Raw genomic sequence first — 110,310 nt, forward strand, 5'->3', positions numbered from 1 at the left:
GCAACCGGTCGGTGATCAACATGACCGCGAATCCGGCAACCACCACCGCGACCGACACCACCGAGATCCGCTCGATCAGGATGAGAGTCGACAGATAGCCCACCGAGACGAACATGTCGTCGCGCAGCATGTCGTTGGACGACTTCTGGTCAACCGTGCGCACCAGGCGCCACGCCTGGATGCACGACACCGGAAGCCAGATCAGGGCAATCAGGTACGTGGGAGCCAGGAAGCCGAGCACAACCGGAACCACGACGGCGGCATACACCAGTACCGTCGCCACCGCGGCGATCAACGCGGCACGGTGTCTGGTGGCGCTCAACGTCGCCGAGGTGGTGACGTGGACTCGTTTGTCCCCTTCGTAATCGGGCACGTTCTTGGTCAGGCCTTTGGCGCAGAACCAGACGAACAGGTACAGGGCCAGCGCGCAGTACTGCGGATCGGTCAGCACGTCCCATCTCAGATCGGAGGCCAGCACCGCGCTCACGTACGGATAGGCCACCGCATTGGCGAAGTACAGGATCCCGATCCGTGCCCGCGCCTTCATCCGCAGCGGCCGGAATGAATACTGTTGGCAGCCAATCAAAGCCAGCAGGGTCAAGCCGGCGAACCACGGATTCACCAGCAACGAGAGCGCAAAGTTGAACACGGCCAGCAGGTGGGTGTGGCGCAGCAGCCGGTCCCGGCCGTACCGGCTCAGTTCGTACACCCGCGACGGGATGTTCTCGTTGTCCTCCGCGATGTCGGTGTAGATGTTGTACAGGTTCGCGATCGCCGCGATGTGGTAGGACACCACCATTCCGACGACCAGGGCCAGCGAACTCACCTCGCCGGCAACGACACTGGCCAAATAGAAACCCAACATGCCTGGAATGCACGTCCGGGGCCGGGAGAACGCGACGAACTGTGCGATCCGCCAGCTGGCCGGCGCGGCGATACCCGGCGAGGTGCGCACCAGTTCCAGCCGTTGCTCGCTGGGCAGTTCCAGGAATGGGCGGGTGTCGGTCTTCAGTTGACGCTCCTCCATGGCCTACTCCACTTCCAATGCGTCCACGATTGTCGATTTCGCGGCGCGAGACGCGGGGAGCAAAGCCCCGCTCCAACAAAGAATCACCGCCACTGCGACGGTGAGTAAGTCCAGCGGCGAGAACGAATACCGCACGGTGATGGCAGTGACCGAACTCATGATCAGCGTGCCCAGGCGGTGTACCACCACGCTGGTCAACATCCCGATCACGCCGCCCAGCAACGCGATGCTGGTCGACTCGACCAGAATCGACTTGGTGATGTAGTTGCGTGACGCGCCCATCGCGCGCAGCACGCCGATCTCCCGCTTACGTTCGATCACCGAGATCATGAACGCGTTGAACAGCGCCATCGCCGCCAACAGCGCCACGATCCACTGCACGAACACCGCCAGCGACCCGATCTGGGCGACCGCGCCTTTGCCCGAGTCGACGGCGTCCTGCCCACTGAACGCATACAAACCCGTTGCCGCAGCGAGCTTTTCGAGCTGGTCCAACGCGGCGGGCGCGTTCGCCGGGTTGTCGACGTGGACTTCCAGGTAGGTGGCACCGTCGCGCTGGAACCACGTCTTCATGTGCGTCAGCGACATCGCGATCATGCCGCGTTCAGTGGTGAGGTAGTCCACGATGCCGAGGATCTGCACGGTCTGCTCACCGGACGGGGTGCTCAACGTCAGCTGGTCCCCGACCCCACGGTCCAGGTGCCGGGCGAGCTGGCGGGAGACCACCACGCCGTCGCCGGCTTCGACTTTGGCGCGGACGGACGGTTGCATGGCGGCGAAGGCCGGGGTCACCGTCTGGGGATCGGAGCCCACCACCAGAACCCGGTCGCTGCCGACGTTGACGAAGGCGTACTGGACCGGCCGGACGGCGACGACGCCCGGGATCGCCCGCACCTGTTCGTCTGTTCCCTTCGGGATCAGCGGGCTGATCGGCACCACTTCCTTGGACGCCGCGGACAGGTACATGTCCGCACCGGCGAGGGAGGAGAAGGCGTTACCGGTGGAGTCGACCACGTCGGTCAGCACCCCGCTCGTCACGCTGCCCAGCGCCACCGCGATTGTGACGATCATCAGACTCGCCCAGGTCCGTTTGGCGGCCGCCGTCATCGTCGACCTGCTGACCTGCCCGCTCGGCCCCATCAGCGCCGCGATCCGGCTGGCCAGCGCCACCAGCGTCGGCCCCAGCGCCCAGCACAGAATCAGGACCCCCAGTAGCACCAAAATGCCTCCGGCGAAAGTCTTTTCATCGTGCAGGCGCAGCGCGATGAAGAACGCCGCGAACATCAGCAGCGCACCGACCACCACCCCGAGCCAGTGCGGTCGGGTCCGGTCGGTGCCCAGGCTCTCCAGTTCCACCGGCCGCATCGCCGCGATGGGTGACGCCCGGAACACCACCATCGCCGGCCAGGCGGCGCCCAAGACGCAAGCGACGACGCCCACCGTCACCACCACCGCGATCGCGGTGCCGGGAAAGAAATAGTCCGGCTTGACGTCGACGGACTGCAGCATCAGCGGCGGCAGCCGCTTGATTGCGAGGTAGCTCATGGCCGCGCCCAGCGGTGCCCCCAGCAGGCCGCCGAGTAGCCCCAGCAGGGACACCTCGAGCAGCAGGTCCCTGGCCAGTTGCCCCCGCTCGGCGCCCAGGGCCCGCAGCGTGGCGATCATCGGACGACGTTGCACCACAGCCATATTCATGGTGTTGAAGACGATGAACATCGCCACTACCAGCGCGATCGATCCGACCAGCAGCAGGGTGTCGCGGGTGAGCGAGACGGAGTTGTCGGTCTGGGCGACCCGGAACTGCGGTTCGGCGACCACCGCACGGTGGTCGACCACCCGCACCAGATCGGCACCCAGGGATTTCAGATCGACCCCGGGCTTGGCCACCACGAACACCGAACTCACCCGACCGGGCTGATGTAACAGCTGCTGCGCCAACGGCAACGGGACGATCAGGTAATCGCCCGCGTTGTATTTCTCGGCGAGCTCACCCTTGGGTACGAACACCACGTTGACGCGGGTGTTGTTGACTTCCACCGATCCGCCGGGGCCGGTGCCCAGGCCCGGGCCGGCGATCGCCCCGCCGGCCAGCTTGTCCTTGTCGGCCTGCTGCACCAGCTCGTTGCCCACCCTGTTGTCCAGCACCCGGATGCTGGGGCTGACCCCCAAAAGCGTTGTGCCGGAACGCGGAGCGTTGACTGTCGCCTTCACGATCGGTTCGGCGGCGGCCACCCCGTCGACGCTGCGCAACTCGGCGACCAACGATTCGGGCATTCCGCTGTCGGCGGCACCGGTGACCTCGAAAGCCGCTCTGCCGTAGAGGTCTTCGGCCATCGTCGCCACCGATTCGGTCATCGAGGTGTAGATGCCGGCGATGGCCACCAGCAGCGCGGTCGCGATCATCACGGCTGCCACGCAGCTCAGCGATCGCTTCCAGTGCGCGATCGCGTAGCGCAGATTGAGCAGCCTGAACCGGACGGCGGGGGCGATCATGGGTCTTCGACGACTTTGCCGTCGCGCATGACGATTTCGCGATCGGCGGCGGCCGCGATCGACGGGTCGTGCGTGACCATGATCACCGAGCAGTCGCCGTCGTCGGCGATTTTGCGGAGCAGCGTAAGAATGTTCTTGCCGGACTCTGAGTCCAGGTTCCCGGTCGGCTCGTCGGCCAGCACCACGCCCGGCTTCATGATCAGCGCGCGGGCGATGGCGACGCGCTGCATCTGGCCACCGGAAAGCTGCGAAGGCTTGTGGTCGATGCGGTCGCCGAGGCCGACCATCTCCAGCAACTCGCAGGCGTCCCGGCGGGCGAGCTTCATCGACGACCCGTCGAGCACCCGGGGCATCGCCACGTTCTCCCAGGCGGTCAGGGTGGGCAGCAGGTTGAAGAACTGAAAGATGAAGGAGACCTTGCGCCGGCGGTACTCGGACTGTTCGTCGTCGCTCTTCTGGGACAGTTCTTCGCCGTCGACCTTGATCGAACCCTGGTCGGGGCGGTCGATCCCGCCGATCAGGTGCAATAGGGTGCTCTTGCCCGACCCGGACTGTCCGGTGACGGCGACCAGCTTCTCGTTGCCCAACGACAGGGTGACATCGTCGACCGCTTTGACCAGCTCCTGACCCCGCTGATAAGTCCTGCTCACAGCAGTGATCTCGATCAGCATGAGGAAGCCCCTGGGCGCTAGCGGTGCACAGACTGAGTGCAGGACAGGCTAACCTTACACACCGTCAATTTCTTACGCGGGCGTTTCCCATTCCTGCAGCCGGCTGGTGCGACGGCTGAAAATCCAGTTCGGCGCCAGGGTCAGGCCTGTCTCGCGCGCCCAGACCAGCAGCGGATGACCCCACTGGCCGGCGACGCCGATGCCGCGTGATTCCCGCGCAATGCGCTGGGCGCGCGGGCGGCGCACCCGGTCGTACTCCCGTAACGCCGCGCTCAGGTCGCGGTGCCTGGTGATCAGGGCGCACAGCGTGGCGGCGTCCTCCAGGGCCTGATTGGCGCCTTGGCCGAGGTTCGGCGACATCGCGTGCGCCGCGTCACCGATCAGCACGGTGTTGCGGTGCACGTAAGACCTCAGGGGGCCCTCGAGTTCCTCGCTGTGGGTGTAGTGAACGGCTTCGGGATCTGTCGCGTCGAGCAGCTCGGCGATGGGCTCGTGCCAGCCACCGAACCGGGCCCGGATCTCCTGCAGCGCAGCGACACCGGTTTCGTTGCGGGCGCTGGCCACCACGCCGAACCAGTACACCCGGCCGTCTTTGAGCGGAACCAGGCCGAATCTCTGCCCGGCGCCCCACGTTTCCCCGCCGGCCTCGACGGTTACCGGTCGGGACGTGAGCGCCCGCCACACGCCGTAGCCGCTGCGGCGGGTGGGACGGTCCTGCGGCAGGCTGGCGCGCACGCGGCTGCGGATCCCGTCGGCTCCGATGACCAGGTCGGCGCCGGCGGTCACGTCGCCGTGGTCGGTGTGCACGGCGCCGTCGGTGACCGCGGCGACCCGATGACCCCACTGCACCGTGCCCGCGGCGAGGCCGGCGAGCAGGGTGGCGTGCAATTCGGTGCGGTCCACGGCGCGCAGGTTCGCATACGTGGCCGGGGCGAAGGTGACCAGGAAGCGGCCGTTCGGCTTGCGGATTCCGGACCGGGTGTACGGGGGCGCGTCGGCGCAGATCGCCCGGACGGCCGGGCCGAGACCGAGTTGGTCCAGCGCGCGAAACCCGTTGCCGAACAAGGACAATCCGGCCCGCGGCGGTTGGGAATCGGACGACCGTTCCAGCACGGTCGTGTCCCATCCCGCCTGTTGCAGTCCGTTGGCGACCGCGAGCCCTGCGATCCCGGCGCCGACCACGACAGCTTTCATGCGCCGAAAGCGTAGTCAGGAACGGTTCGGTTCCCAGGAGTCGGTCGGATAGGCGCAGAACAGCGCGACGCCGTCGGGCGATTGGGCAGCGACGGGGCCACCGGTGTCGTCGGGGAACGCGGTGTGAACTTCCGCGACGCACTTCGCCCCGATTTGCCGCACTCCGAGCAGTGTCCCGGCGTTCGCCCACACTCCGGATCTGCATCTGAGAACTTTGCCATTGGCGTCCCAGCCGAAGATGTAGCGCCCGGTGTTCGAGTAGCACGGCTGGCCCAGGACGGCATTGTCCGCCATGTTGGGGACGGGTTGGCTGCCCGGATCGGCGGTGGCCGGGGTTGCCAGGACGGTACCGGCCGCGATTGCGACGGCAGCTGCGACCACGCCTTTCATAGGCGTTGACGTTAGCTGGACGCGGGCCGCTACACCAGGGCCGATCTGTGCTACTATCGAACATATGTGCGAATACGCCCAATCGGAGGTTACCGCCGCGGAGAAGTTGGCGCGCTTTGACCGGTCGATGGGGGCGGCGTTCGCGCACCGGGAGGGCCTGATAGCGACCACTCCGGCGGCCACGAGTTGGATGAGTCGTATCCAGGAGTCGGGTCGGGTGGCCAACCAGGGCGAGGCTGCGCAGTTGATGGCGATCGGGGAATTGTTCAGCTACCGGCTTTCGCGCAGTGCTGACACCGAAGACTGGGCGATGGACACCATGGCAGCCGTGGCCGCCGAGGTCGCAGCGGGCCTCAAGATCAGCCAGTCCTGGGCCGCGGGCAAGGTCCACTACGCCCGCGCGATGCGCGAACGCCTGCCCCGCACTGCGGCGTTGTTCTGCAGCGGGGACATCGACATCTCGGCGTTCACCACCGTCGTCTCTCGCACCGATTTGATCGTGGAACCACAGGTGCTCGCCCGGGTTGATGCACTGGTCGCGGCCCAGATCCTGCGCTGGCCCTCCCTGAGCACCTGGCGGCTGTCAGCCCAAGTCGACAAAATCGTGACCCGCATCGACATCGACGCCGTGCGGCGCCGCAAGAAACGCCGCCAGGATCGCGACATCTCGATCGGCGACGACTGCGACGGGATCTGTGAGATCCGAGGGCAGTTAGCCAGCACGGATGCGCACGCCCTGGACAGCCGGCTGACGAAACTGGCGGCCACCGTCTGCCCGCACGACCCGCGCACCCGTGAACAACGCCGCGCCGACGCGGTCGGCGCGTTAGCCGCCGGCGCCGACCGGCTGAGCTGTCGCTGCGCGCGGCCGGACTGCACCGCCGCCGACCGCAAACCGGCTTCCCCGGCGGTGATCCATCTCATCGCCGAGCACGCGACTCTCACCGGCCACAACGACGCCCCGGCCGTACAGATCGGCGCTGAGGGACTCGTCACCGCGGAACTACTGCGAGAACTGGCCCAGACAGCCACGCTGACACCGCTGACACACCCGGGCTGCTGCGACCCCGAACCCCGCTACACACCGTCCAAAACCCTGGCCGACTTCGTCCGCGCCCGAGACCTGACTTGCCGCTGGCCCGGCTGCGACGTCCCCGCCACCGATTGCGACCTCGATCACAGCATCCCCTACAGCCAGGGTGGTCCCACCCACGCCGCCAACCTCAAGTGCTACTGCCGTCAGCATCATCTGGTAAAGACGTTCTGGGGCTGGACCGACACACAACTCGCCGACGCCACCCTGATACTCACCTCCCCCGCCGGGGACATCTATGTCACCACCCCCGGCAGCGCGCTGCTGTTCCCCAGCTTGTGCGCTCCGGTCGGGGGAATGCCCACCCTCGACACCACACCGCCAAACGACCACTGCGGCGACCGGACCGCGATGATGCCCAAACGCCGCCGCACCCGCGCGCAAAACCGCACCGCCCGCGTCGCCGCCGAACGACGCCAGAACCACCAAGCCCGCACCCAAGCCCGCCAAGCAGTGGTCACCGGCTGGTGGACCGAGGACAGCCCACCACCCAACCCAGACGACGACCCCCCACCGTTCTAGGTGGGCCAGGAACTCGCGTTCGTCCGGAAGTTCGCGTTCGGACCAGAGCAGAAATCCGAGTTGGTTCCGGCCAGCAGCACGAAATAGCCCTCGCCGCGCTTGATGTCGCTGTACGGGGGATAACTCCACCCGCTGTTGCACATCGACGTCGGCGTGCCTACCGTCGCCCGGCGCCAACTCGACTTTGCGCACGCTGTCAGGGCTTCGATATTGGTGACGCCACTCTTGGCGATGACCAGCATGCCGCCACCCCATTGCCCGTCGTTGCGGCGGTAGGCGCGTGCTCCGAACCCGGTCCCGTTCACCTGGCACCCCAACGCCCGCTGCAAAGGCTGGAACACCGTCGCAACGTCGCGATTCGCGACACCGGCTGCGGCCGTGATGAATTGGGCTGCGTCGGAGCCGTCGACCTCTTGGATGTTGGCATCACGAAAGCTGAAGAGCTGCTGCGCGATTGCCGCGTTGGCACCGCCACCCACCACGGGACCGCTGCCGGTGGACGTCATCGGGGGCAGCGCGGCATCGGCGTGCGCTGCCGGCGCCAAAGCCAGCGACAACGCAACGGCAATCAGAACGCGAAACGCGACCATCATCGGAATGCTCCCAGACCGGTGAACGCCTGGCCCAGGACCAGCTGGTGCATCTCGGGGGTGCCCTCGTAGGTCAGCACCGACTCCAGGTTCACCATGTGCCGGATCACCGGGTACTCCAGCGATATGCCGTTGCCGCCCAATATCGTTCGCGCTGTCCGGCAGATCTCGATGGCCTCTCGGGTGTTGTTCAGCTTGCCGAAGCTCACCTGATCGGGCCGCAGACCCACACTGTCCTTGAGCCGGCCCAGGTGCAGCGACAGCAACTGCCCCTTGTGCAATTCCACCGCCATGTCGACCAACTTTGCCTGCGTCAGCTGGAATCCGGCAATCGGCCGGTCGAACTGAGTGCGTTGCAGGGCATAATCCAGCGCGGCCTGCCACGCCGAGCGGGCCGCACCCATCGAGCCCCACACAATCCCGTACCGCGCCTCCGACAGACATGCCAACGGGCCCTTCAACCCGGTGGCGTCGGGCAGCATCGCCGACGCCGGCAACCGCACGTCGTCCAGCACCAGCTCGCTGGTGATCGAGGCGCGCAGCGACAACTTGTGGTGGATGGTGTTGGCGGAGAAACCGCGGGTCTCGGCCGGCACCAAGAACCCGCGAATCCCGTCGTCGGTGGCGGCCCACACCACCGCGACGTCAGCGATCGAGCCGTTGGTGATCCACATCTTGCGGCCGTTGAGCACCCAGTCCGACCCGTCGCGGCGCGCCCGGGTCTTCATCGCGGCCGGGTCGGAGCCGGCATCGGGTTCGGTCAACCCGAAACAGCCGATCAGCTCCCCGGCCGCCATGCCGGGCAACCACTGTTGCTTCTGCTCCTCCGAGCCGTTGTTCCAGATCGCGAACATCGCCAGCGACCCCTGCACCGACACCAGCGACCGGATGCCGGAGTCGGCCGCCTCCAGTTCCAGGCAGGCCAGCCCGTAATGCACCGCCGACGCCCCGCCACAGCCGTAACCGTCCAGGTGCATCCCCAGCAGGCCCAATTCGCCGAACTGCTTGGCCAGTTCCCGCGCCACCGGCAGGTCGCCGTCCTCGAACCACCCGGCCACGTGCGGGGTCACGTGCTCGGCGCAGAACGCGCGGACCGTGTCCCGCACGGCTATCTCGTCGCTGGACAGGGATGCGTCCAGCCCCAGCGGGTCGGTGGGATCAAAGGTCGGCGGCGCGTCGGTGTTCATGCCTCAATCCTGCCCGGGACCGGTAGTCTCGCTGCATGCAACCGCGGCGGGGGCCCGTCTGGCTGGGCATTGACGTCGTGGCCGTGCTTGTTTTCTGCGCCCTCGGCCGGCGCAGCCACGACGAAGGCGTCACCGTCAACGGCCTGGCCGGCACGGCGTGGCCGTTTCTGAGTGGGACGGTGCTGGGCTGGCTGGTGGCCCGGGCCTGGCGGCGGCCTACCGAGGTGGCGCCCACCGGGGTGCTCGTCTGGGTGTCGACCGTGCTGGTCGGGATGTTGTTGCGCAAGGCAAGTTCGGCCAGTGTGGCCCTGGCCTTCGTGGCGGTCGCCTCGACGGTGACCGCGGTGTTGCTGCTCGGATGGCGGGCCGCCGTCCAATCGGTCGCACGTCGTCGCGGCTGACAGGTCCGACACGTGGTGCGCGAGGACAACGACACCTGGGATCCGGCGACCGGCGTCGGGATGACCGCGACGTTCGGGGCGACCGCTCGGGCGGTGGCCACCAACAAGGGGTTGATCAACGATCCGTTCGCTGAGCCGCTGGTCCGCGCCGCCGGGGTGGAGTACTTCATCCGGTTGATCGGGGACGAGCAGTACGCGGCCGACGGCGGCGACCCGGTGATGTCCGGGATGATCAGTGTCCTCGCGATACACGGCCGGTTCCTGGACGAGTTCCTCACCGGCGCGGCGCGGGCCGGCATCCGCCAGGTGGTGAACCTGGGCTCGGGTCTGGACACTCGCGCGTACCGGCTGTGGTGGCCACCGGGGACCACGCTGTACGAACTCGACCAGCCCGACGTGGTCGAGTTCGGGGGGAAAGTACTGCGCGACATGGGCGTCAAGCTGGCCGCGCACCGGCGCGCGCTGGGCGTCGATCTGCGCTGCGACTGGCTGACGGCGCTGTGCCGCGCTGGCTTCGACCCGGCCCAGCGCACTGTCTGGGTCGCCGAGAACCTGCTCGTGGGCTATCTGCCGCCGCACGCGCAGGACCGGTTGCTGCGCGAGGTCAGTGAGGTCAGCGCCCCGGGCAGCTGGTTCGCCGCGGACCATCTGCCCTGGACCCCCGTCCAGCTCACCGAGGGGCGGGCGTTCATCGACCAGTGGCGTGATCAGGGTCTGGATGTCGACCTGACCAAATTGACCTACACAGCCGAATTCCGCTCGGTCCCGGAGAACCTGGCGGCGCATCGCTGGGTGGTCAACGATCGCAGCATCCTCGAGCTGCTCGCCGCCGGCGGCTTTGCGGGACGCCGACGGATGAGTCCGCGCGATGTCGCGGCCAGCCCCCGATATCTCACCGGAATGCTTTCTCGCGACAAGCGTTAGACAGTTACGTGATGCCCACCCCCTCAACCCGCCCCGGGCTGCGCTTCGTGCCGGTCACGCTCGACGATCCGCACGCGCAGCCGCTGCTGGAGGAGTTGGCCGACGAGTACTCGGTTCGGTACGGGATGGAACGCCCGCTGATCCGGAACTGGCTGGTCGACGGGCCGGCCGGGGAGTTCGCCGCCCCGCACGGCGGCATGCTCGTCGGCCTGGTGGACGGCCGGTCGGTGACCGGGGGCGCGTTCTGTCGTTACGACGATCAGACCGCCGAGATCAAACGGGTCTGGACGCACCGCGACCACCGCCGCCGAGGGTATGCGGCCGCGCTGGTGGCTGCGCTGGAGGCCGACATCGCGGCCAGCGGTTACCGCCGCGTGTATCTGGTCACCGGCGACCGTCAGCCAGAGGCCGTGCAGTTGTACCGCTCGCTGGGCTACACCCAGCTGTCCGAGCCGCTGCCGACGCGCGGGCCGGTACTCCCGATCGCCTTCTTGAAGGCGTTGCAGTGACCCTGCACCTGGGGGTTGCGCTCGACGGGTATGGCTGGCACCCGCAGGCGTGGGCGCTGGTCGCCGAATCGCGTTCGGTGCTTAGCGGTGGCTACTGGGCCGATCTCGCTGTCACCGCCGAACGCGGCTTGCTCGATTTCCTCACCATCGACGACACACTGATGCCGCAGATCGGGCGCAGCTCCCGTATCCATCCCGACCGGCTGACCGGACGCGGTGACGCGGTGCTGACCGCCGCCCGGATCGCCCCGGCCACCCGACACATCGGCCTGATCCCGGTCGCCACGGTCACCCACACCGAGCCGTTCCACATCTCCAAAGCCATTGCCACCCTTGATTTTGTGTCCCGCGGGCGGGCGGGCTGGCAACCGCGGGTCAGCGGCACCGCGCACGAGGCGGCACTGTTCGGCCGACGCAGCATCAACCCCGATGAGCTGTTCCAAGAGGCGCGCGACTACGTCGAAGTGGTGCGCCGGTTGTGGGACAGCTGGGAGGACGACGCGGTGATCCGCGACGTGGCCACCGGTCGTTTCATCGACCGGGACAAGTTGCACTACATCGACTTCACCGGCAAGTACTTCTCGGTCAAGGGGCCCTCGATCACACCGCGCCCGCCGCAGGGACAGCCGGTGGTGGCCGTGCTGGCCCACGCGACCCCCGTCTATGAGTTCGCGGCCGCTACCGCAGATGTCGTGTTCGTCACGCCCAGCGACGACGCCGCCGCGGGCGCCCTGCACGATGAGGTGCGTGGCATCGGTGCACACCTGAAAGTCTTTGCCGACATTGTGGTTTCGTTTCACGGCCAGAACGATTTCCGCTCGGACACCTGGGTCTGGTCGGGCACTCCGGCCGAACTGGTGGACATGTTGCTCGGCTGGCAGCGCCTGGGTTTCGACGGCGTGCGACTGCGCCCGGCGGTGCATGCCACCGACCTGGCGGTGATCGTCGACGAGGTGGTGCCGCTGCTGCAGCGGGCGGACCGGTTCCGCACCCACTACCGCGACGGCGAATCCCTGCGCGAAAGGATCGGTCTGACAACATGATTCCGCTCTCGATCCTGGACCTGGCGCCGATCAGCGCCGGCAGCGATGCAGCCACCGCGCTGCGCAACACCATCGACCTGGCGCAGCGGGCCGAGCGGTGGGGCTTTCGCCGCTACTGGGTCGCCGAGCATCATTTCGTCAGCGTCGCCAGTTCGTCGCCGGCGGTGCTGATCGGCCAGATTGCCGCTGCCACCAACACGATTCGGGTGGGCGCGGCGGCCGTCCAGCTGGGCTACACCACCGCGGTCGCGGTCGTCGAGAACTTCGGCATGCTCGATGCGTTCTACCCGGGTCGCATCGATCTCGGCGTCGGCCGGTCCGGGCAACGTCGCTCCGACGAAGGCAAACCGAAGCGCCCCCGGCAGCCGCGGCCCCCGCGCGTCTGGCATGAGGCTGACGGCGTCGTGATCCCTACCCCGTTCGATCTGCGCGGACTGCTCGATGTCGACCGGCTGCAGGCCACCATGGCGATCCTGCAGCAACCCGAAGCGATTTCGCCGGACTTCGCCGAACAGATGCACGACATTCTCGCGCTGCTGGACGGAAGCTACCGCGCCGGCGGGTTCGACGTGCACGCGGTGCCCGGCGAGGGCAGCGGCCTGCGGCCGTGGGTCTTCGGCAGCACCCGGGGGCAGAGCGCGCGCGTCGCCGGCGCGTTGGGATTGCCGTTCGTCGCCAGCTACCACATCACGCCGGCCACCGCGCTGGAGGCCATCGAGGCTTACCGCGAAACGTTCGTGCCGTCGGCGGCACTGGACAAGCCGTATGTGGTGGTCTCGGCCGACATCGTGGTTGCCGACGACACCGAGACCGCGCAGCGGCTGGCGGCCGGCTACGGGCATTGGGTGTACTCCATCCGCACCGGGGTGGGCGCCATGCCCTACCCGGAATCGGACCACCTGCCAACGCTCACCGCAGCGCAGTTCGACCTGGTTAAGGATCGGCTCGCAACACAATTCGTCGGCAACCCAGACGAGGTCGCCGAACGCCTGGCGGCCCTGCAGCGGGTGACCGGCGCCGACGAACTCGTCGTCACCTCGGTCACCCACCGGCACGAAGACCGGTTGCGGTCCCACGAACTGATCGCCCGACGCTGGGGGCTGACGCCATGAGTCGCAAGCCCATTCATCTGGCCGCGCATTTTCCCGGCGTCAACAACACCACCGTGTGGAGCGATCCCGCGTCCGGAAGCCAGATCGACTTCGACTCGTTCGTGCACCTGGCCCGCACCGCCGAACGCGGTCTGTTCGACTTCTTCTTCCTGGCCGAAGGGTTGCGGTTGCGCGAACATCGCGGGCAGATCTACGACCTGGACGTGGTCGGCCGGCCGGACACGTTCACCCTGCTGGCGGCACTGGCCGGTGTCACCGAACGAATCGGCCTGACCGGAACCATCAACACCACCTTCAACGAACCATTCGAAGTGGCAAGGCAATTCGCCACCCTGGATCACCTGTCCGGGGGACGGGCCGGCTGGAACATCGTGACTTCCTCAGATGCGTTCACCGGGGCCAACTTTCGCCGCGGTGGTTTCCTGGCGCACTCCGAGCGCTACGCTCGGGCGGAGGAATTCGTCACCGTGGCCCGCAAATTCTGGGACAGCTGGGCCCCGGATGCGGTGGTGCGCCGCGACGGCGCCTACGTCGATCCGGACAAAATCCACAGCGTCGAATTCACCGGGTCCCACTTCGACGTAACGGGGTTCGCGACACTGCCCGCCGGCCCGCAGGGGCATCCGGTGCTGCTGCAGGCCGGCGACTCCGACGAAGGCCGCAACTTCGGTGCCCGCCATGCCGACGCACTGTTCACCCTGCACGGCTCCCTGGACGACGGCCGGCGCTACTACGCCGACGTCAAAGACCGGGTCCGCAAGCAAGGCCGAAACCCGAACGAGCTCAAGGTTTTTCCGGCCGCGACGTTCGTGCTCGGTGACTCCGACGACGACGCCCGCGATAAGGCTCACCACATCCGCCACCAACAGGTCAGCGGCGCCACCGCAATCGCGATGCTGGAGCAGGTGTGGGGCCGCGAACTCTCCGACTACGACCCGGACGGTCCGCTGCCCGACGTCGATCCCGTCGTCGACAGCGACATCTCCCAGGGGCGCGTCCGGCACGGCGACCCGGTCGCGGTGGCACGTCGCTGGCGGGAGCGGGCCGCTGCCGACGGCCTGTCGATCCGCGAACTGATCATCGCGGTGACCAGCCGTGAGCAATTCGTCGGCACCGCAACGCATATCGCCGACGAGATCGACCGCTACGTGCAGGCCGACGCCTGCGACGGATTCATCCTGGTGCCGCACCTCACCCCGCACGGCCTCGACGAGTTCGTCGACCGGGTGGTGCCGCTACTGCAGGAGCGCGGCGCCTACCGCACCGAATACACCGGCGTGACGCTGCGCGAGCAGCTGGCCGATTAGCCCGCTTTGCGCAGCGCGGCATCGGTCGCCTCGCGGATCGGGCCGCGCCACAGCGGGCCATGACCGGGGGCGAGCAGCTCGGACTCCACCCGGGCCAGCGCGGACAGGGTGCGGATGCACTCCTGCTGGCTGTAGCTGAAGATCGCCGGCAACAACTGGGGGCCGTCGTGCGGGAGCAGCGGATGCCCGGTGACCAGCGCGTCACCACTGGCCAGGACGCCGTCGACCAGATACGAGCAGTGGCCGTTCGTGTGGCCGGGACTGAAGACCGCTGCCGGGCGACCCGGCAGCCCGGCGGCGATGTCGGCCGTCAGCGGCCTGGCAGTCGGGATGCCCGCACGAATCAGGCCACCGCTGCGCACCACATGCGCGGTCCACACCGCCCAGCGGGGCCGCCACAACCGTAAAGCCAGCGCGGGTATCGACACCTGCTCCAGGTATTCGCGCTTCGCGTGACCGACCTCGTCGGCATGGCAGTACACCGGGGTGCCGTGCTCGCGCGCGAACCAGATCGCGCTGCCCAGATGGTCGATGTGGGCGTGGGTGAGCAGGATTGCGCGCAGGTCGGCGGGTTCGTAGCCCAGCCTGCGCAGCGAGGCCAGCACCTCCGCCCGGTCGGCGGGGTAACCGGCATCGATCAACATGACGCCGGTGTCGTCGGCGACCAGCGTCCAGTTGACCGCGGGACCCTGGGCGAGGTGGACCTTGTCGGTGATCTGCACCAGCTCCGTCATGGTCGTGAGTCTAGGAGCGATCGCAAGCCCGGCGATGCCGGGCGCAGCGGGTCGCGACCGTCAGGAGTAGAAAGAACTAGTGGCTGAACTGAAACTCGGATACAAGGCGTCCGCCGAACAATTCGCACCCCGAGAGCTCGTCGAACTCGCCGTTCTCGCCGAGGCGCACGGCATGGACAGCGCCACCGTCAGCGACCATTTCCAGCCGTGGCGGCACAAGGGCGGGCACGCCCCGTTCTCGCTGGCCTGGATGACCGCCGTCGGCGAGCGCACCGAGCGGCTGCAGTTGGGCACCTCGGTGCTCACCCCCACCTTCCGGTATAACCCGGCCGTCATCGCGCAGGCGTTCGCGACCATGGCGTGCCTATACCCCGGCCGCGTGTTCCTCGGCCTCGGCACCGGGGAAGCGCTCAACGAGATCGCCACCGGGTACGAGGGCGACTGGCCGGAGTTCAAAGAGCGGTTCGCGCGGCTGCGGGAATCGGTGCGGCTGATGCGCGAGTTGTGGCGCGGGGATCGCGTCGACTTCGACGGCGAGTACTACCGCACCAAAGGCGCCTCGATCTACGATGTACCCGAGGGCGGCGTCCCGGTGTACATCGCCGCCGGCGGCCCCGCGGTGGCCAAGTACGCCGGACGCGCCGGCGACGGTTTCATCTGCACCTCCGGAAAAGGCGAGGAGCTCTACACCGAGAAGCTGATCCCGGCCGTCAAAGAAGGCGCGCAGATCAACGACCGCAACCTCGACGACATCGACAAGATGATCGAGATCAAGATCTCCTACGACACCGACCCGGAGTTGGCCCGCGAGAACACCCGCTTCTGGGCGCCGCTGTCGTTGTCCGCCGAGCAGAAGCACAGCATCGACGACCCGATCGAGATGGAGAAGGCCGCCGACGCACTGCCGATCGAGCAGATCGCCAAGCGTTGGATCGTGGCCTCGGACCCCGACGAGGCCGTCGCCAAGGTCAAGGACTACGTGGACTGGGGTCTCAATCACCTGGTTTTCCACGCTCCCGGTCACGACCAGCGCCGCTTCCTGGAGCTGTTCGACAAGGACCTCGCGCCCAGGCTGCGCAAACTTGGCTGACACCGCGTCGAGGGCGATCTACATCGCGGCGCCCGAGTCGGAGACCGGTAAGTCGACGATCGCGCTCGGACTGATTCACCGGTTGGCGGCCACCGTCGCCAAAGTTGGTGTGTTCCGGCCGATCACGCGCGCCGAGGCCGGCCGGGACTACATCCTGGAGCTGTTGCTGGCGCACAGCAGTGCGGGACTGCCGTACGAACAATGCGCCGGCGTCACCTACCAGCAGCTGCATGAGGACGGCGACGCCGCCATCGCCACCATCGTCGACACCTACCACGCGATGGCCGCGAAATGCGACGTCGTGGTGATCGTGGGCAGCGACTACTCCGACGTGGCGAGTCCGGCCGAGCTTTCCGTCAACGCGCGCATCGCCGTGAATCTCGGTGCCCCGGTGTTGCTTGCGGTACGCGGCAAGGGGCGCACACCTGCCGAGATCGCCGCCGTCGTCGAGGTGTGTCTGGCCGAGCTGTACGCGCAGCGCGCGCACACCGCGGCGGTGGTGGCCAACCGCTGCGATCCGGCCGAGCTGGCGGCGGTGTCGGACGCGCTGCGGCGGTTCACCCCGCGCAGCTACGTGCTGCCCGAGGAGCCGCTGCTGGCCGCGCCGACGGTGGCCGAGCTCACCACCGCCGTGCGCGGGACGCCGGTGCGCGGCGACGAACAGCTGGCCCAGCGCGAGGTGACCGGGGTGATGGTGGCCGGAATGACGGCAGACCACGTGCTGGAGCGGCTGCGCGACGGCATGGCGGTCATCACCCCCGGTGACCGCTCGGACGTGGTGCTCGCCGTTGCGAGTGCCCATGCGGCCGAAGGCTTTCCGTCGTTGTCGTGCATCGTGCTCAACGGTGGCTTCGACCTGCACCCCTCGATCGCGGCGCTGGTGGCCGGCCTGAAGCTGCGACTGCCGATCATCGCCACCAAGCTGGGCACGTACGACACCGCCAGCGCGGCGGGTTCGGCACGCGGGCGGGTCACCGTCGCCTCGCAGCGCAAGATCGACACCGCGCTGGCGATGGTGCACCGCCACGTCGACGTCACCGATCTGCTCGAGCAACTCGCCCTGCCCATCCCGACGGTCACCACGCCGCAGATGTTCACCCACCAGTTGCAGGAGCGGGCCCGAGCCGACCGCAAGCGCATCGTGCTGCCCGAGGGCGAGGACGACCGGATCCTGCGCTCTGCGGGACGCCTGCTGCAGCGCTCGGTCGCCGAGCTGACGATCCTGGGCGACGAGGGGCAGGTCCGGGGGCGCGCCGCCGAACTCGGCGTCAGCCTCGACGATGCGCAGGTGATCGACCCACGCACCAGCGACCTGCACGAGCAGTTCGCCGAGAAGTACGCCGAGTTGCGCGAGGCCAAGGGCGTCACCCTGGAGCAGGCACGCGAAATCATGAATGACGCAACGTATTTCGGCACCATGCTGGTGTATCACGACATGGTCGACGGCATGGTGTCCGGCGCGGTGCACACGACGGCGCACACCGTCCGTCCGGCGCTGGAGATCATCCGCACGGTGCCGGACGTGTCGACCGTGTCCAGCATCTTCCTGATGTGTCTGCCGGACAAGGTGCTGGCCTACGGAGACTGCGCGATCGTCCCCAACCCGACACCCGAGCAGCTGGCCGACATCGCCATCAGCTCGGCGCGCACCGCCGCCCAGTTCGGCATCGACCCGCGGGTGGCCATGCTGTCCTACTCCACCGGTGACTCCGGCTCCGGCGCAGACGTGGAAAAAGTTAGGGCCGCAACGGAATTGGTGCGCTCCCGAGAACCGGAGCTGTTGGTCGAGGGCCCGATCCAATACGACGCCGCGGTGGACCCGTCGGTCGCGGCGACCAAGATGCGCGACTCGCCGGTGGCCGGTCGCGCCACGGTGCTGATCTTCCCGGACCTCAACACCGGCAACAACACCTACAAGGCGGTTCAGCGCTCCGCGGGCGCCATCGCGATCGGCCCGGTGCTGCAGGGCCTGCGCAAGCCGGTCAACGACCTGTCCCGGGGTGCGCTGGTCGAAGACATCGTCAACACCGTGGCAATCACGGCGATTCAGGGGCAGGGGCAGCGATGAGTGACCGGTCGGTGTTGGTGATCAACTCCGGATCCTCCTCGCTGAAGTTCCAGCTCGTCGATCCCGACTCCGGGGCGTCCCGGGCCGCCGGCGTCGTCGAACAGATCGGGGAGAAATCCGCCGAAGTCCCCGACCACGAAGCTGCGCTGCGTCGTGCCTTCGACATGCTGGACGACGACGGAATCGACCTGCACGACTGTGGGCTGGTCGCGGTCGGTCATCGGGTTGTGCACGGCGGCAACCGGTTTCACGAGCCGACGCGGCTCGACGACCAGGTGATCGCGGAGCTGAAGAAACTTTCGCCGCTGGCTCCGCTGCACAACCCGCCCGCGCTGGCGGGTATCGGGGTGGCCCGCAAACTGTTACCGGACGTGCCGCACGTCGCCGTGTTTGACACCGCCTTCTTCCACGAACTGCCCGCGGCGGCGCAGACCTATGCGATCGACCGCGAGCTGGCCGAGAGGTGGCAGATCCGCCGGTACGGATTCCACGGCACCTCACACGAATTCGTCAGCCGGCAGGCCGCTGAGTTCCTGGGCCGGCCGTGGTCCGAGGTGAACCAGATCGTGCTGCATCTGGGTAACGGCGCGTCCGCTTCGGCGGTGGTGGGCGGCCGGCCGGTCGAGACATCGATGGGCCTGACCCCGCTGGAGGGCCTGGTGATGGGCACCCGCAGCGGTGATATCGATCCGGGCGTGTTCAGCTATCTGTGGCGCGCGGCGGACCTCGGTGTCGAGGAGATCGAAACCATGCTGAACAAGCAGTCCGGGGTGCAGGGTCTGGCGGGCGAACGCGACTTCCGCCGGCTGCGGTCCATGATCGAATCCGGCGATGCCGCAGCAAAATTGGCCTACGACGTGTTCATCCACCGGCTGCGCAAATACATCGGTGCCTATCTGGCGGTGCTCGGGCACTGCGATGTCATCAGCTTCACCGCCGGGATCGGCGAGCACGACGCGGTGGTGCGCCGGGACGCGCTGGCCGGACTCGGCGAGTTGGGGATCGAGCTGGACGACGAGCGCAACACGACCGGGAGCGGCGCGCGGCGGATCTCCGCCGACGGTTCGCGGATCGCGGTGCTGGTGGTGCCGACCGACGAGGAGTTGGCGATTGCGCGAGACTGCATCGGCCTGCTGAACGGATAGACGTGGGCGGTGCCCGCCTGCGGAGCCGCTGTGGATCAACGTATTCGGGGGATGCGCCGGTCGTGCGATTCTTCGCGGCGTGCAGGAACCATTCGTCGGCAGCGACGCGCTGCAGCGCGGAGTGTTGAACCGTCATCAATTGCGCACGCGATACCGGGCGGTGCTGCCCGGAATCTATCTGCCTGCGGCCGGCGAACCTTCGTTTGAGCAGCGCATTGCGGCGGCCTGGCTATGGGCGAAAGGTACCGCCGTCATCGCGGGTGCGGCCGCGGCAGGGTTGCACGGTGCCAGGTGGGTTCCGCGTGCCGTGCCAATCGAACTGGTCTGCAACAACTCCCGGCCACCGCGCGGTGTCGTGACTCGGCGGTGCCGGCTGCTGGAGGGTGAGGTGCAGCTGATCGACGGCCGCTTCGTCACCACCGCGGCGCGCACCGCCTTCGACATCGGTCGGGGTGGCGCCCTGCATTCGGCGGTCGCGCGGTTGGACGCACTGGCTGCCGCGACGTTTTTCACGGTCGACGATGTCCTGGACATCGCGCAACGGCACCCCGGGTCGCCGGGGCTGCGACGGTTGGAGACGGCGCTCGAACTCGTCGACGCGGGTGCGCAGTCGCCCAGGGAGAGCTATCTACGGATGCTGCTGATCGAAGCCGGGTTTCCCCGGCCGCAGACCCAGATACCCGTATTGGGCGCCAACGGGATTCCGTTCGCTCACATCGACGTCGGGTGGGAGGAGTTCAAGGTCGGCGTCGAATACGAGGGCATGCACCATCAGACCGTGCGGGGGCGCTACGTCTACGACATCCACCGACTGGAGGACGTTCAGCAGCAGGGTTGGCTGATGGTGCGGGTAGTCGCCGAGGACCGCCCGGCGAGCATTACTCGGCGAGTGCGGGTGGCGATGGTAGAGCGCGGGTGGCCTGCGCCGGATTCGGAGCTGCAGCGTTGGGTGTGAGCTGGTGGCGTCCATTGTGCAACAGTGGTTTTGAATGTGAGCGGAGGGCGGGATTCCGGGGGGCGAATTCCCGCCCAGGGTTCACACCCGGCGCCCAGGGTTCACACCCGGCGCCCAGGGTTCACGCTCGGCGCCCGGGCTTCAGAAAGTACTGATGGGCCGCACCTTGTTGGCCATATCCACCAGCGTGTACCGGTGCCGCTGGGTGGGCGCGACGCGGGCGAGGTTGCGCAGCGACGCCTCGACACCCAACCGCAGGCCGTGGTCGGTGAACGGAAAACCCAGGATGTGGTTGGTGCTCGCCTCGTTGTCCTGCAGCCAGTCCATTGCGCCGCCGAGCACCAGCGCGCGGATCTGCAACACGCGGGGTTCGGTGGCCGGCAGCGCCTCCACCCGGCGCGCCGCATCGCGGATCTGCTCCTCGGTGATCTCGTTCTGCGACCGCCCGGACAGCAGCGTCACCGCGCTGGTCAGCCGCGCGGTGGTGAAGTGCCGCGAGGTGGGCGGTACTTCATCGAGCGTCTGCACCGCCCCACTCCGATCACCTTGCGCGGACAGCGATCTCGCCAATCCGAAAGCGGCCGAGATCACGCCGTCGTTGGTGTTCCACACCGTCCGGTAGAACTTCTGCTCGTCCGGTTTGCCGGCCAGTTCAGCGGTGGCGGCCAGCGCCAGCTTGGGGGCCAGCTCGCCCGGGAAGGTGTCCAGCACGTCGGTGAAGTCCTTGATGGCCGAGTCATAGTCGCCGGTGAGCAGCTCGGACACGGCCCGGTACCAGACCAGCCGCCACCGCCAGCCGACCCGCGCGGCGAGGTCGTTGAGCTTGCGCGTGGCTTTGCTGACATCGCCGAGGTCCAGCAGGGCCCGGACTTCCATCAGCGGCAGTTCCACCGACTCCGAGACGTCGGCGCCGTCGGCGTCCAGCGAACCGTGGCGCGCCGCCCGCAGCGAATCCAGCGTCTGCACCGGCTGGGACAAGACGGTGGCCTGCAGCACCGGTGCGGCCACGTCAGCCGGATCGACCAGGGGGACCGACAACGCGGTGACGATCTCCTTGGCGGTCAGCTTCTCCGAATGCACCTGTCCGTCCAGGTAAACGTCGGTGTGGGCGACCAGCAGGTCCACCCCGAAGGTGGAGCGGCTCGGGCTGAAGATGGTGGACAGGCCGGGTCGCGGCACCCCGGTGTCGGCCGCGACCACCTCCCGCAACACCCCCATCAGCTGCGCGGACATCTCCTCGGCGCTGGCGAATCGCCGCCGGGGATCCGGGTCGATGGCGCGGCGCAACAACCGGCCGAACGAGTCGTACTCGGCAAGTACCGGGTCGTCGTCGGGCAGGCCGTCCACGTAGCGGCCGTTGCGGGTGCGCAGGTTCAGCGTCAATGCGGCCAGCGTGCGGCCCACGGTGTAGATGTCGGTGGCGATGGTCGGCCCGGTCCGCACGATCTCGGGGGCCTGGAAGCCGGGGGTGCCGTAGAGGTAGCCGAACGAGTTGATCCGCGACACCGCGCCGAGGTCGATCAGCTTGAGCTGCTCCTCGGTGAGCATGATGTTCTCCGGCTTGAGGTCGTTGTAGACCAGGCCGATCGAATGCAGGTAGCTCATCGCGGGCAGGATTTCCAGGATGTAGGCGATCGCCTCGGCGACCGGCAGCTTCTCCGTCTTCCCGTTCTTGCGGCTGCGCTTGAGCGACTGGCCGCCGATGTACTCCATGACGATGTAGCCGACCGGGTCGCCGTGCTTGTCGTTGTGCTCGACGAAGTTGAAGATCTGCACGATCGACGGGTGCACGACCTCGGCCAGGAACTGTCGCTCGGCCATGGCGATGGCCTGTGCCTCCGCGTCGCCGGAATGCACCAGGCCCTTGAGCACCACCGGGCGGTCGTTGACGTTGTGGTCCACCGCCAGGTAGACCCAGCCCAGCCCGCCGTGCGCGATGCAACCTTTCACCTCGTACTGCCCGGCCACGATATCGCCCGGATTCAGTTGCGGCACAAAGGAGTACGGGCTACCACAGTACGGGCACCAACCCTCCTTGGGTCCTTCCCCGCCCTTGCCTTCCGAACCGGACCGGCCGACCGGACGGCCACAGTTCCAGCAGAACCGCTTGCTTTCCGGGACGACGGGGTTCTTCATCAACGCCTTGAGCGGGTCGATGTCGGGCACCCGCGGGATCTCCACCAACCCGCCGCCGAGTTGCCGGATCGCCGGCACCGACCGCGTCGTCCCGGCGATCCGGTCCTGCGGCTGGGTGTCTATGGAGCCCAGCGAAAAGGCGATGTCGTCGCTGTCGAGATCGTCATCGTCGTCGTCGAAATCCGGCCGGAACAGCGCCTGGGTGGCTTGCGGGCGGCCGGTCGTCGCGGTCGCGCCGGTCTGCGCATCTTCCTGCTGGGGGGCCGGTTCGGTGCCCTCCAGCTCATCCTGCTGGTCCTGGGATGCCTGCTTGCTCATCAGTCCACGTACTTCGGCTGGGGCGGCAGCGGGGCGGGACCCAGGTCGGTCAACCACTTGCGGTACAACGTGTTCCAGGTGCCGTCGCCGCGGATGCGCTCGAGGGTGCCGTTGACGAACCGGACCAGGCCGGTGTTGTCCAGGTTGATCCCGATGCCGTACGGCTGGGTGGCCATGTTCGGCCCGACGATGTGCAGGTAGGGGTCTTCGCCGACCAGACCTGCCAGGATCGAGTCGTCGGTGGACACCGCGTCGATCTGGCGTTGCTGCATCGCCACCAGGCAGTCGGCCCAGTTCACCACCGAGACGATCACCGGGGGCGGCGCGATCTCGCGGATCCGGCGCAGCGAGGTGGTGCCGCGGGCCACGCAGACCCGCTTGCCGGACAGGTCGGCCACCTTGGCGATCGGCGAGTCCCGCGGCGCCAGGATGCGCTGGCTGGCGTCGAGGTACACGGTGGAGAAGTTGACCAGCTTGCGCCGCTCGCACGTGATGGTCATGGTCTTGACGACGATGTCGACCTGCGAGCGTTGCAACGCGGTGATGCGTTCGTCGGCCGACAGGATCCGGTACTCGACGTGGTTGGGGCTGCCGAAGATGTCGCGCGCCACCTCGCCGGCGATGTCGACGTCGAATCCGGTGATATCGCCGCTGATCGGGTCGCGGAAGCTGAACAGATTGCTGCCGATGTCCAGGCCGACGATCAGCCGGCCGCGGGCACGGATGCCGGCCACCGCGGCGTCGGCGTCGGCGCGGTTGGGAAATGGCCGCAAGCTGGCGGTGGGGTTGCAGTCCTGGCTGGTGCTGTCCGGCGGCAGCGGAGCCTCCATCGGCAGCTCCTGCATGCCCACCGGCGTCGGCAGTGGCAGGGTCGGCGCCGCGTCGACCTTCAGTGGTTCGGAGTGACCGCAACCGGCCAGGCCGACCGTGAGCGCAACCAGCCCGGCAACTCGTCGGATCCGGCCCCGGCGCCTCATCACCGATACTCTTTCAGCCGCGGCCACAGCCCCAGCGCGACCGCGACGGCGGCGCTCAGGCTGAGCACCACCGCGCCGATCTGCGCCCCGGCCAGTCCCCGGTAGGCATTGAGCACGTCGGTGCGCAAATGATTGCGACTCTGCTCGATGGCCTTGGTGAGTGCCTCGTCGAGCTTGTCGAAGGCCGGGGTCGAGTCGTCCTCGCCCTTGCCCAACGCCACCTGGGTGGCGGCCCGGTAGTTGCCTACCGCGATGTAGGCGTTGATCCGGTCGTTGGCCTGCTGCCAGCGCACCAGCAGTTGATCGGCACCCTGCAGATCGGGCTTGTCGACGGCGTCGTTGCGGGCCATGTACGCGTCGAGCTGGTGATGCATGGCGTCGATGCGCTGGTAGAAGGCCTGTTTGCGGACCTCCTCGTCACCGCGGCGGATCAGCGACAACGTCTCGTCGGCCCGTGCCTGCTGGGCGGTGATCGCCAGGTTGGTCACCGTCTTGAGCGACTCGGCGGCAGTGTCCTTCGCGCTACGACTCGCCGTCGTGGAAATAGCCAACGCGGTCCCCACCCACACCACCATGACGAGAATACCGAGCGCGCCGACGACCAGGCCCGGGTTTACCCGCCGCCGGGTGCGCCGCGCCAGCCAGCGATGGGAGAACGCGCCGAACACCACGGTGGTGGCCACGACCAGGATGACCGGGGCCGGGATCTGCGTCGAGGCGGTGGTCTCGCTGTCCACCCGGTTCGAGGTCGCCTGGTAGAGCCGCTGCGCGTCGGGGAGGATCCGTGACTGCATCAGCCCGGACGCCTCCGACAGGTACGACGAGCCGACCGGGTTGCCGGCCCGGTTGTTGGTGCGGGCGATCTCGATGAGCCCGGTATAGACGGCCAGTTCGGCGTTGAGCCGGCCGAGCAGCTGCACCAGCGATTGGTCGGTCAGACCGCTCGAGGCCCGGGTCACCGCGACCGCGGCGTCGGTGATGGCCTGCTCGTACCGCAACCGCACAGCCCGCGGTTCGGTCTGCCCGATGAACGCCGTGGCCGCCGCCGCGTCGGCCACCGACAGCGTGGTGTACAGCCGGCCGGCCGCGAACGACAGCGGCTCGGTGTGCTCGAGCACCGTGGTCAGCACCTGCTGGCGGTGGTTGATCGTGGTGGAAGTGGCGAACGCGCTGGCCACCCCCAGGGCGGCCAACACGATGCCGATGGTCAGGATGCGGCCGGGGGTGGTGGACACGAACCACCAGCGGGGATGTGCGGGTTCGGCGGGGGAGCGCGATCCCAGTGGCTCGGTCGACGGATGCGCCAGCTCAACCGTCACTTCTGCTCAGCCCTCATCTTTCGGCCATCTCACCAACCCGTATGCGTCGAGTTTATGAGCATCTCGGCGAGGATGTGGGGAGGCGGCACGAATTGCCGCCTGCCTATCCTGAATCGGTGCGGGGCGACGGTGACGGATGGGTGATATCCGAGGGTGGCAGGCACTACTGGGGCAGATTCGGTGCGGCCGGGCTGCTGCTGCGGGCGCCCCGGCACGACGGCGCCCCCGCGGTGCTGCTGCAACATCGCGCGGTATGGAGTCATCAGGGCGGGACCTGGGGGTTGCCCGGCGGTGCCCTGGACAGTCACGAGACCCCGGAGCAGGCGGCGCTGCGTGAGGCGTACGAGGAGGCGGGTCTGGACACGCGGCGGGTGATTGTGCGTACAACGCGGATCACGGCTGAGCCACTCGATACCGAGTGGACCTACACGACCGTGGTCGCCGACGCCGAGGAAATGCTGGAGACCGTGGCCAACCACGAAACCGCGGAGATGCGCTGGGTCGGCGAGGACGAGGTTGCCAGCCTGCCGCTACACCCGGGGTTCGCCGCCAGCTGGCAATATCTGCGCGGCGTCCTGGCTACGCTGCCGCTGCAAGCGCCGAGCTGAGCGCTTGCGCTGCGGCTGTCGGATCCTCGGCGGCGGTGATGGCGCGCACCACCACGATCCGGCGTGCCCCGGCCTCGAGCACCTCAGGCAACCGCTGCACGTCGACGCCTCCGATGGCGAACCAGGGCTTGTCGGTAGCCAGCGCGGCGGTGAAACGCACCAGGTCCAGACCCGGCGCCGATCGGCCCGGCTTGGTCGGTGTGGGCCAGCAGGGACCGACGCAGAAGTAGTCGGCCGGCCCGGCCGCGGCCGCTTCGGCTTCGGCGGCTGAGTGGCTGGACAGCCCGAGCAGCGGGTCCGGCCCGGCAATCTCGCGCGCGATAGGCAGGGGCAGGTCGCGTTGGCCCAGGTGCAGCACGTCAGCACCGGCGGCGCGGGCGATGTCGGCGCGGTCGTTGACGGCGAACAGGGCACCGCGCCGGTGGGCAGCCTCGGCGAGGATCTCGCAGGCGGCCAGCTCGTCGCGCGCTTCCAGCGGACCGAATCGCTGCTCACCGGGCGACCCCTTGTCCCGCAACTGGATGATGTCCACCCCGCCGGCCAGCGCGGCGTCGGCGAACTCGGCGAGGTCGCCGCGCTCGCGCCGGGCGTCGGTGCACAGGTACAACCGTGCTGTCGCGAGTCGGGGCTGATGCACACCGCGACGTTAGCGCGCTAGCGTGGACACGGAGAACACACGGGAGTCCCGGGTTACCGGCGGGGCTGAGAGTGGGCACAGCCGATATGGACCTGCCCTTACCGTCACACCTGATCCGGGTCATGCCGGCGAAGGGAGCAGGAATGTCGGACGCGCTCGCGGTGGTGGGCGGCGGGATCATCGGGTTGTCGGTGGCGCGGCGGGCCGCTCAGGCCGGGCTCTCGGTCACCGTGCACCGCCGCGACGACGGCGGCGCCTCCTGGGTGGCCGGCGGCATGTTGGCCCCGCACAGCGAAGGCTGGCCCGGTGAGGAGCGGCTGCTGCGGTTGGGCTTGGAGTCGCTGCGGCTGTGGCGCGACGGCGGGTTTCTGGACGGTCTGGAACCGCAGCTGGTGACCGCCCGCGAGTCTCTGGTGGTGGCGGTCGACCGGGCCGACGTCGCTGATCTGCGGACGGTGGCGGACTGGTTGTCGCAGCAGGGTCACCCGGTGGTCTGGGAGTCGGCCGCCCGGGAGGTGGAACCGCAGCTGGCGCAGGGCATCCGGCACGGCTTCCGGGCGCCGACCGAGCTGGCGGTGGACAACCGCGCGGTGCTCGACGCCCTGGCCCGGGACTGTACGCGGCTCGGAATTCACTGGGCGGGACCGGTCACCGACCTGGCCGGCGCAGCCGGCGAAACGGTGGTGATCGCCAACGGCATCGACGCTCCCGGATTGTGGCCCGGGTTGCCGGTGCGGCCGGTCAAGGGCGAGGTGCTGCGGTTGCGCTGGCGCAAGGGATGTATGCCGTTGCCGGAGCGGGTGATTCGGGCCCGAGTGCACGGCAGGCAGGTGTACCTGGTGCCGCGCCCGGACGGCGTCGTCGTCGGCGCCACCCAGTACGAGCACGGCCGCGACACCGCCCCGGTGGTCTCGGGGGTGCGTGACCTGCTCGACGACGCGTGCGCGGTGTTGCCGGCGCTGGGCGAATACGAGTTGGCCGAGTGCGCGGCCGGCCTGCGGCCGATGACGCCGGACAACCTGCCCATTGTGCGACGACTGGACGAGCGGACCCTGGTCGCCACCGGCCACGGCCGGTCCGGGTTCCTGTTAGCCCCGTGGACAGCCGAACATATTGTGTCACAACTGATTCCGGTGGGAGCGCACTGATGATCGTGATGGTCAACGAACGACAGGTCGAGGTCGGTGAGCAGACCACCGTGGCCGCGCTGCTGAGGTCGATGGGTTTCCCGGACCGGGGGGTGGCGGTGGCGCTGGATTCTTCGTTGCTGCCGCGGTCCAATTGGGCGACAACGTTGTCCGACGGTGCGCGTATCGAGGTGGTGACGGCGGTGCAGGGTGGTTGACAAGCTGACGATCGCGGACCGCAGTTTCTCCTCGCGGCTCATCATGGGCACCGGGGGAGCGGGCAACCTCGCTGTGCTGGAGGAGGCGCTCACCGCTTCGGGCACCGAGCTGACCACCGTCGCGATCCGCCGGGTGGACGCCGAGGGCGGCACCGGCCTGCTCGACCTGCTCAACCGGCTGGGCATCACACCGCTGCCGAACACGGCCGGGTGTCGCAGCGCCGCCGAGGCGGTGCTCACCGCGCAGCTCGCCCGGGAAGCGCTCAACACCAACTGGGTGAAGCTCGAAGTGATCGCCGACGAGCGCACCCTGCTGCCGGATGCCGTCGAACTGATCCGGGCAGCAGAACAATTGGTGGACGACGGCTTCGTGGTGCTGCCCTACACCAACGACGATCCGGCGCTGGCCCGACGCCTGGAAGACACCGGATGCGCGGCGGTGATGCCGCTGGGTTCGCCGATCGGCACCGGGCTGGGCATCACCAACCCGCACAACATCGAGATGATCGTTGCCCGCGCCGGTGTCCCGGTGGTGCTGGACGCGGGGATCGGCACGGCCAGCGATGCGGCCCTGGCGATGGAATTGGGTTGTGCCGCGGTCCTGTTGGCCACCGCGGTCACCCGCGCGGCCGATCCGCCGATGATGGCCGCGGCCATGGCGGCCGCCGTCAACGCGGGTTATCTGGCCCGGCGGGCCGGTCGCATCCCGAAGCGCTTCTGGGCTCAGGCGTCCAGCCCCACCCGATGAAACGATATGTGGCACTGGGCAGTTCGATGGCCGCCGGCCCCGGGATACGGCCGCGCGCGGCGGGTGCGCCGTGGCGAGCGGGACGATCGGCGCGCAACTACGCGCACCTGCTCGCCGCACAAGCCGGCCTGGATCTGACCGACGTCACCTTCTCCGGCGCCACCACGGCGCACGTGCTGTCTGAACGTCAATACGGCGCACCGCCGCAGGTGACCGCACTGGACGGGTCCGAGACATTGGTGACGGTGACCATCGGCGGCAACGACGTCGGCTATGTCCCGGCGCTGATGGCCGCGTCGCTGCCGTCAGTGGTGCGGCACCTGCCGCTGCTGGGCGGACGCACCGCGGGTCTGCTGGATCGGCAGACGCGCGATCGCGCCCTGTCCGAGGTGTTCGATTCGCTTTGCGCAGTGGGACATTCGTTGCGCGAGCGCGCGCCGCGGGCGCAGATCTTCTTTGTCGACTACCTGACGGTGCTGCCACCGGCGGGTGTGCCCGCGCCACCGCTGTCCGGCGAACATGTGGAACTGGGCCGGCATCTGGCCACTGCCCTGGAAAAGCTGACGGCCGAAGCCGCCGCAGTGACGGACTGTGCCGTGGTGCCGGCCGCGGCGGCCAGCCGCGATCATCACGCGTGGTCCCAGCGGCCCTGGACTACCAAACCCGGTGTGCCGCTACCCGGTCGGCCCGCACCGCTGCACCCGAACGGTGCCGGGATGCGGGCCGTCGCAGAACTTATCCGGAAAGCGTTGTAAGGCAACGAAAACGGTCAGCCGTTGGTGTGCCACCACTTGTACAGCGACGCGGTGTCGGTGTTGGACGCGCGGATGAAGCTCAGCACGTTCTTGGCGTCGGTGGTCCAGATGACCTCGGCCTGGCCCTGATACGTGCCGCACGCCACCTGGCCGGAGGGTGTGGTGGAGCTGCCCTGGGTCCAGGTGGTGGGTGACTTGGCGTCCCCGCAGTTGGCCAGGGTGTCGTCCTTGATGCTGGCGGTGAACGCACTGCCCAGGTCGGTGGAGTTGCTGAACAGCATGTACTTGGCGACGACGGGTCCACCCTCGAGCGAGTTCTGGCCGCACTCCATGACGGCGACCATGCCGCTGGACGGGTCCGCCTGGTGACAGTTGCTGGTGGAGTAGCCCTTCGACAGCAGGCTGACGAGCGTTTCGTTGGGATCGGCATTCGCTGTCGCCATGCCCGCATAGCTGACAGTGCCAACCAGCGCCGCGGCGGAAACGGCCCGCAGCAACTGTGTGAGGTGAGACATTTGTTGACTCCTTTTATTTGGTGGGACCGATGGTGCGCCTGTGCCGGTACCGGGGAGTGTATTTGTGCGGCACCGCAGAAAACAGACTTTTCCGAAAGGAATCCACGGCTCGGGTGACCGGACATCCTGCCCGGCGGCGATACATTCTGTGGGGCACTGTCTGATTGGGTGCCAATGACGGTGCGTCGGTCCTCGGGGTAGCACTGAAATACGTTGTGGCGCAGTGTTTGTCGCAAGTTCTGAAAATTGCGCAAGGGCGGGCTGCCGGGGCGCGATCGCGGCTGCCGAGTTTGTGGTGCCAGCGTGCCAAGTCTCCGGTATGGTAAGCCTCGCTTCCCGCCAGCTAACTTCTCTCGATCTGGAGAATCATGACGCAACCTCCCGGTTACCCGCCGCAGCAGCCGCCCGCCGGGCAGGCGCCGAACAACAACCTGGTGTTGGCCATCTTGGCGACGATCTTCTGCTTCCCGCCCACCGGGATCGTCGCGATCGTCAAGGCCAGTCAGGTCTCGGGTCTCTGGGCGCAGGGTCAGTACGCCGAGGCACAAGCCTCCGCCGACTCGGCCAAGAAGTGGGTGAAGTGGTCGGTCATTGCCTGGGTGATCTCGGCCGTCCTCTATGCGGTCCTCGCATTCGTGCTTGCGTCGAACGCTCCGGATACGACCACCTCGATGGCCGCAATCCTGTTCTGAGGCCGAGCACTGGCTGATCCTGTGGACACCCGCCGAGCTGTCCGGCCGTTGCGGCTGGGTCGTCCGCTGCTGGTGGCTGCGGCAGCAACAGCGGTGTGTACCGGCATCTGGCTGGCTGACCCCACCACGCCGGGCGGCCCGCTGCCGACCTGTCCCACCAAAGCGCTACTGGGGATCGACTGCCCGGGGTGTGGCAGCATGCGGATGCTGTACAGCCTGCTGCACGGGAACGTGTGGGCGGCGGCCAGATTCAACGCCGTCGCCCTGATCGCAGTGGTACTCCTGGTGTGGGCCTACGCCGCCTGGACGTACGGCCACGTGGTCGGTCGGCGGATCAAGAGTTGGCAGCACACCCGGTGGGCGGCGCTGGTGACGCTGGGGGTGTGGGTGGTCTGGTTCGTGGTGCGCAACATCCCGGTCGCGCCGTTGCGGGGACTGGCCGTCTAGTCTGGGCGCGATGGTGCACAAATCGAAGTCGCTTGCCGCGGCCCTTGCCGTGCTGGCGACGGTCGCTTTCCTCGTCACGGGTTGCGGACGGTGCGCCACGGAGTCGCAGCCCGCAGGCGGCAGCCCGGCCGCGACCGACTTCGCCACCGCAATGCGCAACAAGGTGTCCACCGACGGGATGCTGGCGCACCTGTCCAAACTGCAGGACATCGCCAACGCCAACAACGGCACCCGCGCGGTGGGCACCCCCGGCTACGACGCCAGCGTCGACTACGTCGTAGAAACGTTGCGCAACAGCGGGTTTGACGTACAGACCCCCGAATTCTCGGCGCGGGTGTTCCACGCCGAGAAGGGTTCGGTCGCCGTCGGGGACCTGACCGCCGACGCCCGCGCCCTGGAGTACAGCCGCAGCACCCCGCCCGAGGGTGTGACGGGCCCGCTGCTGTTCGCGCCCGACGGCGAGAGTCCGGGTTGCACGCCGGACGACTACGACAAGCTGCCGGTGCAGGGCGCGGTGGTGGTGGTCAACCGCGGTTCCTGCCAGTTCGCCCAGAAAGAGGACGCCGCCGCACAACGCGGTGCCGTGGCCCTGATCGTCATCGACAACGTCGACGAGCAGGCCATGGGCGGCACGCTCGGCGCGACCACCGACGTGAAGATTCCGGTGGTCAGTGTCACCAAATCCGTCGGCTTCCAGTTGCGCGCCAAGTCCGGGCTGGCGACCATCAAACTTTCGGCGACCACGCAGAACTTCAAGGCCCGCAACGTCATCGCGCAGACCAAGACGGGTTCGCCGACCGACGTCGTGATGGCCGGTGCGCATCTGGACAGCGTGCCGGAGGGGCCGGGCATCAACGACAACGGTTCCGGCGTCGCCGCGATCCTGGAAACCGCGGTGCAACTGGGGAATTCGCCGCAGGTGCACAACGCGGTCCGGTTCGCCTTCTGGGGCGCCGAAGAACTCGGGCTGATCGGCTCGCGCAACTACGTCGAGTCATTGGACATCGACGGGCTGAAGAACATTGCGCTGTACCTCAACTTCGACATGCTGGCGTCGCCCAACCCCGGTTACTTCACCTACGACGGTGACCAGTCGCTGCCGATGGATGCCCGCGGCCAGCCGGTGGTGCCGGAGGGTTCGGCCGGCATCGAGCGCACGTTGGTCGCTTACCTGAAACTGTCCGGAAAGGCCGCCCGGGACACCTCGTTCGACGGTCGCTCCGACTACGACGGGTTCACCCTGGCCGGCGTCCCGTCGGGCGGCCTGTTCTCCGGAGCGGAAGCCAAGATGTCCGAGGAGGAGGCCAAGCTGTGGGGCGGGGCGGCCGACCAGCCGTTCGACCCCAACTATCACCAGAAGGGCGACACCCTCGAACACATCGACCGAACCTCGCTGGGGATCCAGGGCGGCGGCGTCGCCTATGCAGTAGGCCTGTACGCGCAGGATCTCGGCGGCCGCAACGGGGTTCCGAGCATGGGAGATCGCACCCGTCACGTGCTCGCCAGGCCATGACCGGCCGGATCGCCGCCCTGCTGTTGACGTTGCAGCTCGCGGCATGCGCGGGTACGCCGTCCTCGCATGACCCGGCGCAGCCGGTTGCCGCACCGGACCCGGCGCGTGCGCTGGCGTCGAAGGTCACCGCACCCGCGATGTTCGCCCATCTGCGGGCGCTGCAGGACATCGCCGACGCCAACAAGGGGAGTCGGGCCGCGGGCACACCCGGCTACGACGCCAGTGTCGACTATGTGGCTAGAACACTGCGCGCCAAGGGATTCGAAGTAGCGACGCCCCAGTTCGAGCGGCTGCGCAACACCTCGCAGGGCAAGCCGGCGCTCACCGTCGCCGGTCGCAGCTTCCCCGTCGACCAGGCTTCGCTACTGGTGCGGACGCCGGCCGGCGGCCTGAGCGGACCGGTGGTGCGACCCGCCGCAGCCGCCGGTTGTGCCGCGACCGACTATCCGGACGCGCTGCCCAAGGGCGCGATCGCAGTGGTCGACGACACCCGCTGTTCGGTGGTGGACAAGCAGAACAGCGCCGTGGCCAGGGGTGCGGCCGCGCTGATCGTGATCCAGCCCAGCGGCCAGCAGGCATCGCCCACACTGTTCAACCCCGGCTACTACAACCAGCTGACCGTCCCGGTCGCGGTGGTGGGCACCAACGGTGCCGCCGCACTGACCCGCGGCGCCGGACCGGTGCGGCTGGTGCTGGACGCCGAGAACGTCAAGGTCACCTCGCGAAACGTGTTGGCGCAGACCAGGACCGGCGCGGTCAACGAGGTGGTGATGGTAGGCACCCATCTGGACAGCCCGGCGGACAGTCCGGGCCTGAACAATGCCGGGACCGGGGTGGCCGCGGTGTTGGAGACGGCGCTGCAGCTGGGTCCCCTGCCGCCGGTGACCAACGCGGTGCGCTTCGCGTTCTGGGGAGCCGAGGAGAACGGCACCAACGGCTCGATGGACTACGTCTTCGGCCTCGACAACGAGGCGCTGAACAACATTGCACTGTATTTGAACTTCGACATGCTCGGTTCGCCGAACGCGGGGTTCTTCACCGACGACGGTGACCAGTCGGGACCGGCCGGTCCGGATGTGCCGTCGGCCGACGTGCCGCAGGGATCGGCCGGAATCGAACGGACGCTGGCCGGATACCTGAACCTGGCCGGGAAGCGGCCGGCCGACATGCCGCTGAACACCCGCACCGACTATCACCCGTTTCTCGTCGCGGGCGTCCCGGTGGGTGGCATGAACACCGGCGCTTCGCAAGTGAAAACCGCTGTGCAGGCGCGACTCTGGGGTGGTCAGCCGGGCGTGGCATTCGACCCCGGCTACCAGAGTGCACGCGACAACCTCGAAGCCGTGAACCGGGAAGCGTTGGCGGTCATGGGGTCTGGGGTGGCATTCGCGGTGGGCACCTATGCCGACTCGGTCACCGGTGTCAACGGCGTTACCCCCCATGACAAACGTCACCGCACCCGGGTGTCTTAGCGCAACGCTGGTCACGAGGTGAGCCGGGAAGTAGAGTGTGCGCTGACGTCGGCAAACTGCGGCGGCATCGTGATTGGTGTAGGAGGGTCCCATGACGGAGCAACCGCCCCACTATCTGCCGCCACCGCCCGGTGGATACGGATATCCGCCGCCGGCACCGAATCCGTACGGTGGCTATCCGCAACCCGTCGGCACCAACGGGTTGGCGATCGCCTCGCTGGTGTGTTCGCTGGTGGGTTGGATCTGCGGCATCGGGCCGATCGTGGGCCTGGTATTGGGCATCATCGCGCTGAATCAGATCAAGAAGACCGGGCAGGATGGCCGCGGCATGGCGCTGGCCGGCGTGATCATCAGCGGGATCTCGATCGTCATGATCGTGCTCTGGTTCATCTTCGTCGCCATCATGGCGGCCACCAGCAGTAGCCACGACACCGTCTCGATGATGCTGACTGCCGTTGACCCGCAGGTGTTTTCGCGAGCTGCGCTAGTCTGACCCGTTCCGGTGACCTGAACGACGCCGGTTAGAATGGGTGTCGTTGGGTCCGGCCGGGTCGGGACGGGGTTGATTCGATGAGCTTTCGGGCAGTGACGGCATGCCTCGGCGCCGTGCTGATAGTGGCGGGCTGTTCGACCATGGTCGAGGGCCGGGCGGTCTCCATCCTCAACGATCCTTTCCGGGTGGGTGGCCTGCCGGCGACCAACGGCAAGAGTGGCGTGAAAGCGAACGCGCCCGCCGCGACGGGCACCGTCGTCAACACCGACAACGGACCGATCGACAGACTGTCCTTGCTCTCCATCAACGACATCGAAGAGTTCTGGCAGGCGAACTACAAAGCACCGCTGAAGGGTTCCTACAAGCCAGTCGACAAGTTCGTGTCCTACAACTCCAAGGACCGCAACAGCCCACGGGTCTGCCGCAGCCAGACCTACGACAACGTCAACGCGTTCTTCACGTCGCGCTGCAACCTGATCGCCTGGGACCGCGGGGTTTTCATGCCGACCGCGCAGCAGTACTTCGGTGACATGTCGGTCAACGGCGTGCTCGCCCACGAGTTCGGGCACGCCCTGCAGGCGATGGCCAAGCTGGTCACCCGGAAAGACCCGACCATCGTCTACGAGCAGCAGGCGGACTGTTTCGCCGGGGTGTACCTGTACTACGTGGCCGAGGGTAAGTCGCCGCGCTTCACCCTGAGCACCGGCGACGGACTCGACCATGTGCTGGCCGGGATCATCACCACCCGGGACCCGGTGATGGACGCCGACGAATCCAACGAAGACGAGCACGGATCGGCACTGGACCGGGTGAGCGCCTTTCAGATGGGCTTCGTTACCGGGACGTCGGCGTGCGCGACGATCACCAAAGCCGAGATCGAGCGGCGCCGCGGCGACCTGCCCACGACGCTGCGGGTCGACACCAGCGGATCGTCGGAGACCGGTGAGGTCCAGATCAACGAAGACACCCTGAACACCTTGATGGAATTGATGGGCAAGATCTTCGCCCCGAAGAACCCGCCCAAGCTGTCACTGAAGGAAGCCGGTTGCGCCGACGCCAAGCCCAGCCCGCCGGCGTCGTACTGCCCGGCCACCAACACCATCGCCGTCGACCTGCCTGCCCTGGCCACGATGGGCAAGGTCGCCGGCGAGAACGAACACAGCCTGCCCCAGGGCGACGACACCGCGTTGTCGATCGTGATGTCGAGGTACGCGCTGGCGGTCCAGCACGAGCGCAACCTGCCGATGCAGAGTCCGTGGACCGCGCTGCGCACGGCCTGCCTCACCGGCGTCGCGCACCGCAAGATGTCCGACAACATCGAGTTGCCGTCGGGTAACTCGCTGGTCTTGACCGCCGGTGACCTCGACGAAGCGGTGGCCGGACTGCTCACCAACCATATGGTCGCCAGTGACGCCGACGGTGTCAGCGTGCCCGCCGGATTCACCCGGATCGCCGCATTCCGCTCCGGCGTCGGCGGCGAGATGGCCGGATGTTATACCCGTTACCCGGGGTAGAGTTTCGTCTCGTGACCTACGAGCCGCCGAGCTATCCGCCGCCGCCCGGTGGCTACGGATACCAGCCGCAACCAGGCTTCGGTTATCCGCCGCCGATGGGCGGTTACCCGACGCAGCAGGGCACGAACGGCATGGCGATCGCCTCGCTGGTGTGTTCGGTGATCGGACCGTTCGTGTGCGGCGTGGCCACCGTTCTCGGGCTGGTGTTCGGGTTCATCGGACTCCACCAGATCAAGACCAGCGGGCAACAGGGCCGCGGCATGGCGATCGCCGGCATCATCATCAGCGCGCTCACCGTGGTGGCCGCGGTGATCATCGTGATCGCGCTGATGCTGCTGGCACAGGCGGACTCACGCCGCCATCGTTACCACCACCGCGACTACTACGATTACTCGACCGCGATCGCCGCGACGATCAGCCGCACTCCCCAGGCGGTGTCCTGCTAGAACCACCCGATCTCGGGATGGGGCACAAGGTGTTCGGGCTCGTCGCTCAACGTCTCTTCCCGCATCCACTTGATCGCTACCCAGCAGACCAGCACCCACCCGACGGCCACGGCGGGGATCGCCCATAACCGACGGATCAGCAACGCGCTGCCGCACTGCGACGTCGCGGCCGGGGCGGCCTGCGGGGCCTGAGAGAGCTGGAAGCCGAGACCGTTGCCGCAGTTGATCCTGATGCCGTACTGGTCGTACTGGCCCAGGTACACCGGAAACCACAGCGCAGCCAGTCCGATCAGCACGAGGAGCAGGCCGGTGATTCCGAGGTAGAACTGACGGTGACTCACGTTTGCTCCCGGCGATGTTAATAGTCGGTACGGTGTCGACATTCAGGTCATGCAGACATTGGCGAACAGTAGGACGGGCCATGAAACGATCGACCCCAGGAACGACACGGCCAGATCGGCGCCCTGCAGATCGCGCAGATGATCGGTGTGCGTCGCTGACCAAACCACCCCTACCAGCAGATATGGGGCACCGAGCCCGATCCCGATGGCCAGCAGCTGGGCGACTGAGAGCTCGAAGCTCAACACCCGGCGAATTCTTTCCAACACGACGCCCCGCCACCAGTCGGCCTACCCCACGGACGTGCACTATGTTAATGGACATTCCAGCACGACGGTAGTCTGGGTGGTGCGGAGCAGGGCGTTTCAGCCCACTGCGGTTGCCAGCCGGAGCGCCGCGGCCACCGCCAGGCCGGCGACGTCGAACTTCTTCGAAGCGAGGTCGTGGCGGGCGCCGGTGATCTCGACGATCTCGGTCGGTGCGCAGATGAGCGCAGCGGCGTCGCGCAGTTCGGTGATCGTGCCGAACGGATCGGACGTGCCGTGGGTGAACACCGTCGGCACCGTGATGTCCGGCAGATGTTCGGTGCGGGAACGCTCCGGCTTGCCCGGTGGGTGCACCGGATAGGAGAACAGGGTGAGCACGTCCAGTGGCTGGCCCCCCGCGGCCACCATGGATGTCTGCCGGCCGCCGTAGGAATGTCCGCCGGCGATCAGCGGTCCGTCGCTGAGTCGCTGGCACACCTCGATCGCCTCGATGATCCCGGCCCGGTCGGTGGCCGCCGAGCCCGACGGGGGGCCTGCTGCGCGGCGTCGGCGGTACGGCAGGTTGTAGCGCACCGCGAGCCAGCCGCGCTGGGCCCACTGTGCGCAAATCTGTTGCAGTAGTGCGGAATCCCGATTGCCACCGGCGCCGTGGGTCAGCACCACCACCCCATGTGGGGTGCCTTCGGGCCGATGCGCGACACCTGCGATGTCGTCGAGGTTCACCGGTGCAGCCGGAACAGGGGAGAGGCCGGACCGTGGCCGCGGCCCAGCGGATAGGCGGCCCGCAGCGATTCGGTGACCCAGCGCTTTCCGAAGCGCACGGCGTCGGGCACCGTGAAGCCGTGGGCCAGCGCGCAGGCCACCGCCGACGCCAACGTGTCACCGCCGCCGTGGTCGTCGCCGGTGGCGATCCGGGGCTGGTCGAACTCGTAGAAATCGCAACCGTCGTACAGCAGATCGCAACTGGACTGCGAGGTCCGCAGGTGCCCGCCCTTCACCAGCGCCCACCGCGGGCCCAGGGCATGCAGTGCCTCGGCCGCGGCGCGCTGGGACGCGGCGTCGACCACCTCGATATCGACGATCAGCCGTACCTCGTCCAGGTTCGGCGTCACCAACGTGGCCAACGGAAACAGTTGGGTGCGAAGCGATTCCAGCGCATCCCGGGCCAGCAGCGGATCCCCGTGCATGGACGCGCAGACCGGGTCGACGACCAACGGCGCCTGCGGGTCGAGGCGTTGCCAGGTGGCGGCCACCACCTCGATGATGGACGACGACGCCAGCATCCCGGTCTTGGCCGCCTGGATGCCGATGTCGGTGACCACCGCTTCGATCTGCCCGGCCACCACCGCGGTGGGAACCTCGTGAAAACCCTTGACGCCCAAGGTGTTCTGGATAGTCACCGCGGTGACGGCGACGCAGGCGTGCACGCCCAGCAGCGCCATGGTGCGCATGTCGGCCTGAATGCCCGCGCCGCCCCCGGAGTCCGACCCGGCGATCGTCAGCACCCGCAGCGGCGTTGCGCCCGGTGCCGGCAGGGGCAGGTAGGTCACTGCTGGGCGAGCGGCAGATACACCCGGTTGCCGTGGTCGGCGAACTCGCGGGACTTCTCTGCCATGCCGGCGGCCAGCATGGCGTCCACATCTGCCTCGGTTTCCAGTCCGTGCTTGGCGGCGAAGTCCCGCACATCCTGGGTGATGCGCATCGAGCAGAACTTCGGCCCGCACATCGAACAGAAGTGCGCGGTCTTGGCGGGTTCGGCCGGCAGCGTCTCGTCGTGGTACTCCCGTGCGGTGTCGGGATCCAGCGACAGGGCGAACTGGTCGTTCCAGCGGAATTCGAAACGTGCTGTGCTCAAAGCGTTGTCGCGGTCCTGCGCGTGTGGATGGCCCTTGGCCAGATCACCTGCGTGCGCGGCGATCTTGTAGGCGATCACGCCGTCTTTGACGTCCTTGCGGTCCGGCAGGCCGAGGTGCTCCTTGGGGGTGACATAGCAGAGCATCGCGGTGCCGGCTTGGGCGATGATCGCCGCGCCGATCGCCGAGGTGATGTGGTCGTAGGCCGGCGCGATGTCGGTGGCCAGCGGCCCGAGGGTGTAGAACGGTGCCTCCTCGCACCACTCCTCCTCCAGCCGAACGTTTTCCACGATCTTGTGCATCGGGACGTGGCCCGGGCCTTCGATCATCACCTGCACCCCGTGGGCTTTGGCGATCTTGGTCAGCTCGCCCAGGGTGCGCAACTCAGCGAACTGGGCGGCGTCGTTGGCGTCGGCGATGGAACCCGGCCGCAGCCCGTCGCCCAGGGAGAACGTGACGTCATAGCGGGCCAGGATGTCACAGAGTTCCTCGAAGTGGGTGTACAGGAACGACTCCCGGTGGTGCGCCAGGCACCATGCCGCCATGATCGACCCGCCGCGGGACACGATGCCGGTGACGCGCTTGGCCGTCAGCGGCACGTACCGCAGCAGCACACCGGCGTGCACGGTCATGTAGTCGACACCTTGCTCGCACTGTTCGATCACGGTGTCGCGGTACAACTCCCAGGTCAACTCGGTCGGGTCACCCTTGACCTTCTCCAGTGCCTGGTAGATGGGCACCGTGCCGACCGGGACCGGCGAGTTGCGCAGGATCCATTCGCGGGTTTCGTGGATGTTCTTGCCGGTTGACAGGTCCATGATGGTGTCCGCGCCCCAGCGGGTGGCCCACACCATCTTGTCGACCTCCTCGGCGATGGAGGAGGTGACGGCGGAGTTGCCGATGTTGGCGTTCACCTTCACCGCGAACGCCTTGCCGATGATCATCGGCTCGATCTCGGGGTGGTTGTGGTTGGCCGGAATGACGGCCCTCCCGCGGGCCACCTCGTCCCGCACCAGCTCGGCGGGCATGCCTTCGCGCACCGCGATGTAGGCCATCTCCGCGGTGATCTCGCCGGCGCGGGCGCGCTGCAGCTGGGTGCCGCGGTCGCGGACCACACCCGGACGCGGCGGCAGGCCGGCGTTCAGGTCGATCACGGCGTTCGCGTCGGTGTAGGGCCCGGACGTGTCGTACAGGTCGAAGTGATCCCCGGTGGACAGGTGCACCCGCCGGAACGGGACCCGCGCCGCGGGGACGCCCTCCACCTCGCGGTAGGTCTTGCTGCTGCCGGCGATCGGGCCGGTGGTGACGGACGGTTCGACGGTCATGGTCATGGCTATCTCCCTACGCCGGCATTACCCGGTCAGGTTCGTACGGTCGACGGCCCCGAGCCGTCCTCTCAGCGCACCGGGCGTGCGCTCCCGCGTCATTTTCGGTTGGATGGCTCCCACGCTAGCGCAGCGCGCACCGGCCCGGGTATCAGTCGGCCTCTTCCAGGGCCTCGCCGAGTTCCTCGAGGACCTGGTTGTGGTGGTTGCTGGCCAGCAGGTGCCCGGCGGTGATCACCAGGGCGACGGGCCAGTCGATCAGTTCGAATGCCGCCAGGGCCGCGATCCCGCCGTAGTAGGCCAGCTGTTCGGGCGGCGGTATCTGGACCCTGCCCAGGATAGGCAGGTTGATCACGAACGTCTGGGCCTGCCGGATCTGGGACACCGCCTCGCGCTGGGAGGTAACGGAGCGATCTTTCTTTTCGGCCATCATTTGCCTTTCAGTAACGAAGGGTTTGCCGTCGTGCCCGGTGGGGCGGTCACCGTCGAGGTATGACGACGACAGATGCATTGCGTGACCCGCTGGCTGCGTCGTGCGCCCGGTTGCTGCAGAGGCCGTTGACGGAGCTGTACGCCCTGCTGTGGCGGGCGGGGGTGCTGGAGGTGGTCTCGGATCAAACTCCTCGCCCTGTCACGGTCCGCGCGTCGCGGTGTGATTGCTCGCGCGCAACCGGCTGACGACGGAATCAGTTCGTACTGCGCAGGCTGGTGCTACCGGCCCGGCGCCCGGCGACCTTTTTGGCCGGTGCCTTCCGGGCTGTCTTTGTCGCTGTCTTCGTCGGGGTCTTCGGTGCTTCGGCGGCGGCCGGTTCGTCCGGCACCGGGGTGAGCTTGGCCGGGGCCTGCACGCCGGCCGGTTCCGGGGCGTTGTTCAGTTTGCGCAGCAACAGCGCTCCACCGCCGACCGCCAACAGGATGGGCCACTCGATGAGACCCGCGGCGCCGATCGCGCCGATCGCCAGCGCGGCGGCCGGAGTCGACTTGCTGCCGGTGCCGATGCCCTGCTGAATCCCCTCGGCGGCGCCCTTGACCCCGCCGACGATGCCGTTGACCGTCGCCCCGCCGACGGCGCCGGCAGCGGCGGTGGTTGCCGTCGCGGCCCGACTGAGTGTCCGACCTACCGTGCGAAAAGCTCCGTCAACGACACCCATGATCACTCCCTGGCCTTGGCTACTCTGCTTGTATACCCCCCGGCCGCGTTCTTCACCAGAAACAACAACGAATTTCACAGCATCTTGGAAGGTCAGGGGCGTAGGTCCACCACGACCGGTGCGTGATCGCTGGGCGCCTTGCCCTTGCGCTCCTCGCGGACGATCTGTGCGTCCACCACCCGCTCGGCCAGCGCCGGGGAGCCCAGGATGAAGTCGATGCGCATGCCCTGCTTCTTGGGGAAGCGCAGCTGGGTGTAGTCCCAGTAGGTGTATACCCCCGGTCCCGGCGTGAAAGGCCTTACCAGGTCAGCGAATTGTGCGTCGACGATGGCCGCGAACGCACGGCGCTCCGGTTCCGAGACGTGGGTGCAGCCGGCGTAGTACTCGGTGCTCCAGACATCGTCGTCGGTGGGCGCGATATTCCAGTCGCCGACCAGCGCGATGGGCGCGCCGGGATCCTCGCGCATCCAGCCGGCAGCGGTATCGCGCAGCGCGGCAAGCCAATTCAACTTGTAGAGGTAATGCGGGTCGTCGAGGGTGCGGCCGTTCGGCACGTACAGGCTCCACACCCGCACCCCGCCGCAGGTGGCGCCGAGCGCACGGGCTTCGGCCGCCGCCGCCACGTCGGGTTTGGCGCTCCAGGTCGGCTGGCCGTCGAAGCCGACCTGCACATCGGACAGCCCGACCCGGGAGGCGATCGCCACCCCGTTCCATTGGTTGAAGCCGACATGGGCCACCTCGTAACCGATTTCGTGGAACGGCAGGGCCGGAAACTTTTCATCCGAACACTTGGTCTCCTGCATGGCCAGCACGTCGACCTCGGCGCGCACCAGCCAGTCGAGGACCCGGTCCAGCCGGGAGCGGATCGAGTTGACGTTCCAGGTGGCCAACCGCAGCCGGTCGCCGCCGGCGGGGGTGTCGGGCATGGCGTTCTCCTCTCTAGTCCGGTGCTGCGCGGAAATACCGGCGGCGATGGTGCAGGCGGAAACCCTGCAATTCGGCCGTGCCGGTCGGCTCGGTGTCGGGTATGCAGCGGTACGCGCGATCAGCCTCGCGCACCAGGACCCGTTCGGTACGTTCGCAGCACCAGCCGGCCGGCGGCGACAGCAACCGGTCCGGGATGACCACCCGCGGCGGCAGGCCTCGCGCGGTGTACCAGGCGGCGATCGCGCCGATGGCTGCTGAATCCGCCGAAAGATCAAGCGGCACAGCAGAATTGGTGGCCAGTTCAACGCCGTCACCGGCGCGCAGCAGCCAGCCCGACAGCCGGCTTTCCTCGGCGCCGGGCCGGGCCTCGGCGGCCCGGCGCTCGAGCGCCCGGATGTCGGCAGTGCGCACCGGAGCGTCGGTCAGGACCCGCAGGGCCACCACGTCGTCGGGCCGAACCTGGACCACTGCACCGGATTTCGTCTGCACGCGCACCGCGGGATCGACCGCCAGCAACCGGCCCACCGCGTCGGTCAGCGGCGGGACCGATCCGGCCGGCCGGCGGTAGCGCAGCGTCACCCGCGTCCCGGGCGGCGGCCAGGCAACCATCAGTGACCGAACGGGTCGGGCCCCTCGCCCGGCGTCCAGGACAAGCCCGGCACGCCCCAGCCGTGCGACTTGACCGCCCGCTTGGCCGCGCGTGCGTGCCGGCCGATCAACCGGTCGAGATAGAGGAATCCGTCCAGATGCCCGGTCTCGTGCTGCAACATGCGCGCGAACAGCCCGGTGCCTTCGACGCTGACCGGTTTGCCGTCGGCGTCCAGGCCGGTGACCTTCGCCCAATCGGCCCGTCCGGTCGGAAAGGACTCGCCCGGAACCGAGAGGCACCCTTCGTCGTCGTCGTGGCCGGCTGACGGCATGGTCTCGGGAATCTCCGACGTCTCCAGCACCGGGTTGACCACCACCCCGCGCCGGCGGCTGGCCAGTCCCCGGTCGTCCGAGCAGTCGTAGACGAACAACCGCAGGCCGTGCCCGATCTGGTTGGCCGCGAGTCCCACACCGTGGGCGGCGTCCATGGTGTCGTACATGGTCTGGATCAGCTCGAGCACCTCGGCCGGCAGCGACCCGTCGGCGCCGACCGGGACAGGCGTCGTCGGAGTGTGCAAAACCGGATCTCCCACGATGCGGATGGGTACGACTGCCATGGTCGGCTAGCTTAGGCGAGTTGCGCGAACGGTCCCGCAAAGGTCTACGCCGACGCGCGGGTCTGCATTCCGGCGCAACACATTGCGGCGTGGTTCAATATTCGCGCACAACATTGCCCAGCATTCGCCGAAAGGGTCCAGGGGAAGCAATATGGACAGCGCCATGGCGCGGGCACATCGAGCGGACGACGACTCGGAGATCGCAGACGGGCTGACCCGGCGCGAGCATGACATCTTGGCTTTCGAACGGCAGTGGTGGAAATTCGCCGGCGTCAAGGAAGACGCCATCAAGGAGCTGTTCTCGATGTCGGCGACGCGCTACTACCAGGTGCTCAACGCGCTGGTCGACCGGCCCGAAGCGCTGGCCGCCGACCCGATGTTGGTGAAGCGGTTGCGGCGGCTGCGGGCCAGTCGTCAGAAGGCCCGCGCCGCGCGGCGGCTGGGCTTCGAGGTCACCTGACCGGTCCGCGCCCTTTGCGGGTTCTGGCCGTGCGCTGGTTACAGTGGCTTCGATGAACGAGCGCGTACCCGACTCGACGGGGCTTCCGCTGCGGGCCATGGTGATGGTGCTGCTCTTCCTGGGCGTGATTTTCCTGTTGCTCGGCTGGCAGGCCCTGGGTTCGGCCGGCAAGGCCGACGAGGAGTCGTCGTCGGCGGTCACCACGATGTCCAGCACGTCGGCGCCGACCTCGACCAGTGCCAAACCGGCGGCCAACCAGGCCGAGGTGCGGGTGTACAACATCTCCTCGCGGGAGGGCATCGCCAAGACTGCCGCCGACGATCTCAAAGCGGCCGGCTTCAAGGTGACCGAGGTGACCAACCTCGCGGTCGCCGATGTGACGGCGACCACGGTGTACTACGGCGAAGACAGCGAGAAGGCCACCGCCGAAGCGGTCGGGACCAAGCTGAACGCCCCGGTGGAGAAGCGCATCGCCGCACTCGCCGACCAGCCCCCCGGCGTCATCGTTTTAGTGACGGGTTGAGGCCCGGTTCGACGGGTCGTCAAGATAGGCTCACGGCTATGTCAAAGCCCGCCGGTCCCGTTGTCCGTCCCGCAGGTCGCACGTCCGCAGCTGCCGCCAAGTCCGCTCTGGTCGCGGCCGCGTGCGTCGCGGTCGTAGGTGCGTGCTCGTCGCCGCAGCAAGCGGCGACCACGACCGGTACCCCGCCGACGGTCTGGACCGGCACCCCGGCGCCGTCGACCTCCGGCCACGCCGAGCCCGCGCCCAGCACCCAGGAGGCGCCGCCGTCCGGGCAGACCATCACCACTGTGCTCAAGGGGTCGTCCGGCCAGGAGGTCGCGACGGCGAAGTTCGATTTCGCCAACGGCTATGCGACCGTGACGATCACGGCCACCAGCAGCAGCGGGCTCGCGCCGGGATTCCACGGCGTGCACGTCCACAGCGTCGGCAAATGTGAGGGCGATTTCGCCTCCGCCGGTGGGCACCTCAAGGTGCCGGGCGCCACCGGCCATTCCAGCGGAGACCTGACCTCGCTGCAGGTGCGTAAGGACGGGGCGGCGCTGCTGGTGACCACGACCGACGGCTTCACCATGGACGACCTGGTCGGCGGTGCGAAGACGTCGATCATCATCCACGAGGGCCCGGACAACTTCATGAACATCCCGAATCGCTACCAGGTCAACGGGGCACCCGGTCCCGACGAGACGACGATGACTACCGGTGACGCCGGCAAGCGGGTGGCGTGCGGTGTCATCGGGTCCGGGTAAGGGAAGCCGGGCGCGCAACCGCATCGATTTCGCTCGTTCGCCCCGTCCGACGGTCGGCGTCGAATGGGAGTTCGCGCTGGTCGATGCGCAGACCCGCGATCTGAGCAACGAGGCCACCGCGGTGATCGCCGAGATCGGCGAAAACCCGCGCGTGCACAAGGAATTGCTGCGCAACACCGTCGAAGTCGTCAGCGGCATCTGCGAGAACGCCGCCGAGGCCATGCACGACCTGCGCGACACGCTGGGCCCGGCCCGGCGCATCGTCCGCGACCGCGGCATGGAGCTGTTCTGCGCCGGCACCCACCCGTTCGCCCAGTGGTCCAGTCAGAAGCTCACCGACGCACCGCGTTACGCGGAGCTGATCAAGCGCACCCAGTGGTGGGGCCGCCAGATGTTGATCTGGGGTGTGCATGTGCACGTCGGGATCTCGTCGGCGTACAAGGTGATGCCGATCATCTCCTCGCTGCTCAACCAGTATCCGCACCTGCTGGCATTGTCGGCGTCGTCGCCGTGGTGGGGTGGCGTGGACACCGGATATGCGAGCAATCGCTCGATGATGTTCCAGCAGTTGCCGACGGCCGGTCTGCCGTTTCAATTTCAGGCGTGGTCGGAATTCGAGGGCTTCGTCTACGACCAGAAGAAGACCGGGATCATCGATCACGTCGACGAGGTCCGTTGGGACGTCCGGCCTTCCCCGCACCTGGGCACCATCGAGGTGCGCATCTGCGACGGTGTCTCCAACCTGCGTGAGTTGGGTGCGCTGGTGGCGTTGACGCACTGCCTGATCGTGGATCTGGACCGCCGGCTGGAAGCCGACGAGCCGTTGCCGACCATGCCGCCCTGGCACGTGCAGGAGAACAAGTGGCGGGCCGCCCGCTACGGGCTCGACGCAGTGATCATCCTGGACGCCGACAGCAACGAGCGGCTGGTCACCGAGGATCTCGACGAGGTGCTGACCCGGCTGGAGCCGATCGCCAAGTCGTTGCGGTGCGCCGACGAGTTGGCCGCCGTCGCCGACATCCCCCGCCTGGGCGCGTCCTACCAGCGACAGCGGCGGGTGGCCGAGGAGCACGACGGCGACCTGCGCGCAGTGGTCGACGCGCTGGTGGCCGAGTTGGACATCTAGGCGCGCACCCGATCCCGGTCGACGGCCGCGGCCACCCGGTGCAGCATCCGGCGCACCGCGACGCGGTGGCCGCCGGAACCGATGACCAGTGCGCGGTACACCTTGCCGCGCAGGCCGGGAAACTCCGCAAACGTCAGTGCCCGCAACCGGACTGCGTCTCCGTCCGGATCGAGCTCGAACACCAGCCGATAGATGGCGAACGGATGGCGGCCCTTGAGTGCCAGCCGCTGCGGGGGCGTCGCCTCGTCCAACTGGAAACCGACCGGAACCGTGGTCGGGTCGAGGGGATCGCGGCACATGGTGCGCAGCAGCGCCGACCAGGTGTCAGCGGCCGAGGCCCGCACCGGGATACCATACTCATCAATATAGGGTAATCGTTTCATATAGAAGGACTGTACTAAATCATGGCGCCGCCACGGAAGCATGAGACCGACGTCATTCTCGATGCCACGCGGTCCCTGATTCTGGGGCACGGACCGCGGGCGGCGAGCGTCGCGGCGATCGCCAAAGCCAGCGGCGCCCCGGCCGGCACCCTCTACCACCGGTTCGGCAACCGCGACGGGGTGGTGATCGCGGCCTGGTTGCGCGCACTGCAGCGCTTCCAGACGCGCGCGATGGCGGCGACGGCGCCGACCCCGGAGGGGACGGCCGTGGCAATGGCGGCCGCTGCGATCGACTTCGCCCGCGACCTGCCCGACGACGCCCGGTTGCTGCTGACGGTCCGGCCCGGTGACCTGGTCGACGGCCGGCCGGGTGCGGAGTTTCAGCACACCCTCGCCGCGATGAACGCGCCGCTGGCCGTGCGGGTGCGCGAGTTGGCGATCGGACTCTACGGGAGCGGTGCGGCGCGCGCCGTGGACGCGGTCAATCGCGCCGTGGTCGACCTGCCCTACGCGGTGGTGCGCCGCCACGCCTACGACGATCCGCTGCCCGAGTGGCTGGCGGCCGATGTCGCGGCAGCCGCCCGGTCGCTGCTGCGTGGCTATGCTGAACCGGGGGTGAGGCGCGATGAATCGTGAACCGGTGGTAATGCCCATGTTTCCGCTTGAATCGGCGCTGCTGCCCGGAGAGATCCTGCCGCTGCGTATCTTCGAGCCCCGCTATACCGCGCTGGTGCAGGACTGCATGGGCAGCCAGAATCCCCGCTTCGGGGTGGTGCTGATTTCGCGCGGGCGCGAGGTCGGTGGCGGCGATGCGCGCAGCGACATCGGGGTGGTGGCCACCATCACCGATTACGCCGCTGCCGACTCGGGCCGCTATGTGTTGCGGTGCCGGATCGGCGACCGGATCCGGGTGCGCGAATGGCTGCCGGACGATCCGTATCCCCGTGCGCGCGTAGAGATTTGGCCCGACGAATCGGGGCCGCCGGTGACGGCGGCACTGTTCCGCGACGTCGAGGACCGGGTGCTGGCATTGTTCGAGCGGATCGCCGCGGTGCAGGGAGTGCAGCTACCGGACCGCGCCGAGCTGTTCGACTATCCGGGTGCAGAGCCCAGAGACAACGCAAAGCTGTTGTACGCCTTGGCAACTCGCGTCCCGATGGGTCCGGCCGATCGGTATGCGGTGCTCGCGGCGCCGTCGGCGGCCGACCGGCTGGCCGCCCTGCTCGAAGCGGTGGACTCGGTGACCGCGGTGATCGAGTTTCAGCTCTCCGAGTAGTCGCCGTCGGAATCCGCGGGGTCGGTGACCGGCACCAGCGGCAACGCTGCCAGCGGAAAGACACTCGACACCGCGAAGGCCAGCGGATACCCGGCCACCACAATCAGCTGGGCGAACACCGGGGGCGCAACGGCGACCACCAACCGCTCGAAGGTGTTCTGCTTCCCCAACGCCCACCCGCTCCAGAACGGCCCGGCTATCTCCGGGATCTTGGTGAACGGCAGACCGTTGTCGCCGGTGATCGCCGACGCGACGACCATCAGGCCCACCGATACCGGCCAGTTCAGCTGATCGGCCAGCGCGAGCAGCATCATCACCGCGGCAGTGACCACGGCGATCCACCGGACCGGCCGCATCCGCGACCCGATGGCATCCGCCCACCGTCCGGCAGCGATGCGCACCGCCGCGCCCAGCAGTTGCGAAGCGCCGACCAGCACACCGGCCCACGCCATCGACAGGTGGTGCTCCTGGAGAAACCAGACCAGCATGAAGGTCAGCACCACCGGCTGCGGCACCATCAACAGCGCGGAGGCAAAGTGTATGCGCCACAACGAGGTTCCCCGGTACAGGTCGGCCAACTCGCGCATCGGTACGTGCGATCTGTGTTCGCGCGGCGGGTCGCGCACGGCCAACGCGCTGGCCACCGCGGCCAGTGCACACAGACCCGCGGGGAACAACAGCGCCGCCGACATGTGGCGTCTACCGAGTTCGGGAATGACCAGTGCGGCCACCGCGATTCCCAGCGGTTGCGCGGTCTGCCGTATCCCCATGGCCAGCGCCCGCCGATGCTCGGGGAACCAGCCGGTGACCAGCCGGCCGCTGGCCGTGATGCAACTGGCCGCGGCCATGCCGCCGAGCACCAGAAACGTGCCGACCAGCAGCATCGAATGCACCGACGCCGCGGCGAAGCCGGCCGCCGCGGTGAGCCCCAGGCCCGCCGACAGCACGATCCGCTCGCCGACGCGGTCCAGTAGGTGGCCCCACGGGATCAGGGTCAACATCATGCCGACGCTGGGCATCGACGCCAGCAGGGCCGCCTGCACCAGGCTCACGCCCCGATTGCCCAGGGTGGGGATCAGAAAGGCGACCCCGTTGATGAACACGTTGGCCGACAGCGTCGCCAGCTGGGAGACCGTCAGCATCGACCAGCGCCTGGCCGCACTGACCTCCGAGATCGCCGTCGTCACCGCTGATTACCCCCGCCCCACCGGGCAGCGATACCCGGTGCGGGGTCGGGCAAACGCGGCTAGACGGCCTTGGCGAAGGCGCGCAGCGACTCCACCTGTAGCGGGTCCAGCGAGGGGCGCACCTTACCGCGGGCGGTGGCCAGGTCGGCGGCGGTGACGTCGGCGGCGTCGATGGAGCGCCGCATCGCAGCCAGCGCGGCCTCGCGCAGCAGCGCGACGCAGTCCGCGGCGCTGTACCCGGACAAATCGGCGGCCACCGCGTCCAGGTCGACGTCGGAACTCAGCGGGATCGACTTGCCGGCGGTGCGCAGGATCTCGCGCCGGGCGTCGGCGTCGGGCGGCTCGACGAACACCAGCCGTTCCAGCCGGCCCGGCCGCAGCAGGGCCGGGTCGATCAGGTCGGGCCGGTTGGTCGCACCCAGCACCACGACGTCGCGCAGCGGGTCGATCCCGTCCAGCTCGGTCAGCAGCGCGGCCACCACCCGGTCGGTCACGCCGGAGTCGAAGCTCTGGCCGCGGCGCGGCGCCAGTGCATCCACCTCATCGAGGAACACCAGCGACGGCGCGGAATCGCGGGCCCGGCGGAACAACTCGCGGACCGCCTTCTCCGACGAACCCACCCACTTGTCCATCAGCTCGGAGCCCTTGACGGCGTGCACGCTGAGCTGGCCGGTGCTGGCCAGCGCGCGCACCACGAACGTCTTGCCGCAACCGGGCGGGCCGTAGAGCAGCACCCCGCGGGGCGGGTCCACCCCCAACCGGGAGAAGGTGTCCGGGTGCTGCAGCGGCCACAGCACCGATTCGGTCAGCGCCTGTTTGGCTTCGGCCATGTCGCCGACGTCGGCCAGCGTGACGTTCCCGACGCTGACCTCTTCCCCGGCCGACCGGGACAACGGGCGGATGACGGTCAGCGCCCCCAGCAGGTCCGCCTGGCTCAGCTGCGGCGGACGCCCGTCGGCGCTGGCCCGCGAGGCGGCCCGCAGCGCGGCTTCCCGGATCAACGCGGCCAGGTCGGCCACCACGAATCCCGGTGTCCGGCTTGCGATTTCGTCCAAATCGAGAGCACCGGCCGGGACTTCTCTGAGTAGCGCGTCAAGCAGTGCCCGGCGAGTCGCCGCGTCGGGCAGCGGCAGGCTCAGCTCGCGGTCGCACAACTCCGGCGACCGCAACCGCGAGTCGATCTGGTCGGGCCGCGCGGTGGTGGCGATCAACGCGACGCCGTCGGTGGCCACCGCGGTGCGCAACTCGGCCAGTACCAGCGACGCCACCGGCTCGGGGGTCTGCGGCAACAGGGCGTCGACGTCGGTGATCAGCAGCACCCCGCCGCTGCTCGTCGCCGCGGTCACGGCCGCGGTCACCGACTTGAGCCGGTCCTCGGCGGCCAGGGCGCCCACTTCGGGACCGTCCACCTGCACCAGCCGCCGTCCGGCGCACACCGCACGCACCAGCGTCACCTTGCCGACCCCGGCCGGTCCGGACACCAGCACACCCAGGTTGGTGTCGGCGCCCAGGGTCTTGAGCAGGTGCGGCTCGTCCAGGGCGAGCTTGAGCCATTCGGTCAGCTTGGCGGCCTGCGGTCCCGCGCCCTTGAGTTCTTCGACCTGGATCTGCGGGCTGACCACCTCGGCCGTCTCCGACGCGGCCGGCCGCTGCGCGACCAGCGTTCCCCAGGTGACCAGCGTGTTCGGTTGCACGCTGACCGGCCCGTCCGGATCCACACCGGTGACGGTCAACAACTCCGAGGTCCAGCTGATCCCGACCGAGGAGGCCAGCGCCCGGGTGGCCGCCGAGGTCGAGGTGCCCGGGCCCAGGTCGCGGGGCAGCAACGAGACCGCGTCGCCGACCATCATCACCTTGCCCAGCAGCGCCTGGCGCAGCGTCGCCGACGACAGCGATTGGGCCGCCAGCGTCGAGCCGCTGAGGGTGACCGTCCGGGCCCCGTAGACGGTGACCGCACGCAGGATCACCTCGATGCCTTCCCGCAGTCCGGCGTTGGACAGCGTGACGTCGTCGAGCAGCGCGATGCCGACGGGGATGTCGCCGGCGGCCATGCCCACGACGGCCGCGGTGGTGCGTGAGCCGGTCAGCGACACCGCGTCCCATTCCCGGATGCCCAACGCCGCGATGGCACTGGGATGCAGCCGCACCACCCCGCGCCGTGAGTCGACCGCGGACGTATTCAGCCGCGCGGTGAGGGCGAGCTGGTCGGGGCGGGTCACGTTACCGGCCCGGCTTGCGCAACCCGAGCCGTGCCATCGAGCGGCGGTGCGGCGCCGCCCGACGGGTCGCGCGCTGCGCCGCCCGCCACTGCTTGGGCTTGTCGTCCCACACCTCAGGGTGTTTGGCCAACCAGCGCTTGCTGCGCACCGCGAACGGGATATGGCACACGTAGGAGATGATGATCACCCAGATCAGGATGTAGGGCACCACCACCGCGGCCGCCGCCACGATCGCCACCACGGCCAGCAACAGCACCGCCAGGTTCGGCGGTACCGCGAAGGTGTGGACCTTCTTCATCGGGATGGCGCTGACCATCAGCAGCGACGTCCCGGTGATCCAGGCGGCCAGCACCCACTGGTTGGACCACCAGCCGTCGTGCCCGAACTGCAGTTTGAGGCCGATGGTGCCGATCATGGACACTGCACCGGCCGGCGCGGGCATGCCGACGAAGAACTCCTTCGCGTACGGCGGCAGGCTGCCGTCGTCGGCCTGCGCGTTGTACCGGGCCAACCGCAAGACCACGCACACCGCGTACAGCAGCACCACCATCCAGCCGATCGGCGACTTCTCCAGCAGCGTCACGTAAACCACCAGCGCCGGTGCCACCCCGAAGTTGACCGCGTCGGCCAGCGAATCGATCTCGGCGCCCATCCGCGACTGGGCGTTGAGGATGCGCGCCACCCGGCCGTCCAGGGCGTCGAGGATGGCGGCGACGGCGATCAGCGCCATCGCCGGTATCGGCTTGTCGTCGAGCGCGAACTTGATGGAGGTCAGGCCGGCGCAGATGGACAGCACGGTCATGGCGCTGGGCAGCAGGTGCAGATCCACCGTTCGCCGGATGCGAGGCTTGTCGATCATGACAGCTCAGCCAGCACGGTCTCGCCGCCCACGGCCCGCTGGCCGACCTTGACCAGTGGTTCGACGCCTGGCGGCAGGTAGGTGTCCAGCCGCGAGCCGAACCGGATCAGACCGTAGGTCTCGCCGATCGTCAGGTGGTCGCCGACGTGGGCGTTGCACACGATGCGACGGGCGACCAGCCCGGCGATCTGCACGACCACCACTTCGGCGTCCGCTGCGGTGTGGAGCAGCACGCTGGTGCGTTCGTTGGCGGCGCTGGCCTCGGGCAGATCGGCGGACAGGAACTGCCCGGGGCGGTGCTGCACCGCGATCACCTTCCCGCTCACCGGCGCCCGTTGCACGTGCACATCCAGAATCGACAGGAAGATGCTGACGCGTGGCCGCGGGGCGTCGCCCAGGCTGAGCTCGGCGGGCGGGGCGGCGGAATCGACCAGGGCGACCGTGCCGTCGGCCGGCGCGACCACGACGCCGTCCCGGCCGGGAGGTACCCGGGCGGGGTGGCGGAAGAATCCCGCGCAGGCGCCGGCCGCGAGCAGGCCGGTCCGGCGCAGCCAGCGGTAACGGTAACCGCCGGCCGCCACGGCGAGGCCGGTCGCGACGAACGGCAGGCCGGCCGGGTGTATCGGGGGAATGGTGGAGCGCACCAATTCGAGCAGGTGTGCAGGACCGTCGGCGGAGCCAGGGCGTTTTGCCACGCGGGTCATCTTACGTAAGCGGGTGCGGCCGTCGTGGTTCGTTCCGGCCCGGAAGGGGAACGGGCAGGAGAACGTTTGGAATTCGCACCCGTCCCTGAGGGCCCACTCTGATTTCCACCGATGACGCGCGCGCGGCCCGCCTGCGCCGCGCGAAGCTGAGTGTCACCGCAGTGTTCATCTTGCACGCTGTGTTGTTTTCGTCGTGGGCGGCGCACATCCCGCAGGTCAAGGCGGACCTGGGGCTGTCTGACGCCGCGTTGGGCACCGCGCTGTTCGGTGCGCCGCTGGGGTCGGTCGCGGCGACGGTGTTCAGCCATTGGGCGTTGCCGCGCTGGGGCAGTCACCGGCTGGTGCCGGTCATGGTGGTGGGCTACGCGCTGGCCGGAATGACGGTCGGGCTGGCCACCTCCGGGCTGTGGCTGTTCGGCACACTCGCGCTGTGGGGGATGTTCCAGGGTGGCCTGGACGTCGCGATGAACACCCAGGCCGGCACGGTGGAGCGGCTGGCCCGCGCGCCGATCATGGCCCGCTTCCACGGCATGTGGAGTGTCGGCGCCCTGCTGGGCGCGCTGATCGGCGCCGGCTGTGTCAGCATCGGGGTCGGCCTGGGCCTGCAGCTGACGGTGCTCGGGGCGGTGGTGCTGGTCGCCGTGGGCCCGTTCACCCGCCGCCTGTTCCCGGACGAGGCCGTGGTCGCCTGCGAGGACGGCAAGCAGCCGGGTCGGGCTCGGCTGACCCGGACGGTGGCGCTGCTGGCTGCGGTGGCCTTTGCGTCGTTCCTGTGCGAGGGCGCCGCCACCGACTGGTCAGCCAACTATCTGCACGACGTGGTCGGCGCCGGTCCCGGTGTGGCGGCGCTGAGCTACGCCGCCTACACGTCGGCGATGGTGGCGATGCGGCTCGGCGCGATGCGGTTGCACGCGCGATTGCCGGCACGTCGGCTGCTGCCGGCGCTGGCCCTGTTCGCCGCGGTCGCCATGTGCGTGACGCTCGCGTCCGCCAGTGTCGCGGTCAGCGTGATCGGCTTCGCCTGTGTGGGCGCCGGGGTGGCGCTGTTGGTGCCGACGGCGTTGAGCGCCGCCTACTCCGCCGGCCAGGGCGGCTCGGCGATCGCCCTGGTGGCCGCGACCGGCTGGCTGGGCAACCTGCTCGGTCCGCCGCTGATCGGCCACCTCGCCGAGTGGTTCGGGCTGTCCGCGGCGCTGCTCACCATCCCGGTGGTGCTCGCGGTGGCCGCGGTGGCCATCGGCGGCACCACCGCGTTCAAGGTCGCCGACGAATTTCACCGGGATCCGGCCGGTTCGACCGCCTAGCGCAGATCCCACACCTGCAACCGGGTGCCGGCCGGCACCTCCACAACATCTTCGGGGATGTCGAGCAGCCCGTTCGCGGTGGCCAGCCAGCGCAGGTGGTGCGAAGCCGGCGGGCCGTAACTGGTGACCTGCCCGGTCTCAGCGTCCAGCACCGCCCGGCGGAACTGGCGTTTGCCCCGCGGTGAGGACACCGTCTCGGTCAGCACCGCCGCGCGCAGTGGGCGGCGCGGATCCGGTAGCCCCATGGCGGTGCGCAGCGCCGGCCGGATGAACACCTCGAAGGACACCAGCGCACTGACCGGGTTGCCGGGCAGGGTGACGATCGGGGTGCCGCCCACCCGTCCGACGCCCTGCGGCATGCCCGGCTGCATCGCGACCTTGACGAACTGCACGCCTCGATCGCCACCGAAGGCGTCCTTGACCACCTCATAGGCGCCGGCACTGACCCCGCCGCTGGTGACGATCAGGTCGGCGGCGGCGGCGTGACTGTCCAGCACCGCGTTGAACTGGGCGACGTCGTCGCCGGCGGTCGCGGTGGCCACCACCTCGGCGCCCGCCTCCCGGACGGCGGCGGCCAGCATGACCGCGTTGGACTCGTAGATCTGCCCGGGCAGCAGCGCAGCGCCCGGCGGCGCCAACTCCGAGCCGGTGGAGATCACCAGCACCCGCTGTCGCGGTAGCACCGCCAACTCGGCCAGTCCCAACGCCGCCACCAGGCCCAGCGCGGCCGGGGTCACCACTCGGCCGGCGGACAACACGGTGGTTCCGGCGGCGACGTCCTCACCGGCGCGGCGGATGTGGCGGCCGGGGCCGGCGGGCCGGCGGATCCGCACCGTCTCGACGCCGCCGTCGGTGTCTTCCACCGGCACGATGCCCGTCGCACCCGCCGGCAGCGGCGCGCCGGTCATGATCCGGTGGGCGGTGCCCGCTCGCAGTTCGAGCGGGTCGGTGCGCCCGGCCGGAATGTCCTCGGCGACGGGCAACTGCACCGGCTGGTCGGGGGTGGCGGCCACGGTGTCCTGCGCCCACACCGCGTAGCCGTCCATCGCGGAGTTATCGAACACCGGCAGTGACAGCGGCGCGACCACATCCTCGGCCAGCGTCAGGCCCAGGGCGTCGCGCAGCGACACTGCGACCGCCGGGCGCGGCCGGATCAGGTCCGCGACGATCCGCTGATGTTCGGTGACCGAGCGCATGTCAGACGGGGAACCGAACCCCGGTGAGCTGTTCGGAGATGTCCCAGAGCCGGCGTTGCAGCTCGACGTCGTGCGACTGGGCGCTGGACTGAACCACGGTGGGATTTCCGCGCTGCTCGGCGAAGCCGTCCGGCCCGTAGTACTGGCCGCCCTGCACCGCGGGGTCGGTCGCCGCGCGCAGCGTCGGCAGGGCCCCGGCCTCGGCGCTCTGGAACAACACCGGTCCGAGCACCAGCAGTGGCTGCAGGTACCACGGCACGTTGCGGGCCAGCTCGGTGCTGGAGCCACCCGGGTGCGCGGCGACGGCGATGGTGGGTGCGGCCGCCGCTGCCAGCCGGCGCTGCAATGCGTAGGTGAACAACAGGTTGGCCAGCTTGGACTGTCCGTAGGCGCCGACGCGGCTGTAGCCGCGTTCCCACTGCAGATCGTCGAAGTGGATGGCTGCGCGCAGCCGGTGACCGAGGCTGCTGACGGTCACCACCCGGGAACCTCGCACCGGCAGCAGGTGCTCCAGCAGCAGGCCGGTGAATGCGAAATGCCCCAGATGGTTGGTGCCGAACTGCAGCTCGAAGCCGTCCGCGGTGAGTTGCCTGGGCGTCCACATCACCCCGGCGTTGTTGATCAGCAGGTCGATGCGGGGGTAGCTGTCGCGCAGCCGGTCCGCACAGCGGCGGACTGAATCCAGCGAACTGAGGTCCAGCTCGGTCAGCGTGACGTCGGCCGGGCGGTCTTCGCGGCCCGCCGCGGCGGCGATGCGGGCCAGTGCCGCGTTGCCCTTCGCCAGGTTGCGCACCGCCAGCACCACGTGCGCGCCGCGGAAGGCCAGGGCTTCGGCGGTGTGGTAGCCCAGCCCGGTATTGGCGCCGGTGATGACGATGGTGCGCCCGCTCTGATCCGGGATGTCGCCGGCTGCCCAGGTGCGGTCACCGTCGCCGTTGGAGGCCATGGCCCGAACATACCCAACTGGGCCGGGGCCTTCTTGCACTCGGCATAGGCGAGTGCTAAAAATGACGTTGGCACTCGCGACCGGCGAGTGCTAGGTCGGGACGGTGAGGCCATTCGGTCGTCCGTCGCGGGCACTGCGCCCGGCCAGCGTAAGTAACGGGACTGCCGTCACCCGATAGCGCCCGTTTCATCCCCAATCCGGAGGAATAACTTCGCAATGGCCAAGACAATTGCGTACGACGAAGAGGCCCGTCGCGGCCTCGAGCGGGGCCTGAACAGCCTCGCCGACGCGGTAAAGGTGACGTTGGGCCCCAAGGGTCGCAACGTCGTCCTGGAGAAGAAGTGGGGCGCTCCCACGATCACCAACGATGGGGTTTCCATCGCCAAGGAGATCGAGCTGGAGGACCCGTACGAGAAGATCGGCGCCGAGCTGGTCAAGGAAGTCGCCAAGAAGACCGACGATGTCGCCGGTGACGGCACCACCACAGCCACCGTGCTGGCCCAGGCCCTGGTCAAGGAGGGCCTGCGCAACGTGGCCGCCGGCGCCAACCCGCTGGGTCTCAAGCGCGGCATCGAAAAGGCCGTGGAGAAGGTGACCCAGACCCTGCTCGACTCGGCCAAGGACGTCGAGACCAAGGAGCAGATCGCGGCCACCGCTGGCATCTCCGCCGGTGACCAGTCGATCGGCGACCTGATCGCCGAGGCGATGGACAAGGTCGGCAACGAGGGCGTCATCACCGTCGAGGAGTCCAACACCTTCGGCCTGCAGCTCGAGCTCACCGAGGGCATGCGGTTCGACAAGGGTTACATCTCGGGCTACTTCGTCACCGACGCCGAGCGTCAGGAAGCCGTCCTGGAGGACCCCTACATCCTGCTGGTCAGCTCCAAGGTCTCGACCGTCAAGGACCTGCTGCCCCTGCTGGAGAAGGTCATTCAAGGTGGCAAGCCGCTGCTGATCATCGCCGAGGACGTCGAGGGCGAGGCGCTGAGCACCCTGGTCGTCAACAAGATCCGCGGCACCTTCAAGTCCGTCGCCGTCAAGGCTCCGGGCTTCGGTGACCGCCGCAAGGCGATGCTGCAGGACATGGCCATCCTCACCGGTGGTCAGGTCATCAGCGAAGAGGTCGGGCTCTCGTTGGAGAACGCCGACATCGCGCTGCTCGGCAAGGCCCGCAAGGTCGTCATCACCAAGGACGAGACCACCATCGTCGAGGGCGCCGGTGACTCCGACGCCATCGCCGGCCGAGTGGCCCAGATCCGCGCCGAGATCGAGAACAGCGACTCCGACTACGACCGCGAGAAGCTGCAGGAGCGCCTGGCCAAGCTGGCCGGCGGTGTTGCGGTGATCAAGGCCGGGGCTGCCACCGAGGTGGAGCTCAAGGAGCGCAAGCACCGCATCGAGGACGCCGTCCGCAACGCCAAGGCGGCCGTCGAGGAGGGCATTGTCGCCGGTGGTGGCGTGGCCCTGCTGCAGTCGGCGCCCGCGCTGGCCGAGCTGGACCTCAAGGGTGACGAGGCGACCGGTGCCAACATCGTGCGCGTCGCGCTCGAGGCGCCGCTCAAGCAGATCGCCTTCAACTCCGGGCTGGAGCCCGGCGTGGTGGCCGAGAAGGTGCGCAACTCGCCCGCCGGCACCGGCCTGAACGCCGCCACCGGTGAGTACGAGGACCTGCTCAAGGCCGGCGTTGCCGACCCGGTCAAGGTGACCCGTTCGGCGCTGCAGAACGCGGCGTCCATCGCGGGCCTGTTCCTGACCACCGAGGCGGTCGTCGCCGACAAGCCGGAGAAGGCGGCCGCTCCGGCGGGCGACCCGACCGGCGGCATGGGCGGTATGGACTTCTAAGTCCGGGTACGAAAAGAGCCCGGTCCCTGGCAACAGGGACCGGGCCTTTTTCGTCTCAGCGGGACGCGGTGCCGGCGGTGTGGATGCCGTAGGGCACCGCGTTGAGCAGCGTGACCGTCACCGCGGCGCCGTTGGGCAGGCGATACGCCCGGCGCTCACCAGGTCGCGCGCCTTCCAGCGCGGCGCCCAACGGGGCCTGGTTGGAGTAGACCTCGATGTCACCGTGTTCGGCACTGCGCACGCCCAGCAGGAACGTCTCGACCGCACCGGTGTCGTCGAAGCGGACGGTCAGCACCATGCCGGGTTCGGCGATCCCGTCGTCCGGGGGATCCTGCCCCACCGTGACGTCGGTCAGCAGATCGTGGATCTGCTGGATGCGCAGCTGCCGTTGCAGTTCGTCGGCCTGCGCCTCGGCGTCGCCGTCGAGAGCTGCGGTGCGACCTGACTCGCGAAGCGCGGCGAGTTCCCGCTGTAACCGGTCATAGCCGCGCTTGGAGATCCATACGCGTTGAGCATCGGCAAGAGTCATTCGGTGTCCTTTCGGTGTTGTCAGGGTCGACTGATGTGGCCGCGGCCCTCGCCGGTCACATCGGCCAGCTCCGGTCGCCAGCTGTCGTAGCGGGACCGGCGCAGCAGCTTGCGGACTCCGATGAAGATCAGTCCGGCCGCAACCGTCACGTTCAGCCAGACCGCCAGCGCCGCGAACACCGCTTCGCGCGCGGCGGACATCTGCGGCGCGCCGGCGTAGGAGCCGTCCCGATTCACCGAGATCTCGACGGTCTCGCCCGGTTTCGGTGCCGTGCGCGCGTGGACCTTGCCGGTGTGTTCCACCCCGGCGGCGAACCACCTAGCGTGCACCTGGGTGAGATCGCTGCGGGCGGGCACATCGAGCACGGTCGCGGTGACCTCGGTTCGACCCTGCGCCTGCGCGGCATGGAACTGGGTGCGGGAGCCGTAGACCGCGGTACCGATGGCGCCGGCGGCGGGAGCTGCCAGCAGCGACACCGCGACGGTCAACACGAGAGCGAACGCTTCGAGTCGATCGCTGACGCGGATCAGCGGGTTGCGGCTGAACAGCACCCGCAACCAGAGCGGCGCGCGCACGGTGAAGGCGGCGCCGTCGCCCGACCGCTGCTGCGGATCGGCGTGCCGGCGGGTCATCGGCGGTCTCCTATCGATGGGCCGCCAAACTTCGGCGGCAATTCCAGGATGACCCGGACGGCCCCGGCACCTGTTGGCCCAGCCGCACAATCGCGCCGACTCACGTTGTAGCGTCTCGACACCGCACAGCGGCTCAGTCGAAATCGGTGGCCGCCAGCTGAATCATCATCGCGAGCCGCTTCTCGGCGTCGTCCAGGGCGAGGTCGGTGACCTCGACCATCTTGCGCATCCGGTTTCGCACGGTGTTCTCATGCACTCCCAACCGCGCACCGGCGGCGGCCGGGTCCCCCTGGGCCGCGAGCCATGCCCGCAGCGTCGCCACGTACGTGGTGCCGTGCGCATCGTCGTGGCGACGCAGATCGGCGACGGGACCCCGGTCCGGCAGCCGGCCGGACCGCGACGCCGTGCGCAACCGCTGCAGCAGAATCTCGTCCCAGCATTCGTCGTACACCGGGACGGCGGCCGACGGCGACGCCTCGTGTAACGCCAGGCACTCGTCGGCCTCCTGCCGGGCGCCGGCCAGGTCGGTCGGCTCGGTTGCGCCGCTGATGCCGGCCACCACGGTGACCCCCTCGGGCAGTGCAGCCCTCAGCCCGGCAACCCATTGCCGGGCCGTTTCCGCTGTCTCGCCGGGTAGCAGGGTGTAGACGGTGCTGCCGACCAGGGCGCTGCGGCCCGGCCGGGACCAACCGAACCCGGCGGTGGCACGCTCGAACGCCAGCAGCAGTACCGCGTCCCGATCGGCAGCGACGGACGGTTGCAACGCGATCACCCGCAGGGGAGTGCGCGGCAGTCCCAGTTTGCTGAGCACCGTCGCGGCGTCGGCTGTGCTTTCCAGCAACCGGATCACCAGCTCGGATTCCACCTGGCGCTCGAGGTCGGCACTTGCGCGTGACCGCAACAGGTGGACGGCCACCGTGTGGGCGCTGTCGACCAGCGCGACGCGGGCCGCACCGTCCAGCGGGCGGGCACACGCCACCCAGACCGATCCCATCAGTTCGCGCCCGGAGCGCACGGCGACCACCGTCCGTCCCGTCACGCCGTGCTCGGCGTCCTCGGGAATGAACAGCGGTTCATCGGAAGCCGCCAGATGCGTGAACACGCCGTCTTCGTCGAAGAACGCCCGCAACCGCTCCGGTGTCTGGCGGGCCAGGATGGTCTGCACCCGTGCGGAATCCGCGTGCTGCTGCTGTCGGGAATATGCCAGCACCTGCATCAACCGGTCGTGGATGACGACGCCGCCACCGATCGCGTCGGCCAGACTGTCGGTGAGGGCGAACAAATCGGTCGGTCCTCGCCCGGATTCGGTCTCGCGGCCCTCCAACACCAGCCCGTAGACCACCGCGGCCAGCTCGCTCCACGACAGCGCCTCGTCGACCAGCAGCACCGCGCCGGGTTCACCGTCGAAGGACGGCTCGACCTCGGCGCGCAGCAACGTCACGACCGCATGCGCCGCGTCGGCCCACCGCATCGCCTCCTCGAGCGAGGTGGCACCGATGGCGAGCAGCACGTCGCCCGTCACCGGGCCGCGCGGCGTGGTCTCGTGCATCACGACGTTGCGCAGCTCGGTCGATCGCGGAATCGACGACCACCGCAGTCGCACCCCGTAACTACCCAGTACGTTGACCAGGCGATCCAGCGTGATCACGCGCCGCTCCTCCAGTTGCCCACAGCGTAATTCAGGGTGCGGTGACGGTAGGTTTCGGTGGCGTGGCTCTCCCGACTCCATCCCCCGCCAGCACCGCCGTCGTGACCGGGGCCTCGTCGGGCATCGGCGCCGACATCGCGCGCGAACTGGCCGGCCGCGGTCACGGCGTCACGCTGGTCGTTCGCCGCGAAGACCGGTTGCGCGAGCTGGCGGACGAACTCTCCGACGGGTCCGGGTGGAGGTGAGCCTGTTCCAGGCCCAGTGCCGCCCATGTCTGCGCCGACCACGATCCGGTGCGCTCCAGTTCGTCGACGGCCTCGATCAGGGTGCGGTCGGGTGGCCCCAGCTGGTGATGCCGGCGGCGTCGGCGTCGCTGCACGGCGGTGCGAGAGGTTCGATGCGGCTCATGCGTCCGGCACGCTGAACACGACGCAGTCGTGCAGACAGCCCGCGGTCGCGGACTCGGCATTGCGGTGCAGCAGGGCGCGGGTGGGCACCACCGTGCAGCGCGCGGCGTCGGTGCCGGCGTCGGCGATCTCGGCGCGCCCGTCGACGATCAGCGAGTAGCCGCCCGGTACCGGCGGCGGCCAGAGCAGGGTGACCTCGACGCGGCGGGCCAGGTTGGCCCGGGTGCCGCCGCCGACCAGGCCCACCTCGACGGTCTGATCGCGCAACACCGGCTCGATCGTCACGGTGTGCACCCGATAGTTGTCGTCGACGGTGATCAGATAGGCGAACGGGAAGTCCGGCAGGGCGGCGGCCAGCCGCTGGAAGTCAACCTTTTTCGCGGTCTTTGCAGCCATGCACCGAGGATAGGCGCGCTACTGCGACCGCACCGGGAACTTGATCACCCGGCTCTGATCCGCGGTGTCGCGCTCAGACGGCGGATGGAACCCGGACTTGGGGATCGGGTCGCTGGGCAGGCTCAGGCTGCTCAGCACCGACTCGCGTGCCAGCGTGGGGCGCGCGCCGGGATCGCCGGACGGGTAGAAGCCGGTCGGGCTGCCGCCGTTGGTGCGCAGGCCTGAGTTGGCGGCGGGGCTGCTGGTGGGGTTGGCCGAGACGGGACTGGGGCCGCCCGGTTCGCCGGCGGCGGCCGGCGCGGGCGCCGACGCGACGACGGGTCCGCTGATGCCGGAGTTCAGCGCGCCGGCCAGACCGGGGTGCAGCCCCCCGGTGGTGGCCAACGCCGAGCCGAGCAGGCCCGAACCGAGCGCCGCGGTTCCCAGACCGCCCGTCGCGTAGTGCGCATTGCCGGCCACCGCGGAGTCCAGGCCGGCCGCGCTGCTGTACATGCCCGAGTTCCAGTGGCTCAGCGGGCCGCCGAGTCCGGCGTCGCCGGAGTTGCCGACCCCGGCGTTGAGGGAACCCGAGTTGCCGAAGCCCATGTTGTCGGTACCGGAATTGAAGAAGCCGCTGTTGCCGCTGCCGGAGTTGCCGAAGCCGGTGTTGCCGCTGCCCGAGTTGAGCCCGCCGAAGCCGAACTGGTGGTCGCCGGTCAGTCCGAAACCGAAGGAGTCGCTGCCGGTGTTGGCGAAGCCGAGGTTGCCACTGCCGAAGTTGGCGATGCCCATGTTGCTGGTGCCGGTGTTGCCGAAGCCCAGGTTGTAGCTGCCGGTGTTGCCGGCGCCGACGTTGCCGATGCCGCTGTTACCGCTGCCCAGGTTGTAGTTGCCGACGTTGTTGTTGCCGATGTTGCCGCTGCCGGTGTTGCGGAAGCCGAAGTTGATGCCGTTGTTGCCGACGTCGATGCCCAGGTTCCGCAGCACCTGCTGCCAGGGGGCCAGTTGGGCGGCCGCCTTCGATGCGTCGAAGTGGTAGTTCACCATCGCAGCCACGTCCGCGGCCCACATCGCTTCGTAGGCGGATTCGGTGTCCATGATGGCGGGCCAGTTCATCCCGAAGAAGTTCGTGGACGCCAGCATCTGCACCAGGCCGCGGTTGGCGGCCACCACGGCCGGCTGCACGGTGGCGGCCACCGCGGCCTCGAACGCCGCCGCCGTCGCCGCGGCCTGCGCCGCGGCCAGGTCGGCCTGCACCGCCGCCGCGCTCAGCCAGGCCATGTACTGGGTGGCGACCTCCATCATCGCCGCGGCGGACGGTCCCAGCCAGGACGAGGTGGTCAATTCTTGGGTGACAGCGGTGAACGACGCCACCGACGACGCCAGCTCCTCGGCCAATCCGCCCCATGCTGCGGCAGCAGCAAGTAACGGTCCCGCGCCGGGACCGGCGAACATTAGTGCCGAATTGATCTCAGGCGGCAACCACGCGAAATGCGGGCTTGTCACCACCCAAACCTACCCGGCTGGGACTGGCCACCGTGGGCTAATCGGGTAACCCGCTCAGACCGCCGCGGGTGCGGCCTGCCGGCCGCGCACCAACCGCCCCGGCCGGGCCGCGGTGGGCTGACCGTGCTCGGCGATCACCTGGCCGGATACCACCGTCGCGACGTAGCCGTCGGCGGTCTGGTCCAGCCGACGCCCACCGGCCGGCAGGTCGTAGGCGATGACGGGTTTGTGCAGCCGCAGCCCCGCGTGGTCGATGACGTTGAGGTCGGCCTTGAAGCCGACGGCGATGCGGCCGCGGTCGGCCAGTCCGGCGATCCGCGCCGGCACCGAGGTGAGTTCGCGGACCGCTTCGGCGACGGTGAAGCGACCGGTCGCCCGGTCCCGGGCCCAGTGCGTGAGGAAGTACGTCGAGTAGCTGGCGTCGCAGATCATGCCGTAGTGCGCGCCGCCGTCGCCGAGGCCGAGTACCACGTCGTCGCGGTGCAGCAGTTCGCCCACGGTGTCCAGCGAGTTGTTCTCCAGGTTGCTGGTGGCGACCAGCAGCATCGCCCGGCCGTCGTCGTCGAGCAGCCGGTCGTAGGCTTCCGCCATCGGGTCCACCCCGCGGGCCCGGGCGCGCGCGCCGATGCTGGTCGACGGGTCCGGCTCGTAGTCGGGGTTGTCGTCGAGCGGGAAGATCCAGTCCCACAGCTGGGCGACGTAGAGGATCGGGTGCCCGGTGCCGGGCTTGTCGGCCAGGATGCGGGCGCGTACCTCCGGCTTGCGCATCTCGGCGACGCGTTCGGCCAGCGGCAGGTCGGCGATCTCGCGGTAGCTGGGGTAGAGCACGAACGGGTTGGCGCTCAGCTGCAGCCCGATGATCAGCCCGATCGGACGGGGCAGTAGCTGCGCGCTGACGTCACCACCGGCCGCGTTGGCCTTATCGATCATGGTGATGGCCTCCGGCCAGGTGGGGTCCCCGGAGTTGCCGACGATCAGGGTGAAGGTGAGCGGCAATCCCACGTCCTCGGCGACGTCGAACACCGTCTGCAACACCTGTTGGTAGCCGCCGGCCGGCACGTCGGGCACGAACTGCAGCAGGCCGCCGCCGCCGTCGACCACGCCCCGGGCGATCTGCTCGATCTCCTCCCGGGCGGCGTCGTAGCTGGGGATCGGAGCGCCGCTCTCGGTTTTGTGGATCATCAGCCGCGAGGAGGCGAAGCCCAGCGCCCCGGCTTCGGTGGCCTCCTTGGCCAGCGCCCGCATCTTGGCCAGGTCGTCGGCGGTGGCGGGCTCGCGGTCGGCGCCGCGTCGGCCCATCACGAAGACCCGCAGCGGGGAGTGCGGCAGGTATGCGGCGACGTCGATATCACGGCGGCGGGCGTCCAGTTCGTCCAGATATTCCGGGAAGGATTCCCAGGTCCACGGCAGACCGTCGGTCATCACGACACCGGGGATGTCCTCCACGCCGGCCATCACGTCGACGAGCACCTCGTGGTCCTCTTGTCGGCACGGCGCGAAGCCGACTCCGCAGTTGCCGACCACGACGGTGGTCACCCCGTGCGCCGAGGACGGCGTCAGCCGGTCCGACCAGATGGCCTGTCCGTCGTAATGGGTGTGCAGGTCGACGAAGCCCGGCGTGACGAGCAGTCCGGTCGCGTCGATTTCCCGCTCGGCTCCCGCGATCACCGACCCGACCGCGGCGATCACACCGTCCCGCACCGCGACATCACCGACGTACGGCTCACCTCCGAGTCCGTCCACGATGGTGCCGTTGCGGATCAGCAGGTCGTAGGTCATCTGAATAATCTACGACCGGGCGCAGGGTCGTGCCAGGATCGCATCGTGATCGATCACCTGGGCATCAACTGTGCCAACTATGCCGATTCGAAGAACTTCTACGACACCGTGCTCGGTGTGCTGGGTTACTCCCGGCAGCAGGATTTCGGTGTGGCCATCGGGTACGGCCGCAACGGTAAGCCGGACTTCTGGATCGCCGACGGCGTCGGCAACGGCGCCGGTTCGGGCCCGAATCGCGAGGTCCACATTGCGTTCCAGGCGCAGGACGAGGCTGCGGTGCGCGCCTTCTACGAGACTGCGGTGAGCCTGGGTGCGGAGCCGTTGCACGCCCCGCGGCGGTGGCCGGAGTATCACGCCGGTTACTACGGTGCCTTCGTGCGCGATCCGGACGGCAACAACGTGGAGGCGGTCTGGCACGGCGGCCCGTAGGGTCGGCCTGGTGACAAATCCCGACGCCGCCGTGCAGGAACTGCTGCGCGATGCATTCACCCGATTGATCGAGCACACCGACGAAATCACCGACGGGCTCACCGCTGAGGTCGCCGACTACCGGCCGACTCCCGAAGCCAACAGCATCGCCTGGCTGGTCTGGCACAGCGCCCGCGTGCAGGATCTGCAGCTCGCTGACATCGCGGGGGTCGAGGAGGTGTGGACCCGCGACGGTTGGGTGGACCGGTTCGGGCTGGACCTACCGCGGCGCGACATCGGGTACGGGCACGGTCCCGACGATGTCGCCAAGGTGCACGCGCCCGCCGACCTGTTGGCCGGCTACTACCGGGCGGTGCACGAATTCACCCTGGAGTACGTCGCGACGGTGACGGCCGCCGAGCTGGCCCGCGTGGTGGACACCAACTGGGATCCGCCGGTCACCGCGAGCGGGCGGCTGGTCAGCATCATCGACGATTGCGCGCAACACCTGGGCCAGGCCGCCTACCTGCGGGGCATCGTGAAGTAGGGCCGGCGCGTCAGCCCAGCGGCAATTCGGCGAGCACCGGGCTGGTCGGCTGCAGCGACCCGGTGCCGGGTTCGACGGTGAACGCCAGCACGGTCGAGCCGCCCAGATTGTCCAGCGTCGCCTTCGTGGACGGCGCCACCGCCGCAACGCCCATGGTGCCCGCCGACGTCGGGCCGCTCGTGCCGATCAGCCACATCTGATACACGCTGCCCGGCGGCGGCGGCGGCACGTTGTTCATCACCAACACGCCCGCGTTGCGGTCGCGGGAGAACATCACCGTCGCCGTTCCCGGCCCCAGCGGCCGGGACACGGTCCGCACGTCGGGTGCGGCCAGAACCTGCTCGGCCATCGTCGGCGACGGCCGCATCAGTACACCGAGGCCGAACGCCCCCAGGCCGATCGCGATGGTCGCCGCCGCCGCGATGAGGGCGGTGCGCCGCTGCGGCATCCGGCGCAGCGGTGTCGCAGCGGGGGTGGCCCGGGCCAGCACGGCGGCGCGCAACTGATCGGGCGGTTCGGCCGCACTGGCCGACGACAGCACCGCCATGGTCTCGCGGATGGCGCGGACCTCGTCGGCGAAGGCCGCGGCGACCGGCGCCGGCGCGGCGTCGACCCGGGCGTCGACCTCGACCCGCTCGGCGTCGGACAACGCGTGCAGGGCATAGGGTGCCGCCAGCTCCAGCAGGTCGAAGCCGTGGGGGGCGGTCATGACACGTCCAGACAGTTGCGCAACCCGCGCAGCGCGTCGCGCATGCGTGACTTGATCGTGGACAGGTTCGCCGCCAACCGCTGCGACACCTCGGCGTAGGTCAGTCCGCCGTAGTAGGCCAGCTCGATGCACTGTCGTTGCGCTTCGGTCAACCCCTCCAGACACCCGACCACCCGGCGGCGTTCGTCGCCGGCTATCGCCGAATCGGCGACGACGTCGGTTGCCGACTCGAAATTCGCTGTGCCGTAGCGTGATTCGCGTTCAGTCCCGGCCTGTTCGCTGCGCACCCGATCCACCGCGCGCCGGTGCGTCATGGTCATCAACCAGGCCAGCGCCGAGCCCTTGGCGGTGTCGAAGTCCGACGCCGTGCGCCACACCTCGAGGTAGATCTCCTGAGTGGTCTCTTCGCTGTAGCCGGAGTCACGCAGCACCCTGGTCACCAGCCCGTACACCCGGGTTTTCGTCTGGTCGTAGAACGCCGCGAACGCGGCGTCGTCGCCTGCGGCCACCCGGCGCAGCAAGGCGTCCAGGTCGTTGCTGGAGGGGGGCGGGCCGGTCATCGATCGGTAGCCTAACGCCCCTTGGTTGCACACCTGCTATTCGGAGGCCGGGGCTGCCCGGATGGCCGGACCGACGGGACTAACGGTCGCCGCTGAGCGCCGGTATCCGCTCGGTCGGCCGCTCGATGCGCGCCAGGGCGGGGCTGCGGGCCGGGCGCGTCCGCACCCGGATCGGCCACCAGAACCAGCGGCCCAGCAGCGCGGCAATCGACGGCGTCATGAAGGCGCGCACGATCAGCGTGTCGAACAGCAGACCCAGCCCGATGGTGGTGCCCACCTGGCCGATCATGCGGGCATCGCCGATGATCATCGAGGCCATGGTGAACGCGAACACCAGACCCGCGTTGGTCACCACCTTGCCGGTGCCGCCCATCGACCGGATGATTCCGGTATTCAGACCGGCGTGGATCTCCTGTTTGAACCGGGAGACCAGCAGCAGGTTGTAGTCCGATCCCACGGCCAGCAGCACGATGACCGACATCGCCAGCACCAGCCAGTGCAGCGGGATGCCGAAGATGTGCTGCCAGACCAGCACGGCCAGGCCGAAGGAGGCGCCCAGCGACAACGCCACCGTCCCGACGATCACCGCGGCGGCCACGAAGGCGCGGGTGATGATCAGCATGATGATGAAGATCAGGCACAACGAGGAGATGCCGGCGATCAGCAGATCCCATTTGGCGCCGTCGGAGATGTCCTTGAACACCGCCCCGGTGCCGGCCAGGTAGATCTTGGCGTCTTCCAGGGGCGTCCCCTTCAGGGATTCCTCGGCCGCGGTGCGTATCTGGTCGATGCTGGCGATGCCTTCGGGCGACGCGGGATCACCCCGGTGCAGGATGATGAACCGCGCTGCGTGCCCGTCGGGGGTCAGGAAGTTCTTCATGGCGCGCTTGAAGTCTTCGTTCTTGAACACCTCGGGCGGCAGGTAGAACGAGTCGTCGTTCTTGGCGGCGTCGAATGCGTGGCCCATCGCCGTCGCGTTCTCGCTCATCTCGTCCATCTGGCTGAAGATCCCCGACATGGTGCTGTGCATCGTCAGCATCATGGTCCGCATGCTCACCATGGTGTCGATCATCGGCGGGAAGGTGGCGATCATCTGCGGCATCAGTGTGTCCAGCTGTTTGATGTCGCCGACCAGGACGTTCAGTTGCTCGGTGAGCTGATCGATCCCGTCGAACGCGTCGAAGATCGACCGCAGCGTCCAACACACCGGGATGTCGAAACAGTGCTTCTCCCAATAGAAGTACGAGCGGATGGGCCGGAAGAAGTCGTCGAAGTTGGCGATCTTGTCGCGCAGGTCGTTGGTGATCTGCTGCATCGCCTCGGTGTCGCCGACCATCTTGTGCGTGAGGCCGACCAGCTTCGTCATCAGCGCGTACATGTTCTGCATCAGCGCGATCGTCTTGGTCATCTCGTCGGCCTGCTTGAGCATGTCGTCCATGCGGTCGCGCTGGAATTTCATGGTCTGCACCTGACCGGCGTTCTGCATGCTCATCTGGAACGGGATCGACGTGTGGTCCATGGTGGTGCCGTCGGGCCGGGTGATGGCCTGGACGCGGGAGATGCCGGGCACCCGGAAAATGCCTTTGGCCAGCTTGTCGAGCACCAGGAAGTCGGCCGGGTTGCGCAGGTCGTGATCCGATTCGATCATCAGGATCTCCGGCTTCATGCGGGCCTGGGAGAAGTGCCGGTCGGCGACGGTGAAGCCCTGGTTGGCCGGGATGGACGGGGGCAGGTAGGCGCGGTCGTCGTAGCTGGGTTTGTAGCCCGGCAGCGTCAGCAGGCCGATGATCGCGATCGCCAGGGTGACCGCCAGGATGGGCAGCGGCCAGCGCACCACGGCCGTGCCGATGCGGCGCCAGCCCCGCACCGACAGCACCCGCTTGGGATCGAACACCCCGAACTTGCCGCCCACCACCAGGATGGCCGGGCCCAGCGTCAGCGCGACCAGGACCGCCACCAGCATGCCGACCGCGCACGGGATGCCCAGCGTCTGGAAGTAGGGCATCCGGGCGAAGTGCAGACAGAACAGGGCGCCGGCGATGGTCAGCCCGGAGCCCAGGATCACGTGCGCGGTGCCGTGATACATGGTGTAGAACGCCGACTCCCGATCCTCGCCGGCCTGACGCGCCTCCTGGTAGCGGCCGATGATGAAGATGCCGTAGTCGGTGCCGGCCGCGATCGCCAGTGACGTGAGCAGGCTGACCGAGAACGTGGACAGCCCGATCAACCCGTTGTGTCCGAGCAGTGCCACCGCGCCGCGTGCCGCGCTCAGTTCGATACCGACCGAGATCAACAGCAGGAAGACGGTGAGAAACGAGCGGTAGATGAACATCAGCATCAGCGTGATCACCAGGACCGTGGTGATGGTGATCTTGGCCATGGACTTGTCGCCACTGTCATGCAGGTCGGCGGCCAGCGCCGACGCGCCGGTGACGTAGGCCTTGAGACCGGGCGGGGCCTTGATGCCGTCCACGATCTTGCGCACGGCCAGGACCGACTCGTTGGCCAGGGGTTCGCCCTGGTTGCCGGCCAGGGTGAGCTGGACGGTGACGGCTTTGGCGTCGTTGCTCTGCGCGCCCGCGGCGGTCAGTGGGTCACCCCAGAAGTCCTGGATGCTCAGGACGTGTTTCTTGTCCTCGCGTAGCTTGCGGACCATCTCGTCGTAGTACTTGTGCGCCTCGGCGCCCAGCGGTTTGTCGCTTTCCAGGACGATCATCCCGAAGCTGTCGGTGTCGCCCTCCTTGAAGGCGTTGCCGATGTGCTTGAGCGCCACGAAGGACGGCGCGTCACCGGGGCTCAACGACACCGACCGTTCCTGCCCGACGACTTCCAGCGACGGCAGGAAGACGCTGAGCAGCACCACGACCACCAGCCAGAACAGGATGATCGGCACCGCGAGGGCATGGATCATCCGCGGGATGAACGGCCGATGGGTGTCGGTGGCGGGCCCCGGCGCCGGCGCGCCGGGGGCGTAGGTGGTGGTCACGCGGACTTGACCAGACAGAAGGTGAACGCGTTGACGCTGTTGCTGACCCGCTCGGCCTTAACCTCGTCGTCGATCAGGATGCGGCAGCCGATGCTGTCGCTATCGCCTTGTGCCGCAAGGTTGCCCACCATGGCCGCCTTGGTGGTGCTGATGTGCAGCGACCAGGGCAGCCGGGCATTCTCGACCCGTTGCGGATCGCTGTTGACGTCGAAGTAACTGATGTCCGCGACGGTACCCGGCGGACCGAACACCTCGTAAACGATGCGCTTGGGGTTGAACGGCTCGGGGTTCTTGAGGTTGCTGTCGGCGTAGGTTTCGCGCTTCTCCGAGCCGAAGTAACCGTGTACCCGGTAGACCACGAAGGCCCCCACCGCCACCACCACCAGCACGACCAGTGGAATCCACGCGCGCGACAGCAGTCTGAACATCGCAGATCCCCTTCACCCGTTGGTATGTGAATTTCGGCGACCGCGACCGGCGGCGGCCCACCGCCTCGACGCCGCATGTCCCGGGGCGGCCCTGTCGAGCGGAACTACTAAGCCTTGCCTAAGTAAATCACGGCGACGGACGGCACTGTCCACTCCTTCCCCTCGCGCACTGGATTGTAACGCATATCACGTGCGTAACAAGGCGGGTCCGATGCCTGCCACCTGCACAAATCACACTACGTGCGTTATGCAAATCACATGTCGTGCGTTATCCTCTGCCGGTGGCGCAACTCGCATTTCGGCGCGCCCGCACCGAGGAGAACAAGCGCCAACGGGCGGCGGCGCTGGTAGAGGCCGCGCGGTCGCTGGCCCTGGAAACCGGTGTCGCATCGGTGACATTGACCGCCGTGGCCAGCCGGGCCGGCATCCACTACTCCGCCGTGCGCCGCTATTTCACCTCACACAAAGAGGTATTGCTGCACCTGGCTGCGGAGGGATGGGTGCGGTGGTCGGGCACGGTGTGCGAGAACCTGGCCCAGCCCGGGGCAATGACGCCGGACCGGGTGGCCGAGACGCTGGCCAACGGACTGGCCGCCGACCCGCTGTTCTGCGACCTGCTGGCCAATCTGCACCTGCATCTCGAGCATGAGGTCGAGATCGAACGGGTCATCGAGATCCGGCGGACCATTTCGGCCGCCGCGATCGCCCTGGCCGACGCGATCGAACAGGCACTGCCGGCGCTCGGGCGTCCGGGGGCTTTCGACATCCTGATCGCCGCCTACTCGTTGGCCGCGGCGTTCTGGCAGATCGCCAACCCGCCGGCGAAGATCTCCGACGTCTACGCAGAGGAGCCCGAGGTGTTGCCGCCCGAATGGAACATCGACTTCGCCTCGGCGCTCACCCGGGTTCTCACCGCGACCTGCATCGGCACCCTCACGGGGTCCCGATGACGTCGTCGCTCGTATTGGCGAAGGCCACGGCCTCCATTAGGTTAGGGTACCTAAGTTGACTCTCAGGCTAATCAGTTGGCGGTTCTCGTATCGGTTAGGACAGCGCCCATGACGACGACCGAGCCAAGGACTGACCAGATGACGACCCCGGACTCCGTTCGCAACGAGAAGACGGCGACTCAGCGGCCGCCCAAGCGCCGACGTCTGGCCCGCCTCATCACCCGGTTCTGGCTCGTCCTCACCGTGCTGGCCGTCGTCGCCCTATCGGGCTTCGTCGTGCACCGGTTGCACGGCATCTTCGGCGTCCACAAGGGTTCGTTCGGCGGCGGCTCCTCCGGTGACGTCATCGACCAGTTCAACCCCAAGACGATCACCCTCGAGGTCTGGGGTGCACCGGGCAGCACCGCGACCATCAACTATCTCGACGAGAACTCCCACCCCCAGCAGGCGCTCAACGTGCCCCTACCTTGGAATACGGTATTGAAGTCGACCAAGCCCGGGATCCCGGCCAACTTGATAGCGCAGGGGACCGGCAGCTGGATCGCCTGCCGCTTCCTGGTGAACAACAACGACGGCCGCGGTGACGTCATCAAGGCGCCGAACCACTCGCCTCCCGAGCAGACGGTGAATGCGTTCGTCTACTGCCTGGACAAGTCCGCATGAGCGAGACCACCGAAGCGCCGCCGCGGGTCGAACAGCCGCTGATCCCGCCGTTCCTGCCGCGGATGATCCACCGGCTGGCGCTGCCGATCGTGCTGATCTGGTTGGGCATCGTGTTCGTGACCAACACCGTGGCCCCGCAGCTGGAGGTGGTCGCCAAGACCCACTCGGTGTCGATGAGTCCGACGGACGCAGCGTCCTTCCAATCGATGATGAAGGTCGGATCGAAGTTCAAAGAGTTCGACTCCGACAACTCGGCCATGATCCTGCTGGAGGGCGACAAGCCACTCGGGGCCGAGGCGCACCGCTACTACGACGACATCATCCGGCGCATCGAGCAGGACAAGAAACACGTTCAGCACGTCCAGGATTTCTGGAGCGATCCGCTGACGGCGGCAGGCTCCCAGAGCCACGACCAGAAGGCCGCGTACGTCCAGGTGTACCTCGCCGGCAACATGGGCGGCGGCCTGGCGAACGAGTCGGCCGAAGCCCTGCGCAAGATGGTGGACTCGGTGCCCGCGCCGCCGGGGATCAAGGCCTACGTCACCGGCGCGGGTCCGCTGTTCGCCGACCAGTCCCACGCCGGGGAAAAGGGCGTCATGGTCGTCACGCTCATCACCTTCGTGGTGATCATCGTGATGCTGCTGTGGGTCTACCGGTCGATAGCCACCGTCCTGATCATGCTGGCCATGGTCTTCATCGAGTTGGCCGCGGCCCGCGGTGTCGTCGCGACGCTGGGCAACTACGGGATCATGGGGCTGTCGACCTTCGCCAACAACATGCTGGTGTTGATGGCCATCGCCGCCGGTACGGACTACGCGATCTTCGTGGTGGGCCGCTATCAGGAGGCCCGTGGGCTGGGCGAGAGCCGCGAAGACGCGTTCTACACCATGTTCCACAGCACCGCGCACGTCGTGCTGGGGTCAGGACTGACCATCGCCGGCGCCATGTACTGCCTCAGCTTCTGCCGATTGCCCTATTTCCAGTCGCTGGGCGTGCCGTGCGCGGTCGGCATGCTGGTCGCGGTGTTGGCGGCGTTGACGCTGGGCCCGGCACTGCTGACCGTCGCGTCGTTCTTCAAGCTGATGGATCCGAAGCGGACGCTGCAGACCCGGGGCTGGCGTCGCATCGGCACCGCCGTCGTCCGTTGGCCCGCACCGGTTTTCGCGGTGACCATCGCGGTCGCGCTGGTCGGTCTGCTCGCGCTGCCCGGCTACCAGACGGACTACGACAACCGGCACTACCTGCCGGCGGACACGCCGGCCAACGTCGGGTACGCGGCCGCCGACCGGCACTTCGACCAGGCCCGGCTCAATCCTGAGCTGTTGATGATCGAGACCGACCACGATCTGCGTAATTCGGCCGATTTCCTGGTCCTGGACAAAGTCGCCAAGGCCGTCTTCCACATTCCCGGCATCGGCCGGGTGCAGACCATCACCCGGCCGCTGGGCACGCCGCTGGACCACAGCACCCTCGGATTTCAGATGGGTGCGCAAGCCGCCAGCCGCCTGCAGACCCAGCACTATCAGGACGAGCAGGCGAAAAACCTGCTGAACCAGGCCGACGAGCTGCGCAAGACGATGGCGACCCTGCACGAGCAGATGCAGGTCACCCAGGACCTCAGCAACACCACGCACGAGACCACCAAGCTCACCAAAGAAACCGTGAAGATCACCGAAGCGTTGCGCGACGACATCGCCACTTTCGACGATTTCTTCCGGCCGATTCGCAGCTACTTCTACTGGGAGAAGCACTGCTACGACATTCCGATCTGCTGGGCGCTACGGTCCATCTTCAATGCGCTGGACGGGATCGACCAGGTGGCGCAGAACATCCTGAGCCTCAGCGCCAACCTGGACCGGCTGGATGCGATCCAGCCCAAGCTGGTGGAGCTGATCCCGCCGCAGATCGAGAGCCAGCAACGCAATCTCGACACCATCATGTCGAACTACGCGACCACCATGGGTCTCAATCAGCAGGCGAGGGCGCAGGCCGACAACGCCACCGCCCAGGGCGATGCGTTCGACCGGGCCAAGAACGACGACACGTTCTATCTGCCGCCGGAGGCGTTCCAGAGCCCCGACTTCGCGCGGGGACTCAAACAGTTCATCTCGCCGGACGGGCATGCGGTCCGGTTGATCATTTCCCACGAGGGCGACCCGGCGACCCCGGAAGGCATCCGCCACATCGAGCCGATCAAGCAGGCCGTGCACGAGGCGATCAAGGGCACGCCCTGGGAGGGCGCCAAGGTTTACCTCGGCGGTACCGCCGCGACGTTCAAGGATATGCACGACGGGTCCAACATCGATCTGCTGATCGCGGCAATCGCCGCGGCCACCCTGATCTTCATCATCATGCTGGTGATCACCCGAAGCGTCGTGGCGGCCATTGTGATCGTCGGCACGGTGTTGCTGTCGCTGGGCGCCTCGTTCGGACTCTCGGTGCTCTTGTGGCAGTACATCCTCGGCGTCAAGTTGCACTGGATGGTGCTGGCGATGGCGGTGATCCTGCTGCTGGCGGTCGGCTCGGACTACAACCTGTTGCTGATATCGCGGTTGAAGGAAGAGATCCATGCCGGGCTCAAGACAGGGACGATCCGCGCGATGGCCGGTTCGGGCTCCGTCGTGACCTCGGCGGGTCTGGTCTTCGCCGCGACGATGGCGACGTTTGCCTTCAGCCCGTTGAAAGTCATGGCTCAGGTGGGTACGACGATCGCGCTCGGTCTGTTGTTCGACACGTTGATCGTGCGGTCGTTCATGACGCCGTCCGTGGCCACCCTGCTCGGGCGCTGGTTCTGGTGGCCGCAACATGTGCGCCCCCGCCCGGCCAGCACCATGCTGCGCCCGTACGGACCGCGTCGCGCGGTGCGCCAGCTGATCCTCAACGACGTCGACGAACACCCGCCGGGCGGGCTGGTCAAGAAACGCTGAATACGCCCGGGCGCCGCCGCGCCTACAGGGCGGCGACGTCGCGCATGATGTCGCGCAACTCGGACACCGGGGCGCCGCAGGTCAGGCAGTAGGTGCCGGACGTGCGCGCGAGCTGGCCGACCTGGACCAGCACCTCGGCCTCAGCGTGCCACAGGCAGGCGATGCACAGGATTTCGACGATATTGCCGAACGGGTCGACCTGCGGATGGTTGCATTCGTCCACCGCGTGCCGGTGCACAACGTAGCTGGCCCGGTTGGTGCACCCGGAGTCGGACTGACAGGTGATCGTTTGCCAGTCCAGGGCCGCGAGCGTGCCAGGGATCCCGTTGCCAGTCGTTTGGCTCATGATGACCTCCAGCTCCCGTACCACAGTTGCATCCGTCGTTTGCACGTATTGCGGAAATTGGCTGGGCCGGAGTGTCCATTATGGGTACCTTCAACCCGTCCGGGCAAGGGTCGGCCGCATGTGATTATCCGCGTTCCCTTAGTTATGGCACCCTAAGAAAACCGTACTTTTCTGACCACTTCGATTCTTCCCGCTGGTCAGAGGTTCGAAACATCCGCCAATCGGTCACCGACAGGATGAATTCCGGGTCCCCCGATCGGGGGACAACGCCGTGAAGCTAGGGTCCGGTTGTCGGGTCGATCACGCAGAACGCCACACACATCGCCGACGCGGGAATGGACACCCACTGCAGTTGTCCGTCTGCCTGCCGCTGGCAGTAGATGGGACCGGGTTTTCCCCACACTTTGGCGCCCTCCGGCGAGCACGCTTTGCCCAGATCGCTGTCGGCGTGCGCCGGGGCACTCCCGACGAGGAGGGCGACCGGAACGGCCGCCGCCGATACCGCGAGCGCGACGAGTTTGCGCACCGCTATCCGGCCCAGTTCCAGACGGACATGTCGCCACGCGGGTACTGGTTGCAGATTTCAGTGCCCTTGGCGACGACACCCTTGTTGTTGAAGAAGATCTTCATGTGATTGACCCAGGCGAAGGTCAGCGGGTCGCCGTTGTAGAAGTTCTCCGAGTAGTCCCGGCGCTCCGCCGGCGACAGCGAGTAGAACCAGTGCGCCTTGTTGATCGTCGCTTCCTGGAGGTTCGCATGGTTGTTGAAGTCGATCATGTACCGCTGGTAGTACACCGGGCTGGTGTCGCGGACCGCCGCCAGGTACTGCTCGGCGTCACAGGTGGTCGCGATCTGCCGGCGCGGGATCGGGAAGTCTTCGGTGGAGTCGGCGGACGCGGTCGCAGGGGACACCGCGGCGGCCACGCCGAGAAGTAGCGCCAAGGCGCCGGTGCGGAGGCTGTTACTGAGCCGAGACATATTGATTACCGTAGCACTTCCAGGAGGCCGACGGGATGCCGGGAGAGAATCTGTAGCTCATCTCACTACCCACTGCGATCAGGAATTATCACGTGTGAGGGATCGGGCCGCAGCTCGGGCGGCGCCTGGCTGTAGTCGCCGAACGGGCCGTCTCTGCGCTCGACGGCGCTGCGCACCCCCTGCGCCTGTGCCGTCCGGATGAAGTCCAGTGCATCCGGGGTGTTCCGCATCAATCCGTCGAGAATGCCGCCCAGCAACTGGGTGGACGCCAGGCCCATGTTCTCGTAAGCCTGGTTGACGATCAGCTTCTGCGCCCGCAGCTGCGAGAGCGGGATCTGCGCCAGTTCCGCGGCGATCTCGGCGACCCGCGCCTCCAGTCGCTCGAACGGCACCGCCTCGTTGATCAGCTCCACGTCGGCGGCTTGGACACCCGTCAGCGGCCGGCCCGTCAACGAATGCCACTTCACTTTCGCCAGGCTCAGCCGGTACAGCCACATGCCGGTCAGGTACGCGCCCCACATCCGGCTGTACGGGGTGCCGATCACCGCGTCCTCGCTGGCGATGACCAGGTCAGCGCACAACGCGTAATCGCTGGCACCACCGACACACCAGCCGTGCACCTGCGCGATCACCGGTTTCGAGGCGCGCCAGATCGCCATGAATTTCTGCGTGGGGCCGGTCTCGCGGGCGCTGACCATCGCGAAATCCTTGCCCGGGTCCCACTGGCCATCGGTCATCATCGCCTCGCCCCAGTGCTGAAAACCGCCGCCGAAGTCGTAGCCGCCGGAGAACGCGCGGCCGGCACCGCGTAGCACGATGACCTTGACGTCCTGGTCGCGTTCGGCCAGGCCGATTGCGGTCTCGATCTCGTCCGGCATGGGCGGGACGATGGTGTTGAGCTGCTCCGGACGGTTCAGCGTGATCGTGGCCACCGGACCGGCGGTGGAGTACAGCAGCGTCTGGAACTCGGGTGTCATAGCGCGAAGCGAAGCCGGTGCCGGTCGCCGATGTCAAGAACCTCAGCATTCGGCAGCGGCGCGGGCCCGGCGCCGCAGCGCCCACCCGATCACCGCCGCGATGCACAGCACCCCGGCCGCCACCAGCAGGTATTTCTCGTACGGCTGGAAGTACTCGTAGAGCGCTGCGATGTGGTTGCCGGCCAGGTATCCGGCCAGCACCCAGATCGCCACCCACACCGCAGAGCCGACCGCGTTGTAGCCCATATAGCGCCGCCACGGCATGCGGGCCAGCCCCGCGACGATGCCACTGGCCTGGCGCAGCCCGTCGACGAACCGGCCGAGCGGCACCACAATGGGGCCGCGCTTTTCGAAGAAGCGCTCGGTCTTGGCCAGCCGCTCGTCGGTCAGGAACACATAGCGCCCGAACCGCAGCACCAGCTCACGTCCCCCGAACCGCCCGATGGCGTATCCGGCGTTGTCGCCGACGACGGCGGCCAGGAATCCCGCGACCATGACCAGGGCCACGTGCAGGTGGCCGGCACCGGCGTACATGCCGGCCGTGATCAGGATGATCTGACCGGGCAGGGGGATGCCCACGCCCTCCAGCCCGACCAGCACGATCACCGCCGCGTACCCGAACTTGTCCAACGTGGGGCCGAGCGACTCGAAGACACCCGGCAGCTGCGATGACATGACTTCCAGGGTGCCCAAAGAGCCGCGGTGTTAGACGTGTGGCGGTAGAGGCGAACCTCACGATGCCTGGTTCACCGGGCCGTCGACCGGGTACCAGCCACAAGCAGGATGTCCGCGCTCGGACAGGGGTGACTAGGACTTATGCGCCGTAATTCGAACAACGCCCGGCCCCGGCGGGAGAGCGGGGTGCGCCGGGCGCTGCATGAATTCCTCGGCGTGCCGCTGGCCATCATCGCCGGCTTCATCGTGCTGGCGATCCTCAACAGCGTCCTGGACGGTAACGAGGTGAGCTGGCTGCAACCGGCAAAACACCTGCTGGCCAAAGTGGCACCGCCGCAGGAGAACCAGTCGATGCTGCGCACGGTGGCGCCCGGGATGCTCACCTTGATGACGATCACGTTCGTCCTGTTGCTCACCCTGGTGCAGCGGATGTCCGACGTCTTCACCTGGGTGGTGGTGGAACAGTTTCTCAGCCGTCGGGTGAATCAGACCTTCTTCGGCTACTTCGCCGGCCTGTCGGCGTACTACGTCGTGGTACTGACGCTGGTGGACCCGCAACAGGCCGTGTTCAGCACCGTCGCGGCGCTGATACTCAGCGTGCTGGCCCTGATGGGGCTGGTGGTGTTCGGCTACCTGGTGCTCGACCAACTGCGGCCGCCGTCGGTGGTGGAGCGCATCGTGCAGGTCACCATCGCCACCCGCGCCCACCAGCTGTACTGGCTGCGCAGGGTGCGGTCGCAACCGCTGCTCGCGCACCTGCCCGGCCGCACCGTCCGCTCCGGCTGCACCGGATACCTGGTCGACATCGACCTGGACCTGCTCGACCGCGCCCTGCAGTCCGCCCAGGGACCGGCCGAGATCGAGTTCAACGCCAAGCTGGGATCGCACATGGTCACCGGGACCGACCTGGCGACGGTGCGTGCCGCGCGGGACGACGAGCGCGAGCGGCTGGCCGATGTCGTCTTGGACGCCCTGTGCTGCGGCCGGGAGCGCCAGCTCACCCGGGAGCCCTCCTACGGGGTGCACCAGCTGTCCAGCATGGGATGGGGCGCGGCCACCCAGCGGGACTCCGAGGCGGCCCTGGTGACGGTGGACGGGCTGCATGCGCTGCTGGCCCACTGGGCGCAGGAGGAAACCCCCGGCCCGAAGGGCGACGACCTGGCGGTGGTGTACCGGTACGACACGATCTGCGAGGTGTTGAAGGCGTTGTCGAGCGTCGCGGCCGCCGCCATCGTGGGCGGTCAGCATCAGACGTGCGCCCAGGTGCTCAACGTCTACGCCAAGGCGCTACCGACGCTGTCCGCCAAGCACCAGCGCACCGCGGCCCAGCATGTGCGCAACACGCTGACGACCGTCGCGCAGCACCCGCGCACCGCGGAACTCGAGCATGCCCTGAGCGAACTGGGCCGGGCGCTCGGCGACAACGGGCACGGCGAGGTCGCGGCAGAACTGAAGCGCATCGAGGCGGACCTGGACAACCGGGTGCCCGAGCACCGCTGATCAACCCAGCATCCGCCACAGAAACGAGTAGGTCAGCGCCGACTTGAACGCGAGTTGCTCGTTGTCGGCCGCCCCGCCGTGCCCGCCCTCGATGTTCTCGTAGTACCAGACCGGGTGACCGGCGGCCTCCAGGGCGGCGGTCATCTTGCGGGCGTGTCCGGGGTGCACCCGGTCGTCGCGAGTCGAGGTGGTCAACAGGATCGGCGGATAGCTCCGGTCGGCCGAAATTTTCTGGTACGGCGAATACTCGGAGATGAACGCCCAGTCGTCCGGGTTGTCCGGGTCCCCGTATTCGGCCACCCACGAGGCGCCGGCCAGCAGCAGGTGATAGCGCTTCATGTCCAGCAACGGCACGTTGCAGACCAGCGCACCGAACTTCTCCGGGTACTTGGTCAACATGATCCCCATCAGCAACCCGCCGTTGCTGCCGCCCTGGGCACCGAGCTGGCCGACGGTGGTGATGTCACGGCGCACCAGATCGTCGGCGACCGCCGCGAAATCCTCGGCCACTTTGTGTCGCCCCTCGCGCATCGCCTGGGTGTGCCAGCCGGGGCCGTACTCGCCGCCGCCGCGGATGTTCGCCAGCACGTAGGTTCCGCCGCGGGCCAACCACAACCGGCCCAGTACGCCGCTGTAGCCCGGCGTGTTGGCCGTCTCGAAACCGCCGTAGCCGTACAGCAGCGTCGGGCCGGGGCCGTCGATCCCGGCGGGTCGCACCAGGAAGTAGGGGATGGCCGTCCCGTCCGCAGAGGTCGCGAAATGCTGTGTCACCGTGAGGTTTTCCGCGTCGAAGAAGGCCGGCGCGGATTTGATCGGTTCGAGTTCGGCGGGGCCGGTGCCGCGCAACAGCCGCGATGGTGCGGTGAACCCGCTGGAATCCAGAAAGAATTCGGCGCCGGTGTCGTCGGCCGCCACGACCACGGTATTGGTCGAGTCGGGGATGCCCGTGATCGGTTCGCGCTGCCAGCTGCCCGGTGACGATCGCAAGGGCGGCGACGCCGGGCGCGGCGGGTCGTCACGCGAGGGTGGTGTCACCATCTCGACGCGGCTGGCGACGTCGGCCAGCGTGACGATCAGCAGCCGGTCCCTGGTCCATGCGTAGTGGTACAGGCAGGTGTGCTCGTCGGGCTCGAACACCACACTCAGATCCCTGGTACCGGCGAGGAACTCGTCGTACCTGGCGGCCAGCAGCGACCCGGCCCGGTAGGTGGTGTCGCCGACCGTCCAGTCACTGCGCAGGTCGATCAGCAGCCATTCGCGGTGCACCGACATGCTGCTGGCGTCGCTGGGCACCTCGATGGGCAGCAGCTCGGCGCCGCGCAGCTCGTATCGCTGCCGGTTCCAGAAGTCCAGGGAGCGACCGACGAAGGTGCGCACGAAGCCGGGGGTGCGGTCGGTGGATCCGCCGACGCTGACATCGGTGCGTTCGCCCTCGAACAGGGTCTCCGCCTCCGTCAACGGGGTACCGCGCCGCCACCGCTTGACGATGCGCGGGTAGCCGGATTCGGTCATCGAGTCCGGACCGAAGTCGGTGCCCACCAGGACGGTGTCCGGATCTGCCCAGTCGATCTGCGACTTGGCTTCGGGCAGCTCGAACCCGCCGGTGACGAATTCGCGGGTCAGCATGTCGAATTCGCGCACGATCACCGCGTCCGAACCGCCCGGGGACAGGCTGACCAGCGCGCGGGTGAGTTCGGGCTCGATCACGTTGGCCCCGGCCCACACCCAGTTCCGACCGTCCGCGCGGCCCAGTTCGTCGACGTCGATAAGCACGTCCCAGTCGGGTGCGTCGGTGCGGTAGCTGTCCAGCGTGGTGCGCCGCCACAGCCCCCGGGGATTGGCGGCATCGCGCCAGAAGTCGTAGAGGTATTCGCCGCGCCGGCGCACATAGGGGATGCGCGCGTCGGTGTCGAGCACCTCCAGCGCCTCGGCGCGCATCGTCTCGAAGTCGCCGGTGCAGTATTCGGCCGTGGTGGGCTCGTTGCGCGCGCGTACCCAGTCCAGCGCCTCCTCGCCGGTGACGTCTTCCAGCCACAGGTAGGGGTCGTCGGGAGCTTCAGCTGACATGAACCCATTGTGGTCCCGGCGGTACTGTGAGCTGTATTACACGAACTGATGAGGAGCCGAGAAATGCCTGTCTTCGCACGCCCGGGTTCCGCAGATGCGGTGATGACCTTCGAGTCCCGGTACGGAAACTTCATCGGCGGTGAGTGGGTCGCGCCCGCGTCCGGCCGTTATTTCGAGAACCCGACGCCGGTGACCGGCCAGTCGTTCTGCGAGATCCCCCGCTCCGACGAGGCCGACATCGAGAAGGCACTGGACGCCGCGCATGCCGCGGCGCCGGGCTGGGGCAAGACCGCGCCCGCCGAGCGGGCCGCGATCCTGAACAAGATCGCCGACCGCATCGACGCGAACACCAAGGCGCTGGCGGTGGCCGAGGTATGGGACAACGGCAAACCGGTCCGGGAGACACTGGCCGCCGACATCCCGCTGGCCGCCGACCACTTCCGCTACTTCGCGGCAGCCATCCGTGCCCAGGAAGGCGCGCTGTCCCAGATCGACGAGGACACCGTCGCCTACCACTTCCACGAGCCGCTCGGGGTGGTCGGGCAGATCATCCCGTGGAACTTCCCGATCCTGATGGGCGCCTGGAAGTTGGCGCCCGCGCTGGCCGCCGGCAACGCGATCGTGCTCAAGCCCGCCGAGCAGACCCCGGCCTCGATCCTGTACCTGATGTCGCTGATCGGCGACCTGCTGCCACCCGGCGTGGTCAACGTCGTCAACGGCTTCGGCGCCGAAGCCGGTAAGCCGCTGGCCTCCAGCAACCGGATCGCCAAGGTCGCATTCACCGGCGAGACCAGCACCGGGCGACTGATCATGCAGTACGCCAGCCAGAACCTGATCCCGGTCACCCTGGAACTCGGCGGCAAGAGTCCCAACATCTTCTTCAACGACGTGATGGCCGCCAACGACGACTTCCAGGACAAGGCGCTGGAAGGCTTCACCATGTTCGCTCTCAACCAGGGCGAGGTGTGCACCTGCCCGTCGCGCAGTCTGATCCAGTCCGCGATCCACGACGAGTTCCTCGAACTCGCGGCGATCCGCACCAAGGCCGTCCGGCAGGGTGACCCGCTGGACTCCGAGACCATGATCGGATCCCAGGCCTCCAACGACCAGCTCGAAAAAATCCTGTCCTACATCGAGATCGGCAAGGGCGAAGGCGCGAAAGTCATCACCGGCGGGGAGCGCGCCGAGTTGGGCGGTGACCTGGCCGGCGGCTTCTACGTGCAGCCGACCATCGTCACCGGCAACAACAAGATGCGGGTGTTCCAGGAGGAGATCTTTGGCCCGGTGGTCGCGGTGACCCCGTTCGACAGCTACCAGGAGGCGATGGACATCGCCAACGACACCCTGTACGGCCTGGGCGCGGGGGTGTGGAGCCGCGACGGCAACACCGCCTACCGGGCCGGGCGCGAGATCAAGGCCGGACGAGTGTGGGTGAACTGCTATCACGTGTATCCACCGCACTCGGCTTTCGGCGGCTACAAGCAGTCCGGGTTCGGCCGCGAAGGCCACAAGATGGCGCTCGAGCACTACCAGCAGACCAAGAACATGCTGGTCTCCTACTCCGACAAGGCGCTCGGCTTCTTCTGATCGCGGCCCCGCCGGGGCGCGGAAACCGCACTGCGGCAACGGGACCGGCGGTCGATTCGTGGTCATGTTGTGACCGGCAACGCGCCGCGAACGTGCCCGGCCCGGCAGCGCTGACTCAGTAAGGTCGTACAGCGTGATTCCCCTTCCGCGTGCGTGGCTGCTGGCCAGCGCCATGCTCGTCGGGTGCGTGGCCGGGCAACTGCTCGCGGTGGCAGCGCGTCTGCTGGTGGACACCCGGATGCGTCCCGATGTGGTGATCGCGCTGGTGGTGGGGGTGCCCAGCGTGCTCGGCCTGTCGTTGATCCTGGTCTCCGGGCGGCGCTGGGTGACCATGCTCGGTGCCGCGGTCCTCGCGCTGGCCCCCGGCTGGTTCGGGATGCTGGTCGCCCTGCAGGTGGTGTCGGGTGCCTGACAAGAAGGTCGACGAGGAGTCGAGCCCGGGCACCGAACCGTTCGTGCCGGATTTCGACACCGGTGCGCAGCCCCCGGTGCCCGAATACGATGCCGGCGAGCCGTCGGTGCCGTTCGTGCCGGACTTCGACACCGACTCCCAGCCGTTCCTGCCCCTGGCCGGGTTGCAGCAGCTGGAGAAGAAGTCCGTGCAGCCCGCGGCGGACGTCCCGGAACCGGACGATTCCGCACCGGACAGCGCGGAACCGGACACCTCGGCCGAGCCGCCCGGACCGGTGACCGTCCCGGGCCGGTATCTGTACCTGAAGTGGTGGAAGTTCGCGCTGGTGCTGTTCGGCGTGTGGTTCGTCGCCGCGGTGTTCGGGCTCAGCCTGTACTACTGGTGGTACCACGACCTGGACAAGACGCCGTCGGTCTTCGTGGTGTTCGGGTACGTCGCCACCTGCACCGTGGCGGGGCTGATTCTGGCGATGGTGGAAGCCAGGCCACTGATCGCGGCGCTGGCGATCGCGGTGATGTCGGCGCCGTTCGCCTCGGTCGCCGCCGCGGCGCCGCTCTACGGCTACTTCTACTGCGAACGTGTCGCCACGCCCTGCCTGATGAACGTTGTGCCCTACTAGGGTGGGCTCGTGACTTCTCACTATGACGTCGTCGTCCTTGGAGCCGGCCCCGGTGGATACGTAGCGGCCATTCGCGCAGCACAGCTCGGGCTGAAAACCGCGATCGTGGAACCGAAATACTGGGGCGGGGTGTGTCTGAACGTCGGATGTATCCCGTCCAAAGCGCTGCTGCGCAACGCCGAACTCGCCCACATCTTCACCAAAGAAGCCAAGGTGTTCGGCATCAGCGGCGAGGCGACCTTCGACTTCGGGGTGGCCTATGACCGCAGCCGCAAGGTGGCCGAGGGCCGGGTGGCCGGTGTGCACTTCCTGATGAAGAAGAACAAGATCACCGAGATCCACGGCTACGGCAAGTTCACTGACGCCAACACCATCTCGGTGGACCTCAACGACGGCGGCACCGAAGAGGTCACCTTCGACAACGCCATCATCGCCACCGGCGCCAGCACCCGCCTGGTGCCCGGCACCTCGCTGTCGGAGAACGTGGTGACCTACGAGAAGCTCATCCTGACCCGCGAGCTGCCCGCGTCGATCGTGATCGCCGGCGCCGGCGCCATCGGCATGGAATTCGGATACGTGTTGAAGAACTACGGCGTGGACGTCACCATCGTGGAGTTCCTGCCCCGCGCGCTGCCCAATGAGGACGCCGACTGCTCCAAGGAGATCGAGAAACAGTTCAAGAAGCTCGGCGTCAAGATCCTCACCGGTACCAAGGTCGAGTCCATCACCGACGACGGCGACGAGGTCACGGTCAGTATCAGCAAGGACGGCAAGTCCGACGAACTGAAGGCCGAAAAGGTGTTGCAGGCCATCGGGTTCGCCCCCAACGTCGAGGGCTACGGGCTGGACAAGGCCGGCGTGGAACTGACCGACCGCAAGGCGATCGGCATCACCGACTACATGCAGACCTCCACGTCGCACATCTATGCCATCGGCGACGTCACCGGCAAGCTGCAGTTGGCCCACGTCGCCGAGGCGCAGGGCGTGGTGGCGGCCGAGACCATCGGCGGCGCGGAGACGCTGGCCCTCGGCGACTACCGGATGATGCCGCGCGCCACGTTCTGTCAGCCCAACGTCGCCAGCTTCGGCCTCACCGAAGAGCAGGCCCGCGACGAAGGCTACGACGTGGTGGTGGCCAAGTTCCCGTTCACCGCCAACGCCAAGGCGCACGGGGTGGGCGACCCGAGCGGCTTCGTCAAACTCATCGCCGACGGCAAGTACGGCGAGCTGATCGGCGGCCACCTGGTCGGTCACGACGTGTCCGAGCTGCTGCCCGAGCTGACGCTGGCGCAGAAGTGGGACCTGACCGCGACCGAGCTGGCCCGTAACGTGCACACCCACCCGACCATGTCCGAGGCCCTGCAGGAATGCTTCCACGGGCTCATCGGTCACATGATCAACTTCTGAGCAGCATGCGAACCACGACCGCCGAGACGGTAGTCGGGACGATCGGCGGGCTGGTCGTCGGCTACGTCCTGTGGCTGGCCGCCATCACCGTCGGTGACGACGTCACCACGGTGCGCAACTGGAGTCAGTTGGTGCTGTTGGGCGCGGTCGCCCTGGCGGTCGGCGCGGCGCTGGGCGGCCTGCTGATGCGCTGGCGCCGCAGACCCGGCTGGTCGGCGTTCGCGTTCGCGGTGCCGGTGCTGCCGGTGGTGCTGAGCCTGGCCGTGCTGGCCAACCTGTACCTGTAGCTCCCGCACCGGCGCCGCCGAGCGTCACGCCAGAGTGGCTGTCGGCGCCGAGCGTCACGCCAGAGTGACGCCCCGGGGCGAGCGCGCGGCCAATGTCAGCGCGGGTTGTCCAGCGGGATCCCCAGCGCGGTGATCGTGGCCGCCAATCCGTCGTATTGCGTTGCCAGCAGGCAGAATTCGATCAACCGGGCCCGGTTCAGGTGGGACGCCAGCTGCTGCCAGGTCTCGGTGCTGATGGTGCGGTCCTTGATCAGCTCGTCGGTGGCGCGCAGCAACGCCTGCTGCCGCGTGCTGAGCACCGCGCGGGGCCCGTCGCCGTCCGGGGACTCCGGCCAGGCGAAGATCGCGGCCTGCGCCAGGGCGTCCAGCCCCGCCGTGCGGGCCATCCCACGATGGTGCTGCAGCTCGTACTCGCAGGACCGCAGGTGCGCGACCCGCAAGATGACCAGTTCGGAGTCGATCGCCGGGAGTCGGCCGCGCATCAGACGTCCGGAATAGATCGCCCACAGCCAGAACAGCGTCTGCCGGGAACCCAGGGTGGTGAACAGGTGCATCTCGGGCGCGCGCACCTTGCGCGCAGCCAGCTTGGCGATCACCCAGTTGATCGGACCCAGTTGGCGCAACCGGCCGGGCGGGATGCGCACCACCTGGTCGCCGGTCATGCCTGCTGCACCAGGTACGGCGACACGGTGCTGCGGTGCTCGTCGATGTCGAGTGCGCGGCCGAGCGCGGGGAACGCCCGCTGGGGACAGTTGTCGCGTTCGCAGACCCGGCAGCCCGCGCCGATCGGAGTGGAGACGTCCCCGGACAAATCGAGTCCTTCCGAATAGACGAGCCGGTGCGCGTGGCGGAGCTCGCAACCCAGCCCGATCGCAAAGGTCTTACCGGGCTGACCATATCGGGCCGCGCGCCGCTCAACGGTGCGGGCCACCCACATGTAGTTGCGGCCGTCGGGCATCTGGGCGACCTGCACCAGGATCTTGCCGGGGTTCGCGAACGTTTCGTAGACGTTCCACAGCGGGCACGTCCCGCCGCTGGAGGAAAAGTGAAAACCCGTGGCGGACTGGCGTTTCGACATATTGCCGGCGCGGTCGACCCGGACGAAGGACAGTGGTACGCCGCGCATCGACGGCCGTTGCAGCGTGGAGAGCCGGTGCGCGATGGTTTCGTAGCTGACCAGGTAGAAGGCCGACAGCCGTTCGACGTCGTAGCGGAAATTCTCGGCGACATCGTGGAACTGGCGGTAGGGCAGCACCGTGGCGGCGGCGAAGTAGTTGGCCAGTCCGAGCCGGGCCAGCGTGCGCGACTCGGCGCTGGTGAACTTGCCCTCTTCGACCAGGCCGTCGATCAGGTCGCCGAACTCGAGGTAGGCCAGCTCGGCGGCCATCTTGAACACCTGCTGGCCGGCGGCCAGGTGGTTGCTGATCTCCAGCGTCTTGGCCGCGGGGTCGTAGCGGTGCAGCACGTTCTCGCCGAGGTCGATGCGCCGGGTGATGCGCACCCCGTGCACCTCGGTGAGCCGGCGGGTCAGTTCGCGGGCCAGATCGCCGTGGTGCATCCGCATCTGGACGGTCAGGTCTTCGGCGGCGGTGTCCAGCGCGTGCAGGTAGTTCTGACGTTGGTAGAAGTAGTCGCGCACCTCTTCGTGCGGCATGGTGATGGACCCGCTGCCGCTGCTGCCGTCGAAGTAGCGGTCCTCGGTGGCGGCGGCCAGTTGCGCGGTGGTGAGCCGGTAGCGACGGTGCAGATTGACCACTGCGCGGGCCAGGCTCGGGTGCGCGTTCACCATCTCGGCGATCTCGGTGGGGTCGACGTCGATGTCCAGATCGCGGTCCAGGGTGACTTCGCGCAGCTCGGCGACCAACCGGGTGGCGTCCTGGGAGGCGAAGAAGGTGGCGTCCACCCCGAACAACTCGGTGATCCGCAGCAGCACGGCCACCGTCAGCGGGCGCACGTCGTGCTCGATCTGGTTGAGGTAGCTGGGCGAGATGTCCAGCATCTGGGCCAGTGCGGCCTGGCTGAATCCGCGCTCGTTGCGGAGCTGGCGGACCCGGGCGCCGACGAACGTCTTGGACACTCCAGGAGCCTACGCTTGTTGCTAAGACTCAGTTAGCAGAGTTGGCAGGTTGGTGTTTCGGGCCGGCCATTGGCATGATTCGCATCGGCCTTCCTGGGTAAACCCGGGGGCACCGAGTGAAAATGGGGACGGGGAGCAGCACCGTGAGCCTTGACAAGAAGTTAATGCCGGTTCCGGACGGGCACCCTGACGTCTTCGACCGCGAGTGGCCGTTGCGGGTCGGCGACATCGACCGGACCGGCCGGCTGCGGCTGGACGCGGCCTGTCGGCACATTCAGGACATCGGCCAGGACCAGCTGCGCGAGATGGGTTTCGAGGAGACGCACCCGCTGTGGATCGTGCGGCGCACCATGGTCGACCTGATCCGGCCCATCGAGTTCGGCGACATGCTGCGGTGTCGGCGCTGGTGCTCGGGAACATCCAACCGCTGGTGCGAGATGCGGGTGCGCATCGACGGCCGCAAGGGCGGGCTGATCGAGTCGGAGGCGTTCTGGATCCACGTCAATAAGGAAACCGAGATGCCGGCGCGGATCGCCGACGACTTCCTGGCCGGACTGCACAAAACCACGTCGGTGGATCGGCTGCGGTGGAAGGGCTACCTGAAGCCCGGCGGCCGGGACGACGCGGCGGAAATCCATGAGTTTCCGGTGCGGGTGACCGACATCGACTTGTTCGACCACATGAACAACTCCGTGTACTGGAGCGTGGTCGAGGATTACCTGGCCTCCCACACCGACCTGCTGGACGGCCCGCTTCGGGTCACCATCGAACACGAGGCGCCGGTCGCGCTGGGCGACAAGCTGGAGATCATTTCGCACGTCCACCCGGCCGGATCGACCGACAAGTTCGGGCCGGACCTGGTCGACCGGGCTGTTACAACGCTCACATATGCGGTCGGCGACGAGACGAAGGCCGTCGCGGCGCTGTTCGCTCTCTAACAGGACAAGCGTTCTGTTAAATTAGTGTTGACCTGCGGTTCTTGTTACCGGGCGGTAGCTTCTGAACCGGTTCAGAAAATTTGCGGCTTCGCAAGATTTGCAAAATGACCGCAGGTCATAGCCGAAATTGGCAAGTGAAATGGGTAGACCAGCAGGAATGCCCTGTGCCAAGGTCGTGTTAGCACAGCAGTGAAGATGGAAGTCGAACCCGAAGCTTCCGGCTGGGTGGCAAGCAGCCACCAGCAATTCAGTAGTGAGTGAACCGTTAAGGAGCTGTCCAATGTCTGTCGTTGGAACCCCCAAGAGCGCTGAGCAGATCCAGCACGACTGGGACCACAACCCCCGCTGGAAGGGCGTCAACCGCACCTACACGCCGCAGGACGTCGTCGCGCTGCAGGGCCACGTCGTCGAGGAGCACACCCTGGCCCGCCGCGGCGCCGAGGTGCTCTGGGAGCAGCTGCACGAGATGGACTTCGTCAACGCGCTGGGCGCGCTGACCGGAAACATGGCCGTCCAGCAGGTGCGCGCCGGCCTCAAGGCGATCTACCTGTCCGGCTGGCAGGTCGCCGGTGACGCCAACCTCTCCGGGCACACCTACCCCGACCAGAGCCTCTACCCGGCCAACTCGGTGCCGCAGGTGGTGCGTCGCATCAACAACGCGCTGCTGCGCGCCGACGAGATCGCCAAGGTCGAGAACGACCGCTCGGTGGACAACTGGCTGGCCCCGATCGTCGCCGACGGCGAGGCCGGCTTCGGTGGTGCGCTCAACGTCTACGAGCTGCAGAAGGCCATGATCGCCGCCGGTGTCGCCGGGTCGCACTGGGAAGACCAGCTGGCCTCGGAGAAGAAGTGCGGCCACCTCGGTGGCAAGGTGCTGATCCCGACTCAGCAGCACATCCGCACCCTGACCTCCGCCCGCCTGGCCGCGGACGTCGCCGGTGTCCCGACGGTCGTCATCGCCCGTACCGACGCCGAGGCCGCCACCCTGATCACCTCCGACGTCGACGAGCGGGACCGCCCCTTCATCACCGGTGAGCGCACCAACGAGGGCTTCTACCGGGTCAAGAACGGTCTCGAGCCGTGCATCGCCCGGGCCAAGGCCTACGCGCCGTACGCCGACCTGATCTGGATGGAGACCGGTACTCCGGACCTGGCGCTGGCCAAGCGGTTCGCCGAGGGCGTCAAGGCCGAGTTCCCCGACCAGATGCTGGCCTACAACTGCTCGCCGTCGTTCAACTGGCGCAAGCACCTCGACGACGCGACGATCGCGAAGTTCCAGAAGGAACTCGGTGCGATGGGCTTCAAGTTCCAGTTCATCACGCTGGCCGGATTCCACGCGCTGAACTACTCGATGTTCGATCTGGCCCACGGCTACGCCCGCAACCAGATGACCGCGTACGTCGAGCTGCAGGAGCGCGAGTTCGCCGCCGAGGAGCGTGGGTACACCGCCACCAAGCACCAGCGCGAGGTCGGTGCCGGCTACTTCGACCGGATCGCCACCACGGTGGACCCCACTTCGTCGACGACGGCGCTGGCCGGCTCGACCGAAGAGGGCCAGTTTCACTGAGGATGAGGCCAGTGCGGAGCCGGGCGACCCCCGGTTCGCGCTGAAGTAGCATAGGCCCCGCCCGGCAACCCTGGGCGGGGCCTATTGCGGTGCAGGACAATTCGGGCGATCAGTGGAGAAGACAGTGAGCGATGCAGCAATCCAGCGGGTAGGTGTGGTCGGGGCCGGGCAGATGGGCGCCGGTATCGCCGAGGTGTCGGTTCGTGCGGGTGTCGCCGTCACCGTGTTCGAGACCACCGAGGCGCTGATCACCGCGGGCCGTAACCGCATCACCAAGTCGCTGGAACGGGGTGTGAGCGCCGGCAAGGTCACCGAACGCGAGCGCGACCGCGCACTGGGGCTGTTGACGTTCACCACCGACCTGGGCGACCTGGCCGACCGGCAGCTGGTCATCGAGGCCGTCATCGAGGACGAGACGGTGAAGGCCAAGATCTTCGCCGAGCTGGACCGCGTGATCACCGACCCCGAGGCGGTGCTGGCGTCCAACACCTCCAGCATCCCGATCATGAAGATCGCCGCGGCCACGCAGAACCCGCAGCGGGTGCTGGGCCTGCACTTCTTCAACCCGGTCCCGGTGCTGCCGCTGGTGGAGCTGGTGAGCACCCTGGTGACCGACGAGGCCGCCGCCGCCCGCACCGAGGAGTTCGCCGGCGCCGTGCTGGGCAAGCAGGTGGTGCGCTGCTCGGACCGCTCCGGCTTCGTGGTGAACGCCCTGCTGGTGCCCTACCTGTTGTCGGCGATCCGGATGGTGGAGGCGGGCTTCGCCACCGTCGAGGACGTCGACAAGGCCGTCGTCGCGGGGTTGTCCCATCCGATGGGGCCGCTGCGGCTCTCCGACCTCGTCGGCCTGGACACCCTCAAGCTGATCGCGGACAAGCTCTACGAGGAGTTCAAAGAGCCGCACTACGGACCGCCGCCGCTGCTGCTGCGGATGGTGGAAGCCGGCCTGCTGGGCAAGAAATCCGGCAAGGGCTTCTACACCTACTGAGCTACTTCTGCAGGGTGAACTGGTCGACGTCGGTGTAGCCCTGGCGGAACAGCTTCGCGCAGCCGGTCAGGTACTTCATGTAGCGGTTGTAGACCTTCTCCGACTGGATCGCGATGGCCCGCTCGCGCTGGGCCTCGAGCGCGGTCGCCCAGATCTCCAGCGTCCTGGCGTAGTGCAGTTGCAGCGACTGAATGCGCTTCATCGTGAAGCCCGCGGCCGCCGCCTGCTCCTCGACCACCGGAACCGTGGGCAGGTCGCCGCCCGGGAAGATCTCGGCCAGGATGAACTGGCTGAAGTGCACGATCTCGCGGGTCAGCGGCAGGCCCTTGGCCCGGGCCTCGCGCATCGTCGGGCGCACGATCGTGTGCAGCAACATGCTGCCGTCGCTGGGCAGCACCTCGTGCGCCATCTTGAAGAACCGCTTGTAGCGGTGGCGGCCGAAGTGCTCGAACGCGCCGATCGAAACGATGCGGTCGACGGGTTCGTGGAACTTCTCCCAGCCCTCCAGCAACACCCGCCGGGACCGGGACGTGTCCAGCTCGTCGAACTTCTGCTGGACGTGGGCGGCCTGGTTCTCGGACAACGTCAAGCCCACGACGTTGACGTCGTATTTTTCGATGGCGCGTCGCATCGTGGCGCCCCAGCCGCAGCCGATGTCTAGCAACGTCATTCCCGGCTCGAGGTTCAGCTTGCCCAAGGCCAGGTCGATCTTGGCGAGCTGGGCCTCTTCCAGCGTCATGTCGTCGCGCTCGAAGTAGGCGCAACTGTAGGTCTTCGTGGGGTCGAGGAAGAGCCGGAAGAAATCATCGGAGAGGTCGTAGTGCGCTTGCACGTTGCCGAAATGCGGCGTGAGCTGCACGGCCATACGATGTCTGCCTTTCTTTTATCGGAGCGAAAGCCTGCACCCCGCCCCGATGCATTCCCTGCATGCTAGCCGCTGTCCAGCACCCCGATAGCCCACTGAAGGTAAAGCCGCAGGTGAAGGGGGCTTTACGTGCCCTAACTCACTGGTCCCGGGGCGGCACGATGGGGGATGGATGCGGTTGACCGCGGAACTTCTCCAGTGACCCGCCGGCCTCGACGATCCCGCACAGCGCGCTCCAGCTCAGCATGGTGAGGTAGTCGATCAACTCGTCGCTGCTCATCCGCGGGTCCGACATCCACGAGTGGGTGGCCAGTTGCACGCCGCCGACGATCAGGTAGGCCCACGGCTCCACGCCGCCGACATCCATGCCGACCTCGCGCATCCGGCGGCGCAACATCACCGCGATCATCCGGGCGATGATCCGCTCGGAATCGGCGATCACCTTGCTCTTACTGCCCGAGCTGTTCGCCATCACGAACCCGTACGGTTCGGGTTCGGCGGCCATGGTCTCCACGTACACCCGGATCACCTCGCGGGTCAGCTCGTAGCCGTCCAGATTGGAGGACAGTGCCGCGGCCATGTTGGGGATCAGGGTGGTCTGCGCGAAGCGCATCATCACCGCGGTCGTCAGATCGTTCTTGTCGACGAAGTAGCGGTACAGGACGGTTTTGGACACCCCGATCTCGGCGGCGATCTCGTCCATGCTCAGGAACCGGCTCTGCCGGCGAATCGCCTCGATGGTTCCGTCGACCAGCTCGTTGCGGCGGTCCACTTTGTGTTGGTGCCAGCGCCGCTTGCGACCATCGGTCTTCGCGCTGCGAGCCGGAATTTGCTGTGCCACTTTCGCCGATTCCCAATCGTTTAGTCGCATCGATACTACGGCTTCGGGTGGCGCGTTCGGCGGACATGCCCGCACCTGCGTGAGGGCTCCCACCAGTGTGGGTAACACTAACCGGTGGTCGAGATGGCGCATGATGGTTGTGATGACGCACAGGGCTGATGGTTCGGGCGCAACAGTGGGGACCGGGTTGAGCGCGCGGCCGCCCGAGCCGCGGCCGTCGCGCAACTCGCTGGCGGAATCCTTCGCCGGCGCCGATCAGCAGGCCGATGCCGAACGGCGCACCGCCCTGCGCCGGATGAAGGCGGTCGCGCTGGGCTTCCTGCTCGGCGCCACAGTGGTGTTCCTGCTGTGCCGGTGGGCGAACGTGCACGGTGACGCCCCCGCGTGGGTCGGCTATGTCGGCGCCGCCGCCGAGGCGGGCATGGTGGGCGCCCTGGCGGACTGGTTTGCGGTGACGGCCCTGTTCAAACATCCACTGGGCATTCCGATCCCGCACACCGCGATCATCAAGCGCAAGAAAGACCAGCTCGGCGAGGGTCTGGGCACCTTCGTGCGGGAGAACTTCCTGTCGGCCGAGGTCGTCGAGAACAAGCTGCGCGACGCCCAGGTGCCGAGCCGGCTGGGCAAGTGGCTGGCCGAGCCCGCGCATGCGCAGCGGGTGGCCGCCGAAGCGTCGACGGTGCTGCGCGTGGGAGTGGAGTTGCTGCGCGACGACGACGTCCAGCAGGTGATCGACCGGATGATCGTGCGCCGCATCGCTGAGCCGCAGTGGGGTCCGCCGGTGGGCCGGGTGTTGCAGACGCTGTTGGCCGAGAATCGGCAGGAGGCGCTGATCCAGTTGCTGGCCGATCGGGCTTTTCAGTGGTCGCTGAACGCCGGCGTGGTCATCCAGCGGGTAGTCGAGCGGGATTCCCCGACCTGGTCGCCGCGCTTCGTCGACCATCTGGTCGGCGACCGCATTCACCGGGAGTTGATGGACTTCACCGACAAGGTGCGCCGCAACCCCGATCACGAGTTGCGCCGCTCAGCCACCCGTTTCCTGTTCGAGTTCGCCGACGACCTGCAGAACGATCCCGACACCATCGCTCGTGCCGACGCCGTCAAGGAGCAGTTGATGGCGCGAGAGGAGGTGGCGAACGCTGCCGCGACGGCGTGGGCCACGCTCAAGCGGCTGGTGCTCGAGGGTGTCGACGACCCGTCGAGCACGCTGCGCACCCGGATCGCCGACACGGTGATCCGGATCGGGGAGTCGTTGCGGGACGACGCCGACCTGCGCGACAAGGTCGAGGGGTGGATGGTGCGGGCCGCGCAGCACCTGGTTTCGCAATATGGGGTAGAGATCACAGCGATCATTACCGAGACGATCGAGCGCTGGGACGCCGAGGAGGCCAGCCGGCGCATCGAGCTTCATGTGGGCCGTGACCTGCAGTTTATCCGGATCAACGGGACGGTCGTCGGTGCGCTGGCCGGGTTGGTGATCTACGCCGTCGCGCAGCTGTTGTTCTGAGCGGACGGCCGACCGCTTGCAATTGCAAGCACTCCTTCGTAATCTGGATGGTGTACGTGACCACCCCGATCAAGGAGCAACCATGCCGGCGGAGGAGAAGCTGGGCACCAAAGTGTCCACCAAGGCTTCCGACGTGGCCTCCGACATCGGCAGCTTCATCCGGTCGCAGCGCGAGACGGCACAGGTGTCGATGCGGCAGCTCGCCGAGCGGTCCGGTGTCAGCAATCCCTACCTGAGCCAGGTGGAGCGCGGATTGCGAAAGCCGTCCGCCGACGTACTGCGCCAGATCGCCAAAGCGCTGCGGGTTTCCGCTGAGGTTCTCTATGTGCAGGCCGGGATTCTCGAGCCCCGCGACGCCAGCCAGGTGCGGGACGCGATCGTCACCGACGCGGCCATCACCGAGTCGCAGAAGCAGGCTTTGCTGGATGCATACGCCTCGTTCGTTCAGCAGAACGAAGCCGACCTGGCCTAGCCAACCGAGATCGGTGGGCCGCGACGAACCACTCACAACTTCCCGCCGACCCGACCAACCAGGAGGTTCCAGCAAGCCGCGTGACCGACGTCAATCCGCGGGTCTTGACCACCTCCCCAGCAGGAGCCGCCGCTTGCGCCAACTTCCAAATCAAAACTCAATGCTCTGATATCGCAACAGTGAAAGGAATTAGCAATGGCTGAGAACACCAACAACATCGAAGACCTCCGCGCCCCGCTGCTCGCCGCGCTCGGTGCGGCCGACCTGGCGTTGGCCACCGTGAACGACCTGATCGCCAACCTCCGGGACCGTGCCGAGGAGACCCGCACCAACTTGCGGGACCGTGCCGAGGAAACCCGCAGCAACCTGCGCGAGCGCGCCGAGGAGACCCGGACCGACACCCGCAGCCGGGTCGAGGAGAGCCGCGCCCGCCTGTCCAAGCTGCAGGAGGACCTGCCCGAGCAGCTGACCGAGCTGCGTGACCGCTTCACCGCCGAAGAGCTGCGTAAGGCAGCCGAGGGCTACCTGGAAGCCGCCACGACCCGCTACAACGAGCTGGTCGAGCGTGGCGAGGCAGCGCTGGGCCGGCTGCGCAGCCAGTCCGCCTTCGAGGACGCCTCCGCGCGGGCCGAGGGTTACGTGGACCAGGCGGTCGAGCTGACCCAGGAGGCGCTGGGCACCGTGGCGACCCAGACCCGCGCGGTCGGTGAGCGGGCGGCCAAGCTGGTCGGCATCGAGCTGCCCAAGAAGGCCGAAGAGGCTGCCGTCCCGGTGAAGAAGGCCGCGCCGGCCAAGAAGGCTCCCGGCAAGAAGGCCGTTCCGGCCAAGAAGGCTCCCGCCAAGAAGGCCCCGGCCAAGAAGGTCACCCAGAAGTAGTCCGTCCGGGAACCGCACGAACAACTCGACTCCGAGTCGCCCTCGCCTGGGGTGACTCGGAGTCGACGTTTTCCAGGCACCCCGCATAGGCTGGTGGACGTGCACATGGTGAACCTCATCCTGATCGTTCTGAGTATCGCTGTCGCCCTGACCGCGGTTTATGCCTTTGTGCACGCGGCTTTGCAGAGGTCGGACGCTTATATCGCCGCCGAGAAGCTGACCAAGCCGGTGTGGTTGGTGATCCTTGGCCTCAGTGCGCTGCTCAGCTATTTCCTGGGCATCATGGGGACGGTGCTGGCCGCGGTCGCCACCGGCGTCTACCTGGCCGACGTGCGGCCCAAGCTGCTCGAAGTGCAGGGCAAGTCGCACTAGCGGATGAAAATCCTGATCGTCGCGCCGGCGGCGGCGCTGCTGTCGCTGACCGGCGCGGGTCCCGCAGGCGCCGCACCGGTGAATCCGCCGCCCTACATCGACCACACCGAATGGGTGTCCTGGGGACCTGCCAGCCTGCGCGTCTATCCGACGCCGTCGGGTCGTGCCGCGGCCCGCGCCTCGGATCTGCCCGCCGCCGGTCAGGCCTGGGCAGAGGTGCTGGCGCGCTCGCCGCAGGCCGACACCCCCGGGATGCGCGCCCAGTTCGACTGCCACTGGCAGTTCGCCGAACTCGCCCGGCCCGGCAAGACCAGCTGGAATCTGGAGCCGTGGCGACCGGTGGTCGACGACGCGGCCATGGTCGCGGCGGCGTGCAATCCCGGCGGACAGGAGGAACCGTTCTGATGCCCAGCCCGCCGACCCGCAGCCGGCTCGCTGCACTGGTGGACCACACCCTGCTCAAACCCGAGGCGACCCCCGCCGACGTCGCCGCGCTCGTCGCAGAAGGCGCCGAGCTGGGCGTCTACGCCGTGTGCGTCTCCCCGACGTTGGTGCCGGCTGCGGTGCGCGCCGGCGGCGTGCGAGTCGCCGCGGTGGCCGGCTTCCCGTCGGGCAAGCATCTGGGCGCAGTCAAGGCGCAGGAGGCGGTCGCAGCCCTGGACGCCGGCGCCACCGAGATCGACATGGTCATCGACGTCGGTGCGGCCCTGACCGGCGACTTCGATGCGGTGCGTGCCGATATCGCGACCGTGCGGGCGGCCGCCGTCGACGCCGTGCTGAAGGTGATCGTGGAATCGGCCGTGCTGCTGGGCAGCGCGGACGAGGGCGCGTTGACGGCCGTCTGCCGGGCGGCCGAAGATGCCGGCGCCGACTTCGTCAAAACGTCGACCGGGTTCCATCCGGCCGGCGGGGCGACGGTGCGTGCCGTCGAGGTGATGAGCGCCGCGGTCGGCGGGCGCCTCGGAGTCAAGGCCAGCGGCGGCATCCGCACCGCCGCCGACGCGATTGCGCTGCTCGACGCCGGCGCCACCCGCCTCGGGCTGTCCGGCACCCGGGCGGTGCTCGACGGGCTGGGTTAACTCACAGGTCGGCGAAGCAGGGATCGGTCTCGCCGGCGGGAATGGTGGCGTTGCGCGACGAAAAGTGGACGATCACGCCGCTGTCCGTGACGTCCACACTGTCGGCCTTGATTCCCAGCGGAAGTTTCGTGGTGAAGTCGGACGTGTATTCGTCGAGCGATGATTGCACCGACTCTTTGGGCAGCTTGAAGCCCAGCGCATTGAAACTTACGATGTCCAGTTTCAACCCGCCGTTGGACACCGTCGGCTTGGCGACGATGTCGTTGAGGGTGCCCTTCAATTCGACCGTTTTGTCGTTGGGATGAGTGGTCACGCTGCGGGTGACGAACTCGCCCACCGCCGGGATCGCGTTCTGCACCGTTTCCTTGATGCCCTCGGAGGTCCAGGTGACGGTGGCGTCGATCGCGCCGATGGTGCCCTTGGAATCGGGCGTGCTGTCGAGCTTGACGTCTCTGATGTCGATCTGCAGCTTCATGCCCTTGGCATCTTTGATCTGATTGCCGGCCGTCTCGATCGAGATGTTGGTGTAGTGGTCGGTGAGCACCTGCCAGGTGACCAGCGGGGTCACTCCGAACGACGCGGTGGCCTGGTCCTGGACCTTGCAGGCCGTCGCCGCGGCGATCTTGTTGTTCGCTTTGTTACGCACAATCAGTTCGACGAGGATGCCGCCGGCCACCACCAGCGCCAGCACGATGATCAGCACCAGCACGATCGACAGCGGGTCGCGCAACGACCGCTTCTTCTTTTTGACCTCGGCCGGCCCGTCCGTCGGGGTGGCGGTCGGGGTCGCCTGGCCGGCCGTCGGACCGGGCGGCTGCGGCTGGTTGAGCCGGCGCGTACTGGCGTTGCCCAGCGCGAAGTTCTCGGTCGGCTGCGACGACGGTGGGGGATTCTGCGGTCCGCCGCGGGGATCGCCGGACTGCGGCCTCCCGCCGTAGGGGCTGCCCGGTGCCGGGGGTCGGCCGAGCGGTCCCTGGTCGCCCGGACGCGCCCAACCCGACGGGCCGTCGTTGCGTGGTCCCTGCGGAGTCGTCACTCCCGAGATTCTGCCCTATCGAGGGCCGCAAAGTCTGCCCGGTTGTGCAGGACAGCGATCTTCTGCCGGGCCGTGGCCACCGTGTCGAGATCGAGGTCGGCGACCAGCAGTTCCGGTTCGGCGCCCGCCGAGGCCACCACCGCGCCGAACGGAGAGGCCACCAGGCTGCCGCCGACGCCGGTCGGGGCGCCCGAACCGCCGGCGCCGTCACCCGGGTCGGCCTGGCCGGCGGCGGCGATATAACAGGTCGAATCCACCGCGCGGGCCCGCGTCAGCAGCGTCCACTGCTCGAGTTTGCCCGGGCCCGATCCCCAGGACGCGCACACCACGATCAGCTGGGCGCCGCGGTCGGCGAGGTCGGTGTAGAGCGCCGGAAACCGGACGTCGTAGCACGTCGTCAAACCCACGCCGACGCCGTCGACGGTGATCACCACCGGTTGCTGGCCGGGCGCGACGGTGCGTGATTCGGTGAAGCCGAACGCGTCGTAAAGGTGGATTTTGTCGTAGCGGGCGTCGGTGCCCGGCCCGGCCGCGATCAGTGTGTTCATCACCCTGCCGTCGCCGGACGGGGCGAACATCCCGGCGACCACGGTGATGCCGGCGCTCGCCGCGATCCGGCGGACCCCGTCGGCCCAGGGGCCGTCCAGCGGCTCAGCAACCGGTTTCAGTGACACCCCGAACCGGCACATGGTCGCCTCGGGGAACACCACCAGCGTCGCGCCCGCATCGGCGGCCCGCTCGGTGTACTCGCGCACCAGCTGCAGATTCTCCGTCGGGTCGGTGCCGCTGAGAATCTGGGCCAGTGCGATGCGCATGGCCGCGAGTTTAGTTCCGGGCGCCCGGCGGGCGACTACGCGCTTTTCGCGATCCAATCCGTGGTGTAGCGCTGCTCGATATTGATCAGCTCCGCCAACTGGGTGCCGATCAGCCGCTCCAGCTTGCCGCCGATCAACGGCACCCGCACCTGCATGGACACCTGCACGGACATGCGGGAGCCGCGGGTGTCGGGGGCGGGCGCCAGGACCGCCGTGCCCCACACGTTCACCGGGGCGCCGACCACCAGGGCCGCGATCGACGCGGTGGCAACCCGGTTGTTGATCGGAGTCCACGTCTCCTCGCGCCGCACCGACAGATCACCCCGAAGCAGCTGTGTGATCAGGGCGGGCAGGTTCTCGTTCAGCACCGTCTGCACCGTGACCACCTCGATGGTGCCGGTGTCGCCGGACTCCCCGCCGATCCGCAGGGATTCCAGGGTGGCGATGTCGACCGGCGTTTCAGCCAGCCGGCCCAGCCAGTAGGCCTCCTGGTAGAAGGCCCGGTGAACTTCTTCGACGCTGCCCTCGTAGTCGGCCGACATGTCGAATGAACGCGGCATAGCTGCCCAGGCTACCGTTACCAGCGATGAATTCGGCCGATTCCGGTGCGCTGTTCGCCGGTGCGCGCGTCGCCGAATCGGTCCCGCTGGCGCCGCTGACCACCTTGCGGGTGGGGCCGGTGGCGCGGCGCGTCATCACCTGCGTCAGCAGCGATCAGGTCATCGCGGTACTGCACCGGCTCGACACGTCGGGCGGCGGTCCGGTGCTGGTGCTTGCCGGCGGTTCCAATGTGGTGATCGGCGACGCGGTCGCCGACCTGACCGTGGTGCGGCTGGCCAACGACGGCGTTGTCGTCGACGGGCACCTGGTTCGCGCGCAGGCCGGCGCGGTGTGGGATGACGTGGTGCGGCGATCCATCGAGGCAGGTCTGGGGGGGTTGGAATGCCTGTCGGGCATCCCGGGCTCGGCGGGGGCCACCCCGGTACAGAACGTCGGCGCGTACGGGGTGGAGGTGTCCGACACGATCACCCGGGTCCGGCTGCTGGATCGCGGCAGCGGCGAGGCCCGCTGGGTACCTGCCGATGAACTCGGATTCGGCTACCGCAGCAGCGTGCTCAAGCGCGCCGACGGCCTCGACGTGCCGGCGGTGGTCCTGGAGGTGGAGTTCGCGCTCGATCCCGCGGGACGCAGCGCGCCGTTGCGGTACGGGGAGCTGATTGCGGCCCTGCGCACCCAGCCCGGCGAACGCGGCGATCCGCCGGCGGTCCGTGCCGCGGTGCTGGCGCTGCGCGCCCGCAAAGGCATGGTGCTCGACGCGGCCGATCACGACACCTGGAGCGTGGGGTCGTTCTTCACCAATCCGGTGGTCGAGCCGCGGGACTACGCACGGCTGGCCGCTGCGAGCGACACCCCGGTGCCGCACTATCCGGCGCCGGACGGCGTGAAGCTGGCCGCGGGTTGGCTGGTTGAGCAGGCCGGATTCAGCAAAGGCTATCCGGGGGCCGAAGCGCCGTGCCGGCTCTCCACCAAGCATGCGTTGGCGTTGACCAACCGGGGCGGCGCCACCGCGGAAGACGTGATGGTAGTGGCCCGCGCCGTTCGGGACGGGGTGCGTGATGTGTTTGGTATCACACTGAAACCCGAACCTGTCCTGGTCGGTTGCGTTTTGTAACTGCTACTTTCGTGCACAGTTCCCCCGCCGCGCGTTGTTGCGGTGGGGCCACCTGTGTTTCGCCCGGTATCTTTGGATCTCGTGACGTCGTCCAGCAACCCCGCCAAGCCGGGGCCGATCAATCGCCGCATGGCGTTGGCGGCCCTCGGGCTCGGCGTGCTGGCGCCCAGCGCGCTGGCAGCCTGCGGGGGCAAGGTCACCAATCCTCAGGCCGAGCGCAAGGCGCCGCCGTCGGCGCGGCTGAACTTCCAGCCCGCTGATGCCGCGCAGGACGTGGTGCCGGTCGCACCGATCAGCGTGCAGGTCAGTGACGGTTGGTTTCAGCGGGTGGCGCTGACGAACTCGGCCGGTAAGCCGGTCGCCGGCACCTTCAACCAGGACCGCACCGTCTTCATGACCACCGAGCCGCTGGGTTACGACTCCTCCTACTCCTGGACCGGGTCGGCGGTCGGCCACGACGGCAAGGCGGTCCCGGTGGCGGGCAAGTTCACCACCGTGTCGCCGAAGAAGAAGATCGACGGCGGATTCCAGCTCGCCGACGGGCAGACCGTCGGCATCGCGGCGCCGGTGATCATCCAGTTCGACGCGCCCATCAGCGACAAGGCCACCGTCGAGCGCGCCCTGAAGGTGACCACCAATCCGCCGGTCGAAGGCAGCTGGGCATGGCTGCCCGACGAGGCCAAGGGCGCTCGCGTGCACTACCGGCCGCGTGAGTACTACCCGGCGGGCACCACCGTCAACGTCGAGGCAAAGCTCTACGGCCTGCCGTTCGGCGACGGCGCGTACGGCGCCCAGGACTTCTCGTTGAACATCCAGATCGGACGCCGCCAGGTGGTCAAGGCCGAGGTGTCCTCGCACCGTATCCAGGTGGTCACCGACGCCGGCGTCATCATGGATTTCCCGTGCAGCTACGGCGAGGCGGACAAGGCCCGCAACGTCACCCGCAACGGCATCCACGTCGTGACCGAGAAGTACGCCGACTTCTATATGTCCAACCCGGCCGCCGGCTACAGCAACGTGCACGAGCGGTGGGCGGTGCGGATCTCCAACAACGGCGAGTTCATCCACGCCAACCCGTCCAGCGCCGGCGCGCAGGGCAACAGCAACGTCACCAACGGCTGCATCAACCTGTCGACGTCGGACGCCGCCGAGTATTTCCCGACGGCGATGTACGGCGACCCGGTCGAGGTCACCGGCAGCTCGATCCAGCTTTCCTACGCCGACGGCGACATCTGGGACTGGGCTGTGGACTGGGACACCTGGGTGGGCATGTCGGCGCTGCCGCCGCCGGCAGCGCGTCCGCCGGGCTCCCAGATCCCGGTCACCGCACCCGCCACGCCGTCCACCGCGCCCAGCCTGTCGGGCACGCCCACGACGACGACCACGACGACGACCACGACGACGGCGCCCGGCTCTAGGCCAGGTGGTTGAACCTTCGCGTCGCCGACGCCTGGTCGCGCGGCCGGATGATGATCTGGTCCAGGTTCACATGCGACGGACGGGACGCGACGAACCCGATGACCTCGGCGACGTCGGCCGCCACCAGCGGGGTCATGCCGGCGTAGACGGCGTCGGCGCGGTCCTGATCCCCGTCGAACCGGACCAGCGAAAACTCGGTTTCCACCGCACCGGGGGCGATCTCGGTCAGTCGCACCGGCTTGCCCAGCAGTTCGCCGCGCAGCGTACGGTGCAGCGCCCCTTGGGCGTGTTTGGCGGCGGTGTAACCGGCGCCGCCGTCGTAAATCTCAAGTGCGGCAATCGAAGTCACGGTGACGATCAGGCCGTCGCCGGACTCGATGAGTTTGGGTAACAGAGCGCGGATCAACCGCAACGTGCCCAGCACGTTGGTCTCCCACATCCAGCGCCAGTGCTCCAGGTCGGCCTCGGCCACCGGCGCCAGCCCCTTTGCGCCCCCGGCATTGTTGACCAGCACGTCCACTCGGTCCAGGCCCCGGGCCAGCGCCGCGACGTCGGCGTCGCGTGTGACGTCTGCCACCACGGCGGTGCCGCCGAGTTCGGCGGCCAGGGCATGCACGCGATCTGCCCGGCGTGCCACCGGCACTACGTGAAAGCCTTGTGCAGCAAGGGTTCTGGTGGTGGCCTCGCCGATTCCGGAGCTGGCTCCGGTGATCACCGCGACGCGCTGGCCTGGGTCGGGGACAGTCATCGAGACAACTCTAATAAACGGTGCTAAGTTTTCGGTGTGCACCAAAGCGTCTTGTTCCGCACCGCGGCCGCGTGTTTCTACGCGGGCGCGTGTTGTTGTCGCGCAACTCGCCGCGCCTGAACTGACGCAAGTCACGGGTGTGGCCAGGGACCCGGCCATCGCAACTCGGACAAGGACTGCCAGTGCACTCGACTACTTTCACCCACCAATCCCATCGCCGCGGGCGTATCGCCGGCCCGGCCGGACCGCTGCGCTCGTATCGTCAGGTGGTGCCCCCAGCGCTGCACCTGTCCGACTCCGCGGCGGCGTCGGTGTTCCGGGCGGTGCGACTGCGCGGACCGGTCGGCCGCGACGTCATCGCCAACGTCACCTCGCTGAGCATCGCCACGGTGAACCGCCAGGTGATCGCGCTGCTGGACGCCGGGCTGCTACGGGAACGCGCCGACCTGGCCGTGTCCGGGGCGATCGGACGTCCGCGGGTGCCGGTGGAGGTCAACCACGAGCCGTTCGTGACGTTGGGCATCCACATCGGTGCCCGGACCACCAGCATCGTGGCCACCGATCTGTTCGGCCGCACCCTGGACACCGTCGAGACCCCCACCCCGCTCAGCGCCGCCGGCCCCGCTCTCACCACGCTGGCGCACAGCGCCCGCCGCTATCTGCAGCGTTGGCACCGTCGTCGGGCCCTGTGGGTCGGTGTGGCGATCGGCGGGACCGTCGACAACGCCAGCGGTCTGGTGGACCACCACCGGCTGGGCTGGCGTCAGGCCCCGGTCGGGCCGGTGCTGGCTGACGCGCTGGGACTGCCGGTGTCGGTGGCCTCGCACGTCGACGCCATGGCCGGCGCCGAGCTGCTGCTGGGCATGCGGCGGTTTGCGGCCAACTCCTCGACCAGCCTGTACGTCTACGCCCGGGAGACGGTCGGGTACGCGCTGGTGATCGACGGGCGGGTGCACTGCCCCACCAGCGGCCCGGGCACCATCGCGCCGTTGCCGGTGCAATCGGAGTTGCTGGGCGGTTCGGGACAATTGGAGTCCACGGTCAGTGACGAGGCGGTGCTGGCAGCTGCCCGCACGCTGCGAATCCTGCCCGGCGTGGCCCCGGCGAACCGCACCGGCGCCTCGAGCGCCGCGATGGCGGACCTGTTGCGGGTAGCGCGCAACGGCAACCAGCAGGCCCGCGAGCTGCTGGGGGAGCGGGCCAAGGTGCTCGGCGAGGCCGTCGCCCTGCTGCGCGACCTGCTCAATCCCGACGAGGTGGTGGTCGGCGGCCAGGCTTTCACCGAGTACCCCGAGGGCATGGCGCAGGTGGAGGAAGCGTTCGCGGCCCGGTCGGTGCTCGCCCCGCGCGACATCCGCGTCACCGCGTTCGGCAACCGGGTGCAGGAAGCGGGGGCGGGAATCGTGTCGCTGGACGGGCTCTACGCCGACCCGCTGGGCGCGATGCGCAGGTCGGGGGCCTTGACCACCCAGTTGCCGGACGCCGAGCCCGAGGCGATCGCCAAGTAGCGCCACCGGGTCCGCGCGATCGCGTCCTGTAAAGATGAAGGGGTGCGGTACCCAGTTGTTCGCGACGACGAGAGCGCGCTGACCCGCGTCGCCCTGCTGGCGGTGCACACCTCGCCGCTGGCCCAGCCGGGCACCGGCGACGCCGGTGGGATGAACGTCTACGTACTGCAGACCGCGTTGCACCTGGCCCGCCGCGGCGTCGAGGTGGAGATCTTCACCAGGGCCACCGCGTCCGCGGACCCGCCGATCGTGCGGGTGGAACCGGGGGTGCTGGTGCGCAACGTGGTGGCCGGGCCGTTCGAAGGGCTGGACAAGTACGACCTGCCGACCCAGCTGTGTGCGTTCGCCGCCGGGGTGTTGCGCGCCGAGGCTGCCCACGAACCGGGTTACTACGACCTGGTGCATTCGCACTACTGGCTGTCCGGTCAGGTCGGTTGGCTGGCGCGCGACCGCTGGGCCGTTCCGCTGGTGCACACCGCGCACACCCTGGCCGCGGTCAAGAACGCCGCGCTGGCCGACGGCGACGCGGCCGAGCCGCCGCTGCGGACGGTGGGTGAGCAGCAGGTCGTGGACGAGGCGGACCGGCTCATCGTGAATACCGATGATGAAGCGCGCCAACTGATTTCACTGCACCATGCCGATCCGGCACGCATCGACGTGGTGCACCCCGGGGTCGATCTGGAGGTGTTCCGGCCGGGTGACCGGGCGGCGGCCCGCAGCGCCCTCGGGCTCGCCCCGCACGAGCCGGTGGTGGCCTTCGTCGGGCGTATCCAGCCGTTGAAGGCCCCCGACATCGTGTTGCGGGCGGCGGCGCGGCTGCCGGGGGTGCGCATCGTGGTCGCCGGTGGACCGTCGGGCAGCGGCCTGGCGTCACCGGACGGTTTGGCGCGACTGGCCGGCGAACTGGGTATCGCCCAGCGGGTGACGTTCCTGCCGCCGCAGTCCCGCACGGATCTGGCCCGGTTGTTCCACGCCGCGGATCTCGTTGCGATACCCAGTTATTCGGAATCCTTCGGGTTGGTCGCGATCGAGGCCCAGGCCTGCGGCACGCCGGTGGTGGCGGCCGCGGTCGGCGGACTGCCGGTCGCGGTGCGCGACGGCATCACCGGCACCCTGGTGTCCGGCCACGACGTCGGGCAGTGGGCTGATGCCATCGATCACCTGCTGCGGATCGGTGCCGGCCCGCAGGGGTGGGCGATGAGCCGGGCCGCGGTCCAGCACGCGGGCACGTTCTCCTGGGAGCACACCACCGACGCGTTGCTGCGGAGCTACCGGCGTGCGATCGGCGGCTTCACCGCCGAGCGTCAGCGTCGGCGCCGCGATCTGGTTGCCAAGCGCAGGCCGCGGCGCTGGACGGCCCGCCGCGGGGTGGGCGCATGACCGCGCAGGTGCAGCGGCTGATCGAGGATGCGTTGCAGGCCAGCGATCTGACGTACTCGGCGCACGCCGGCGCGCACGGCGGGCTGCCCGGGCTCATCGTGGAACTCCCCGGCGAGCGCAGGCTCAAGACCAACACCATCCTGAGCATCGGCGAGCATTCGGTGCGGGTCGAGGCCTTCGTGTGCCGCAAGCCCGACGAAAACCACGAGGGTGTCTACCGGTTCCTGCTCAAGCGCAACCGTCGGCTCTACGGCGTCGCCTACACGATCGACAATGTCGGCGACATCTACCTGGTCGGTCGGATGTCGCTGGCGTCGGTCGACGCCGACGAGATCGACCGGGTGCTCGGGCAGGTGCTGGAGGCGGTGGATTCGGACTTCAACACGTTGCTGGAGTTGGGTTTTCGCACGTCGATCCAGAAAGAATGGGAGTGGCGGGTCTCGCGCGGGGAGTCGCTGAAGAACCTCAAGGCGTTCGCGCACCTGATCGACGACGACGCGTGAGAGACTTTGCGGCATGGGAGACACTGCCACTCTGGTGCTGCTGCGGCACGGCGAGAGCGAATGGAATGCCCGCAATCTGTTCACCGGCTGGGTTGACGTCGGGCTGACCGAGAAGGGCCGGGCCGAGGCGGTCCGCGGCGGCGAGCTGCTGGCCGAACAGGACCTGCTGCCCGACGTGCTCTACACCTCGTTGTTGCGCCGCGCGATCAGCACCGCGCACCTGGCCCTGGACGCGGCCGACCGGCTGTGGATCCCGGTGCATCGCAGCTGGCGGCTCAACGAACGCCATTACGGGGCGCTGCAGGGGCTGGACAAGGCCAAGACGAAAGAGAAGTACGGCGAGGAGCAGTTCATGGCGTGGCGGCGCAGCTACGACACCCCGCCGCCGGAGATCGAGAAGGGCAGCGAGTTCAGCCAGGACGCCGACCCGCGCTACGCCAACATCGGTGGCGGGCCGCTGACCGAGTGCCTGGCCGACGTCGTCGACCGGTTTCTGCCGTACTTCACCGACGTGATCGTCCCGGACCTGCGGACCGGCAAGACGGTGCTGATCGCCGCGCACGGCAACTCGCTGCGGGCCCTGGTCAAGTACCTGGATCAGATGTCCGACGAGGACGTGGTCGGATTGAACATCCCGACCGGCGTTCCGTTGCGTTACGACCTGGACGCCGACCTGCGGCCGACGGTTGCCGGCGGCACCTACCTGGATCCCGAAGCGGCCGAGGCCGGTGCCGCCGCGGTGGCCGGTCAGGGTGCGTCGAAGGGCTGAATCCGGCCGGTAAAGAACAGCTTGCTGAACATCGCGTAAACGCGAGCGGAACACCTGCGCCGAAGCATGTGACTTGTCTGGTTTTAGCCGCGCTCCGCTAGGGCGCCGTTCACCTGATTTGTAGGATTTGGGCTGTGACTGTGTTCTCGGCACTGTTGCTGGCCGGGGTCTTGTCCGCGCTGGCCCTGGCCGTCGGTGTCGCGGTCGGCTTCCGGCTGGCGCGGCGGGTGCGGCAGCCCAGCCAGCAGCCCGCCGAGTGGACGGGTATCACCGTCGCGCAGATGCTGCAGCGAATCGTGGCACTGATGCCGATGGGTGCTGCGGTGGTGGATACCCACCGCGACGTCGTCTATCTGAACGACCGGGCCCGCGAGCTCGGTCTGGTCCGCGACCGCCAGCTCGACGACGACGCCTGGAAGGCCGCCAAGCAGGCCCTGGGTGGCGATGACGTCGAATTCGACTTGGCCACCGACAAGCGCGCAGGTGCCAAGTCTGGACTGTGCGTGCACGGCCACGCCCGGTTGCTCAGCGAGCAGGACCGCCGCTTCGCGGTGGTCTTCGTCCTGGACCAGTCCGACTACGCCCGGATGGAGGCCACCCGGCGGGACTTCGTTGCCAACGTCAGCCACGAACTCAAGACCCCGGTCGGAGCCATGACCCTGCTCGCCGAGGCGCTGCTGGCGTCCGCGGACGACACCGAGACGGTCCGACGGTTTGCCGAAAAGGTGCTCATCGAGGCCAACCGGTTGGGTGACATGGTCGCCGAACTGATCGAGCTGTCCCGGCTGCAGGGTGCCGAGCGACTGACGAACGAGACCGACGTCGACATCGATGCCGTTGTCTCCGAGGCGATCTCACGCCACAAGGTGGCCGCCGACAATGCCGACATCGAAGTTCGCACCGACGCGGCCAGTGGGCTGCAGGTGGTGGGGGACCAGACGCTGCTGGTGACCGCGCTGGCCAATCTGGTGTCCAATGCGATCGCCTATTCGCCGCGGGGGTCGCTGGTCTCGATCAGTCGCCGCCGGCGCGGTGACAACGTCGAGATCGCGGTCACCGACCGGGGCATCGGGATCGCGCTGGAGGATCAGGAGCGGGTTTTCGAGCGGTTCTTCCGTGGCGACAAAGCGCGGTCGCGCGCCACCGGGGGGAGCGGGCTGGGACTTGCCATTGTCAAGCACGTCGCAGCCAACCACGGCGGCAGCATCGGCGTCTGGAGCAAGCCGGGGACCGGATCGACATTCACGCTGTCGATCCCGGCGTCCGAATCCGCCGCGGTGAACACCCAGGACAAGGTGAAGCCGCTGGGCCGGGACCTGAGGCCGGGCAGAGCACAACGAGAGGAAGAGCTGAGTCGATGACCCGCGGTTACGACCATGCAGTGGGAAGCGATGAAGGAGAGTGGCGCAAATGACGAGCGTGCTGATCGTGGAAGACGAGGAATCGCTGGCCGATCCGCTGGCCTTCCTGCTGCGCAAAGAGGGTTTCGAGGCCACCGTGGTGACCGACGGACCCTCGGCGCTGGCCGAGTTCGACCGGACCGGTGCCGACATCGTGCTACTGGACCTGATGCTGCCGGGCATGTCCGGGACCGACGTCTGCAAGCAGCTGCGGGCCCGCTCCGGGGTGCCGGTGATCATGGTGACCGCGCGCGACAGTGAGATCGACAAGGTGGTCGGTCTGGAGCTCGGCGCCGATGACTACGTGACCAAGCCCTACTCGGCGCGCGAGCTGATCGCCCGGATCCGGGCGGTGCTGCGCCGGGGTGGCGACGACGACTCCGAGATCAGCGACGGGGTGCTGGAGTCCGGCCCGGTCCGGATGGACGTCGAACGGCACGTCGTGTCGGTCAACGGGGACACGATCACGTTGCCGCTCAAGGAGTTCGACCTGCTGGAGTACCTGATGCGCAACAGCGGGCGGGTGCTGACCCGCGGCCAGCTGATCGACCGGGTCTGGGGTGCGGATTACGTCGGCGACACCAAGACTCTCGACGTGCACGTCAAGCGGTTGCGGTCCAAGATCGAGTCCGATCCGGCCAACCCGGTGCATCTGGTGACGGTGCGGGGGCTGGGCTACAAGCTCGAGGGGTGATCCGGCGGCCGGTATCGGCCGTGTTCGGTGACGACGGCGGTGATCAGCTCGGCCGGGGTCACGTCGAAGGCCGGATTGAAAACGTCGGCGTCCGGCGGGGTGATGGCGGCGCCGCCGAACGTGCGCAGTTCTTCGGGCGCGCGTTCCTCGATGGCGATCTCGGCCCCGCTGGCCAGCGCGGTGTCGACGGTGGACGAGGGGGCGACCACGATCAGCGGCACCCGATGATGGTGCGCCACGACGGCTAAGCCGTAGGTGCCGATTTTGTTGGCGACGTCGCCGTTGGCCGCGATCCGATCGGCGCCGACGAGCACACAGTCCACCAGGCCCCGTGCCATCGCCGCGGCCGCGGCGCCGTCGGGTTGCACCCGGTAGGGCACGCCGGCCTGGGCCAGCTCCCAGGCGGTGAGGCGGGCGCCCTGCAGCAGCGGGCGTGTCTCGTCGACCAGCACCGACTCGACCAGGCCCCGTTCGTGCAGGTGCCAGACGACGCCCAGCGCGCTGCCCCAGGCCACGGTGGCGAGATGGCCGGCGTTGCAGTGGCTGAGCAGCCGCAACGGCCGCCGCGGGCATACCGCGAGCAGGATCTGCGCGGCGTGGGCCGATGCGGCGCGGTTGAGACGTTCGTCCTCGTCGAGGATCTCCAGC

At 68.1% G+C, this 110,310-nt stretch carries 113 protein-coding genes, 3 pseudogenes and 1 riboswitch (2 of these 117 running past the window's edge); of the genes and pseudogenes, 61 read left to right on the forward strand and 55 right to left on the reverse strand.

Translation table 11 applies throughout. From position 1 onward, the window contains the following. From AC5Y5Z_RS02610 to AC5Y5Z_RS02630, 5 genes are all read right to left on the reverse strand, one after another. Nucleotides 1-1,027 carry the 5' portion of a UbiA family prenyltransferase gene (locus tag AC5Y5Z_RS02610; protein ID WP_463825536.1) on the reverse strand. It extends 41 nt beyond the left edge of the window, so 1,027 of the gene's 1,068 nt are visible here — the first part of the coding sequence; the start codon lies at nt 1,025-1,027; its stop codon lies beyond the left edge, outside the window. Nucleotides 1,028-1,030: 3 nt separating this feature from the next. Next, entirely contained in the window at nt 1,031-3,520 is a 2,490-nt protein-coding gene (locus AC5Y5Z_RS02615) for an ABC transporter permease (RefSeq protein WP_499923216.1), read from the reverse strand. Beyond that, nucleotides 3,517-4,191 carry an ABC transporter ATP-binding protein gene (locus tag AC5Y5Z_RS02620; protein ID WP_499923218.1) on the reverse strand — a complete coding sequence of 225 codons (675 nt, stop codon included), beginning with the start codon at nt 4,189-4,191 and terminating at the stop codon, nt 3,517-3,519. The genes AC5Y5Z_RS02615 and AC5Y5Z_RS02620 overlap by 4 nt, the downstream gene beginning before the upstream one ends. A gap of 72 nt (nt 4,192-4,263) precedes the next feature. Continuing rightward, nucleotides 4,264-5,385, reverse strand: a complete 1,122-nt coding sequence (locus tag AC5Y5Z_RS02625) for an FAD-dependent monooxygenase (RefSeq protein WP_499923219.1) — start codon at nt 5,383-5,385, stop codon at nt 4,264-4,266. A 15-nt stretch (nt 5,386-5,400) separates the two neighbouring features. Then, nucleotides 5,401-5,775: a hypothetical protein gene (locus tag AC5Y5Z_RS02630; protein ID WP_473139463.1), complete on the reverse strand. Its 375-nt coding sequence runs from the start codon at nt 5,773-5,775 to the stop codon at nt 5,401-5,403. Between the two features lie 64 nt (nt 5,776-5,839). Between AC5Y5Z_RS02630 and AC5Y5Z_RS02635 the strand changes: the two genes are divergently transcribed. Then, entirely contained in the window at nt 5,840-7,390 is a 1,551-nt protein-coding gene (locus AC5Y5Z_RS02635; protein ID WP_499923221.1) for an HNH endonuclease signature motif containing protein, read from the forward strand. Here the strand turns inward: AC5Y5Z_RS02635 and AC5Y5Z_RS02640 are convergent. After that, nucleotides 7,387-7,983, reverse strand: coding sequence for a hypothetical protein (locus AC5Y5Z_RS02640; RefSeq protein WP_473139461.1), 597 nt, complete (start codon nt 7,981-7,983; stop codon nt 7,387-7,389). The genes AC5Y5Z_RS02635 and AC5Y5Z_RS02640 overlap by 4 nt on opposite strands. Continuing rightward, the gene (locus tag AC5Y5Z_RS02645) at nt 7,980-9,167 is read right to left on the reverse strand and encodes an acyl-CoA dehydrogenase (protein WP_463825543.1); all 1,188 of its coding nucleotides are present in this window, start codon (nt 9,165-9,167) and stop codon (nt 7,980-7,982) included. Before AC5Y5Z_RS02645 ends, AC5Y5Z_RS02640 begins: the two co-directional genes overlap by 4 nt. Nucleotides 9,168-9,202: 35 nt before the next feature. Here AC5Y5Z_RS02645 and AC5Y5Z_RS02650 point away from each other — a divergent pair, with 35 nt between their 5' ends. From AC5Y5Z_RS02650 to AC5Y5Z_RS02675, 6 genes are read left to right on the forward strand one after another with little or no spacing between them, the layout of a single operon-like run. Next, nucleotides 9,203-9,568 (forward strand): DUF3054 domain-containing protein, encoded by a 366-nt coding sequence (locus AC5Y5Z_RS02650; protein ID WP_499923222.1) that lies wholly within the window; start codon nt 9,203-9,205, stop codon nt 9,566-9,568. A gap of 60 nt (nt 9,569-9,628) precedes the next feature. Further along, nucleotides 9,629-10,492 carry an SAM-dependent methyltransferase gene (locus AC5Y5Z_RS02655; protein ID WP_499923664.1) on the forward strand — a complete coding sequence of 288 codons (864 nt, stop codon included), beginning with the start codon at nt 9,629-9,631 and terminating at the stop codon, nt 10,490-10,492. A gap of 11 nt (nt 10,493-10,503) precedes the next feature. Next, a complete protein-coding gene (locus AC5Y5Z_RS02660) occupies nt 10,504-11,001 on the forward strand; it encodes a GNAT family N-acetyltransferase (RefSeq protein WP_499923224.1) in 498 nt (165 codons plus the stop codon). Further along, a complete protein-coding gene (locus tag AC5Y5Z_RS02665) occupies nt 10,998-12,044 on the forward strand; it encodes an LLM class flavin-dependent oxidoreductase (RefSeq protein ID WP_499923225.1) in 1,047 nt (348 codons plus the stop codon). Before AC5Y5Z_RS02660 ends, AC5Y5Z_RS02665 begins: the two co-directional genes overlap by 4 nt. Then, nucleotides 12,041-13,156 (forward strand): LLM class flavin-dependent oxidoreductase, encoded by a 1,116-nt coding sequence (locus tag AC5Y5Z_RS02670; protein ID WP_499923226.1) that lies wholly within the window; start codon nt 12,041-12,043, stop codon nt 13,154-13,156. Before AC5Y5Z_RS02665 ends, AC5Y5Z_RS02670 begins: the two co-directional genes overlap by 4 nt. Continuing rightward, on the forward strand, nt 13,153-14,463 hold the full coding sequence (locus AC5Y5Z_RS02675) for an NtaA/DmoA family FMN-dependent monooxygenase (protein WP_499923228.1): 1,311 nt from the start codon (nt 13,153-13,155) through the stop codon (nt 14,461-14,463). Before AC5Y5Z_RS02670 ends, AC5Y5Z_RS02675 begins: the two co-directional genes overlap by 4 nt. On the opposite strand, the gene AC5Y5Z_RS02680 is transcribed toward AC5Y5Z_RS02675, so the two are convergent. Beyond that, nucleotides 14,460-15,197 (reverse strand): MBL fold metallo-hydrolase, encoded by a 738-nt coding sequence (locus AC5Y5Z_RS02680; protein WP_473139456.1) that lies wholly within the window; start codon nt 15,195-15,197, stop codon nt 14,460-14,462. The two genes, AC5Y5Z_RS02675 and AC5Y5Z_RS02680, sit on opposite strands and share 4 nt — an antisense overlap. A gap of 79 nt (nt 15,198-15,276) precedes the next feature. Here AC5Y5Z_RS02680 and fgd point away from each other — a divergent pair, with 79 nt between their 5' ends. From fgd to AC5Y5Z_RS02700, 4 genes are all read left to right on the forward strand, one after another. Next, entirely contained in the window at nt 15,277-16,287 is a 1,011-nt protein-coding gene (gene fgd / locus AC5Y5Z_RS02685) for a glucose-6-phosphate dehydrogenase (coenzyme-F420) (RefSeq protein ID WP_499923230.1), read from the forward strand. After that, the gene (gene pta, locus AC5Y5Z_RS02690; protein WP_499923232.1) at nt 16,280-18,355 is read left to right on the forward strand and encodes a phosphate acetyltransferase; all 2,076 of its coding nucleotides are present in this window, start codon (nt 16,280-16,282) and stop codon (nt 18,353-18,355) included. Before fgd ends, pta begins: the two co-directional genes overlap by 8 nt. Continuing rightward, nucleotides 18,352-19,500, forward strand: a complete 1,149-nt coding sequence (locus AC5Y5Z_RS02695; protein WP_499923233.1) for an acetate kinase — start codon at nt 18,352-18,354, stop codon at nt 19,498-19,500. Before pta ends, AC5Y5Z_RS02695 begins: the two co-directional genes overlap by 4 nt. 79 nt (nt 19,501-19,579) lie before the next feature. Beyond that, on the forward strand, nt 19,580-20,455 hold the full coding sequence (locus AC5Y5Z_RS02700) for a putative endonuclease domain-containing protein (RefSeq protein ID WP_499923234.1): 876 nt from the start codon (nt 19,580-19,582) through the stop codon (nt 20,453-20,455). 141 nt (nt 20,456-20,596) lie between these two features. Here the strand turns inward: AC5Y5Z_RS02700 and AC5Y5Z_RS02705 are convergent, their stop codons facing one another. From AC5Y5Z_RS02705 to glnX, 3 genes are read right to left on the reverse strand one after another with little or no spacing between them, the layout of a single operon-like run. Further along, the gene (locus AC5Y5Z_RS02705) at nt 20,597-22,909 is read right to left on the reverse strand and encodes a serine/threonine-protein kinase PknG (RefSeq protein ID WP_463825555.1); all 2,313 of its coding nucleotides are present in this window, start codon (nt 22,907-22,909) and stop codon (nt 20,597-20,599) included. Beyond that, a complete protein-coding gene (locus AC5Y5Z_RS02710) occupies nt 22,909-23,886 on the reverse strand; it encodes a glutamate ABC transporter substrate-binding protein (protein ID WP_463825557.1) in 978 nt (325 codons plus the stop codon). The genes AC5Y5Z_RS02705 and AC5Y5Z_RS02710 overlap by 1 nt, the downstream gene beginning before the upstream one ends. Further along, complete coding sequence (gene glnX, locus AC5Y5Z_RS02715; protein WP_463825558.1) at nt 23,886-25,205, reverse strand: protein kinase G-activating protein GlnX; 1,320 nt, start codon at nt 25,203-25,205, stop codon at nt 23,886-23,888. Before glnX ends, AC5Y5Z_RS02710 begins: the two co-directional genes overlap by 1 nt. Before the next feature lie 116 nt (nt 25,206-25,321). On the opposite strand from glnX, the pseudogene AC5Y5Z_RS02720 reads away from it, so the two are divergent. Beyond that, nucleotides 25,322-25,798, forward strand: a pseudogene (locus tag AC5Y5Z_RS02720) (NUDIX hydrolase); the annotation flags it as partial. On the opposite strand, the gene thiE reads toward AC5Y5Z_RS02720, so the two are convergent. Beyond that, nucleotides 25,785-26,450, reverse strand: coding sequence for a thiamine phosphate synthase (gene thiE, locus AC5Y5Z_RS02725; protein WP_499923235.1), 666 nt, complete (start codon nt 26,448-26,450; stop codon nt 25,785-25,787). The pseudogene AC5Y5Z_RS02720 and the gene thiE sit on opposite strands and share 14 nt — an antisense overlap. Nucleotides 26,451-26,593: 143 nt before the next feature. Here thiE and thiO point away from each other — a divergent pair, with 143 nt between their 5' ends. Genes thiO through AC5Y5Z_RS02745 form a run of 4 tightly spaced genes read left to right on the forward strand, consistent with a single transcriptional unit; the run spans nt 26,594 to nt 29,298 of the window. Beyond that, nucleotides 26,594-27,598, forward strand: coding sequence for a glycine oxidase ThiO (thiO, locus tag AC5Y5Z_RS02730; protein ID WP_463825561.1), 1,005 nt, complete (start codon nt 26,594-26,596; stop codon nt 27,596-27,598). After that, nucleotides 27,598-27,795 (forward strand): sulfur carrier protein ThiS, encoded by a 198-nt coding sequence (gene thiS / locus AC5Y5Z_RS02735; RefSeq protein ID WP_499923237.1) that lies wholly within the window; start codon nt 27,598-27,600, stop codon nt 27,793-27,795. The genes thiO and thiS overlap by 1 nt, the downstream gene beginning before the upstream one ends. A 43-nt stretch (nt 27,796-27,838) precedes the next feature. Beyond that, nucleotides 27,839-28,543 (forward strand): thiazole synthase, encoded by a 705-nt coding sequence (locus tag AC5Y5Z_RS02740; RefSeq protein WP_463825965.1) that lies wholly within the window; start codon nt 27,839-27,841, stop codon nt 28,541-28,543. Beyond that, the gene (locus AC5Y5Z_RS02745) at nt 28,540-29,298 is read left to right on the forward strand and encodes an SGNH/GDSL hydrolase family protein (protein ID WP_499923239.1); all 759 of its coding nucleotides are present in this window, start codon (nt 28,540-28,542) and stop codon (nt 29,296-29,298) included. The genes AC5Y5Z_RS02740 and AC5Y5Z_RS02745 overlap by 4 nt, the downstream gene beginning before the upstream one ends. Before the next feature lie 14 nt (nt 29,299-29,312). Here AC5Y5Z_RS02745 and AC5Y5Z_RS02750 read toward each other — a convergent pair whose 3' ends face one another. After that, the gene (locus AC5Y5Z_RS02750; protein ID WP_463825564.1) at nt 29,313-29,813 is read right to left on the reverse strand and encodes a serine/threonine protein kinase; all 501 of its coding nucleotides are present in this window, start codon (nt 29,811-29,813) and stop codon (nt 29,313-29,315) included. 368 nt (nt 29,814-30,181) lie between these two features. Here AC5Y5Z_RS02750 and AC5Y5Z_RS02755 point away from each other — a divergent pair, with 368 nt between their 5' ends. From AC5Y5Z_RS02755 to AC5Y5Z_RS02785, 7 genes are all read left to right on the forward strand, one after another. Next, entirely contained in the window at nt 30,182-30,505 is a 324-nt protein-coding gene (locus AC5Y5Z_RS02755) for a CD225/dispanin family protein (RefSeq protein ID WP_463825565.1), read from the forward strand. 21 nt (nt 30,506-30,526) lie between these two features. Continuing rightward, entirely contained in the window at nt 30,527-30,952 is a 426-nt protein-coding gene (locus tag AC5Y5Z_RS02760) for a DUF2752 domain-containing protein (protein ID WP_473139449.1), read from the forward strand. 10 nt (nt 30,953-30,962) lie between these two features. Further along, on the forward strand, nt 30,963-32,465 hold the full coding sequence (locus tag AC5Y5Z_RS02765) for a M28 family metallopeptidase (protein ID WP_463825567.1): 1,503 nt from the start codon (nt 30,963-30,965) through the stop codon (nt 32,463-32,465). Continuing rightward, nucleotides 32,462-33,937 (forward strand): M28 family peptidase, encoded by a 1,476-nt coding sequence (locus tag AC5Y5Z_RS02770; RefSeq protein WP_499923243.1) that lies wholly within the window; start codon nt 32,462-32,464, stop codon nt 33,935-33,937. The genes AC5Y5Z_RS02765 and AC5Y5Z_RS02770 overlap by 4 nt, the downstream gene beginning before the upstream one ends. A 91-nt stretch (nt 33,938-34,028) precedes the next feature. Then, nucleotides 34,029-34,430 (forward strand): DUF4190 domain-containing protein, encoded by a 402-nt coding sequence (locus AC5Y5Z_RS02775; RefSeq protein WP_499923245.1) that lies wholly within the window; start codon nt 34,029-34,031, stop codon nt 34,428-34,430. Nucleotides 34,431-34,507: 77 nt separating this feature from the next. After that, nucleotides 34,508-35,944 carry a neutral zinc metallopeptidase gene (locus tag AC5Y5Z_RS02780; RefSeq protein ID WP_499923248.1) on the forward strand — a complete coding sequence of 479 codons (1,437 nt, stop codon included), beginning with the start codon at nt 34,508-34,510 and terminating at the stop codon, nt 35,942-35,944. An 11-nt stretch (nt 35,945-35,955) separates the two neighbouring features. Further along, nucleotides 35,956-36,390, forward strand: coding sequence for a DUF4190 domain-containing protein (locus AC5Y5Z_RS02785; RefSeq protein WP_499923250.1), 435 nt, complete (start codon nt 35,956-35,958; stop codon nt 36,388-36,390). On the opposite strand, the gene AC5Y5Z_RS02790 is transcribed toward AC5Y5Z_RS02785, so the two are convergent. The 6 genes from AC5Y5Z_RS02790 to AC5Y5Z_RS02815 all read right to left on the reverse strand — a co-directional run bounded on the left by AC5Y5Z_RS02790 (nt 36,387) and on the right by AC5Y5Z_RS02815 (nt 40,606). Then, nucleotides 36,387-36,731 carry a hypothetical protein gene (locus AC5Y5Z_RS02790; RefSeq protein WP_463825572.1) on the reverse strand — a complete coding sequence of 115 codons (345 nt, stop codon included), beginning with the start codon at nt 36,729-36,731 and terminating at the stop codon, nt 36,387-36,389. The two genes, AC5Y5Z_RS02785 and AC5Y5Z_RS02790, sit on opposite strands and share 4 nt — an antisense overlap. 42 nt (nt 36,732-36,773) lie before the next feature. Further along, nucleotides 36,774-36,998: a hypothetical protein gene (locus tag AC5Y5Z_RS02795; RefSeq protein ID WP_463825573.1), complete on the reverse strand. Its 225-nt coding sequence runs from the start codon at nt 36,996-36,998 to the stop codon at nt 36,774-36,776. A 96-nt stretch (nt 36,999-37,094) separates the two neighbouring features. After that, nucleotides 37,095-37,718: an alpha/beta hydrolase family protein gene (locus AC5Y5Z_RS02800; RefSeq protein ID WP_499923251.1), complete on the reverse strand. Its 624-nt coding sequence runs from the start codon at nt 37,716-37,718 to the stop codon at nt 37,095-37,097. Further along, nucleotides 37,715-38,545, reverse strand: coding sequence for a bifunctional hydroxymethylpyrimidine kinase/phosphomethylpyrimidine kinase (gene thiD, locus AC5Y5Z_RS02805; RefSeq protein ID WP_463825575.1), 831 nt, complete (start codon nt 38,543-38,545; stop codon nt 37,715-37,717). The genes AC5Y5Z_RS02800 and thiD overlap by 4 nt, the downstream gene beginning before the upstream one ends. After that, entirely contained in the window at nt 38,542-40,179 is a 1,638-nt protein-coding gene (gene thiC, locus AC5Y5Z_RS02810; protein ID WP_463825576.1) for a phosphomethylpyrimidine synthase ThiC, read from the reverse strand. Before thiC ends, thiD begins: the two co-directional genes overlap by 4 nt. Beyond that, a riboswitch (TPP riboswitch) is annotated at nt 40,170-40,280 on the reverse strand. It overlaps the preceding gene by 10 nt. A 44-nt stretch (nt 40,281-40,324) precedes the next feature. Beyond that, a complete protein-coding gene (locus AC5Y5Z_RS02815; protein ID WP_473139445.1) occupies nt 40,325-40,606 on the reverse strand; it encodes a hypothetical protein in 282 nt (93 codons plus the stop codon). Between the two features lie 59 nt (nt 40,607-40,665). On the opposite strand from AC5Y5Z_RS02815, the gene AC5Y5Z_RS02820 reads away from it, so the two are divergent. Beyond that, nucleotides 40,666-40,851, forward strand: coding sequence for an Rv1535 domain-containing protein (locus AC5Y5Z_RS02820; RefSeq protein ID WP_463825578.1), 186 nt, complete (start codon nt 40,666-40,668; stop codon nt 40,849-40,851). An 8-nt stretch (nt 40,852-40,859) separates the two neighbouring features. Here the strand turns inward: AC5Y5Z_RS02820 and AC5Y5Z_RS02825 are convergent, their stop codons facing one another. The 4 genes and pseudogenes from AC5Y5Z_RS02825 to AC5Y5Z_RS02840 all read right to left on the reverse strand — a co-directional run bounded on the left by AC5Y5Z_RS02825 (nt 40,860) and on the right by AC5Y5Z_RS02840 (nt 43,456). Continuing rightward, the gene (locus AC5Y5Z_RS02825; RefSeq protein WP_473139443.1) at nt 40,860-41,324 is read right to left on the reverse strand and encodes a hypothetical protein; all 465 of its coding nucleotides are present in this window, start codon (nt 41,322-41,324) and stop codon (nt 40,860-40,862) included. Between the two features lie 92 nt (nt 41,325-41,416). Beyond that, nucleotides 41,417-42,220: an exodeoxyribonuclease III gene (locus tag AC5Y5Z_RS02830; RefSeq protein WP_499923665.1), complete on the reverse strand. Its 804-nt coding sequence runs from the start codon at nt 42,218-42,220 to the stop codon at nt 41,417-41,419. A gap of 70 nt (nt 42,221-42,290) precedes the next feature. Next, a pseudogene (locus tag AC5Y5Z_RS02835) lies at nt 42,291-42,860 on the reverse strand (GNAT family N-acetyltransferase, cg3035/Rv0428c family); the annotation flags it as partial. Next, nucleotides 42,860-43,456, reverse strand: a complete 597-nt coding sequence (locus AC5Y5Z_RS02840) for a peptide deformylase (RefSeq protein WP_499923254.1) — start codon at nt 43,454-43,456, stop codon at nt 42,860-42,862. The gene AC5Y5Z_RS02840 and the pseudogene AC5Y5Z_RS02835, both read right to left, overlap by 1 nt. A 151-nt stretch (nt 43,457-43,607) precedes the next feature. Here AC5Y5Z_RS02840 and napA point away from each other — a divergent pair, with 151 nt between their 5' ends. From napA to AC5Y5Z_RS02860, 4 genes are read left to right on the forward strand one after another with little or no spacing between them, the layout of a single operon-like run. Next, complete coding sequence (gene napA, locus AC5Y5Z_RS02845; RefSeq protein WP_463825581.1) at nt 43,608-43,916, forward strand: nucleoid-associated protein NapA; 309 nt, start codon at nt 43,608-43,610, stop codon at nt 43,914-43,916. Nucleotides 43,917-43,968: 52 nt separating this feature from the next. After that, nucleotides 43,969-44,439, forward strand: a complete 471-nt coding sequence (locus AC5Y5Z_RS02850) for a LytR C-terminal domain-containing protein (protein WP_473139442.1) — start codon at nt 43,969-43,971, stop codon at nt 44,437-44,439. 38 nt (nt 44,440-44,477) lie between these two features. Further along, nucleotides 44,478-45,185 (forward strand): superoxide dismutase[Cu-Zn], encoded by a 708-nt coding sequence (gene sodC, locus AC5Y5Z_RS02855; protein WP_473139441.1) that lies wholly within the window; start codon nt 44,478-44,480, stop codon nt 45,183-45,185. After that, a complete protein-coding gene (locus tag AC5Y5Z_RS02860; protein WP_473139440.1) occupies nt 45,166-46,311 on the forward strand; it encodes a glutamate--cysteine ligase in 1,146 nt (381 codons plus the stop codon). The genes sodC and AC5Y5Z_RS02860 overlap by 20 nt, the downstream gene beginning before the upstream one ends. Here the strand turns inward: AC5Y5Z_RS02860 and AC5Y5Z_RS02865 are convergent. Next, entirely contained in the window at nt 46,308-46,694 is a 387-nt protein-coding gene (locus tag AC5Y5Z_RS02865; protein WP_473139439.1) for a hypothetical protein, read from the reverse strand. The two genes, AC5Y5Z_RS02860 and AC5Y5Z_RS02865, sit on opposite strands and share 4 nt — an antisense overlap. Before the next feature lie 21 nt (nt 46,695-46,715). On the opposite strand from AC5Y5Z_RS02865, the gene AC5Y5Z_RS02870 reads away from it, so the two are divergent. Continuing rightward, nucleotides 46,716-47,330 carry a TetR/AcrR family transcriptional regulator gene (locus AC5Y5Z_RS02870; protein ID WP_473139438.1) on the forward strand — a complete coding sequence of 205 codons (615 nt, stop codon included), beginning with the start codon at nt 46,716-46,718 and terminating at the stop codon, nt 47,328-47,330. Next, complete coding sequence (locus AC5Y5Z_RS02875) at nt 47,320-47,970, forward strand: LON peptidase substrate-binding domain-containing protein (RefSeq protein ID WP_463825586.1); 651 nt, start codon at nt 47,320-47,322, stop codon at nt 47,968-47,970. Before AC5Y5Z_RS02870 ends, AC5Y5Z_RS02875 begins: the two co-directional genes overlap by 11 nt. On the opposite strand, the gene AC5Y5Z_RS02880 is transcribed toward AC5Y5Z_RS02875, so the two are convergent. From AC5Y5Z_RS02880 to AC5Y5Z_RS02895, 4 genes are all read right to left on the reverse strand, one after another. Continuing rightward, complete coding sequence (locus AC5Y5Z_RS02880) at nt 47,955-49,112, reverse strand: MFS transporter (protein ID WP_499923666.1); 1,158 nt, start codon at nt 49,110-49,112, stop codon at nt 47,955-47,957. The two genes, AC5Y5Z_RS02875 and AC5Y5Z_RS02880, sit on opposite strands and share 16 nt — an antisense overlap. A 104-nt stretch (nt 49,113-49,216) precedes the next feature. Then, nucleotides 49,217-51,376: an AAA family ATPase gene (locus tag AC5Y5Z_RS02885; RefSeq protein WP_463825588.1), complete on the reverse strand. Its 2,160-nt coding sequence runs from the start codon at nt 51,374-51,376 to the stop codon at nt 49,217-49,219. Between the two features lies 1 nt (nt 51,377). Further along, complete coding sequence (gene pssA / locus AC5Y5Z_RS02890) at nt 51,378-52,235, reverse strand: CDP-diacylglycerol--serine O-phosphatidyltransferase (protein ID WP_463825589.1); 858 nt, start codon at nt 52,233-52,235, stop codon at nt 51,378-51,380. Beyond that, a complete protein-coding gene (locus tag AC5Y5Z_RS02895; RefSeq protein ID WP_463825590.1) occupies nt 52,232-52,930 on the reverse strand; it encodes a phosphatidylserine decarboxylase in 699 nt (232 codons plus the stop codon). Before AC5Y5Z_RS02895 ends, pssA begins: the two co-directional genes overlap by 4 nt. Nucleotides 52,931-53,070: 140 nt before the next feature. Here AC5Y5Z_RS02895 and AC5Y5Z_RS02900 point away from each other — a divergent pair, with 140 nt between their 5' ends. Continuing rightward, nucleotides 53,071-54,243 carry an MFS transporter gene (locus tag AC5Y5Z_RS02900; RefSeq protein WP_499923667.1) on the forward strand — a complete coding sequence of 391 codons (1,173 nt, stop codon included), beginning with the start codon at nt 53,071-53,073 and terminating at the stop codon, nt 54,241-54,243. Here the strand turns inward: AC5Y5Z_RS02900 and moeA are convergent. Then, on the reverse strand, nt 54,240-55,439 hold the full coding sequence (gene moeA, locus AC5Y5Z_RS02905; protein WP_499923260.1) for a molybdopterin molybdotransferase MoeA: 1,200 nt from the start codon (nt 55,437-55,439) through the stop codon (nt 54,240-54,242). The genes AC5Y5Z_RS02900 and moeA overlap by 4 nt on opposite strands. A 1-nt stretch (nt 55,440) precedes the next feature. After that, nucleotides 55,441-56,385, reverse strand: coding sequence for an SDR family NAD(P)-dependent oxidoreductase (locus AC5Y5Z_RS02910; protein ID WP_463825592.1), 945 nt, complete (start codon nt 56,383-56,385; stop codon nt 55,441-55,443). Nucleotides 56,386-56,601: 216 nt separating this feature from the next. Here AC5Y5Z_RS02910 and groL point away from each other — a divergent pair, with 216 nt between their 5' ends. After that, entirely contained in the window at nt 56,602-58,227 is a 1,626-nt protein-coding gene (gene groL, locus AC5Y5Z_RS02915) for a chaperonin GroEL (protein WP_463825593.1), read from the forward strand. 55 nt (nt 58,228-58,282) lie between these two features. On the opposite strand, the gene AC5Y5Z_RS02920 is transcribed toward groL, so the two are convergent. The 3 genes from AC5Y5Z_RS02920 to AC5Y5Z_RS02930 form a co-directional block, all read right to left on the reverse strand. Further along, nucleotides 58,283-58,756 carry a GreA/GreB family elongation factor gene (locus AC5Y5Z_RS02920; protein WP_463825594.1) on the reverse strand — a complete coding sequence of 158 codons (474 nt, stop codon included), beginning with the start codon at nt 58,754-58,756 and terminating at the stop codon, nt 58,283-58,285. A gap of 20 nt (nt 58,757-58,776) precedes the next feature. Next, complete coding sequence (locus tag AC5Y5Z_RS02925) at nt 58,777-59,388, reverse strand: Rv1733c family protein (RefSeq protein WP_499923262.1); 612 nt, start codon at nt 59,386-59,388, stop codon at nt 58,777-58,779. 133 nt (nt 59,389-59,521) lie between these two features. Continuing rightward, nucleotides 59,522-61,036: a PucR family transcriptional regulator gene (locus tag AC5Y5Z_RS02930; RefSeq protein WP_499923263.1), complete on the reverse strand. Its 1,515-nt coding sequence runs from the start codon at nt 61,034-61,036 to the stop codon at nt 59,522-59,524. A 62-nt stretch (nt 61,037-61,098) separates the two neighbouring features. On the opposite strand from AC5Y5Z_RS02930, the pseudogene AC5Y5Z_RS02935 reads away from it, so the two are divergent. Beyond that, a pseudogene (locus AC5Y5Z_RS02935) lies at nt 61,099-61,288 on the forward strand (SDR family NAD(P)-dependent oxidoreductase); the annotation flags it as partial. Nucleotides 61,289-61,440: 152 nt separating this feature from the next. On the opposite strand, the gene AC5Y5Z_RS02940 reads toward AC5Y5Z_RS02935, so the two are convergent. Genes AC5Y5Z_RS02940 through AC5Y5Z_RS02950 form a run of 3 tightly spaced genes read right to left on the reverse strand, consistent with a single transcriptional unit; the run spans nt 61,441 to nt 65,103 of the window. Continuing rightward, nucleotides 61,441-61,839, reverse strand: a complete 399-nt coding sequence (locus AC5Y5Z_RS02940) for a pyridoxamine 5'-phosphate oxidase family protein (RefSeq protein ID WP_463825598.1) — start codon at nt 61,837-61,839, stop codon at nt 61,441-61,443. Nucleotides 61,840-61,857: 18 nt separating this feature from the next. Next, complete coding sequence (locus AC5Y5Z_RS02945; protein ID WP_499923265.1) at nt 61,858-63,324, reverse strand: PPE family protein; 1,467 nt, start codon at nt 63,322-63,324, stop codon at nt 61,858-61,860. Between the two features lie 54 nt (nt 63,325-63,378). Continuing rightward, nucleotides 63,379-65,103: an N-acyl-D-amino-acid deacylase family protein gene (locus AC5Y5Z_RS02950; RefSeq protein ID WP_499923267.1), complete on the reverse strand. Its 1,725-nt coding sequence runs from the start codon at nt 65,101-65,103 to the stop codon at nt 63,379-63,381. Nucleotides 65,104-65,148: 45 nt separating this feature from the next. On the opposite strand from AC5Y5Z_RS02950, the gene AC5Y5Z_RS02955 reads away from it, so the two are divergent. Together AC5Y5Z_RS02955 and AC5Y5Z_RS02960 are read left to right on the forward strand one after the other, a co-directional pair. Then, a complete protein-coding gene (locus AC5Y5Z_RS02955; protein ID WP_499923268.1) occupies nt 65,149-65,532 on the forward strand; it encodes a VOC family protein in 384 nt (127 codons plus the stop codon). 10 nt (nt 65,533-65,542) lie between these two features. Continuing rightward, on the forward strand, nt 65,543-66,058 hold the full coding sequence (locus tag AC5Y5Z_RS02960) for a mycothiol transferase (protein ID WP_463825602.1): 516 nt from the start codon (nt 65,543-65,545) through the stop codon (nt 66,056-66,058). A 10-nt stretch (nt 66,059-66,068) separates the two neighbouring features. Here AC5Y5Z_RS02960 and AC5Y5Z_RS02965 read toward each other — a convergent pair whose 3' ends face one another. The 4 genes from AC5Y5Z_RS02965 to AC5Y5Z_RS02980 all read right to left on the reverse strand — a co-directional run bounded on the left by AC5Y5Z_RS02965 (nt 66,069) and on the right by AC5Y5Z_RS02980 (nt 70,741). After that, complete coding sequence (locus AC5Y5Z_RS02965) at nt 66,069-66,767, reverse strand: anti-sigma factor (protein ID WP_463825603.1); 699 nt, start codon at nt 66,765-66,767, stop codon at nt 66,069-66,071. Continuing rightward, on the reverse strand, nt 66,764-67,327 hold the full coding sequence (locus AC5Y5Z_RS02970) for a sigma-70 family RNA polymerase sigma factor (RefSeq protein ID WP_463825604.1): 564 nt from the start codon (nt 67,325-67,327) through the stop codon (nt 66,764-66,766). Before AC5Y5Z_RS02970 ends, AC5Y5Z_RS02965 begins: the two co-directional genes overlap by 4 nt. Before the next feature lie 79 nt (nt 67,328-67,406). Then, on the reverse strand, nt 67,407-70,238 hold the full coding sequence (locus tag AC5Y5Z_RS02975) for an MMPL/RND family transporter (RefSeq protein WP_463825969.1): 2,832 nt from the start codon (nt 70,236-70,238) through the stop codon (nt 67,407-67,409). 71 nt (nt 70,239-70,309) lie between these two features. After that, nucleotides 70,310-70,741, reverse strand: coding sequence for an MmpS family transport accessory protein (locus AC5Y5Z_RS02980; RefSeq protein ID WP_463825605.1), 432 nt, complete (start codon nt 70,739-70,741; stop codon nt 70,310-70,312). A gap of 263 nt (nt 70,742-71,004) precedes the next feature. Here AC5Y5Z_RS02980 and AC5Y5Z_RS02985 point away from each other — a divergent pair, with 263 nt between their 5' ends. From AC5Y5Z_RS02985 to AC5Y5Z_RS02995, 3 genes are all read left to right on the forward strand, one after another. Continuing rightward, a complete protein-coding gene (locus AC5Y5Z_RS02985; protein WP_463825607.1) occupies nt 71,005-71,691 on the forward strand; it encodes a TetR/AcrR family transcriptional regulator in 687 nt (228 codons plus the stop codon). Between the two features lie 138 nt (nt 71,692-71,829). Continuing rightward, nucleotides 71,830-72,354, forward strand: coding sequence for an MmpS family transport accessory protein (locus AC5Y5Z_RS02990; protein WP_463825608.1), 525 nt, complete (start codon nt 71,830-71,832; stop codon nt 72,352-72,354). Next, a complete protein-coding gene (locus AC5Y5Z_RS02995) occupies nt 72,351-75,281 on the forward strand; it encodes an MMPL/RND family transporter (RefSeq protein ID WP_463825609.1) in 2,931 nt (976 codons plus the stop codon). The genes AC5Y5Z_RS02990 and AC5Y5Z_RS02995 overlap by 4 nt, the downstream gene beginning before the upstream one ends. A 22-nt stretch (nt 75,282-75,303) precedes the next feature. Here the strand turns inward: AC5Y5Z_RS02995 and AC5Y5Z_RS03000 are convergent, their stop codons facing one another. The 5 genes from AC5Y5Z_RS03000 to AC5Y5Z_RS03020 all read right to left on the reverse strand — a co-directional run bounded on the left by AC5Y5Z_RS03000 (nt 75,304) and on the right by AC5Y5Z_RS03020 (nt 78,257). After that, nucleotides 75,304-75,627 carry a hypothetical protein gene (locus tag AC5Y5Z_RS03000; RefSeq protein WP_473139430.1) on the reverse strand — a complete coding sequence of 108 codons (324 nt, stop codon included), beginning with the start codon at nt 75,625-75,627 and terminating at the stop codon, nt 75,304-75,306. Nucleotides 75,628-75,904: 277 nt separating this feature from the next. Next, nucleotides 75,905-76,153, reverse strand: coding sequence for a hypothetical protein (locus tag AC5Y5Z_RS03005; protein ID WP_499923271.1), 249 nt, complete (start codon nt 76,151-76,153; stop codon nt 75,905-75,907). Between the two features lie 2 nt (nt 76,154-76,155). Continuing rightward, on the reverse strand, nt 76,156-76,605 hold the full coding sequence (locus AC5Y5Z_RS03010) for a DUF5078 domain-containing protein (RefSeq protein WP_463825612.1): 450 nt from the start codon (nt 76,603-76,605) through the stop codon (nt 76,156-76,158). A 65-nt stretch (nt 76,606-76,670) separates the two neighbouring features. Then, nucleotides 76,671-77,582 (reverse strand): crotonase/enoyl-CoA hydratase family protein, encoded by a 912-nt coding sequence (locus AC5Y5Z_RS03015; RefSeq protein ID WP_499923273.1) that lies wholly within the window; start codon nt 77,580-77,582, stop codon nt 76,671-76,673. 42 nt (nt 77,583-77,624) lie between these two features. After that, nucleotides 77,625-78,257 carry a DedA family protein gene (locus AC5Y5Z_RS03020; RefSeq protein WP_499923274.1) on the reverse strand — a complete coding sequence of 211 codons (633 nt, stop codon included), beginning with the start codon at nt 78,255-78,257 and terminating at the stop codon, nt 77,625-77,627. 141 nt (nt 78,258-78,398) lie between these two features. Between AC5Y5Z_RS03020 and AC5Y5Z_RS03025 the strand changes: the two genes are divergently transcribed. Next, complete coding sequence (locus AC5Y5Z_RS03025; protein WP_499923275.1) at nt 78,399-79,757, forward strand: DUF2254 family protein; 1,359 nt, start codon at nt 78,399-78,401, stop codon at nt 79,755-79,757. Here AC5Y5Z_RS03025 and AC5Y5Z_RS03030 read toward each other — a convergent pair whose 3' ends face one another. Then, nucleotides 79,758-81,824, reverse strand: coding sequence for a prolyl oligopeptidase family serine peptidase (locus tag AC5Y5Z_RS03030; RefSeq protein ID WP_499923277.1), 2,067 nt, complete (start codon nt 81,822-81,824; stop codon nt 79,758-79,760). A 63-nt stretch (nt 81,825-81,887) separates the two neighbouring features. Here AC5Y5Z_RS03030 and exaC point away from each other — a divergent pair, with 63 nt between their 5' ends. The 5 genes from exaC to AC5Y5Z_RS03055 all read left to right on the forward strand — a co-directional run bounded on the left by exaC (nt 81,888) and on the right by AC5Y5Z_RS03055 (nt 86,136). After that, a complete protein-coding gene (gene exaC / locus AC5Y5Z_RS03035; protein ID WP_499923278.1) occupies nt 81,888-83,411 on the forward strand; it encodes an acetaldehyde dehydrogenase ExaC in 1,524 nt (507 codons plus the stop codon). Between the two features lie 133 nt (nt 83,412-83,544). Continuing rightward, entirely contained in the window at nt 83,545-83,823 is a 279-nt protein-coding gene (locus AC5Y5Z_RS03040) for a putative holin (RefSeq protein WP_463825618.1), read from the forward strand. Continuing rightward, nucleotides 83,816-84,442, forward strand: a complete 627-nt coding sequence (locus AC5Y5Z_RS03045; protein ID WP_463825620.1) for a hypothetical protein — start codon at nt 83,816-83,818, stop codon at nt 84,440-84,442. Before AC5Y5Z_RS03040 ends, AC5Y5Z_RS03045 begins: the two co-directional genes overlap by 8 nt. A gap of 9 nt (nt 84,443-84,451) precedes the next feature. Next, nucleotides 84,452-85,849 carry a dihydrolipoyl dehydrogenase gene (gene lpdA, locus AC5Y5Z_RS03050; RefSeq protein ID WP_463825621.1) on the forward strand — a complete coding sequence of 466 codons (1,398 nt, stop codon included), beginning with the start codon at nt 84,452-84,454 and terminating at the stop codon, nt 85,847-85,849. A 5-nt stretch (nt 85,850-85,854) separates the two neighbouring features. After that, the gene (locus AC5Y5Z_RS03055) at nt 85,855-86,136 is read left to right on the forward strand and encodes a hypothetical protein (RefSeq protein ID WP_463825622.1); all 282 of its coding nucleotides are present in this window, start codon (nt 85,855-85,857) and stop codon (nt 86,134-86,136) included. Nucleotides 86,137-86,231: 95 nt separating this feature from the next. Here the strand turns inward: AC5Y5Z_RS03055 and AC5Y5Z_RS03060 are convergent, their stop codons facing one another. Next, nucleotides 86,232-86,798 (reverse strand): carboxymuconolactone decarboxylase family protein, encoded by a 567-nt coding sequence (locus AC5Y5Z_RS03060; RefSeq protein ID WP_463825623.1) that lies wholly within the window; start codon nt 86,796-86,798, stop codon nt 86,232-86,234. After that, entirely contained in the window at nt 86,795-88,213 is a 1,419-nt protein-coding gene (ramB, locus tag AC5Y5Z_RS03065; RefSeq protein ID WP_499923280.1) for an acetate metabolism transcriptional regulator RamB, read from the reverse strand. The genes AC5Y5Z_RS03060 and ramB overlap by 4 nt, the downstream gene beginning before the upstream one ends. 143 nt (nt 88,214-88,356) lie before the next feature. Here ramB and AC5Y5Z_RS03070 point away from each other — a divergent pair, with 143 nt between their 5' ends. The 3 genes from AC5Y5Z_RS03070 (at nt 88,357) to AC5Y5Z_RS03080 (ending at nt 91,706) form a co-directional block, all read left to right on the forward strand. Beyond that, entirely contained in the window at nt 88,357-89,151 is a 795-nt protein-coding gene (locus tag AC5Y5Z_RS03070; RefSeq protein ID WP_463825625.1) for an acyl-ACP thioesterase domain-containing protein, read from the forward strand. A 280-nt stretch (nt 89,152-89,431) separates the two neighbouring features. After that, nucleotides 89,432-90,718, forward strand: coding sequence for an isocitrate lyase (aceA, locus tag AC5Y5Z_RS03075; RefSeq protein ID WP_463825626.1), 1,287 nt, complete (start codon nt 89,432-89,434; stop codon nt 90,716-90,718). Nucleotides 90,719-90,842: 124 nt separating this feature from the next. Next, on the forward strand, nt 90,843-91,706 hold the full coding sequence (locus tag AC5Y5Z_RS03080; protein ID WP_463825627.1) for a 3-hydroxybutyryl-CoA dehydrogenase: 864 nt from the start codon (nt 90,843-90,845) through the stop codon (nt 91,704-91,706). Nucleotide 91,707: 1 nt separating this feature from the next. Here AC5Y5Z_RS03080 and pcaA read toward each other — a convergent pair whose 3' ends face one another. Then, nucleotides 91,708-92,571 carry a cyclopropane mycolic acid synthase PcaA gene (gene pcaA / locus AC5Y5Z_RS03085; RefSeq protein ID WP_463825628.1) on the reverse strand — a complete coding sequence of 288 codons (864 nt, stop codon included), beginning with the start codon at nt 92,569-92,571 and terminating at the stop codon, nt 91,708-91,710. Between the two features lie 139 nt (nt 92,572-92,710). After that, nucleotides 92,711-93,412 carry a TetR/AcrR family transcriptional regulator gene (locus AC5Y5Z_RS03090; RefSeq protein WP_463825629.1) on the reverse strand — a complete coding sequence of 234 codons (702 nt, stop codon included), beginning with the start codon at nt 93,410-93,412 and terminating at the stop codon, nt 92,711-92,713. 139 nt (nt 93,413-93,551) lie between these two features. Here AC5Y5Z_RS03090 and AC5Y5Z_RS03095 point away from each other — a divergent pair, with 139 nt between their 5' ends. From AC5Y5Z_RS03095 to deoC, 6 genes are all read left to right on the forward strand, one after another. Next, entirely contained in the window at nt 93,552-94,919 is a 1,368-nt protein-coding gene (locus AC5Y5Z_RS03095) for a DUF445 domain-containing protein (protein WP_499923668.1), read from the forward strand. Between the two features lie 82 nt (nt 94,920-95,001). Beyond that, the gene (locus tag AC5Y5Z_RS03100) at nt 95,002-95,391 is read left to right on the forward strand and encodes a helix-turn-helix domain-containing protein (RefSeq protein ID WP_463825630.1); all 390 of its coding nucleotides are present in this window, start codon (nt 95,002-95,004) and stop codon (nt 95,389-95,391) included. A 195-nt stretch (nt 95,392-95,586) separates the two neighbouring features. Continuing rightward, nucleotides 95,587-96,267, forward strand: coding sequence for a heparin-binding hemagglutinin (locus AC5Y5Z_RS03105; protein WP_499923284.1), 681 nt, complete (start codon nt 95,587-95,589; stop codon nt 96,265-96,267). Nucleotides 96,268-96,372: 105 nt separating this feature from the next. Continuing rightward, the gene (locus tag AC5Y5Z_RS03110; RefSeq protein ID WP_463825971.1) at nt 96,373-96,639 is read left to right on the forward strand and encodes a DUF2516 family protein; all 267 of its coding nucleotides are present in this window, start codon (nt 96,373-96,375) and stop codon (nt 96,637-96,639) included. Between the two features lie 3 nt (nt 96,640-96,642). Continuing rightward, nucleotides 96,643-97,044, forward strand: a complete 402-nt coding sequence (locus AC5Y5Z_RS03115; protein WP_463825632.1) for a DUF2599 domain-containing protein — start codon at nt 96,643-96,645, stop codon at nt 97,042-97,044. Beyond that, nucleotides 97,044-97,718, forward strand: coding sequence for a deoxyribose-phosphate aldolase (deoC, locus tag AC5Y5Z_RS03120; protein ID WP_499923287.1), 675 nt, complete (start codon nt 97,044-97,046; stop codon nt 97,716-97,718). The genes AC5Y5Z_RS03115 and deoC overlap by 1 nt, the downstream gene beginning before the upstream one ends. A gap of 1 nt (nt 97,719) precedes the next feature. Here deoC and AC5Y5Z_RS03125 read toward each other — a convergent pair whose 3' ends face one another. Genes AC5Y5Z_RS03125 through AC5Y5Z_RS03135 form a run of 3 tightly spaced genes read right to left on the reverse strand, consistent with a single transcriptional unit; the run spans nt 97,720 to nt 100,129 of the window. Then, a complete protein-coding gene (locus AC5Y5Z_RS03125; protein WP_463825634.1) occupies nt 97,720-98,754 on the reverse strand; it encodes an LmeA family phospholipid-binding protein in 1,035 nt (344 codons plus the stop codon). Beyond that, on the reverse strand, nt 98,751-99,569 hold the full coding sequence (locus tag AC5Y5Z_RS03130) for a carbon-nitrogen hydrolase family protein (RefSeq protein WP_499923289.1): 819 nt from the start codon (nt 99,567-99,569) through the stop codon (nt 98,751-98,753). The genes AC5Y5Z_RS03125 and AC5Y5Z_RS03130 overlap by 4 nt, the downstream gene beginning before the upstream one ends. 35 nt (nt 99,570-99,604) lie before the next feature. Beyond that, nucleotides 99,605-100,129, reverse strand: coding sequence for a DUF2505 domain-containing protein (locus tag AC5Y5Z_RS03135; protein ID WP_499923291.1), 525 nt, complete (start codon nt 100,127-100,129; stop codon nt 99,605-99,607). 26 nt (nt 100,130-100,155) lie between these two features. Between AC5Y5Z_RS03135 and AC5Y5Z_RS03140 the strand changes: the two genes are divergently transcribed. Continuing rightward, nucleotides 100,156-101,241: a UDP-N-acetylmuramate dehydrogenase gene (locus AC5Y5Z_RS03140; protein ID WP_463825637.1), complete on the forward strand. Its 1,086-nt coding sequence runs from the start codon at nt 100,156-100,158 to the stop codon at nt 101,239-101,241. A gap of 72 nt (nt 101,242-101,313) precedes the next feature. Further along, complete coding sequence (locus tag AC5Y5Z_RS03145; protein ID WP_463825638.1) at nt 101,314-102,672, forward strand: L,D-transpeptidase; 1,359 nt, start codon at nt 101,314-101,316, stop codon at nt 102,670-102,672. Here AC5Y5Z_RS03145 and AC5Y5Z_RS03150 read toward each other — a convergent pair. After that, entirely contained in the window at nt 102,656-103,408 is a 753-nt protein-coding gene (locus AC5Y5Z_RS03150) for an SDR family NAD(P)-dependent oxidoreductase (RefSeq protein ID WP_499923292.1), read from the reverse strand. The genes AC5Y5Z_RS03145 and AC5Y5Z_RS03150 overlap by 17 nt on opposite strands. Before the next feature lie 182 nt (nt 103,409-103,590). Between AC5Y5Z_RS03150 and AC5Y5Z_RS03155 the strand changes: the two genes are divergently transcribed. The 6 genes from AC5Y5Z_RS03155 to regX all read left to right on the forward strand — a co-directional run bounded on the left by AC5Y5Z_RS03155 (nt 103,591) and on the right by regX (nt 109,662). Next, nucleotides 103,591-104,916, forward strand: a complete 1,326-nt coding sequence (locus AC5Y5Z_RS03155) for an ROK family protein (RefSeq protein WP_463825640.1) — start codon at nt 103,591-103,593, stop codon at nt 104,914-104,916. Between the two features lie 42 nt (nt 104,917-104,958). Beyond that, nucleotides 104,959-106,296, forward strand: a complete 1,338-nt coding sequence (mshA, locus tag AC5Y5Z_RS03160) for a D-inositol-3-phosphate glycosyltransferase (RefSeq protein ID WP_463825641.1) — start codon at nt 104,959-104,961, stop codon at nt 106,294-106,296. Further along, nucleotides 106,293-106,799, forward strand: a complete 507-nt coding sequence (locus tag AC5Y5Z_RS03165) for a type III secretion system chaperone family protein (protein WP_463825642.1) — start codon at nt 106,293-106,295, stop codon at nt 106,797-106,799. Before mshA ends, AC5Y5Z_RS03165 begins: the two co-directional genes overlap by 4 nt. Nucleotides 106,800-106,812: 13 nt before the next feature. Then, nucleotides 106,813-107,568 carry a phosphoglyceromutase gene (locus AC5Y5Z_RS03170; RefSeq protein ID WP_463825643.1) on the forward strand — a complete coding sequence of 252 codons (756 nt, stop codon included), beginning with the start codon at nt 106,813-106,815 and terminating at the stop codon, nt 107,566-107,568. A 134-nt stretch (nt 107,569-107,702) separates the two neighbouring features. Then, the gene (locus tag AC5Y5Z_RS03175; protein ID WP_463825644.1) at nt 107,703-108,929 is read left to right on the forward strand and encodes a sensor histidine kinase; all 1,227 of its coding nucleotides are present in this window, start codon (nt 107,703-107,705) and stop codon (nt 108,927-108,929) included. Nucleotides 108,930-108,978: 49 nt separating this feature from the next. After that, entirely contained in the window at nt 108,979-109,662 is a 684-nt protein-coding gene (gene regX / locus AC5Y5Z_RS03180) for a two-component sensory transduction protein RegX (protein ID WP_463825645.1), read from the forward strand. On the opposite strand, the gene mtnA is transcribed toward regX, so the two are convergent. Next, a protein-coding gene (mtnA, locus tag AC5Y5Z_RS03185; protein WP_499923296.1) for an S-methyl-5-thioribose-1-phosphate isomerase crosses the window boundary here: on the reverse strand, nt 109,644-110,310 show its 3' portion. It continues 320 nt past the right edge of the window; the window shows 667 of its 987 coding nt (coding positions 321-987); its start codon lies beyond the right edge, outside the window; it ends in the stop codon at nt 109,644-109,646. The genes regX and mtnA overlap by 19 nt on opposite strands.

It is taken from the genome of Mycobacterium sp. NGS29 (assembly GCF_059812965.1).

What these genes read in the sequence shown, in the direction of transcription:
- AC5Y5Z_RS03015 (WP_499923273.1), bottom strand. Translation starts at nt 77,582, where the DNA reads ATGACACCCGAGTTCCAGACGCTGCTGTACTCCACCGCCGGTCCGGTG.
- AC5Y5Z_RS02825 (WP_473139443.1), bottom strand. Translation starts at nt 41,324, where the DNA reads ATGGGTGTCGTTGACGGAGCTTTTCGCACGGTAGGTCGGACACTCAGT.
- AC5Y5Z_RS02745 (WP_499923239.1), top strand. Translation starts at nt 28,540, where the DNA reads ATGAAACGATATGTGGCACTGGGCAGTTCGATGGCCGCCGGCCCCGGG.
- AC5Y5Z_RS03140 (WP_463825637.1), top strand. Translation starts at nt 100,156, where the DNA reads ATGAATTCGGCCGATTCCGGTGCGCTGTTCGCCGGTGCGCGCGTCGCC.
- AC5Y5Z_RS03055 (WP_463825622.1), top strand. Translation starts at nt 85,855, where the DNA reads ATGCGAACCACGACCGCCGAGACGGTAGTCGGGACGATCGGCGGGCTG.
- AC5Y5Z_RS03100 (WP_463825630.1), top strand. Translation starts at nt 95,002, where the DNA reads ATGCCGGCGGAGGAGAAGCTGGGCACCAAAGTGTCCACCAAGGCTTCC.
- AC5Y5Z_RS02965 (WP_463825603.1), bottom strand. Translation starts at nt 66,767, where the DNA reads ATGACCGCCCCCCACGGCTTCGACCTGCTGGAGCTGGCGGCACCCTAT.
- AC5Y5Z_RS03020 (WP_499923274.1), bottom strand. Translation starts at nt 78,257, where the DNA reads ATGTCATCGCAGCTGCCGGGTGTCTTCGAGTCGCTCGGCCCCACGTTG.
- AC5Y5Z_RS03000 (WP_473139430.1), bottom strand. Translation starts at nt 75,627, where the DNA reads ATGAGCCAAACGACTGGCAACGGGATCCCTGGCACGCTCGCGGCCCTG.
- AC5Y5Z_RS02970 (WP_463825604.1), bottom strand. Translation starts at nt 67,327, where the DNA reads ATGACCGGCCCGCCCCCCTCCAGCAACGACCTGGACGCCTTGCTGCGC.
- pcaA (WP_463825628.1), bottom strand. Translation starts at nt 92,571, where the DNA reads ATGGCCGTGCAGCTCACGCCGCATTTCGGCAACGTGCAAGCGCACTAC.
- groL (WP_463825593.1), top strand. Translation starts at nt 56,602, where the DNA reads ATGGCCAAGACAATTGCGTACGACGAAGAGGCCCGTCGCGGCCTCGAG.
- AC5Y5Z_RS03030 (WP_499923277.1), bottom strand. Translation starts at nt 81,824, where the DNA reads ATGTCAGCTGAAGCTCCCGACGACCCCTACCTGTGGCTGGAAGACGTC.
- AC5Y5Z_RS02975 (WP_463825969.1), bottom strand. Translation starts at nt 70,238, where the DNA reads ATGATCCATGCCCTCGCGGTGCCGATCATCCTGTTCTGGCTGGTGGTC.
- AC5Y5Z_RS02655 (WP_499923664.1), top strand. Translation starts at nt 9,629, where the DNA reads ATGACCGCGACGTTCGGGGCGACCGCTCGGGCGGTGGCCACCAACAAG.
- sodC (WP_473139441.1), top strand. Translation starts at nt 44,478, where the DNA reads ATGTCAAAGCCCGCCGGTCCCGTTGTCCGTCCCGCAGGTCGCACGTCC.
- AC5Y5Z_RS02625 (WP_499923219.1), bottom strand. Translation starts at nt 5,385, where the DNA reads ATGAAAGCTGTCGTGGTCGGCGCCGGGATCGCAGGGCTCGCGGTCGCC.
- AC5Y5Z_RS03135 (WP_499923291.1), bottom strand. Translation starts at nt 100,129, where the DNA reads ATGCCGCGTTCATTCGACATGTCGGCCGACTACGAGGGCAGCGTCGAA.
- AC5Y5Z_RS03115 (WP_463825632.1), top strand. Translation starts at nt 96,643, where the DNA reads ATGAAAATCCTGATCGTCGCGCCGGCGGCGGCGCTGCTGTCGCTGACC.
- AC5Y5Z_RS02865 (WP_473139439.1), bottom strand. Translation starts at nt 46,694, where the DNA reads ATGAAACGATTACCCTATATTGATGAGTATGGTATCCCGGTGCGGGCC.
- AC5Y5Z_RS02615 (WP_499923216.1), bottom strand. Translation starts at nt 3,520, where the DNA reads ATGATCGCCCCCGCCGTCCGGTTCAGGCTGCTCAATCTGCGCTACGCG.
- AC5Y5Z_RS03110 (WP_463825971.1), top strand. Translation starts at nt 96,373, where the DNA reads ATGGTGAACCTCATCCTGATCGTTCTGAGTATCGCTGTCGCCCTGACC.
- AC5Y5Z_RS02850 (WP_473139442.1), top strand. Translation starts at nt 43,969, where the DNA reads ATGAACGAGCGCGTACCCGACTCGACGGGGCTTCCGCTGCGGGCCATG.
- AC5Y5Z_RS02635 (WP_499923221.1), top strand. Translation starts at nt 5,840, where the DNA reads ATGTGCGAATACGCCCAATCGGAGGTTACCGCCGCGGAGAAGTTGGCG.
- AC5Y5Z_RS02620 (WP_499923218.1), bottom strand. Translation starts at nt 4,191, where the DNA reads ATGCTGATCGAGATCACTGCTGTGAGCAGGACTTATCAGCGGGGTCAG.
- AC5Y5Z_RS02675 (WP_499923228.1), top strand. Translation starts at nt 13,153, where the DNA reads ATGAGTCGCAAGCCCATTCATCTGGCCGCGCATTTTCCCGGCGTCAAC.
- napA (WP_463825581.1), top strand. Translation starts at nt 43,608, where the DNA reads ATGGACAGCGCCATGGCGCGGGCACATCGAGCGGACGACGACTCGGAG.
- AC5Y5Z_RS02820 (WP_463825578.1), top strand. Translation starts at nt 40,666, where the DNA reads ATGACGACGACAGATGCATTGCGTGACCCGCTGGCTGCGTCGTGCGCC.
- AC5Y5Z_RS02710 (WP_463825557.1), bottom strand. Translation starts at nt 23,886, where the DNA reads ATGAGGCGCCGGGGCCGGATCCGACGAGTTGCCGGGCTGGTTGCGCTC.
- AC5Y5Z_RS02990 (WP_463825608.1), top strand. Translation starts at nt 71,830, where the DNA reads ATGACGACCCCGGACTCCGTTCGCAACGAGAAGACGGCGACTCAGCGG.
- AC5Y5Z_RS02740 (WP_463825965.1), top strand. Translation starts at nt 27,839, where the DNA reads ATGGGCACCGGGGGAGCGGGCAACCTCGCTGTGCTGGAGGAGGCGCTC.
- AC5Y5Z_RS03170 (WP_463825643.1), top strand. Translation starts at nt 106,813, where the DNA reads ATGGGAGACACTGCCACTCTGGTGCTGCTGCGGCACGGCGAGAGCGAA.
- AC5Y5Z_RS02815 (WP_473139445.1), bottom strand. Translation starts at nt 40,606, where the DNA reads ATGATGGCCGAAAAGAAAGATCGCTCCGTTACCTCCCAGCGCGAGGCG.
- AC5Y5Z_RS03150 (WP_499923292.1), bottom strand. Translation starts at nt 103,408, where the DNA reads ATGACTGTCCCCGACCCAGGCCAGCGCGTCGCGGTGATCACCGGAGCC.
- AC5Y5Z_RS03130 (WP_499923289.1), bottom strand. Translation starts at nt 99,569, where the DNA reads ATGCGCATCGCACTGGCCCAGATTCTCAGCGGCACCGACCCGACGGAG.
- AC5Y5Z_RS02770 (WP_499923243.1), top strand. Translation starts at nt 32,462, where the DNA reads ATGACCGGCCGGATCGCCGCCCTGCTGTTGACGTTGCAGCTCGCGGCA.
- AC5Y5Z_RS02640 (WP_473139461.1), bottom strand. Translation starts at nt 7,983, where the DNA reads ATGATGGTCGCGTTTCGCGTTCTGATTGCCGTTGCGTTGTCGCTGGCT.
- AC5Y5Z_RS02695 (WP_499923233.1), top strand. Translation starts at nt 18,352, where the DNA reads ATGAGTGACCGGTCGGTGTTGGTGATCAACTCCGGATCCTCCTCGCTG.
- AC5Y5Z_RS02840 (WP_499923254.1), bottom strand. Translation starts at nt 43,456, where the DNA reads ATGGCAGTCGTACCCATCCGCATCGTGGGAGATCCGGTTTTGCACACT.
- AC5Y5Z_RS03010 (WP_463825612.1), bottom strand. Translation starts at nt 76,605, where the DNA reads ATGTCTCGGCTCAGTAACAGCCTCCGCACCGGCGCCTTGGCGCTACTT.
- AC5Y5Z_RS03060 (WP_463825623.1), bottom strand. Translation starts at nt 86,798, where the DNA reads ATGACCGGCGACCAGGTGGTGCGCATCCCGCCCGGCCGGTTGCGCCAA.
- AC5Y5Z_RS02630 (WP_473139463.1), bottom strand. Translation starts at nt 5,775, where the DNA reads ATGAAAGGCGTGGTCGCAGCTGCCGTCGCAATCGCGGCCGGTACCGTC.
- AC5Y5Z_RS03025 (WP_499923275.1), top strand. Translation starts at nt 78,399, where the DNA reads ATGCGCCGTAATTCGAACAACGCCCGGCCCCGGCGGGAGAGCGGGGTG.
- AC5Y5Z_RS02705 (WP_463825555.1), bottom strand. Translation starts at nt 22,909, where the DNA reads ATGAGCAAGCAGGCATCCCAGGACCAGCAGGATGAGCTGGAGGGCACC.
- thiS (WP_499923237.1), top strand. Translation starts at nt 27,598, where the DNA reads ATGATCGTGATGGTCAACGAACGACAGGTCGAGGTCGGTGAGCAGACC.
- AC5Y5Z_RS02750 (WP_463825564.1), bottom strand. Translation starts at nt 29,813, where the DNA reads ATGTCTCACCTCACACAGTTGCTGCGGGCCGTTTCCGCCGCGGCGCTG.
- pssA (WP_463825589.1), bottom strand. Translation starts at nt 52,235, where the DNA reads ATGATCGACAAGCCTCGCATCCGGCGAACGGTGGATCTGCACCTGCTG.
- AC5Y5Z_RS02980 (WP_463825605.1), bottom strand. Translation starts at nt 70,741, where the DNA reads ATGTTCAGACTGCTGTCGCGCGCGTGGATTCCACTGGTCGTGCTGGTG.
- AC5Y5Z_RS03165 (WP_463825642.1), top strand. Translation starts at nt 106,293, where the DNA reads ATGACCGCGCAGGTGCAGCGGCTGATCGAGGATGCGTTGCAGGCCAGC.
- aceA (WP_463825626.1), top strand. Translation starts at nt 89,432, where the DNA reads ATGTCTGTCGTTGGAACCCCCAAGAGCGCTGAGCAGATCCAGCACGAC.
- regX (WP_463825645.1), top strand. Translation starts at nt 108,979, where the DNA reads ATGACGAGCGTGCTGATCGTGGAAGACGAGGAATCGCTGGCCGATCCG.
- thiO (WP_463825561.1), top strand. Translation starts at nt 26,594, where the DNA reads ATGTCGGACGCGCTCGCGGTGGTGGGCGGCGGGATCATCGGGTTGTCG.
- AC5Y5Z_RS02680 (WP_473139456.1), bottom strand. Translation starts at nt 15,197, where the DNA reads ATGACGGAGCTGGTGCAGATCACCGACAAGGTCCACCTCGCCCAGGGT.
- AC5Y5Z_RS02755 (WP_463825565.1), top strand. Translation starts at nt 30,182, where the DNA reads ATGACGCAACCTCCCGGTTACCCGCCGCAGCAGCCGCCCGCCGGGCAG.
- AC5Y5Z_RS03105 (WP_499923284.1), top strand. Translation starts at nt 95,587, where the DNA reads ATGGCTGAGAACACCAACAACATCGAAGACCTCCGCGCCCCGCTGCTC.
- AC5Y5Z_RS02765 (WP_463825567.1), top strand. Translation starts at nt 30,963, where the DNA reads ATGGTGCACAAATCGAAGTCGCTTGCCGCGGCCCTTGCCGTGCTGGCG.
- AC5Y5Z_RS02780 (WP_499923248.1), top strand. Translation starts at nt 34,508, where the DNA reads ATGAGCTTTCGGGCAGTGACGGCATGCCTCGGCGCCGTGCTGATAGTG.
- AC5Y5Z_RS02925 (WP_499923262.1), bottom strand. Translation starts at nt 59,388, where the DNA reads ATGACCCGCCGGCACGCCGATCCGCAGCAGCGGTCGGGCGACGGCGCC.
- AC5Y5Z_RS02670 (WP_499923226.1), top strand. Translation starts at nt 12,041, where the DNA reads ATGATTCCGCTCTCGATCCTGGACCTGGCGCCGATCAGCGCCGGCAGC.
- exaC (WP_499923278.1), top strand. Translation starts at nt 81,888, where the DNA reads ATGCCTGTCTTCGCACGCCCGGGTTCCGCAGATGCGGTGATGACCTTC.
- AC5Y5Z_RS02880 (WP_499923666.1), bottom strand. Translation starts at nt 49,112, where the DNA reads ATGCTGACGGTCTCCCAGCTGGCGACGCTGTCGGCCAACGTGTTCATC.
- AC5Y5Z_RS02775 (WP_499923245.1), top strand. Translation starts at nt 34,029, where the DNA reads ATGACGGAGCAACCGCCCCACTATCTGCCGCCACCGCCCGGTGGATAC.
- AC5Y5Z_RS02650 (WP_499923222.1), top strand. Translation starts at nt 9,203, where the DNA reads ATGCAACCGCGGCGGGGGCCCGTCTGGCTGGGCATTGACGTCGTGGCC.
- thiC (WP_463825576.1), bottom strand. Translation starts at nt 40,179, where the DNA reads ATGACCATGACCGTCGAACCGTCCGTCACCACCGGCCCGATCGCCGGC.
- AC5Y5Z_RS02920 (WP_463825594.1), bottom strand. Translation starts at nt 58,756, where the DNA reads ATGACTCTTGCCGATGCTCAACGCGTATGGATCTCCAAGCGCGGCTAT.
- AC5Y5Z_RS02875 (WP_463825586.1), top strand. Translation starts at nt 47,320, where the DNA reads ATGAATCGTGAACCGGTGGTAATGCCCATGTTTCCGCTTGAATCGGCG.
- AC5Y5Z_RS02940 (WP_463825598.1), bottom strand. Translation starts at nt 61,839, where the DNA reads ATGGCTGCAAAGACCGCGAAAAAGGTTGACTTCCAGCGGCTGGCCGCC.
- AC5Y5Z_RS02995 (WP_463825609.1), top strand. Translation starts at nt 72,351, where the DNA reads ATGAGCGAGACCACCGAAGCGCCGCCGCGGGTCGAACAGCCGCTGATC.
- deoC (WP_499923287.1), top strand. Translation starts at nt 97,044, where the DNA reads ATGCCCAGCCCGCCGACCCGCAGCCGGCTCGCTGCACTGGTGGACCAC.
- AC5Y5Z_RS02950 (WP_499923267.1), bottom strand. Translation starts at nt 65,103, where the DNA reads ATGACCTACGACCTGCTGATCCGCAACGGCACCATCGTGGACGGACTC.
- AC5Y5Z_RS02910 (WP_463825592.1), bottom strand. Translation starts at nt 56,385, where the DNA reads ATGGCCTCCAACGGCGACGGTGACCGCACCTGGGCAGCCGGCGACATC.
- moeA (WP_499923260.1), bottom strand. Translation starts at nt 55,439, where the DNA reads ATGCGCTCGGTCACCGAACATCAGCGGATCGTCGCGGACCTGATCCGG.
- AC5Y5Z_RS02870 (WP_473139438.1), top strand. Translation starts at nt 46,716, where the DNA reads ATGGCGCCGCCACGGAAGCATGAGACCGACGTCATTCTCGATGCCACG.
- AC5Y5Z_RS02645 (WP_463825543.1), bottom strand. Translation starts at nt 9,167, where the DNA reads ATGAACACCGACGCGCCGCCGACCTTTGATCCCACCGACCCGCTGGGG.
- AC5Y5Z_RS02660 (WP_499923224.1), top strand. Translation starts at nt 10,504, where the DNA reads ATGCCCACCCCCTCAACCCGCCCCGGGCTGCGCTTCGTGCCGGTCACG.